General features: G+C 57.6%; 106 protein-coding genes and 1 pseudogene (2 of these 107 only partly in view). 41 read left to right on the top strand and 66 right to left on the bottom strand.

What is annotated here, in order from left to right:
* The 3 genes from ligA to HF931_RS06735 form a co-directional block, all read right to left on the bottom strand.
* Window positions 1-705 carry the beginning of an NAD-dependent DNA ligase LigA gene (gene ligA, locus HF931_RS06745; RefSeq protein WP_273242628.1) on the bottom strand. It extends 1,398 nt beyond the left edge of the window, so only the first 705 of its 2,103 coding nucleotides appear in the window; the start codon lies at window positions 703-705; its stop codon lies off the left edge, out of view.
* Entirely contained in the window at window positions 702-2,384 is a 1,683-nt protein-coding gene (locus HF931_RS06740) for a DNA repair protein RecN (protein WP_273242626.1), read from the bottom strand. Before HF931_RS06740 ends, ligA begins: the two co-directional genes overlap by 4 nt.
* A 79-nt stretch (window positions 2,385-2,463) precedes the next feature.
* A complete protein-coding gene (locus HF931_RS06735; RefSeq protein ID WP_273242624.1) occupies window positions 2,464-4,275 on the bottom strand; it encodes an aminopeptidase P family protein in 1,812 nt (603 codons plus the stop codon).
* A gap of 171 nt (window positions 4,276-4,446) precedes the next feature.
* Between HF931_RS06735 and HF931_RS06730 the strand changes: the two genes are divergently transcribed.
* The gene (locus HF931_RS06730) at window positions 4,447-4,629 is read left to right on the top strand and encodes a hypothetical protein (protein WP_155841618.1); all 183 of its coding nucleotides are present in this window, start codon (window positions 4,447-4,449) and stop codon (window positions 4,627-4,629) included.
* A gap of 5 nt (window positions 4,630-4,634) precedes the next feature.
* On the opposite strand, the gene HF931_RS06725 is transcribed toward HF931_RS06730, so the two are convergent.
* Window positions 4,635-4,802: a DUF2256 domain-containing protein gene (locus HF931_RS06725; protein ID WP_273242621.1), complete on the bottom strand. Its 168-nt coding sequence runs from the start codon at window positions 4,800-4,802 to the stop codon at window positions 4,635-4,637.
* A gap of 57 nt (window positions 4,803-4,859) precedes the next feature.
* Window positions 4,860-5,717: a 50S ribosomal protein L11 methyltransferase gene (locus HF931_RS06720; protein WP_035547361.1), complete on the bottom strand. Its 858-nt coding sequence runs from the start codon at window positions 5,715-5,717 to the stop codon at window positions 4,860-4,862.
* A 47-nt stretch (window positions 5,718-5,764) separates the two neighbouring features.
* Between HF931_RS06720 and HF931_RS06715 the strand changes: the two genes are divergently transcribed.
* The 3 genes from HF931_RS06715 to HF931_RS06705 all read left to right on the top strand — a co-directional run bounded on the left by HF931_RS06715 (window position 5,765) and on the right by HF931_RS06705 (window position 8,500).
* Window positions 5,765-6,700: a peptidylprolyl isomerase gene (locus HF931_RS06715; protein ID WP_273242619.1), complete on the top strand. Its 936-nt coding sequence runs from the start codon at window positions 5,765-5,767 to the stop codon at window positions 6,698-6,700.
* Between the two features lie 9 nt (window positions 6,701-6,709).
* Entirely contained in the window at window positions 6,710-7,477 is a 768-nt protein-coding gene (gene pgeF / locus HF931_RS06710; protein WP_273242617.1) for a peptidoglycan editing factor PgeF, read from the top strand.
* A gap of 87 nt (window positions 7,478-7,564) precedes the next feature.
* Window positions 7,565-8,500 carry a ribose-phosphate pyrophosphokinase gene (locus tag HF931_RS06705; protein ID WP_035547367.1) on the top strand — a complete coding sequence of 312 codons (936 nt, stop codon included), beginning with the start codon at window positions 7,565-7,567 and terminating at the stop codon, window positions 8,498-8,500.
* On the opposite strand, the gene HF931_RS06700 is transcribed toward HF931_RS06705, so the two are convergent.
* The 5 genes from HF931_RS06700 to HF931_RS06680 form a co-directional block, all read right to left on the bottom strand.
* On the bottom strand, window positions 8,497-9,012 hold the full coding sequence (locus HF931_RS06700; RefSeq protein ID WP_273014333.1) for a hypothetical protein: 516 nt from the start codon (window positions 9,010-9,012) through the stop codon (window positions 8,497-8,499). The genes HF931_RS06705 and HF931_RS06700 overlap by 4 nt on opposite strands.
* Before the next feature lie 80 nt (window positions 9,013-9,092).
* A complete protein-coding gene (locus HF931_RS06695; protein WP_273242614.1) occupies window positions 9,093-10,961 on the bottom strand; it encodes a peptidoglycan DD-metalloendopeptidase family protein in 1,869 nt (622 codons plus the stop codon).
* Window positions 10,958-11,341, bottom strand: coding sequence for a BlaI/MecI/CopY family transcriptional regulator (locus HF931_RS06690; protein WP_273242612.1), 384 nt, complete (start codon window positions 11,339-11,341; stop codon window positions 10,958-10,960). The genes HF931_RS06695 and HF931_RS06690 overlap by 4 nt, the downstream gene beginning before the upstream one ends.
* A gap of 128 nt (window positions 11,342-11,469) precedes the next feature.
* The gene (locus HF931_RS06685; RefSeq protein ID WP_273242610.1) at window positions 11,470-11,754 is read right to left on the bottom strand and encodes a hypothetical protein; all 285 of its coding nucleotides are present in this window, start codon (window positions 11,752-11,754) and stop codon (window positions 11,470-11,472) included.
* Window positions 11,755-11,842: 88 nt separating this feature from the next.
* Window positions 11,843-12,553 carry a molecular chaperone DjiA gene (locus tag HF931_RS06680; RefSeq protein WP_035547377.1) on the bottom strand — a complete coding sequence of 237 codons (711 nt, stop codon included), beginning with the start codon at window positions 12,551-12,553 and terminating at the stop codon, window positions 11,843-11,845.
* Between the two features lie 185 nt (window positions 12,554-12,738).
* Here HF931_RS06680 and HF931_RS06675 point away from each other — a divergent pair, with 185 nt between their 5' ends.
* Entirely contained in the window at window positions 12,739-13,284 is a 546-nt protein-coding gene (locus tag HF931_RS06675; RefSeq protein WP_273242607.1) for a fasciclin domain-containing protein, read from the top strand.
* Window positions 13,285-13,352: 68 nt separating this feature from the next.
* Here the strand turns inward: HF931_RS06675 and HF931_RS06670 are convergent, their stop codons facing one another.
* The 6 genes from HF931_RS06670 to dusA form a co-directional block, all read right to left on the bottom strand.
* Complete coding sequence (locus tag HF931_RS06670) at window positions 13,353-14,234, bottom strand: ion transporter (RefSeq protein WP_051602387.1); 882 nt, start codon at window positions 14,232-14,234, stop codon at window positions 13,353-13,355.
* Between the two features lie 89 nt (window positions 14,235-14,323).
* The gene (locus tag HF931_RS06665) at window positions 14,324-14,794 is read right to left on the bottom strand and encodes a YybH family protein (protein WP_273242605.1); all 471 of its coding nucleotides are present in this window, start codon (window positions 14,792-14,794) and stop codon (window positions 14,324-14,326) included.
* Between the two features lie 46 nt (window positions 14,795-14,840).
* Window positions 14,841-16,565 carry an AmpG family muropeptide MFS transporter gene (locus HF931_RS06660; RefSeq protein WP_051602388.1) on the bottom strand — a complete coding sequence of 575 codons (1,725 nt, stop codon included), beginning with the start codon at window positions 16,563-16,565 and terminating at the stop codon, window positions 14,841-14,843.
* Window positions 16,562-18,052, bottom strand: coding sequence for a response regulator (locus tag HF931_RS06655; protein ID WP_035547381.1), 1,491 nt, complete (start codon window positions 18,050-18,052; stop codon window positions 16,562-16,564). Before HF931_RS06655 ends, HF931_RS06660 begins: the two co-directional genes overlap by 4 nt.
* Before the next feature lie 35 nt (window positions 18,053-18,087).
* Window positions 18,088-19,644, bottom strand: coding sequence for a YifB family Mg chelatase-like AAA ATPase (locus tag HF931_RS06650; protein WP_273242602.1), 1,557 nt, complete (start codon window positions 19,642-19,644; stop codon window positions 18,088-18,090).
* 89 nt (window positions 19,645-19,733) lie between these two features.
* Window positions 19,734-20,711, bottom strand: coding sequence for a tRNA dihydrouridine(20/20a) synthase DusA (gene dusA, locus HF931_RS06645; protein WP_273242600.1), 978 nt, complete (start codon window positions 20,709-20,711; stop codon window positions 19,734-19,736).
* Window positions 20,712-20,821: 110 nt separating this feature from the next.
* Here dusA and HF931_RS06640 point away from each other — a divergent pair, with 110 nt between their 5' ends.
* Window positions 20,822-21,880, top strand: a complete 1,059-nt coding sequence (locus HF931_RS06640; RefSeq protein ID WP_112061425.1) for a site-specific integrase — start codon at window positions 20,822-20,824, stop codon at window positions 21,878-21,880.
* Window positions 21,881-22,272: 392 nt separating this feature from the next.
* On the opposite strand, the gene HF931_RS06635 is transcribed toward HF931_RS06640, so the two are convergent.
* The 11 genes from HF931_RS06635 to HF931_RS06585 all read right to left on the bottom strand — a co-directional run bounded on the left by HF931_RS06635 (window position 22,273) and on the right by HF931_RS06585 (window position 38,410).
* Window positions 22,273-23,895, bottom strand: coding sequence for a hypothetical protein (locus HF931_RS06635; protein ID WP_139068737.1), 1,623 nt, complete (start codon window positions 23,893-23,895; stop codon window positions 22,273-22,275).
* Between the two features lie 53 nt (window positions 23,896-23,948).
* Complete coding sequence (locus tag HF931_RS06630) at window positions 23,949-26,114, bottom strand: PQQ-dependent dehydrogenase, methanol/ethanol family (RefSeq protein ID WP_273242596.1); 2,166 nt, start codon at window positions 26,112-26,114, stop codon at window positions 23,949-23,951.
* Window positions 26,115-26,272: 158 nt separating this feature from the next.
* The gene (locus HF931_RS06625; protein WP_034763804.1) at window positions 26,273-27,379 is read right to left on the bottom strand and encodes a CaiB/BaiF CoA transferase family protein; all 1,107 of its coding nucleotides are present in this window, start codon (window positions 27,377-27,379) and stop codon (window positions 26,273-26,275) included.
* Between the two features lie 6 nt (window positions 27,380-27,385).
* On the bottom strand, window positions 27,386-28,543 hold the full coding sequence (locus HF931_RS06620) for an acyl-CoA dehydrogenase family protein (protein ID WP_273242594.1): 1,158 nt from the start codon (window positions 28,541-28,543) through the stop codon (window positions 27,386-27,388).
* On the bottom strand, window positions 28,540-29,796 hold the full coding sequence (locus HF931_RS06615; protein WP_233348651.1) for a thiolase family protein: 1,257 nt from the start codon (window positions 29,794-29,796) through the stop codon (window positions 28,540-28,542). Before HF931_RS06615 ends, HF931_RS06620 begins: the two co-directional genes overlap by 4 nt.
* Window positions 29,797-29,823: 27 nt before the next feature.
* Window positions 29,824-30,630, bottom strand: a complete 807-nt coding sequence (locus HF931_RS06610; RefSeq protein WP_083180593.1) for an enoyl-CoA hydratase/isomerase family protein — start codon at window positions 30,628-30,630, stop codon at window positions 29,824-29,826.
* 148 nt (window positions 30,631-30,778) lie between these two features.
* Complete coding sequence (locus tag HF931_RS06605; RefSeq protein ID WP_175354394.1) at window positions 30,779-31,840, bottom strand: helix-turn-helix domain-containing protein; 1,062 nt, start codon at window positions 31,838-31,840, stop codon at window positions 30,779-30,781.
* 89 nt (window positions 31,841-31,929) lie between these two features.
* Complete coding sequence (locus tag HF931_RS06600) at window positions 31,930-33,600, bottom strand: class I adenylate-forming enzyme family protein (RefSeq protein WP_197020228.1); 1,671 nt, start codon at window positions 33,598-33,600, stop codon at window positions 31,930-31,932.
* A 57-nt stretch (window positions 33,601-33,657) separates the two neighbouring features.
* Entirely contained in the window at window positions 33,658-35,082 is a 1,425-nt protein-coding gene (locus HF931_RS06595) for an aldehyde dehydrogenase family protein (protein ID WP_233348649.1), read from the bottom strand.
* On the bottom strand, window positions 35,082-35,855 hold the full coding sequence (locus HF931_RS06590) for an SDR family NAD(P)-dependent oxidoreductase (RefSeq protein ID WP_034763796.1): 774 nt from the start codon (window positions 35,853-35,855) through the stop codon (window positions 35,082-35,084). Before HF931_RS06590 ends, HF931_RS06595 begins: the two co-directional genes overlap by 1 nt.
* Window positions 35,856-35,947: 92 nt before the next feature.
* Entirely contained in the window at window positions 35,948-38,410 is a 2,463-nt protein-coding gene (locus HF931_RS06585; RefSeq protein ID WP_065382680.1) for a TonB-dependent receptor, read from the bottom strand.
* Between the two features lie 248 nt (window positions 38,411-38,658).
* Between HF931_RS06585 and HF931_RS17160 the strand changes: the two genes are divergently transcribed.
* Window positions 38,659-38,850, top strand: a complete 192-nt coding sequence (locus tag HF931_RS17160; protein ID WP_081806120.1) for an ion channel — start codon at window positions 38,659-38,661, stop codon at window positions 38,848-38,850.
* A 65-nt stretch (window positions 38,851-38,915) separates the two neighbouring features.
* On the opposite strand, the gene HF931_RS06580 is transcribed toward HF931_RS17160, so the two are convergent.
* From HF931_RS06580 to HF931_RS06520, 14 genes are all read right to left on the bottom strand, one after another.
* Window positions 38,916-39,299, bottom strand: a complete 384-nt coding sequence (locus tag HF931_RS06580; protein WP_035551450.1) for a hypothetical protein — start codon at window positions 39,297-39,299, stop codon at window positions 38,916-38,918.
* 4 nt (window positions 39,300-39,303) lie between these two features.
* On the bottom strand, window positions 39,304-41,268 hold the full coding sequence (locus tag HF931_RS06575; RefSeq protein WP_065382681.1) for a conjugal transfer protein TraG: 1,965 nt from the start codon (window positions 41,266-41,268) through the stop codon (window positions 39,304-39,306).
* A 118-nt stretch (window positions 41,269-41,386) separates the two neighbouring features.
* Entirely contained in the window at window positions 41,387-43,315 is a 1,929-nt protein-coding gene (locus tag HF931_RS06570; protein WP_272981634.1) for a DUF3363 domain-containing protein, read from the bottom strand.
* Window positions 43,312-44,088 carry a S26 family signal peptidase gene (locus HF931_RS17155; protein ID WP_420537720.1) on the bottom strand — a complete coding sequence of 259 codons (777 nt, stop codon included), beginning with the start codon at window positions 44,086-44,088 and terminating at the stop codon, window positions 43,312-43,314. Before HF931_RS17155 ends, HF931_RS06570 begins: the two co-directional genes overlap by 4 nt.
* Complete coding sequence (locus HF931_RS06565; RefSeq protein WP_112062485.1) at window positions 44,031-44,273, bottom strand: helix-turn-helix domain-containing protein; 243 nt, start codon at window positions 44,271-44,273, stop codon at window positions 44,031-44,033. Before HF931_RS06565 ends, HF931_RS17155 begins: the two co-directional genes overlap by 58 nt.
* A gap of 179 nt (window positions 44,274-44,452) precedes the next feature.
* Window positions 44,453-44,776 carry a DUF736 domain-containing protein gene (locus HF931_RS06560; RefSeq protein WP_112062486.1) on the bottom strand — a complete coding sequence of 108 codons (324 nt, stop codon included), beginning with the start codon at window positions 44,774-44,776 and terminating at the stop codon, window positions 44,453-44,455.
* Window positions 44,777-45,236: 460 nt separating this feature from the next.
* On the bottom strand, window positions 45,237-47,264 hold the full coding sequence (locus HF931_RS06555; RefSeq protein ID WP_273242583.1) for a ParB/RepB/Spo0J family partition protein: 2,028 nt from the start codon (window positions 47,262-47,264) through the stop codon (window positions 45,237-45,239).
* The gene (locus tag HF931_RS06550) at window positions 47,261-47,734 is read right to left on the bottom strand and encodes a hypothetical protein (protein WP_273242581.1); all 474 of its coding nucleotides are present in this window, start codon (window positions 47,732-47,734) and stop codon (window positions 47,261-47,263) included. Before HF931_RS06550 ends, HF931_RS06555 begins: the two co-directional genes overlap by 4 nt.
* Before the next feature lie 9 nt (window positions 47,735-47,743).
* A complete protein-coding gene (locus HF931_RS06545) occupies window positions 47,744-48,160 on the bottom strand; it encodes an antirestriction protein ArdA (protein ID WP_273242579.1) in 417 nt (138 codons plus the stop codon).
* A gap of 3 nt (window positions 48,161-48,163) precedes the next feature.
* Entirely contained in the window at window positions 48,164-49,894 is a 1,731-nt protein-coding gene (gene ltrA, locus HF931_RS06540; protein ID WP_273239838.1) for a group II intron reverse transcriptase/maturase, read from the bottom strand.
* A gap of 3 nt (window positions 49,895-49,897) precedes the next feature.
* Window positions 49,898-50,641, bottom strand: coding sequence for an antirestriction protein ArdA (locus tag HF931_RS06535; protein ID WP_273242577.1), 744 nt, complete (start codon window positions 50,639-50,641; stop codon window positions 49,898-49,900).
* A 304-nt stretch (window positions 50,642-50,945) separates the two neighbouring features.
* On the bottom strand, window positions 50,946-51,866 hold the full coding sequence (locus HF931_RS06530; protein WP_112062496.1) for a nucleotidyl transferase AbiEii/AbiGii toxin family protein: 921 nt from the start codon (window positions 51,864-51,866) through the stop codon (window positions 50,946-50,948).
* The gene (locus HF931_RS06525; protein WP_112062495.1) at window positions 51,863-52,705 is read right to left on the bottom strand and encodes a type IV toxin-antitoxin system AbiEi family antitoxin domain-containing protein; all 843 of its coding nucleotides are present in this window, start codon (window positions 52,703-52,705) and stop codon (window positions 51,863-51,865) included. Before HF931_RS06525 ends, HF931_RS06530 begins: the two co-directional genes overlap by 4 nt.
* Before the next feature lie 132 nt (window positions 52,706-52,837).
* Entirely contained in the window at window positions 52,838-53,686 is an 849-nt protein-coding gene (locus tag HF931_RS06520) for a DNA -binding domain-containing protein (RefSeq protein WP_112062494.1), read from the bottom strand.
* A 191-nt stretch (window positions 53,687-53,877) separates the two neighbouring features.
* On the opposite strand from HF931_RS06520, the gene HF931_RS06515 reads away from it, so the two are divergent.
* The 3 genes from HF931_RS06515 to HF931_RS06505 all read left to right on the top strand — a co-directional run bounded on the left by HF931_RS06515 (window position 53,878) and on the right by HF931_RS06505 (window position 57,021).
* On the top strand, window positions 53,878-54,831 hold the full coding sequence (locus tag HF931_RS06515; RefSeq protein ID WP_112062493.1) for a HEPN domain-containing protein: 954 nt from the start codon (window positions 53,878-53,880) through the stop codon (window positions 54,829-54,831).
* 32 nt (window positions 54,832-54,863) lie between these two features.
* On the top strand, window positions 54,864-55,844 hold the full coding sequence (locus tag HF931_RS06510; RefSeq protein WP_146739724.1) for a HEPN domain-containing protein: 981 nt from the start codon (window positions 54,864-54,866) through the stop codon (window positions 55,842-55,844).
* 466 nt (window positions 55,845-56,310) lie between these two features.
* Window positions 56,311-57,021 carry an RNA polymerase sigma factor gene (locus HF931_RS06505; RefSeq protein ID WP_112062490.1) on the top strand — a complete coding sequence of 237 codons (711 nt, stop codon included), beginning with the start codon at window positions 56,311-56,313 and terminating at the stop codon, window positions 57,019-57,021.
* Here the strand turns inward: HF931_RS06505 and HF931_RS06500 are convergent.
* Complete coding sequence (locus HF931_RS06500; RefSeq protein WP_112062489.1) at window positions 56,975-57,367, bottom strand: helix-turn-helix domain-containing protein; 393 nt, start codon at window positions 57,365-57,367, stop codon at window positions 56,975-56,977. The genes HF931_RS06505 and HF931_RS06500 overlap by 47 nt on opposite strands.
* Window positions 57,368-57,858: 491 nt before the next feature.
* On the opposite strand from HF931_RS06500, the gene trbB reads away from it, so the two are divergent.
* The 13 genes from trbB to HF931_RS06435 all read left to right on the top strand — a co-directional run bounded on the left by trbB (window position 57,859) and on the right by HF931_RS06435 (window position 69,198).
* A complete protein-coding gene (trbB, locus tag HF931_RS06495; protein WP_233346345.1) occupies window positions 57,859-58,854 on the top strand; it encodes a P-type conjugative transfer ATPase TrbB in 996 nt (331 codons plus the stop codon).
* A complete protein-coding gene (locus tag HF931_RS06490; protein ID WP_273242569.1) occupies window positions 58,851-59,186 on the top strand; it encodes a TrbC/VirB2 family type IV secretion system protein in 336 nt (111 codons plus the stop codon). The genes trbB and HF931_RS06490 overlap by 4 nt, the downstream gene beginning before the upstream one ends.
* 1 nt (window position 59,187) lies before the next feature.
* Window positions 59,188-59,442 (top strand): VirB3 family type IV secretion system protein, encoded by a 255-nt coding sequence (locus HF931_RS06485; RefSeq protein WP_112062589.1) that lies wholly within the window; start codon window positions 59,188-59,190, stop codon window positions 59,440-59,442.
* Entirely contained in the window at window positions 59,436-61,901 is a 2,466-nt protein-coding gene (gene trbE / locus HF931_RS06480; protein ID WP_273242566.1) for a conjugal transfer protein TrbE, read from the top strand. The genes HF931_RS06485 and trbE overlap by 7 nt, the downstream gene beginning before the upstream one ends.
* A 10-nt stretch (window positions 61,902-61,911) precedes the next feature.
* Window positions 61,912-62,628, top strand: a complete 717-nt coding sequence (trbJ, locus tag HF931_RS06475) for a P-type conjugative transfer protein TrbJ (protein ID WP_112062642.1) — start codon at window positions 61,912-61,914, stop codon at window positions 62,626-62,628.
* An 8-nt stretch (window positions 62,629-62,636) separates the two neighbouring features.
* The gene (gene trbL, locus HF931_RS06470) at window positions 62,637-63,935 is read left to right on the top strand and encodes a P-type conjugative transfer protein TrbL (protein WP_273242562.1); all 1,299 of its coding nucleotides are present in this window, start codon (window positions 62,637-62,639) and stop codon (window positions 63,933-63,935) included.
* Between the two features lie 3 nt (window positions 63,936-63,938).
* Entirely contained in the window at window positions 63,939-64,637 is a 699-nt protein-coding gene (gene trbF / locus HF931_RS06465; protein ID WP_273242560.1) for a conjugal transfer protein TrbF, read from the top strand.
* On the top strand, window positions 64,634-65,629 hold the full coding sequence (trbG, locus tag HF931_RS06460; RefSeq protein ID WP_112062373.1) for a P-type conjugative transfer protein TrbG: 996 nt from the start codon (window positions 64,634-64,636) through the stop codon (window positions 65,627-65,629). Before trbF ends, trbG begins: the two co-directional genes overlap by 4 nt.
* A 3-nt stretch (window positions 65,630-65,632) precedes the next feature.
* Window positions 65,633-66,868 carry a TraB/TrbI/VirB10 family type IV secretion system protein gene (locus tag HF931_RS06455; RefSeq protein WP_112062374.1) on the top strand — a complete coding sequence of 412 codons (1,236 nt, stop codon included), beginning with the start codon at window positions 65,633-65,635 and terminating at the stop codon, window positions 66,866-66,868.
* Window positions 66,865-67,128, top strand: coding sequence for a DUF2274 domain-containing protein (locus HF931_RS06450; protein WP_273242557.1), 264 nt, complete (start codon window positions 66,865-66,867; stop codon window positions 67,126-67,128). Before HF931_RS06455 ends, HF931_RS06450 begins: the two co-directional genes overlap by 4 nt.
* 4 nt (window positions 67,129-67,132) lie before the next feature.
* A complete protein-coding gene (locus HF931_RS06445) occupies window positions 67,133-67,447 on the top strand; it encodes a DUF736 domain-containing protein (RefSeq protein ID WP_112062375.1) in 315 nt (104 codons plus the stop codon).
* A gap of 289 nt (window positions 67,448-67,736) precedes the next feature.
* The gene (locus HF931_RS06440; RefSeq protein WP_112062376.1) at window positions 67,737-68,357 is read left to right on the top strand and encodes a type IV toxin-antitoxin system AbiEi family antitoxin domain-containing protein; all 621 of its coding nucleotides are present in this window, start codon (window positions 67,737-67,739) and stop codon (window positions 68,355-68,357) included.
* The gene (locus HF931_RS06435) at window positions 68,350-69,198 is read left to right on the top strand and encodes a nucleotidyl transferase AbiEii/AbiGii toxin family protein (RefSeq protein ID WP_112062377.1); all 849 of its coding nucleotides are present in this window, start codon (window positions 68,350-68,352) and stop codon (window positions 69,196-69,198) included. Before HF931_RS06440 ends, HF931_RS06435 begins: the two co-directional genes overlap by 8 nt.
* A 165-nt stretch (window positions 69,199-69,363) precedes the next feature.
* On the opposite strand, the gene HF931_RS06430 is transcribed toward HF931_RS06435, so the two are convergent.
* The 10 genes from HF931_RS06430 to HF931_RS06385 form a co-directional block, all read right to left on the bottom strand.
* Window positions 69,364-70,698 (bottom strand): MFS transporter, encoded by a 1,335-nt coding sequence (locus HF931_RS06430; RefSeq protein WP_112062378.1) that lies wholly within the window; start codon window positions 70,696-70,698, stop codon window positions 69,364-69,366.
* Between the two features lie 2 nt (window positions 70,699-70,700).
* Complete coding sequence (locus HF931_RS06425; RefSeq protein ID WP_112062379.1) at window positions 70,701-71,339, bottom strand: transmembrane anchor protein; 639 nt, start codon at window positions 71,337-71,339, stop codon at window positions 70,701-70,703.
* Window positions 71,340-71,361: 22 nt separating this feature from the next.
* Window positions 71,362-72,033, bottom strand: a complete 672-nt coding sequence (locus HF931_RS06420; RefSeq protein ID WP_411710410.1) for a HupE/UreJ family protein — start codon at window positions 72,031-72,033, stop codon at window positions 71,362-71,364.
* Window positions 72,034-72,113: 80 nt separating this feature from the next.
* Complete coding sequence (locus HF931_RS06415; protein ID WP_112062381.1) at window positions 72,114-75,302, bottom strand: efflux RND transporter permease subunit; 3,189 nt, start codon at window positions 75,300-75,302, stop codon at window positions 72,114-72,116.
* Between the two features lie 9 nt (window positions 75,303-75,311).
* The gene (locus HF931_RS06410) at window positions 75,312-76,565 is read right to left on the bottom strand and encodes an efflux RND transporter periplasmic adaptor subunit (protein ID WP_273242552.1); all 1,254 of its coding nucleotides are present in this window, start codon (window positions 76,563-76,565) and stop codon (window positions 75,312-75,314) included.
* The gene (locus HF931_RS06405; protein ID WP_112062383.1) at window positions 76,562-77,836 is read right to left on the bottom strand and encodes a TolC family protein; all 1,275 of its coding nucleotides are present in this window, start codon (window positions 77,834-77,836) and stop codon (window positions 76,562-76,564) included. The genes HF931_RS06410 and HF931_RS06405 overlap by 4 nt, the downstream gene beginning before the upstream one ends.
* A 69-nt stretch (window positions 77,837-77,905) precedes the next feature.
* Entirely contained in the window at window positions 77,906-78,268 is a 363-nt protein-coding gene (locus HF931_RS06400; protein WP_112062384.1) for a hypothetical protein, read from the bottom strand.
* 376 nt (window positions 78,269-78,644) lie between these two features.
* Window positions 78,645-79,616 (bottom strand): hypothetical protein, encoded by a 972-nt coding sequence (locus tag HF931_RS06395; RefSeq protein ID WP_146739719.1) that lies wholly within the window; start codon window positions 79,614-79,616, stop codon window positions 78,645-78,647.
* A gap of 57 nt (window positions 79,617-79,673) precedes the next feature.
* Window positions 79,674-80,384, bottom strand: coding sequence for a cupin domain-containing protein (locus HF931_RS06390; protein WP_273242548.1), 711 nt, complete (start codon window positions 80,382-80,384; stop codon window positions 79,674-79,676).
* Window positions 80,385-80,441: 57 nt separating this feature from the next.
* Window positions 80,442-81,788: a HupE/UreJ family protein gene (locus HF931_RS06385; RefSeq protein WP_273242547.1), complete on the bottom strand. Its 1,347-nt coding sequence runs from the start codon at window positions 81,786-81,788 to the stop codon at window positions 80,442-80,444.
* A gap of 140 nt (window positions 81,789-81,928) precedes the next feature.
* Here HF931_RS06385 and HF931_RS06380 point away from each other — a divergent pair.
* The 4 genes from HF931_RS06380 (at window position 81,929) to hutU (ending at window position 85,918) form a co-directional block, all read left to right on the top strand.
* Window positions 81,929-83,067, top strand: a protein-coding gene (locus HF931_RS06380) for an IS3 family transposase (RefSeq protein WP_119375279.1) whose coding sequence is annotated in 2 segments (ribosomal slippage) — window positions 81,929-82,187 and window positions 82,187-83,067 — 1,140 coding nt in all. Because the reading frame shifts where the segments join, the coding sequence is not laid out codon by codon here.
* 30 nt (window positions 83,068-83,097) lie between these two features.
* Window positions 83,098-83,445, top strand: coding sequence for an aromatic amino acid lyase (locus tag HF931_RS06375; RefSeq protein ID WP_337957161.1), 348 nt, complete (start codon window positions 83,098-83,100; stop codon window positions 83,443-83,445).
* Window positions 83,442-84,251, top strand: coding sequence for an N-formylglutamate deformylase (gene hutG, locus HF931_RS06370; protein WP_273242543.1), 810 nt, complete (start codon window positions 83,442-83,444; stop codon window positions 84,249-84,251). Before HF931_RS06375 ends, hutG begins: the two co-directional genes overlap by 4 nt.
* The gene (hutU, locus tag HF931_RS06365) at window positions 84,248-85,918 is read left to right on the top strand and encodes a urocanate hydratase (protein WP_112062523.1); all 1,671 of its coding nucleotides are present in this window, start codon (window positions 84,248-84,250) and stop codon (window positions 85,916-85,918) included. The genes hutG and hutU overlap by 4 nt, the downstream gene beginning before the upstream one ends.
* Window positions 85,919-86,247: 329 nt before the next feature.
* Here hutU and HF931_RS06360 read toward each other — a convergent pair whose 3' ends face one another.
* Window positions 86,248-88,185 carry a cytochrome c/FTR1 family iron permease gene (locus HF931_RS06360; protein ID WP_112062522.1) on the bottom strand — a complete coding sequence of 646 codons (1,938 nt, stop codon included), beginning with the start codon at window positions 88,183-88,185 and terminating at the stop codon, window positions 86,248-86,250.
* A 175-nt stretch (window positions 88,186-88,360) separates the two neighbouring features.
* Between HF931_RS06360 and HF931_RS06355 the strand changes: the two are divergent.
* Window positions 88,361-88,639, top strand: a pseudogene (locus HF931_RS06355) (Fe-Mn family superoxide dismutase); the annotation flags it as partial.
* Window positions 88,640-88,785: 146 nt separating this feature from the next.
* Window positions 88,786-90,111: a chromate efflux transporter gene (gene chrA, locus HF931_RS06350; RefSeq protein ID WP_273242537.1), complete on the top strand. Its 1,326-nt coding sequence runs from the start codon at window positions 88,786-88,788 to the stop codon at window positions 90,109-90,111.
* 670 nt (window positions 90,112-90,781) lie between these two features.
* Here chrA and HF931_RS06345 read toward each other — a convergent pair.
* Window positions 90,782-90,988: a hypothetical protein gene (locus HF931_RS06345; protein WP_273242535.1), complete on the bottom strand. Its 207-nt coding sequence runs from the start codon at window positions 90,986-90,988 to the stop codon at window positions 90,782-90,784.
* 110 nt (window positions 90,989-91,098) lie between these two features.
* On the opposite strand from HF931_RS06345, the gene HF931_RS06340 reads away from it, so the two are divergent.
* Window positions 91,099-91,869, top strand: a complete 771-nt coding sequence (locus tag HF931_RS06340; RefSeq protein WP_273242533.1) for a hypothetical protein — start codon at window positions 91,099-91,101, stop codon at window positions 91,867-91,869.
* A 134-nt stretch (window positions 91,870-92,003) separates the two neighbouring features.
* On the opposite strand, the gene HF931_RS06335 is transcribed toward HF931_RS06340, so the two are convergent.
* The 3 genes from HF931_RS06335 to HF931_RS06325 form a co-directional block, all read right to left on the bottom strand.
* A complete protein-coding gene (locus HF931_RS06335; protein WP_273242531.1) occupies window positions 92,004-95,036 on the bottom strand; it encodes a TonB-dependent receptor in 3,033 nt (1,010 codons plus the stop codon).
* Between the two features lie 242 nt (window positions 95,037-95,278).
* Window positions 95,279-97,183, bottom strand: a complete 1,905-nt coding sequence (locus HF931_RS06330; protein WP_273242529.1) for a metallophosphoesterase — start codon at window positions 97,181-97,183, stop codon at window positions 95,279-95,281.
* Window positions 97,184-97,271: 88 nt separating this feature from the next.
* Window positions 97,272-97,799 (bottom strand): AAA family ATPase, encoded by a 528-nt coding sequence (locus HF931_RS06325; RefSeq protein ID WP_273242527.1) that lies wholly within the window; start codon window positions 97,797-97,799, stop codon window positions 97,272-97,274.
* A gap of 109 nt (window positions 97,800-97,908) precedes the next feature.
* Here HF931_RS06325 and HF931_RS06320 point away from each other — a divergent pair, with 109 nt between their 5' ends.
* The 5 genes from HF931_RS06320 to phnE (HF931_RS06300) are packed head-to-tail and all read left to right on the top strand — an operon-like array spanning window position 97,909 to window position 102,258.
* Complete coding sequence (locus tag HF931_RS06320) at window positions 97,909-98,496, top strand: P-loop NTPase family protein (RefSeq protein WP_273242525.1); 588 nt, start codon at window positions 97,909-97,911, stop codon at window positions 98,494-98,496.
* Between the two features lie 45 nt (window positions 98,497-98,541).
* Window positions 98,542-99,558, top strand: coding sequence for a phosphate/phosphite/phosphonate ABC transporter substrate-binding protein (phnD, locus tag HF931_RS06315; RefSeq protein WP_273242523.1), 1,017 nt, complete (start codon window positions 98,542-98,544; stop codon window positions 99,556-99,558).
* 11 nt (window positions 99,559-99,569) lie between these two features.
* On the top strand, window positions 99,570-100,478 hold the full coding sequence (locus HF931_RS06310) for a hypothetical protein (RefSeq protein WP_273242521.1): 909 nt from the start codon (window positions 99,570-99,572) through the stop codon (window positions 100,476-100,478).
* Between the two features lie 2 nt (window positions 100,479-100,480).
* Window positions 100,481-101,425: a phosphonate ABC transporter, permease protein PhnE gene (gene phnE, locus HF931_RS06305; protein ID WP_273242519.1), complete on the top strand. Its 945-nt coding sequence runs from the start codon at window positions 100,481-100,483 to the stop codon at window positions 101,423-101,425.
* Window positions 101,425-102,258: a phosphonate ABC transporter, permease protein PhnE gene (gene phnE / locus HF931_RS06300; RefSeq protein WP_273242518.1), complete on the top strand. Its 834-nt coding sequence runs from the start codon at window positions 101,425-101,427 to the stop codon at window positions 102,256-102,258. The genes phnE (HF931_RS06305) and phnE (HF931_RS06300) overlap by 1 nt, the downstream gene beginning before the upstream one ends.
* Before the next feature lie 11 nt (window positions 102,259-102,269).
* Here phnE (HF931_RS06300) and HF931_RS06295 read toward each other — a convergent pair whose 3' ends face one another.
* Entirely contained in the window at window positions 102,270-103,190 is a 921-nt protein-coding gene (locus HF931_RS06295; RefSeq protein ID WP_273242516.1) for a PfkB family carbohydrate kinase, read from the bottom strand.
* Between the two features lie 73 nt (window positions 103,191-103,263).
* Between HF931_RS06295 and HF931_RS06290 the strand changes: the two genes are divergently transcribed.
* The 4 genes from HF931_RS06290 (at window position 103,264) to phnN (ending at window position 106,754) form a co-directional block, all read left to right on the top strand.
* Complete coding sequence (locus HF931_RS06290; protein WP_273242514.1) at window positions 103,264-104,166, top strand: DMT family transporter; 903 nt, start codon at window positions 103,264-103,266, stop codon at window positions 104,164-104,166.
* A gap of 102 nt (window positions 104,167-104,268) precedes the next feature.
* Window positions 104,269-105,072: a phosphonate ABC transporter ATP-binding protein gene (phnC, locus tag HF931_RS06285; RefSeq protein ID WP_273242513.1), complete on the top strand. Its 804-nt coding sequence runs from the start codon at window positions 104,269-104,271 to the stop codon at window positions 105,070-105,072.
* Window positions 105,069-105,770: a DapH/DapD/GlmU-related protein gene (locus tag HF931_RS06280; RefSeq protein ID WP_273242512.1), complete on the top strand. Its 702-nt coding sequence runs from the start codon at window positions 105,069-105,071 to the stop codon at window positions 105,768-105,770. Before phnC ends, HF931_RS06280 begins: the two co-directional genes overlap by 4 nt.
* 18 nt (window positions 105,771-105,788) lie before the next feature.
* Window positions 105,789-106,754 (top strand): phosphonate metabolism protein/1,5-bisphosphokinase (PRPP-forming) PhnN, encoded by a 966-nt coding sequence (gene phnN / locus HF931_RS06275; protein ID WP_273242510.1) that lies wholly within the window; start codon window positions 105,789-105,791, stop codon window positions 106,752-106,754.
* Here the strand turns inward: phnN and HF931_RS06270 are convergent.
* From HF931_RS06270 to phnG, 8 genes are read right to left on the bottom strand one after another with little or no spacing between them, the layout of a single operon-like run.
* The gene (locus HF931_RS06270; RefSeq protein ID WP_273242508.1) at window positions 106,729-107,445 is read right to left on the bottom strand and encodes a DUF1045 domain-containing protein; all 717 of its coding nucleotides are present in this window, start codon (window positions 107,443-107,445) and stop codon (window positions 106,729-106,731) included. The genes phnN and HF931_RS06270 overlap by 26 nt on opposite strands.
* Window positions 107,442-108,584: an alpha-D-ribose 1-methylphosphonate 5-triphosphate diphosphatase gene (locus HF931_RS06265; RefSeq protein ID WP_273242506.1), complete on the bottom strand. Its 1,143-nt coding sequence runs from the start codon at window positions 108,582-108,584 to the stop codon at window positions 107,442-107,444. Before HF931_RS06265 ends, HF931_RS06270 begins: the two co-directional genes overlap by 4 nt.
* On the bottom strand, window positions 108,585-109,295 hold the full coding sequence (gene phnL, locus HF931_RS06260) for a phosphonate C-P lyase system protein PhnL (RefSeq protein WP_273242504.1): 711 nt from the start codon (window positions 109,293-109,295) through the stop codon (window positions 108,585-108,587).
* Between the two features lie 24 nt (window positions 109,296-109,319).
* Window positions 109,320-110,135, bottom strand: coding sequence for a phosphonate C-P lyase system protein PhnK (phnK, locus tag HF931_RS06255; RefSeq protein WP_273242502.1), 816 nt, complete (start codon window positions 110,133-110,135; stop codon window positions 109,320-109,322).
* Window positions 110,132-111,079, bottom strand: coding sequence for an alpha-D-ribose 1-methylphosphonate 5-phosphate C-P-lyase PhnJ (locus tag HF931_RS06250; protein WP_273242500.1), 948 nt, complete (start codon window positions 111,077-111,079; stop codon window positions 110,132-110,134). Before HF931_RS06250 ends, phnK begins: the two co-directional genes overlap by 4 nt.
* Entirely contained in the window at window positions 111,076-112,191 is a 1,116-nt protein-coding gene (locus tag HF931_RS06245) for a carbon-phosphorus lyase complex subunit (protein ID WP_273242498.1), read from the bottom strand. Before HF931_RS06245 ends, HF931_RS06250 begins: the two co-directional genes overlap by 4 nt.
* Window positions 112,192-112,203: 12 nt before the next feature.
* Window positions 112,204-112,809, bottom strand: a complete 606-nt coding sequence (gene phnH / locus HF931_RS06240) for a phosphonate C-P lyase system protein PhnH (RefSeq protein ID WP_273242496.1) — start codon at window positions 112,807-112,809, stop codon at window positions 112,204-112,206.
* The gene (gene phnG, locus HF931_RS06235) at window positions 112,806-113,417 is read right to left on the bottom strand and encodes a phosphonate C-P lyase system protein PhnG (RefSeq protein ID WP_273242494.1); all 612 of its coding nucleotides are present in this window, start codon (window positions 113,415-113,417) and stop codon (window positions 112,806-112,808) included. Before phnG ends, phnH begins: the two co-directional genes overlap by 4 nt.
* A gap of 56 nt (window positions 113,418-113,473) precedes the next feature.
* Here phnG and phnF point away from each other — a divergent pair, with 56 nt between their 5' ends.
* Both phnF and HF931_RS06225 read left to right on the top strand, forming a co-directional pair.
* Window positions 113,474-114,202 (top strand): phosphonate metabolism transcriptional regulator PhnF, encoded by a 729-nt coding sequence (gene phnF / locus HF931_RS06230; protein WP_273242492.1) that lies wholly within the window; start codon window positions 113,474-113,476, stop codon window positions 114,200-114,202.
* 27 nt (window positions 114,203-114,229) lie between these two features.
* On the top strand, window positions 114,230-115,343 hold the 5' portion of the coding sequence (locus HF931_RS06225) for an alpha-D-ribose 1-methylphosphonate 5-triphosphate diphosphatase (RefSeq protein WP_273242490.1). 17 nt of this gene lie beyond the right edge of the window; 1,114 of the gene's 1,131 nt are visible here — the first part of the coding sequence; it begins with the start codon at window positions 114,230-114,232; its stop codon lies beyond the right edge, outside the window.

The raw sequence follows: 115,343 nt of genomic DNA, 5'->3' as shown, positions 1-115,343 counted from the left end.
GAAGTTGAGCGGACGGGATTTCGTGATTTCGGTATCGAGCTGCCGCAAACTGCCGGCGGCGGCGTTGCGCGGGTTGGCAAAAGTCTTTCGCCCGGCTTCGCCTTCGCGCGTGTTGAGCGCAGCAAAATCGGCGTGGCTCATATACACCTCGCCGCGGATCTCGATGAAGTCCGGCCAGCCCTTGCCCGAAAGCTTTGCGGGAATGTCTTTCAACGTGCGAGCATTGGCGGTGACGTCCTCGCCGATCTGGCCATTGCCCCGCGTGGCGGCGCGCTGCAGCCCCCCCCTTTCATAGGTGAGGCTGAGAGACAGCCCGTCGATCTTGGGCTCGGCCGTCAGCTCCAGCTCATCGTCTTCTGAAAGCCCCAGAAACCGTCGGATACGGCCCGCAAATTCTTCCACGTCTTCGTCGGAAAACGCATTGTCCAGCGACAACATCGGCGCGGCATGCGTGGCTTTGCTGAAGCCATCCTGAGCGACAGCCCCGACCCGGTCAGAGGGACTGTCTTCTCGCTTCAAATTCGGGAACCGGGCTTCAATGGCGAGGTTGCGCTGGCGGGCCGCATCGTATTCCGCATCGGTCAGGGCCGGCGCATCTTCCTGATAATAGGCCGCATCAGCTTCGGAGATGAGCGCGGCGAGCCGCGCGAGTTCGGCGGCTGCCTCGTCCGGTGTCAGATCCTCAACCGGTGTTGCCTCGCTCATGCACCCTCCAACAACCTCCCGGCAGCGGCGCGGGCCTCAGCGGTCACTTCGGCACCTGACAGCATCCGGGCAATTTCTTCCTGCCTGCTGCTGTCATCTAGCCCGCGTATGCGTGAGCCGCCAGCCCCCTTCTCCACGAGCCACTGCGCCGCTGCGGACGCCGCGACCTGGGGACTGTGGGTAATGGCAAAGACCTGCCGGGACTGGCCAAGCGAAATAAGGCGTTCGCCAATCGCCGCCGCCACGGCGCCGCCGACGCCCTGATCAGCTTCATCAAAGATGAGGGTGAGCGCTGAGCCTGCCTCGGCGAGCGCACATTTCAGCGCGAGCGATACACGCGCCAGCTCCCCGCCCGAGGCGATCTTTCGCAGCGGACCGAATCCGGCGCCCGGATTGGTCTCTGCATCGAACTCAACCCGGTCGATACCGTTCGGGCCGCCCTCCCCTTCTGCCAATGGGGAGATCGACACGCGGATGACCGAGCGGCCAAGTTTGAGCGGTTTCAGTTCCCGCGCGATGGCCTTTTCAAGCCGGGACGCCGCCGCCTTGCGCGCATCGCTCAGCTTGCCAGCGGCCTGATGCCAATCGGCCCTTGCAGAGGCCTCAGCCTTGCGTGCCGCCTTGAGCGCATCCTCGCCAGCTTCGACCAGATCCAGCCGTTCACTGAGGGATACCAGCATGTCCGGCAGCAAGTCCGGGTCGCAATTATGCTTGCGCCCCGCAGCACGCAGGGCAAACAGACGCGCCTCCGCGCTGTCCAGCTCTGCGGAGTCATGATGGACCAGACGTTCAAGCTGGCCAATGGCATTCGCCGCCTCACGGGTTTCAATCAAGGCGCGCTCGACCGCTTCGGCTGCCGCGCGCGCGGCCACCGGCAAGGCATCTTCTGACGCCTCGAACCCCGGCAATCGGCAAATCCGGTCTGTTGCGCGCGCGGCCCGCGCCAGTGCATCCTCAACCCCGGATTCATCCAGTACAGCTTCAGCCTCGCGCACCGCTTCCGTCACGCGCTCTGACTGCATCAGCAGCGTACGGCGCTCCGTAAGCTGAGCGGCCTCGCCCTCACGTGGGCCGAGCCCGGACAATTCGTCTACGGCCTCACTCAACCAGTCACGCTGCTCGATGGCCTTTGCGTGTTCCACCTCCAGCTCTTCCCGCTTCGCACTCGCCTCAGCCATCAAGCCGTAGGCAGACGCGCAAGCGTCGAGGAGGGTTTCATTGCCCGCAAACAGGTCGAGCAACCGCCTGTGCGACGAGGGTTTCATAAGGGAAGAGGCCGCGTGCTGGCCGTGAATTTCGACCAGAAGGTCCCCGATCTCGGACAGGAGCGCCGCGCTTACCGGCTGGTCATTCAAAAAGGCACGCGCAGGACCGGCCCGTCGCAACACGCGCTTCAGGGTAAGGGTTTCGTCCGGCGAGGCGTCGATGCCGCTCTCGATCAGCGCGGCCCACACCGGATGGTTCACGGGCGGTGAAAACTCCACCGCAACAGTGGACTGGTCCTGTCCAGCGCGGATCATGGCGCGGTCAGAGCCATGCCCCATCGCCACCGACAGGGCATCGAGAATAATGGATTTACCTGCCCCGGTTTCACCCGTCAGCGCGGTAAATCCACTGCCGGGTTCAATGTCCAGACGGTCTATCAGGACAAAATCACGTATCGACAAGGAAAGGATCATGGCCAGTCTCCAAAGAGTCTACTGGCCATGATTTATCATTGGAACAAAACAGGAACAAGCCTGTTTTTCGTTAACGGTGTTAAAGCGGCATGCAGGCGGCGCGCAGCCAATCCTTCACTGGTCCGTCCAGCTTGTCTGCCAGCAGGTCGTAGACTTTCGCGTGATAGGCATCGACCCATTCCCGCTCTTCCTTGGTCAAATGGGCCAGGTCGACCAGGTCCCGCGCCAGTGGCGCAAAGGTCAGGCACTCAAAACCGTACATGTCGATCTCGCCGCCCTCAATCGGGGCGGGCGCGGTGACATATTGCAGATTCTCGATGCGGATACCGTACTGACCTTCACGATAATAGCCCGGCTCGTTCGAGACGATCATGCCGGTTTCCAGCGGGATCGGGCTCCAGCCTTTTGCAATACGTTGCGGGCCTTCGTGAACGCCGAGATAAACGCCAACGCCGTGGCCGGTGCCGTGCTGGTAATCGAGCCCAGCCTGCCAGAGCGCATGGCGCGCGAGCACGTCCAGATGGGTGCCGGTTGTGCCTTTCGGAAAGCGCACGACGGCCAGCGCGATATGCCCTTTCAGGACCTGGGTGTAGTGACGGCGCATGTCTGCACTCGGATCACCAATTGGCACAGTGCGCGTTACATCTGTCGTGCCATCCAGATACTGGCCGCCACTGTCGACCAGATAGAGGCTGCCCCGCTCCAGCTTGCGATTGGACGCAGTCGAGACGCGGTAATGCGGCAGCGCGCCGTTCGGCCCTGCCCCGGAAATGGTCGGGAAGGACAGATCGTTAAGGCCGCCCAGGTTTTCGCGGAACTCTTCCAGCTTGATGGCTGCATCAATCTCGGTGACCTCGCCGCTCTGCGCATCCGTATCCAGCCAGTGCAGGAACCGGGTCAGCGCAACACCATCGCGGATATGCGCCGCGGCAGAGCCCGCAAGCTCGGCTTCATTCTTGCGTGCCTTGGGCAGCGAGACAGGGTCGCGGTCTCGTACAATTGTAGCGCCTGCCTGTTCGAGCTGATCAAAGAACCAGGCCGAGGCAACGTCCGGGTCGACACTGACGGTCTTGCCCTTGAGATCCGCCAGACCTTTTTCCAGATCCGCCAACGGACGAAGCGTAACACTGTTGCCAAGATGTTGGCGCAGCTCATCCGAGACTTTCACCTCGTCGAGGAACAGATCGGCCGAGCCGTCTGCGAACAGGATCGCCCGGCCGAGCGGCAGCGGCGTGCAGCTGACATCTCCGCCGCGAATATTGAACGCCCAGGCAATCGACGCCGGGGACGTAATCACCGCCGCATCCAGCTTTTCCGCTTTCAGGGCATCGCCGATTTCGACGCGCTTTTCGTCATGGGCCTTTCCGGCGAACTTCACATCATGCGGGACAACGGGTGCCATTGGCTGGTCCGGACGGTCGGCCCACGCCACATCGATTGGGTTGTCGGTGACGCCAACAAGTTCCGCGCCAGCAGCCTTGGCCGCCTTTGCCATCTGGGCCACATCATTCGGGCTCATCAGTTTCGGGTCATAGCCGATCCGCTTTCCGGACATGTCCTGCGACTTCAGCCATCCGAACGGGCCGGGCTCGGGAACCGATTGCACTTCCCACAGATCGGGATCGGTCTGGTCGACGACCTGAAGCGTGTAACGGCCATCTGCAAAAATGACGGCACGATCCGTGAAGACGAACGCGGACCCGAACGAGCCGGTGAACCCGCTGACCCAGGCCAGGCGCTCATTCGCGTCCGGCAGGTACTCATTCTGGTATTCGTCGTCATGCGGAACATAAAGGCCGTCGAGCTTCTGAGCGGCAAGCTGTTCGCGAACGAGGGGCAAATGGGCACGACCGTCCTGCGGTCCACCCTTGATATCAAATGTCTGTCTCATGCCCTCTATGTAGGCCGAAAGCCGCGTTTTGACCACCGAAACCCGCATCACAGTTATGCGAATTCGCATGCATTTTTCAGCGTTCCCATGCTTTTAAGTTTACCTTTTTCCGCTACATAGCCGCCATGATAATAATTGTGCACCGCACAATACAGAAAAAGGGATCTCGAAATGAGACGTCAAAACACAATCGCTTCGCCAATCATGACCAACATGGCCGGTGAAGATCGCCCGCTGATGGTCAATGAAGTGGCCGAGTCCGCTTTTGCGCACTCGCTGAAGTCGGCCGAAAGCCAGCGCCCGCAAATCCTTGCGCGCCGTTCGGCCCGCTGGGCTCGCCGCGCCGCATACTGATCCGGTCAACGTTTCAGGGCGTCGCGGCGGCACCGCTCGGAACAATATTTTACGTCTTCCCAGACCCGCGCCCATTTCTTCCGCCAGGAGAATGGGCGGTTGCAGACAGCGCAGGTTTTCTCGGGCAGGTCAGCCTTGCTGACACGCTTTGGTTTGCTGCCGGGTCTGGACATGTCTGAAGCGCCTCCACCGCGCTTCATCTAGGCCGGGCAGACGCTGCGGCAATCGCCTCAGTCAGGCTTGCGGAACACCAGCGTTGACCAGCCATCCTCGCGAATACGCTTCTGGAAATCCAGGCCTCGGGACGCAAACGCGTTGCGAACGGGCGGCGCCTGATGGTGCAGCAGACCTGACAGGATGATCGTGCCCCCCGGCGCCGTCAGCGCAGCGATGTCCGGCGCGAGCCCGATCAGTGGCCGCATGAGGATGTTTGCGAAAACCGTGTCATAAGGCCCGCCCTGACGGATGCGAGGCGTATTTGCGCCGGTCACATGCATGGCGGTGAACCCGTTGACGTGGTTCTTCCGGGCATTCTCATTCGCCACGCGCACACTGTCGAGATCAATGTCGGTGCCTATGGCCGACGTCGCGCCAGCCTTCAGAGCCGCAATCGCCAGCACGCCTGATCCGGTTCCGAGGTCCAGCACCTTGCCGACTTTCCGGCTGCGGCGAACTTCGTCGAGCGCCAGCAGGCAGCCCAGCGTCGTACCGTGATGGCCGGTGCCAAAGGCTGGCCCGGCTTCGATCAGGACAGCGATCTTGCCCGGAGACTGTCGCGCCAAGGCGTGACTTCCCGCCACGATGAACGGCCCGGCCTTCACTGGCGGCAGGCCTTCAAGCGACAGCGTAACCCAATCCTGTTCGATCACCTGTTCGATCCGCGCGGTCAGTTCCGGCGCAGATTCTTCGATGATCACGACACAGGCTTCCGCCTCTTCCTCGGTCTCGGCAAAGGCGTCGAGCCGCCAGCTGCCGCGTCCATCTTCCTTGGCGTCGACCGCGCCTGCTGGCGAAGGATCTGCCCAGGCCAGCGCATCCCACGCCGTTTCGACTGGCGCCCGCGCGCCCTTTGCAGTTATCTGATACATGCGCGGCGATTAGCAGGCGGACGGTTTCTTGGGAAGGAGACAAAGACGTGAGAGCATTCCTTATGGCAGCGGCGGCAGCACTGATGGTGACGACAGCCTGCGAATCCATCCCCGTTTCCAGCCCACAGGGCACCGCGTCCCCTGCCCCGCAAACGAGTCACGATGCGCCCTGGCGAGAAGTGGAAGCGGAAAATCTGGTAATCCTGAAGACTCTCACAGGAGAGGCCGTAATTGAACTGGCCGCAAACGCCGCCCCGGCCCATGCAGCGCAGTTCCGTGAAGCGGTTCGCGCGAACCTGTACAATGATGAATTCTTCTACCGCGTGATTGATGGCCATGTGGCGCAGGCAGGCCTGGAATTTGAGCATCGTCTGGGCGGATGGGCCGAACTCTCCCTCGAAGCCGAACGCCCGATCGAAATTGACGGCTTTGTCCCGCTCGGAAACCCTGACCTGTTTGCTGAGGCGACAGGTCATCGTGACGGCTTTGCCGTGGGCAGAGAGGGCGGGCAGGAATGGCTGCTGCATTGCCCCGGTGCGCTGGGGATGGCGCGAGACTCGGCGCCAGATTCCGGCGCAACGGAACTCTATATCGCGATTGGCCAGCGACGGTATCTGGACCGGAACTACACACTGTTCGGCCGGGTGATCGCCGGGATGGACCACATCAACCGACTCGACCGCGTCGATCCCACCCCTGAAGACGCCTTGGCCGCCTTCCTCGATCCGGAAACATCCGAGGAAGCCCTTGCAAGGCGGGCTGAGCGTCTCGCCGCAAACCGCATCCTTTCTGTCGGCGTGGCAGCAGATATGCCCGCGGATATCCGCCCCCGCTGGGAAGTCATGGCGACACACAGTGCAGAGTGGGAAATCCTGAAAGATTCGAAACGTGACTATGGTGCAGTCGACGCCTTTGTCGTGACGCCGCCCAAGCGGCTCGACATATGCACGCTGCCCGTTCCAGCGCGCCGGATCAGCGACTAGGCTGAACCCATGTCGATTCCTCCCTCCGTCACCGCCGACAATCTACACGCCATCAGCACAGTCCGACACGGCTTCTTCGGCCGCAAAGGCGGCGTGTCGAGCGGGCTTTATGACAGCCTGAATGTCGGCGAAGGTTCTGGCGATTCACCAGACGCCGTAGCGACGAACCGGGAGCGTGTCCGGGCCACACTGTCCGCCCGCGCCCTTCTTTCCTGCTATCAGATCCACTCCTCTGATGCCGTTCACGTAACCTCCCCCTGGACTGTGCGGCCCGAAGCCGACGCGATGGTCACGACCGAGCCGGGACTCGCGCTATGCATACTGACCGCCGACTGCACACCCGTCCTGTTTGCTGACCCGGACGCCGGCGTAATCGGCGCGGCACATGCCGGATGGAAAGGCGCCATTGGCGGTGTCCTCGATTCCACGGTTTCTGCGATGACGCAGCTGGGCGCATCTCCAGGCCGCATCCGAGCAGCCATCGGCCCGACCATCCAACAGGCCAGTTATGAAGTCGGCCCGGAATTTCGGGACACGTTTCTGGTGGCGTCTCCGGAAAGCGAAGCCTTGTTTATTCCGGGCAAGGCAGACCGATTCCAGTTTGACCTGCCCGGCTATTGTCGCCAGCGTCTGGACCGGTTGGGCGTTCACTCAGTCCATGATTCTGGACTCGATACGTGCGCACTGGAGAAGGATTATTTCTCCAATCGCAGGCGCAATCATCGCGGCGAACCGGACTATGGCCGAAATGCCTCAGTGATCATGCTTCATCTGTAATTTTCTGCAAAACCGCACAGAGTCCGGTTGCGACTCGCTGCCCTATGTTACAAAAGCGACACCAACGGGCTTCACGGGCGATACATCATGAAACTGCTTTCCTGCAATGCGAACCGGCCATTGGCAGAAGCCATCGCCGACTATCTCGACACGCGCCTGACGCGCTCTGAAGTCAAGACGTTCTCGGACCAGGAAATATTCGTCAGGATCGATGAGAATGTTCGCGGCGAGGATGTGTTTGTCATCCAGTCGACGTCCTACCCCGCCAATGACAATCTGATGCAGCTGCTGATCTGCATGGACGCGCTGAAGCGCGCGTCGGCCCGCCGTATCACGGCCGTCATCCCCTATTTCGGCTATGCCCGTCAGGACCGCAAAACTGATGGACGTACGCCGATCTCCGCAAAGCTGGTAGCAAATCTGATCTGCAGCGCAGGGGCTGACCGCGTTCTGACGGTGGACCTGCATGCCGGGCAGATCCAGGGCTTCTTCGACATCCCGACCGACAACCTGTTCGGCAGCCCGGTCATGGTGGATGACATCAAGGAGCGCTACGGTAGCAAGGATTTGATTGTCGTATCTCCCGACGTTGGCGGCGTGGTTCGTGCTCGGTCCCTGGCAAAGCGGCTTGAGGCTGACCTCGCGATTGTCGACAAACGTCGCCCGGAGGCTGGCAAGTCGGAAGTGATGAACATCATTGGTGACGTTTCCGGCAAGCGCTGCATCATGCTCGACGACATGTGTGATTCCGGCGGCACGCTGGCGAACGCAGCCGCGGCGCTGAAAGAGCATGGCGCGAAATCTGTCGCGGCATATGTCACTCACGGTGTTCTGTCGAACAATGCCGTTCAGCGGATCGAGAAATCCGTGCTGGACGAATTGGTGATGACCGACTCGATCCAGCCATCGGAGGATGCGATCAAGTCGAAATCCATCCGCATCCTGCCAATTTCCCCTCTGCTGGGCGAGGCTATACGCCGGATCGCGAATGAAGAGAGCGTCTCGAAACTGTTCGATCGCTAGTCGGCGTCTTCCTGCACTTCAGGGGCCAATCGGTTCACAAGATACCTGACGGCGCCAAGGATCAGCAGAATGCTGGTGACCAAGAGCCCAGCCAGGATCGCCATCAATGTTGCGATGGCATAGTAAGACATCACGAACCAGTCCTTTGGAATGTCTTCAAATTCCCCGATGGGGATGGATGAAAAGGTCAGCAATGCGACCGCGCTACACAAGCTGATCGTCGCAAACCAGGCAATCATTCGAACGCGCTTGAACAGCCAGATACCAATGTCGGCGCTGCTATTGTGCATCATGCCAAGCATGGTGAGCATGAGGGCCAGAATCGTCGCGGATGCACTGGCAATGGCGGAGCCAAAGTAGAGCGACGAATCGGAAAGGCTGTCGACCAGTTTCATCGCTTCTGAGCGAGAGTAAATCTGCCCGACAAACAGACGATGTACTCCGAACAGGACAAAAGTCAGTACACCACCGATTATCGGTTTACTCTTTCCGATGGGTTTTGGAGCAGACATGGCAGGAACATCCTCACACGCGACACGAAAGGTTTCTTCTCGAAACCAGACGCGCCGCGCGCCAGGAAAGTTCCACCAATTTATCCGATGCAGAATTCCAGCGGATAGGTCACGCCTTTCACTTCAACCGCCTTGCCGGCCTCATTCTTCACGGGCTCAAACACGGCACCGTTCAGTTTGACGGCTTCGGTGTTGAATGCCGGGTCTGAGCATTCGGCGATCTTGTTCTTTGGCAGACCGTCAACTCCGAGATCGAACATGACCAGACACGCACCGCTGAGATGTTGTTTGGCGGCATCGATAGGATAAGACGGCGCGGGATGTTTGACCGTGGTCGGCACCCATCCGGCATCCAGATTCAACCAGGCCGACTTGTTCGCAAGCTTGGCGGCTTCTGCACGCTCGCGCCATTCGGGAGACATATCGCGCTCAGTAAACCAGACCTTGTCTGCCTCACACCCCTCCGGCGCTTCTGGTGCCGCAGCAGGCTGTGGCGCGGCGGGTGTCTTTGGAGCTTTGGGAGCAGCCGCCGGTGCCGGCAGCCTTGCACCAGAATTTGCCGTTATGAAAAGACTTTTCGCCAGTTCCAGCCCCTCTTCCGCCATCGGATCAACAGCCGAGCCATCGCGCCAGACTTCCAGATGCAGGTGCGGGCCAGTTGCCTGACCGGACTGGCCCAAGGTTCCGATAATCGTTCCGCCTGATACGGTTTGACCAACGGCAACCTTGATGTCCTGCAACTGACCAAAGCGCAGAATCGTGTTGCCAGCGGTGATCTCGACCAGATTGCCATACCCCTTGGTCATCTCGGCGCGCGTGACAATTGCGGATGTCGGCGCATAGATTGGCTTGCCTGCCTCTTCGGCCAGATCAATCCCACGATGCAGCTTCTCTTCGCCTGTGATCGGATGTGTGCGCATCCCAAAAGCGCTGGTCAGCTTCGCTTTGTCGAGAATGGGGTGCGTGTAATTGACAGTGGCTGCGGGCAGCGCGGCTGCGCCACGGATGAGGGAGCCCTGCGCCAATGCGAGTGGCGCAGCCAGTGCGAGCGCTGTCGCAACCGCCAGTCCGAGGCGTTTCGGCCGATGATCCGTCTCCGTCAATAATTGTGTCAGGCGCATTTTCAGAGTTCCTTCCTTTTTGAGAATGAATGCTGCAACGGGCAGGATCATGGGAGGCCGGGCATGGCGGGCGACTTGAGTGAGCGCTCGGGCATAGGCGATACGGTCCCCGGTAAGGTCGGCAGTCTCCTCGTCCACGATGGCTTCGCGCCAGTAATCAAGCCGCTCGCGCATGGCCCAGGCAAAAGGTGAGAACCAGAAGATGTCAGCCACGACCCGGTCGAGGGGGCGGGTCAGCAAATCACCTCGCTTCAGATGCACCATTTCATGCACGATGATCTGCGGCGTGTGGCTTTTCGAAATCAAGGCAGCCGGAATGTAGATCACGGGGCGGAGTATTCCCGCAAGGAACGGGGCGCCGTGTGGTATGACGCGCACGTCTGGAGCCTGGCTCAATCCAACCGCCTCGGCCCAATGACCCACGGGGCGCAAGACTGCGCGCGCACGTTGCTTCAAGCGCTGAAGCCGGAACTGGCCGAAGGCCCAACAAGTTCCCCGAGCGCACCAACCCGCCACCAGCCCCCAAACGACCAGCGTCGAAACGTGCGGCATACGGAATGCTGGGCGTGTCACATCCTTAAATTCAGCGGCTGGCTGGATGGTCAGCGCCTCAACCATCGGCAAATCCGGCAGAGCCTGAACCGCGACCTGACCAACCCCCGGCATGAAGGCAGACGCGACAAACGGCGCGAATATCAGCGCAGCTGCACCGCGCCAGATAGCCTGTGCAGCTTTGGGCGACGGGTTAAGTGATGATAATGCTGACGCAAGCACCCACAATGCGGCGCTCCAGACAAAGGTCAGGCAAACAAGTCCGAGTACGCTCATGCCTTGTCCTCCTGTTCGCCCTCAGCTGCATTGATGATGGCGTCAAGCTCGTCCAGTTCCGCGTCAGAGAGGTGAGGACTTTCAGCAAAAAGCGCCGCTGGCAGTGGGCCATCCATATCCAAAACCTGTCGCGCAAGATGGCGAACAAGCCCCCCTAGAGTCGCCGTGCGGTCAATAGCGGCAGTGAACACGGTTATTCCGTGAACATCCTGCCGTGTGACCCAGCCTTTGTCTTCCATACGGGCAATCACGGTCCGGGTGGTTGACGGCTTCCACCCCTGCCCCGGCCCAACGGCATCATGTACTTCGCGCGCACTCTGCCGGCCATGCGCCCAGAGGTGTTTCAGGACATTGAGTTCAGAAGGATTTGGCTGTGACATGGGCACCTCGCTAACACTGACACGAGTACGCTACATTTGTAGCGAGTTCGCGTCAAGTGAAACGTATGCGCCATCCCTTGCAACAGTATTGCAGCGCTTCGTAACTCAATTGTCGGAAAATATCGCGCCTACTCGACGGTCCAGCCGCGCGGCGTACGCCGGGCATCAAGTGTCATCGGCTGCTCATCTGGGCGCTGGGGCGCCGTGCGGCGTACACCCCTACGACCAGCAAACCGCATGACCAAAGCCGCCGCCGCAAGCAGAACGCCCGCAATTGCGGTCATCAGCGCCAGCATTCCGGCGAACAAGACGAGCAATAACCCAATGCACAATTGCGCCGCCAGGCTGATTGCACCTGATAAGGCACCTGCAAGCTGAAAACGGGCGGAACTGGAAGCGGTGTGGGTCATCATTCTCTCGTCTGAACAACAAACATGGCGTCAGCGTTGCGTTCCGTCAATGGAATGCAATGCCGATACCATGTGAAATCACGCAATTGCCTCAATCGGGCCGGATGAGCAGGCCGCGTTCCGTGCGGATCTGGGCATAGGCCGCCGTGATCGACGCAGCCTTGGCGTGGGCTGCATCTTCGAATTCCCGTGGCGCGCCCATCTGCACAACGCGGTCAGGGTGATTGTCCGCCATCAACTGGCGATATGCCGCGCGAATGGCGGAAAAGTCGGCATCATGCGCAACGCCGAGAATGTGATAGGGATCGTCCCCGTCTGGTCCCAGATGACTGGCCTTGATGCGGCGGAATGTTTGCTCAGTGAAACCAAACGCCTCGGAAACCGTGCGCAAATAATCGAGTTCATCGGCCGTAACAACGCCGTCTGCCCCGGCAATCTGAAACAGACCGTCCAGCACGCCTTCCAACAGGCAAGGACGGTCGTGATAACGACGGCCAATCTTGCGGGCATACCCTTCATAGCCGCGAACCGTCTGGCGGGCGATGTTGAATACGCGACGCACGCTGTCGGCATCTTCTGGCGCAGCGCGGAAGACCCGCGAAAACGTCATGATCTCTTCGTCGGACACATTGCCATCCGCGACGGCCAGCTTGGCGCCAAGGCCAACAACCGCCGCTGTGAAGCCGACATCGTTCGGATCTGGCGCGCAGGCGAAATCGCCCCCATCGGCGGAATCGCCGTCGGAGTGATCCGGGTCGAACAGGCGACGTCCGCCTTCAAGCAGTCTGGTCCACAAAGACATTTCCCGCAAATCTATACCCCATTTTTCCAGATTTGGGAGAGCGGCATGCTGACAGTTACGTGAAGTACTGCTCACAATTTCAATCGTGAATAATTTTTTAGATTCTGATCCCGCACGCAGGTGGCTCGTACAGAGGGGCGCAGGTGGATATGGTTCCACCCGCCAATTATGTTGGACCCCCAGTTATGAAACACCTCATCGCGCTTTCCGCCGCCCTTGCCCTGACCGCAGCTCCTGCATTTGCCGAAACCTGCCAATACACGAAGCAAAAGACTGCCCATCAGGTTGAAGCCGAACTGGTCAAAGGCGAATGGACCAAGATGGACATTGTCGACACCGCAGCAGAAGCTGGACAGTTCGAGACGCTTCTGGCGGCCGCCACCGCTGCCGGCCTGGTTGACGCCCTGAAAGGTGATGGCCCGCTAACCGTTTTTGCGCCAACCGACGAGGCCTTCGCTGCACTGCCTGACGGCACGGTCGAAACTCTGCTGCTGCCGGAAAACAAGGACCAACTCGCCGGGATCCTGAAGCTGCACGTTATCGCCGGCAGCAAAGTGACGTCAGATCAACTCGCCGGACAGACACTCACCGTCGACACGCTGAATGGCGAAGTCGCGATTGACGGCACAAATGGTGTGATGGTGAACGACGCGACCGTCGTGAAAGCAGACATCATGGCCTCGAATGGTGTGATCCACGTCATCGACAAAGTATTGCTGCCGAGCAGCTAGGTCTGTACTCAAGCGCTAGAAATCTGGCCCGCCTGAAACTCTTCTGGCGGGCCTTTTATTACGGTCGACTACTTCCTTTGAGACTCGACCACTGCCCGCAACGCGGCAATCTCTGACCGCATATCCTGGATCGCGCTCAACACGGCAACACGCCCCTTCTCCGCCGTCATCAGCTCGCCTTCCAGCTCCTCCTCAATCTCGTCGAGTCCCTCCTCAATGATGGCCTGCTGCTCTGCTGCCAGCGAATCCACGATGAGCGCGATGAAGAGGTTCAGGATGGCGAAGCTGGCAATGAAGATGAAGATCAGGAAGAAAAGCCAGGCGTATGGATTGCCATCGTCAATAACTTTCTGAACCACTTCGAAACGCCAACCATCCATCGTCATGACCTGGAACAGCGAATAGGCAGAGCGCGGCAAATCTCCGAACAGCTCCGTGACTTCCTCATTGTCCGTATTGCCGAACATGTTGGTAGCCATGACTGCGGCGACATAAGTGATCAGTGCAAGCACGGCGAAAATCGCGCCCATACCCGGAAGCGCCTTCATCAGCGCTTCCGTGATCCGCCGCATCATTGGGACAATGTGCAGGAGACGCAGCACGCGCAGCACACGGAGTGCCCGCAGCACACCAAATGCGGCACTGCCTGGCACCAGCGATACGCCGATCACGATGAAATCGAACCAGTTCCAACCACGCTTGAAGAACTGCATCCGATAGACGATCAGCTTCAACAGGATTTCGACAGCAAATATGTATGTGATGGACTGGTCGATGACATCCAGCGACCGCACCAGACCGGACGGCAAACTCGCGCGATAGGTAAGAATACCCAGGATCACAGCATTGATGATAATCAATGCGATGATCGAATGTCGGAACCACGGCTTCTCAACCATGGCTTCCAGAGCAGAATTATGCGTGTCGAAATCGAGCGTTGCGCGTTTCATGGTCTGTGCCGTTCCCCTCCGGTCGATAGGCCACAACGCGTTCTGCCCGCAACTGCCCGGCATGCCAAGTCATCGGATGTGGATCGCCCCTAGTCGGCTGACGTTGTCGTGTCCGACACGATGACCCATTCACCAGCGATCTTGCGCATGACCAGCGTGTAGAGACCGGACGGGTTGTCGCCGTCTACCTCCAGCATCCAGCGGCCATGCGCGATGGCCGCATCAGGGGAAAGCAGCTCGATCTCATAGTCCGAGGTGATCAATTGGCCCATCTTTTCGGGCGTGTCATACCGCTTTTCGTATCGCTCCAGCGTCGCATCCCACCCCCGCGCGACGTTGCCACCTGAAGCGAAGCGCAAATTCGGCGATTTCCAATAGCCCGCCATGAATGCCGGGATATCCCCGCGATTCCAGGCCTCGTCCTGCGCCTGCAGCACGGCAGTTATTGCGGCGGCCTCCTGCGCTTCAGCTGCGCCGCTCAGATGAGACGATGGCTCAGAATACGTAGCGCACCCTGTAGCAAGGATCGGCAAAATGACCGCGAAAACAGCTGACCGCATCACAAATCTCCCGGTTCGGACCCGCATAAAAAAGCGGGGCAATGTCCTACCGTTTCAGATAGGCCTGACGGGCCCATTCTAGGGCACTCAGCGCAACCGCAACACCCCCTAGCCAGAAGGTGATGATGAACACGTCATAAAAGCCGTTCTGCTCGATCATTTCGCCAAGCCATGGCCGCCCGAGCGTGCCGATCAGCATCGTCAGGGACGCTAGCAGGGCATATTGAACCGCAGCGAAACGCGGGTTCACCACGGACGTCAGGTATGCCGTCATCGCCACAAGCGCGAACCCGCCCGCGATGTTTTCAGCAAAGATCGTCACCATCAGGCGCGCCATGCGCTGGCCTTGGTCTGACGCAATCATCACCTCCTCCGGCTGCAATTTCGCGGCCCATTCGGCAAAAGCAATCAGCGGCGCATCGAGATGCGTGAACGCGAGGAAGCCATCAACCGCCGCCGCGCCAGCGGCAAGGTCTGCGTAAAGCAGATTGGTAACCGCCGCGACGATGCCGCCAACGAAAAAGACAGGCATCCGGCCCAGCACAGCGATCAACGTCGCGCCAATCAGCGACCCGAGAATTGTGGCGACGACACCGAAGAATTTGGACGCAATCGCAACATCATCCAGCGTGTGGCCGAGGGCATCGAGATCAGTGCGCAGATAGAAGGGATAGGCGAACGATCCCCAGACGGCATCCGTGAACCGGTAGGTCAGCGCAAGAGCCAGCACGAGAATTGTCCACCAGCCGAGCCGGGAAATCAGTTCCATCAACGGATCAAAGATCGCCCGAAACAGGGTGGAGAGCAGCTTGTCCCCACGTGTCTGCCCCGCAACAAATAGCGGCGCTTCTGTTGCAACGGCCTTCTGCGTGAATACAAGCAGCGCCGCCACGACGGCCGGTAGCACAACCGTCAGCAAGACAATGATAGGCCCCTGCTCTGACACGAAAACACGTGATGAAATATCAGCGCCAAGCGCCAGCTTTCTCACGACAAAGATACCGATCAAGGTGAAGCCGACCACCCAACTGAGCGATACGACGACGACGGCAGGCAGCGTCACTCTCCTTCGCAGTGACGGCAGGAAGCTCATCCGGCTCGTATCTGGCTTTGAAGAAGATTCCGGCTCCGGCGCAAGCAGACTGCCCAGGACAGTGAAGGCAATGAAGACCGCCATCATGACGTAGGAAACGGTCCATCCAACGCGCGCAGCGACCAACAGGGCGAGGAAACCGGATATGAATCCGCCTGATTTGTAACCGAACTGATACAGCGCCGACATCAGATCCTTGTCTTCTTCGGATCGCGCCACCTCGATCCGCCACGCATCGAGGATCAAATCGTGCGTCGGCCCAATTATGGTGATCACGAAACAGATCAGCGCGACGAGGCCTATGTTCTCGGGCGGATTGCTGAAGGCCAGAACGATCAGGAGCAGCGCTATCACCGACTGGCACAGGACCAGCCAGGATCGCCGCCCCCCAATACGCAAGAAAGGTACATTCCGGGCACGGCCAAACATGGGGGCCCACAAATACTTGAACGAATAGCCGAGCGAGACCAGCGCCAGAACGCCGATTGTGTCCGTATCGATTCCTTCCTGCGTCAGCCAGGCGGAGAGAACCCCGACAACCGCGCCATAGGGAATACTTGCCGCGAATGAGAGGATCAGCATCGCCGCCATACGGCGATCCTTCAACGCCTTGAAGGCGCGAACAGCGCGTGAGGGCTCTTTCACCGCGGGCGGCGTTGGCGCCGATGTATCGCTCATGCGGCGCCTTCGCGCCGGGCGGCGCCGATCGTCCAGTTGATGGCAAGTGTCCGCAAGGCTTCAGCATCCAATGGCTTGGCAGCAACCCCGTCTGCGCCGACCGCCTTGGCTTCGCGTTCAATATTCGGGTTCATTTCGGCGGACACTGCAATGATGGGCATGCGACCGCCGTGCTCGCGGATACGCCGCATGGCTTCAAAGCCATCCATAACAGGCATGCGCAAATCCATCAGGACGAGGTCAGGGGTCATCTGGGCGACAGTCTCCACGGCTTCGCTTCCGGTGGAGGCCACAGTGACGCTAAAACCGGCCGATTCCAAGGCACGACGTGCGATCAAGGCGTTTACCGGATTGTCATCTGCAATCAGAACATGACCTGCGCCGGTTTTCTGTTCCGGCTCGTCCGGCGCCAGCTCTCCCGACCTCACGACAAAGACGCGCTCCGCAATTGATGACGCGCGAAGCGGGCGAACCAGCCAACCGGCACATCCGAGACTACGGAAGCGATCAATTGCGCCGCGATCCTCCGGTCGCAAAACGACCAGAGATGGCTTCTGACTCGCAAAACTGCGGACAAGCATTTCGCGCAAGTCTGCACCGATGAGCAATACATCGACATTGGCTGGGACATCGGGATTGGACGGATTGATCAAGACAGTTCGCACGGACGCCCCGTGCAGCGCGGCCGCGGCGGCGAGGGTCGAGGCAGCAGGCAACCCAACCAGTCCGACAGTCATTTCCAGTTTCGGAAGATCATGGGTTGGCGCCATGTCTGCTTTGGCAAGCGGCAGAAACACATCAAAAGACGTGCCCAGTCCTGGCGCGCCCGAAATCTCGACCTTGCCTCCAAGCAAATCTGTCAATCGTTTGACAATGGCGAGCCCCAGGCCGACGCCGCCATCATTGAACGCATCGCGCGTGGTGGACTGCGTGAACGCGCTGAACAAGTTCTTGCGATCTGCTTCGGCAATGCCCGGGCCGGTATCAATGATCCGGAATTTCAACCCCTCTTCAAGGGCGATCACATCCAGCAGAACCGCCCCTTGCTGGGTGAATTTCAGAGCATTCCCCACCAGATTGAACAGGATCTGCCGTATACGACCGGCATCCCCGGAATAGGTCGGCATCGGCAGAGGATTCGCCCTGACAGCAAGATCAAGTCCGGCGGCGTGGGCGCGAGGACTGAGCAGCTCAATCACTTCGCGGCCAAGGCGGACGGGGCAGAAATTTTCGACTTCCAGATCAACCGCTGACGCATCCAGACGGGCATAATCAAGCACATTGTTGAGAAGATCGAGAAGCCGCGCGCCGCTCATACGGATAGCTTCAGCATACTCTCTTTGAGCTGGCGCAAGCTCCGTTTCCAGGAGCAGGGATACAGTTCCGAGAATGCCGTTCAGCGGCGTGCGTATCTCATGGCTGGCCGTAGCGAGGAATGTGTCTTCCGGCTTACCGACCTGTTCGGGGGATTTTGATGCGTCCGTCATGCCCCTCCCCATAAGGCAAAGCCTTTAGCATTCGTTTAACCGACGAGCCCGTCTTGCGCCGGGATTGTTGATGCTTCCGGCCCTCTAGCCGGGCGATGCCGATAGGATAACGCCTCCGCGATATGGATACGGCGGACGCCTTCTGCTCCTTCCAGATCAGCAATCGTGCGCGCCACCTTGAGGACGCGGCTATAGCCCCGTGCCGTCAATTGAAGCCTGGCGGCTGCATCTGACAACAAGGCCGCACCCGCCTCATCGGGGGCAGCCGATTTCTCCAATTCCGGCAGCGGCGTGTCAGCGTTTACAGGCCGGCACGTATCGCTTGCCATATGCGCCAATCGCTCGGTCTGAATATCGCGCGCGCGGGCAACACGCTCCCTCACTTCAGCAGAGCCTTCTGCCGGCGGCGGCAAAGCCAAGTCCACCGCTGTCACGGGTGGCGTGTCGTAGTAAAGATCAATCCGGTCAAGAAACGGGCCGGACAATCGCGCCTGATATTGCTGCGCACAACGCGGGCCGCGCCTGCATGCGGCCGCGCCCGGTCCTCCCCCGCAACGACAGGGATTCATGGCGGCGATCAGTTGAAACCGGGCTGGATAGCGCACATGCCGGTTGGCACGCGACACGACGGCTTCGCCCGCCTCCAAAGGTTGACGGAGACTGTCGAGAACAGTGGCCGTGAATTCCGGCAACTCGTCCAGGAACAAGACGCCATGATGCGCCAAGGATACTTCACCCGGCCGGGCCTTTATGCCGCCGCCGACCAGCGCCGCCATTGACGCAGAATGGTGTGGTGCCCGAAAGGGCCGACGACGCGACAGTCGCCCTCGTTCCAGCAATCCGGCTATGGATTGTATCTGGGAGACTTCCAGCAATTCCCGAGCAGACAGTGGAGGCAATATCCCCGGCAAGCGCTGCGCCAACATGGATTTACCTGAGCCCGGCGGCCCGCAGAACAGGAGATTATGCCCGCCGGCAGCGGCAATTTCGAGCGCGCGCTTGGCACCCTCCTGGCCTTTGACATCCCGCAGGTCTGGCCCCGCAGGCGGTGTGGCAAGCTCCCCCGGCTGAGGCGGGGAAATTACTGCGCGGCCCGTAAAGTGATTGATCAATGCGATGAGGCCGGTTGCCCCGACAACGCTGCCGCCCGCCCAAGCCGCCTCTGCGCCACAAATCTGTGGGCAGATTAGCTGGAGATCCATTGCCTCTGCTGCCATAGCCGCAGGCAATACACCTAATGTCTCCCCCAATGAGCCGTCGAGAGACAACTCGCCGATCGCTGCATAGGATTCGAGCTGATCTGGCGGGACCACGCCCATCATGGCGAGAATTGCCAACGCAATTGCCAGATCGTAGTGGCTGCCTTCCTTGGGCAAGTCCGCTGGCGCAAGGTTCACAATGACACGCTTTGGCGGCAATGCGAGGCCAAGAGACGCGAAAGCAGCCCTGACACGTTCGCGGCTTTCGCCAACGGCCTTGTCCGGAAGTCCGACAATATGAAATGCGGGTTGCCCGCCCGTCATTTGCACCTGCACGTCGACGGGTTGCGCCTCAACGCCCTCAAACGCAAATGTCGTGACCCTGCAAACCATGTCCAACCCCTTCAACCTGGGTGAAATGGTTAACAGAACTCTACGAACAAATAAAGAACGAAATTCCGAAAAGTTGAAACGCCTTTACATCAGGCGTCGTGCATCACAGCGCTGAGCGCTTCGTCCAGAACCTCAAGGCCCGCGCCCTTTCGCACCGCTTTTTCAGACAGGGTACGACGCCACTGACGCGCACCGGGGCGGCCGTTGAACAGGCCCAGCATGTGCCGCGTCATACCATGCAGTCCCATACCTTCTGCCAAGCGATCCGCCATATAAGGCCGATATGCTTCGATTGCCTCGAAAGGCGATACCGCTGCCCCTTCGCCAAACAGGGCTGCGTCGATCTCTCCGAGCAAGGCGGGCGTCTGATAGGCCGCGCGCCCGAGCATAACGCCATCGAACGTATCCAGATGCTCTAGGCAATCTTCAAGGGTCGTGATGCCGCCGTTCAGAACAATGGTCAGGTCGGGCCGGGCAGCCTTCAGCCGCGCGACAAGTCCGTAGTCGAGCGGCGGAATATCCCGGTTCTCTTTCGGGCTGAGCCCTTTCAGCCAGGCTTTGCGCGCATGCACCGTAAACACATCACACCCTGCGGCGCTTACGGTTTCGACGAAGCCAAACAGGGTTTCTTCCGCTGGCAGATCGTCAATCGCGATGCGACATTTCACTGTGACTGGAATGGACACGCGAGCCCGCATCGCGCTTACACAATCGGCGACTTCCTGCGGCCGAGCCATCAGGCATGCGCCGAATGCCCCAGACTGAACCCGGTCTGATGGACATCCGCAGTTTATGTTCACCTCGTCATAGCCGGACTGTTCTGCAATCGCAGCGGCCTCGGCGAGCTTGACGGATTCATTTCCCCCGAGCTGCAGGACGATCGGGTGCTCTGCCTCCGAGTAGCCAATCAAGCGCTCCCGATCGCCGTGAATTACCGCATCTGCGGTCACCATTTCTGACCAGAGCAGCGCACGCTTCGACAAGCACCGATGAAACATGCGGCAATGCCTGTCCGTCCAGTCCATCATAGGGGCAACAGAAAATCTATAGGCTTGATTTATTTGCATTTTTTCAGTAGTTTCAAAGGGCTAAAACAAGAACGTGTGCACTTTTTTGGACCAATTTGCACACGCTTGTACCGGTTTTGATCTGTCTGTGCACACGGAGCGCACACGAAATGGCGACGATTGTAAAACTTCCCTCCGGAAGCTGGCGGGCCCAGGTGCGGCGAAACGGGCGGTATGTCTCGAAGAGCTTCAAGCGTCGCCGCGACGCTGACGGATGGGCTGTGGATATGGAGCGCCGTATCGACCGCGGCGAAAGTGTCTCCAAAGCCCGTCCCAAACATCTCAACACACTTTCTGATCTCGTCGATCTCCACATCGCGGACATGCACGAATCCCGCAAGCCTTTGCGCCGATCCAAGTCATACTCGCTCACCAAGCTGAAACTCGATATCGGCCACATGCGCATCGATCAGATTGACCGCGAAACCGTTGTCGAATTTGGACGTCAGCGATCTCACGAAGGCGCCGGGCCTCCAACCATCGCGATGGACATATCCTATCTGAAGACGATCCTGCTGCATGCCAAAGCTGTGCACGGCGTCCATACACCGGTCGAGGAAATCAACCTCGCGCGCGTTGCGCTCAATAGGCTCGGCCTGATCGGAAAAAGCAGGGAACGGGACCGCCGACCTTCGCAAGAAGAGCTCGATGACTTGTTCGAGTTCTTCGACGCTAACGAGCGATATCGTGCTCCGATGAGCCGGATCGTGCGCTTCGCAATTGCGACGGCCATGCGCCAATCAGAAATCTGCTCAATCCAGTGGGATGATGTCGATATGAGGCGGCGCATCGTTACGGTCCGTGATCGGAAGGACCCCAGACAAAAAGATGGCAATCATCAGAAAGTGCCGCTTGTAGATCTCACGGGCTATGACGCCTGGGAGCTCATCAACGAACAACGCCGGACCAGCGACAGCACCGGCCGCGTATTCCCCCACAACCCACGCTCAATCGGAACCGCCTTCAGACGCGCATGCACCGACCTCGATATCGAGGACCTGCACTTCCACGACCTACGCCACGAAGGCACAAGCAGGCTCTTCGAGGCAGGGTTGAAAATTCAGGAAGTTGCCTTGGTGACGGGCCACAAAGACTGGAAGATGCTCAAGCGATATACGCACCTTAGTGCGGATTCAATTGTGGCTCTTGCCTTGGCCAATACGCGATAGTGAACCCCATTTCGAGCGTCGAATACTGCATCCTGCAAAAGTCTGCGAATTCAAACCTCGACACGTTCTAACGTCGAACGTCTCCGACAAACGCAAATAGCGAGCTGGCGGATAAAGTTCGGCGCGAGTGACGTGCCACATTCCATATTTTTTATCCATATTTTTCAATCACTTACGGGAAGTGTAATCGATTCTTGGTCCTCAGCTCGGTCTGATTTTGGTCCACAGTTTTGTAGACCGCTTGAGTTCGACGCCGCTCACCGGCACCGATAGCCATAGTTAACGCGGATTGTACTCCCTGCCAAATCAAGCTTGATCTATAGAACTAGATTTCACCGCTAACTACAATGCACAGAGCGCCGAAACTCAACACATCATACTAAAGTCAACACCTAGCGCTCGACCGATATCCGCATCATGCCCAGCAATCCTCCAAGAACGATATCGCCGCCCGGCAGGAGGTGAATGACAGAGTAAGCGCCATTGTAAATGTGGCTATCACCAAGGCGAAGCCGTGTAACGGCTTCACCCGTCTCCCAATCAAGACCTGTGACCTCCCATTTTCCGTCTACGAAACCATTGACATAGACCTGTTGGGCGCCGCCAGAAATCATGGGGACGGTTGATGGGCTCGATACAGTGGGATTTGCCCAGGCACGCACCCAGCGGTCAGCTTCAACGTCCCATTCAAACTTTTCAGCACCCGTCGGTCCTTTGCGTAGTCTACCAGACATGACAACATTCTCCAGCATTGTTGGCAATGGCGATGGCAATGTGTTGTTTACCACCAAGGCACCGTAGCCATATACCGCAACGGATTGCTCAGACTGGGCGCGCTCAAGGTCAGACTTTCCGAAACTAACCTGAATCTGGTCGGCAATTCGACGCGATTTGGTCCCTGGCTTCTGGACGAAATCCTCTGGAATATCGTCGCGCCAGAAGGCGACGACATTCATAATCAACTCTCCGTCCGTGATGACAACAAGTTTGTCTTCCTCGTCTCCGAAGCCCATAAGTGAGGGCGTAGAGCCTGATCCGTTGCCGAGACTCACGCCGCCAAGTTTGCCGGTGAAGGAATCGTATTCTGATGACCACGCGCCATACCCTCTAGAGTGAAGTGTTTCCCCGTCCCAAACCAGTTTATGGAGCCTCCTATTTGAGAGAACATAAATGCCACCACCCTCATCAATGGCGATCGAGTTCGTAACCTGCTCATCGTCAGCCAACTCATGAATGATCGGTGCCTGTTCAAAATTTCGGTCTACGATGACGACAACGCCGCCCATCGTCACCAGCGCCAGCATGCCATCATAAGTCAGATTCAATCCGAACACAGCATCAGGGTCTTCCAGTGTTGGATTGAAATATTCGCGCGGCAGCTGAAAGCGGCGCTTTTCCACCAGTGGTGACAGCGGATTGCCGGGTTCGGCATCACCATAAACGACGACATCGTTGTTGACGACAGTGTAGAAGTCACCATTGCGGTCGACGACATTATAGATTGCTGCTCTGGCGACGACCCGCTCAACATAACGTGGATAGTTCCGATTGAGATAGCCAAGCAGTTCAGCTTCTGAGGCCGTACTATCCATTTCGACGGCGATACGTTCAGCATCCTCGACAGACATGAAGGGTTGACCTTCCACAGGCAGAGCATTGATCAGTTGAAACTTGCCATCGCTAATCAGGATTTTGGAGATACGATTATTGTTGGCGGAGATGGCCACCTGCTCACCTGAAGGATAAGTTGGTAATTGCATAAGCGTGAGGTTCACCAACCCTGCCGGGACCCTTTGAATACCCTCATCATCAATCTCGTGAATACCGACCGGCCCAGCAAACGGAAGGGAATCCTGTTGAGCCGGATTAAAATGCGTGGTGGCAAGCTCGCTGTCCACCAGATTTGGGTTCATTGGAGGAAACTCCGGACCCGACGCATCAAAGACTGGGATAGTGGAGCATGCACCAAGCACGGCTACGATTGCGACTGCAGCAGCAGCGATATGAGGTTTCATTTGTTGTCTCCCAGAGTGACAGATTTGTACTGGTTTAGCGAATTGTCAGAATACTATTCAGCTTGAGACGTCGACTGTTGCTCGTCTTGAAACGCCATCCAGGCTCGAGAGAGGATGAAATCCTCAATATCATCGACTTCCTGTTGGCTTAGGCGGCCGGCGAAGTTGGGCATGCCAATCGCTTCGCCGGCCCCTTGAAGGAGGAAAGCATCAAAAGTGTCTATCCCGAGAGTCGCTGACTGCCTCAGATCGGGGAGCGTTCCGGACGAAATGGCCGCGCCGCCATGGCAGACACCGCAGAATCGACCGTAGAGGTCTGTGCCCCGTACAACCGCTTCAGCCGAATGCGGCTGTCGCGCTGGCTCAGGCGTTGCCTTCTGCGGAAGCGCGGCGACGTTTAGCTCGCCCTCTCCGCCAAGTTTGAAGGCAAGTACATGGCCTTCAACCGGGCCTCCTGTCTGCCCGACATAGAAGCCGGCGAGCAAATTGGCACCACTGCCCCAACCAGCTGATACAGCAACATACTGCTCGCCATTGACCTCATACGCCACAGGTCCACCGACCATTGCGACACCAACCGGATACGACCACAGTTCTTCGCCTGTTTTGGCGTTGTAAGCATTGAAAACGCCGCTCGTCGTGCCTTGGAATACCAGATCTCCAGACGTTGTCAGCGTACCTCCATTCCACATTCGCTCATGCTGAACACGCCAGACTTCTTTCTGAGCTACCGGATCCCAGGCAGCAAGATGTGCTTGGACAAGTTGGCGCAGAAGTGTGCGACGTGCTTCTTCTGTTTCCGGTAATGCGTCTGTCAGGCTGACACCGATATTGAATGCGTCTCGGTCAAAGCGGGCAATCTCGCCCTCGATCTGATCGGAATAGAGGAAAGGAACATCTTGTGCGGGAATATATACCAGCCCTGTTTCCGGATTGAATGACATGGGGTGCCAGTTGTGGGCACCAAATGGGCTGGGTTTGACGAGCGCAGGTCCACCAGACAGATAGCGCGCCTCGGGGTTTTCAACAGGACGCCCGGTCTCCATATCGATATGTGTGGCCCAGTTAATGGGAACAAATGGCTCTGCGGAAATAAGTTCGCCGCTTATTCGGTCGATGACATAAAAGAAGCCGTTTTTCGGCGCTTGCATCAGCACCTGACGAAGCTCTCCCTCGATCTCAAGATCAGCTAGAATGATATTCTGCGTAGCTGTGTAGTCCCAAGTTTCGCCCGGCGTCGTCTGATAGTGCCAGACATATTCTCCTGTGTCTGGACGTAACGCGACGATTGATGACAGGAACAGATTGTCGCCGCCGTCCGGGCTTCGTACTTTCTGATTCCAGGGCGAGCCGTTTCCAACGCCGATATAGAGGAGGTCCAGTTCAGGATCGAATGCCATGCTGTCCCAGACAGTCCCGCCACCGCCCAGCTTCCACCATTCGCCTGTCCAGGTCTCAGCAGCCATCTCGATGGCTTCGTTTTCGAATCCATCATCCGGATTTCCCGGCACAGTGTAGAACTTCCAGGCCTGTTCACCTGTTTCAGCATCATACGCTGCAACAAATCCGCGAACGCCGAACTCACCACCGCCATTTCCGATGATGACCTTGCCTTTCACAATGCGAGGCGCCCCTGTGATCGTATAGGGTTCTTCGAGCGGTACAGTACGGGTCTCCCAGATCTGTTCGCCTGACTTTGAATCAAGAGCGATCAGACGACCATCCAGCGACCCGAATATGACCTTGTCGTTATAGACAGCCACGCCGCGATTGACGACATCGCAACAAGCATGTGCGCCCTTTGATCGGGGAACCTCCGGATCGTAGCGCCAAAGAATTTCTCCTGTGGCAGCATTAAGCGCCAGCACTTCGCTCCACGAACCCGTAGTGTACATGACACCATCAACAATGATCGGGGTTGCCTCTACGCCACGATAGCTGCCAAGCGGTGCCGCCCAGGCAAGATCCAGCTGGTCGATTGTTTCCAGATTAATGGCGTCAAGCGCGCTAAACCGCGTTTCTGAAAACGTGCCACCATGAGTAAGCCAGTTATGTGGTTCGCCTGCGGCATTGAGCAAACGTTCCTCATTGATCCCCTGGGAGGCTTGTGTGGAAGCGTCGCCAGAGTCGACCGCCCCTCCACAGGCAGCCAGAAGACCGATCGTAGCGCCCGTCAGAATGACTTTCAGCGCTGTAGCGGGCATTTTTTTGCCGTTCATTTTGTCCTCCCGGACACCCCAGTGGATGAGGTTCTGGATTTTTTCTCATACCAAGCAAGATTGCACTGGAACGGCGAAGTTTCTCAAGCCCCGCGCAACGCCAATGTTCCGTCATTTTGTGCCAGCGACAAAGCCTGGGACACCTACTTGCAACGGATCTAGTTGCGGGTTTTCAACTCCTTGAGCAGCTCTTGCTGGTGCTGACCATGCTCAGGTGCTGGACCGGGGATTGCCTGCACGTTCGATTGGAAACGCGGGGCCGGAACAGCCTGAACATAACCCTGGCTGTTTTCAAAGATTCCGCGCGCCAGATTATGAGGGTGCAAAGGTGCACTGATCGGACTTTCCACAAGGCCAAAGCATGCATCGGTCCCCTCTAGTAAGTCTTGCCAGTATGCAGATGGTTCGGTTGCGAAAAGAGCACGAAACTTCTCTGACTGCTTCGACCAGCTATCACGATCATACTGGTCTTCGAAGTCGGGATCGCCTGCAAGACCGAGGCGCTGTAGAAGTTCTGCGTAAAATTTCGGTTCTAGCGCGCCAAGCGTGATGTCACGCCCGTCTGCACAGCGATAGGAACTGTACCAAGGGGAATCATCCAGAAAGCCGCGCCCGCGCTCGGCTTGCATCATGCCGCTGGGCAGCAAATCGAAGATGAGGTTCATCATATGCGCCGACCCATCGACAATCGCTGCATCAATCACATCGCCCTCACCGGTGGCCCTGGCCTTTAGAATGCCCGCGAGAATGCCAATCGTCAGATAGTTCGCACCGCCGCCAATGTCCCCGATCAAGCCTGGTGGCGGCAGTGATCGCGTTCCAGTTGGGCTTGCAAACCAGGCAGCTGAACTGACGGATACATAATTGATATCATGTCCAGCCGCCTGGGCGAGCGGTCCCGCCTGCCCCCAGCCCGTCATGCGACCAAAGACAAGCTGTGGGTTCCGCCCCAGACAAACTTCCGGACCAAGGCCCAGGCGTTCCATCACTCCCGGCCGCATGCCCTCGATCAGGGCGTCCGCCGTCGCAATCAGATCCAGCGCGACCGCGCGGTCTTCAGAGTCTTTCAGGTCCAGAGCGATCGAGCGCTTGCCTCTTTTCAGAATGCCGACAGGCAAAGTCGATCCCGGATCGGAGCCCTTGGTCTTTCGCTCTATGAGAACGACATCCGCGCCCAGATCGGCCAGATGCATGCCACAAAAGGGCGCCGGCCCAATGCCCTCGATTTCGACAATCCGAATGCCCTGCAGAGGTCCTTTAGACACGGGACGTCACCTGAACGCCGAGACGCCCGTCAGGCTCCGCCCGATAAGGAGTTTCTGGATCTCCGTCGTTCCATCCGGAATGGGTGCGATCATCGCTTCGCGGGCGAGGCGCTCGACAATGAACTCCTTCGTGACGCCATTACCGCCGTGAATCTGTACTGCCTGGCGCGTTGCACTGACAGCGATTTCGGTACCGTACCATTTTGCCATTGCGCACTCCTTGTCGCAGCGCTGTCCGGCGTCAATCATGCCCGCTGCGCGCAAAGACAACAGGCGCGCCGCATCGATCTCTGTGGCCATTACAGCTAACTTTTCTGCAATGAGCTGGTGGCCGGCAATTGGTTTGCCATGCTGCGAACGGTCGATTGCATAATTTATTGACTCATCAAGCGCGCGCCGCGCCATGCCATAGCCCCACGACCCGACGTGAACTCGCGCGCGTTCGAACAGGGTGAGCGTGTTCTTCAGACCCGAGCCTATTTCACCGATAGTATTCTCGACCGGAACGCGCACATCATCGAGAAAAACCTGTGATGTTGATTGTCGATTGAGCGCGATCTTTGGAATACCGCGGACTTCATAAGGATGCTCATTGCGATCGAGCAGGATATGGGTCAGTTCGTTCTCGCCAGTTCGGCAGGTGCAGATGAAAAAATCTGAGTACTCACCATTGGTGATCCATGTTTTCTCACCAGAAATCACCCAATGGTCACCATCTCGCACAGCCCTGGTTTTCGCCGCCGCGACATCCGAACCGACATCCGGCTCGGAAATGCCGACAGACGCAAAAAGTTCCCCCGCCAACAATCTAGGCAGGTAACGTGTCTTGATGTGCTCCGGCGCGAGTTTGACCAGCATCGACGCTGCGCTGCCATTAACAAGTGCGGCTATCGCCAAGTCTCCCGAACTATAGGCAAGCTCTTCAATTAGTTGAACGTGCAGCTTCCAGGACAACCCCAGCCCGCCGGCAGATTCCGGCTGTGGGGCGTTGACGAGACCAAATTCTGCCAGCTTTTGCGTCCAGCTTTGCATTTTGTCCTTTGGAACGAAGTCTTCCCCATGCGCAGCCAGTTCCGGCTCCAGCTGCTCATCAAGATAGCGACGCAGGCTTTCGATTGCGGCGAGCTCAGCCTTGTCAAAGAAAATATCTAATCCCCCAATCATGCATTTGCCCTCTTGAAAATGTTGACCACAGCAACACCCTCCTCAATGCCAATTAGGCCGCCGCTGTTTTCGTGGATAGCGTGTCGGGCACCATCAACCTGGCGCTTTCCAGCTTCGCCGCGTAATTGGGTGACAAGCTCATGAATTTGCCCCAGCCCGGTTGCGCCGATGGGGTGGCCCTTGGACTCCAGCCCGCCAGACGGATTGATCGGGATTGAGCCGCCAATCGTGAAGTCCCCGCGTTCCGCTGCCGGGCCTGCTTCACCGATCGGAACTAACATCAAGTTCTCGGCGTGCATCAACTCACCAATCGCGGTTGCATCGTGCACCTCGGCAACGTCCATGTCTTCTGGTGAAAGGCAGGCCATTTCATACGCCCTCTCAGCGGCAATTCGCGCAACATGGCGTTCCGGTGCATCGGCGCTGCGCGCGGGGTTTCCACTTGCAACGGCGCTGGCCATAACCTGGACGGCTCGTGACGTAGTGGCACCAATCTTCCTCAAGCCTTCCTCATTGCAAAGGATGACCGCTGCAGCACCATCCGAGATCGGTGAGCACATTGGCAGCGTCAAAGGGTAAGTGATGGGAGGTGCTGAAAGAATTTCATCAATCGTGTAAGGCTGACGGTATTGCGAATACTCATTGTGCTCTGAATGCTGATGATTTTTCGCGGCTATCGCAGCAATCTGGCGCTGAGTCGTGCCATAGCGCTTCATATGGTTCCGGCCGAACGCTGCGTAGATTTTCATGAATACGCTATAAGGGCGTTCAGATTCCGATCCCTCCGGTTCGGCAACACCTTCGCCCAACTGGAGAAGCCTTTTGGCATTCTCCTCAGGTGTCTCAACATCCCAACCGCCATCGAACACAGCGAACATCCTCGCCTTGTCAGGCACGTTCATTTTCTCGACACCCGCCGCCAGGACAACGTCCTGCATACCAGCCTTAAGCGCCTGAACAGCAAGGTGAAAGGAGGATGAACTGGACGCACAGGCGTTTTCAATATTGAATGCGGGAATACCTGTCAGCCCGATCTTGCTGAGCGCAACCTGGCCAGGAACAAAGGTTTGTCCCTGCAAGAACCCTTGGGTCGCACTGGAATGGTAAACTGCCTCCACGGCGGCCTTGGTGCAGCCTGCATCATCCGCCGCACGCAAAATGGCGGTGTCCAGCAATTCAGAAATACTTGCTTCCAGATGCCGCCCGAAATGCGTCATGCCGACGCCTACAATATAAATCTTACTATCCGACAAGACTCTCTCCCCATCTACAGATGGCCGCTACTGGCCTGAATATTTCGGTGTTCGTTTCTCACTGAAGGCTGAAAGCCCTTCGAGGAAGTCAGCGGATTTTGCATGCGCTTCGAGATGGCGCATTTCCAACGCGATGGCTTCGCGCGCGGACAAGTGTGCGCTTCCGGCAACCATCTCCTTCATACGCTGAAGTACAAGCGGGCTTTTCTCCGCCAGCTTTGCAGCAAGCGCCTCTGCAACCGATGACAAGTCGTCATCCTCAACAACTTGGCTTACAAATCCGGCTTCACGAAACGCTTCCGCCGACCAATGATCGCCGGAGAATAGGAGATAATTCGCTTTCTTTTCGCCAACATACCTCGGCAAGAGAGATCCCCCGCCGCCCGGCAGAACACCAAAATTGGAATGGGCGTCGCCCAGCCGCGCACTGCGCGCCGCCATCACGACATCGCAGGTCATGGCTAGCTCCAGTCCGCCGGCCAAAGTCAATCCATTGAGCGCTGCAATTGTCGGCTTCGGCAAAGCACGAATAGCCAAAAACACGTTCTGAATGTCGCGAAGGAAGCCAAGAAACCCGGTATTGTCACCAGCCTGAACTTCCCCCAAAACGCCCTTCAGGTCAGCACCGCAGCAAAAGGCGCGCCCGCTCCCAGTGATAGTCAGCACTCGAATCTCATCGCGCTCGGCAACATCTTTCACACATTGCGCAAGTTCATTCACCATTAGAGCGGACAGTGCATTCATGCTGCTCGGACGCGTCAGGGTAATTCGTGCACACGAATCTTCCGCCTCAAATTTCAGGGTTTCAAACGACAATTGTCCAATTCCAAGCATTGGGCCGCGTTCGCTCCAAAACTTGGCCCGTTCCAGATGAGGCTTCACTTTATCGGGCCAGAAAACTTATTGAACATCAGACGCATGTCACCGTGCGCCAAAGCGTCGTCAGTCGAGCCTCCCAAGGCAATGCAGAGCTCTAGCGATGTCAGCTATCGTCCAGCTGGCGCTCATTCTCGAGGAATTCCTGCGGGGACTGCCCCGTTAACCGGCGAAACGCACGGGAGAAATTGCTGGGGTCCTTGTATCCCAACAGATACGATATCTCCTTGATGGACCGACGACCTGTCCGCAAATAGCCGATAGCGAGATGCTGGCGAACATCGTCGAGCACGGTGTTGAAGGTTGTGCCCTCATCCTGCAATTGGCGCTGAAGACTTCGGTTACTTGTATTTAGCTCTCTTGAAACCGACTCCAGGGAGACAGCTCCATCCGGTAGCATTTCGACAATCGCCGCCCGGATCCGCGGAATAATTTGTTGTTCATCGAACCGGGCAATGTATTCCATCGCAATCTGGTCATTCCTTCGAACAATGTCGGAATTCGCGCCGCGCAGCACGCGCGTATAGTCCTTCTCGGCCACATGCAGCTCTAGACTGTCGTGACCATATTCGATCGGACAACAGAAAAAGGCATCAAATTCATCCATCGCGACCTTACCAGGTTTCGGACGACGCATTCTTACCAAAACAGGAGAATAGTCCGCTCGGTAAACCATTCTGACGAAGCGAAGCACCGTCGCCAAAAAAACATCCTGGCGGACCGGCGGCACGTCTTCCTTGAGTTCAATGGAATGAATGAGGCACCCCTTCCTGATTTCAGACCTTGTCTCAGCAGAATGAGAAATTAGCCTGAAAAAACGATCAAACCGGTGGAAGAATGTTTCCAGCGTTCGGCTTGAGAACAATGAATACCCAAGCGCATGCATTGAGCCGGGCGTATTTCGCTCGGCCAGCTTCAGCCCGATCGTCTCATCACCTGTCGCCTCTACGATGAGCTCAATGAAGCGACTGAATCGTCTAGACCGCACCCTGGCATTCGGGTCCTGGAGAATATCAGGATCAACTTCCGCACGCCGCAGTAGATCTGGTACATCAATGGAAAAGTCAAATTCGTCCAATATGGCCACAATCTGTATGAGCCAGGATGCAATGACTGACCGCGTCTCACTCAATTCTGGTTGCGCCTTACCTGATGATGTGTGGTTCAAATATCGATTGTCCTGTACGACCGTCTTCGATGACAAGCTTTATCGGTTCATGACGGTTTGTCCAATTTTTGAACAGGATTGTACACGCTTCAGCCAATACTGCGGACCTGGCCGCCCCAGTATTTCTTACGTACATCCTTTCGCAACACCTTACCAACGACGCTCAGAGGCAGTTCCTCCACGAACAACACGGATTTTGGTGTTTTGAAAGATCCGATCTGCTCTTTTACATAGGCAATCAGGTCAGATTCGGCCACCTCAACAGAGTCGTTAAGGATGACTTCCGCATGTACAGCCTCGCCCCATTCTTCGTGGGGAACACCGACAACCGCTGACATCAAAACGCCAGGATGGGAGTTGACTGCGGCCTCAACCTCAGTCGCATAGACATTGAAACCACCCGTGATGATCATGTCCTTCTTCCGATCAACCAGGTAGCAATATCCGTTTTCGTCCGTATATCCGATATCCCCTGACTTCCAGTATCCGTTGACGAATTCCTCCTTCGTCTTCTCTGGATTGCCTTCATAGCCAAGACAGGTTGAGCGCGATCGCAAATAGAACTCGCCGAGTTCGCCTACAGGAACTGGATTACCGTCATCATCGCAAACCGACAGTTCGATCCCGGTTGAGCGTCGACCCGCGGACGCGAGTCGGCCTTCAGTCTCGGCGTCCACGATATGATCTTTCTTGCTCAGGCAGAGGGTTGCCGCCAGATGTTCCGTGGAGCCGTACACTTGTGTGAATATTGAACCGAATCGCTCAACCAGGAGCTTGGCCTTGGCCGGGCTCATGGGGGCCGCGCCATACAACACCGTGCGCAATGAGGATAGGTCATACTCTCGTGCTTCGGGCATTTCCAAAAGGCGGTACGCCAGAGTCGGTACGATGAAGGCGTGAGAAATCTTCTCTTGCTGGATATAGCGGCACCAGTTCTCCAGACTGGGCTCGTTCATTGTTACCGTGCAACCACCGCTGAACAGAACCGGCAAAAGCATCATACCGCTGCCATGGCTAATGGGAGCTATATGCAGCATGCGGCAGCCATCGAAGAAATCCGGGTCTGGAAGTGTCAGGAAACTATCGCGGCACCCCAGAATGTTGTCGATTGAATACTTCGCGCACTTGCTGTCACCAGTCGTGCCTCCTGTAAAGCGCATGAGCACGACGTGCGTTCGATCATCGATTTCAATATCTGTGTTCTCTGTCGACGCGTTCGCCAAAAGATCGGGAAGGGCCAACACGCCTGAATATGGCTTGACCAGAGCATCCATCACAACAATCTGAATGCCGCGTTCGGTAAGCGGGCCAGCATGGGAGGCTAGGAGGTCATTCTCGATGAACGCGACTTTGGGCTTGACGATGTCGATCTGGCCAAGATGCGTTTCCAGGCTGTCGAGGTAGTTGGCATGACAACATGTTGCATAAGCTTTTGCAGCTGACCCCCAATGGAACAGGGAGAGATTGTCATTTTGCAGCATACAGACATATCGGTCGCCCGCGCCGAGATTCAGGTTTCCATTGAGAATATGTGCAATCTGATTGGTTATGATGTGATAGTCACGAAAACTCAGCCGGCGGCCACGCTCAAGATTCACAATCGCCTCACGATCTCCGAAGGATTCCGCGAGCCCTTGCATGACACGGCTGTAATTTACCCGCCCGCCTTCTGTCGAAACCAATGCTGCAGCAGAACTTGGAGCGACGTCAACAGGCATCAGTTCACGGTCATTGCGCTTTTTTGAGAAAATTCCGAACACAGAGACTGTCCTCCCTTTTGTCTACACCACCCTAAGATTGCTGCGTACAGGATCGATTTAAAGCAGCTTTTTAAATAGATTCAGCAACCAGCCCGTCTTCGAAGAATAGGGAGGCAGCAATTGGCTAAGCACACTGATCTTCGATTGTGAGAACACCGGCTTCAAATGACTGAACCGCTCGAAACTTCCCGGCCCCAAATAGGATCCGATCCCGCTTTGCCCGATGCCGCCAAATGGAAGACGGCGCTGGAAGACGTGCATCACCGTGCCGTTCAGGGTCACGCCGCCAGCATGGGTTTCGCCAAGGATTTTTCGTCGACCTGCACTGTCTTTACCGAAATAGTAAAGTGCCAGTGGCCGCTCGCCAGCATTGATGTACTCGATTACTTCGTCTTCCGTACGATAGGTCAGGATCGGCAGAATCGGCCCGAAAATCTCTTCCTGCATCAGCCCCATATCGCTTGCAACATTGGTCACAGCCAGCGGGGCTATTCGATGAGCAGCCTCGAACATGCCATCGCCACTGCCTGCGAGATTGGTCACTCCGGCACCTTTTGCGCGGGCGTCTTCAACCAGTCCCCGCAAACGGTCAAACTGCCGGTGATTTATAATGCTTGTATAGTCCTGATTGGCTTCGATCTCGCCAAAACACTTGTGCACCTGCCTGGCGAGCGCTGACACAAAGTCTTCTACACTCCCTTCTGGAACGAATGCGTAGTCGACACCGATGCACGTTTGTCCTGCGTTGAGGAGCTTGCCGAAAACAAGGCTCTGCGCGACTTCTGGAAAATGAGCACTTTTATCAATGATAATGGGGCACTTGCCGCCAAGCTCAAGCGTCACTGGTGTCAAATTGGCTGCGGCCGACTGGGCGACTTTTTTACCTGTATTGGGCGAACCGGTGAAGAGAATATGATCGAATGGAAGAGACGTCATCTGCTGCGCGACATCCGGGCCGCCGATTACCACTGCCATCTCTTCTTCTGAAAAATACTTGCGAACAAGACGCTGCGAAATTTCAGCTGAATGAGCCGAAATTTCACTTGGCTTGGCAATAATCCGGTTGCCAGCCGCCAACGCACCCGCCGCACCGGCGAATACTGTGCCATAGGGATAGTTCCAGGTTCCGAGAATGCCGACGACACCAAGGGGTTGCGGAATTAGCCGCGAAGATCCCGGCAATCCAAACGTGTCAGTTTTGACACTGCGCGGCTTCATCCAGTGTTTTAAATGGCGCCGTGCAAATTTCACATCCGACAGAACCAGCATGATGTCTGTCAGGATGGTTTCATACCGGCTGCGTATTCCGAAATCAGCCGTAACCGCGTTAATGAGTTCGTCTTCATGCGTCTCGAACATTTTCCCAAGACGAGCCAGCAGGTCCATCCGGGTTTCATAGCTGCAGGACACCTGCTCTCGCGTGAGGGAACGCTGCAGGGTGAATATCCTCTCAAGCTCGGTGATGCCGGTTTCAATCCCCACTATCTCGCCCTCAAACGTGTTGCCGCATCGAGGCGAATTGTTTCACCATTCAAGTATCCATTCTCGACGATGAACTGGCATGCGTGTGCAAATTCCATGGGGTCTCCGGCGCGGCGTGGCGCCTCGACAGTGTCGACCAGTGAAACGACCACCTTCTCACCCAGACTCTTCACCATCTGTGTCAAAAACAGCCCCGGTGCGATCGCGTTGACACGGACGCCGACGGCTCCGAGTTCCCGCGCCGCCGGCATGTTCATACCGATCACACCCGCCTTGGACGCTGAATAGCCGGCCTGACCTATTTGCCCTTCATAGGCGGCACCGGATGACACATTGATAACGACTCCCCGCTCGCCCAGATCGTCTGGTGCGTTCCTCGCCATGACGGCGACGCATTTACTCATGACGTTGAACGTGCCGACGAGGTTGACCATGATCACCTTGGTGAACTTGTCGAGCTGACAAGGGTTGCCGTCCCGGTCGAGAATTTTGGTCGGTGCCGGAATGCCTGCCGCGTTGACAGCAATCTGAATGGCCCCGAATTTCTCGACGGTATTTGTCACCGCATCCGCAACCGATTGATCATCGGTCACATCGACCTTGAAGAACTGGCAGACCTTGTTTCCAAGTTCGCCACAGAGCGCGTTTCCTGCGACTTCGCTCAGATCGAAGAGCGCGACGCGTGCGCCCTGCTCAACAAAACTGCGCGCCGCAGCAGCGCCTAGTCCAGAGGCACCACCTGTAACCACAGCGACTTTTCCATCGAGTTTCATGTTCGCAAGCTCCTGACCTGCTATTGTCAGCTTTCAACTGCTCAAGTCTGGAGCAGCCTCCCTTCGATGGAAAGGAGGCTGCTACAAGACGATCAGAAATTTATACGGCCTTCGGCACCAATCACGCGCGGCTCTTCGATCCAGCCAACATACACGCCCGGGCTGAGTGGCGCGTCGACCGAGGCGGTATAGGTGGCTTCATCGGTTAGGTTGCGACCGAATACACGGAATTCGTAGCGGCCAAACTCCACCCCGACATGAGCATCGAATTTCGTATATCCTTCCTGAAACGCGTTCGGGTCGAGGTCGCCATCCAGGAACATCTCGTCCTTGAAGTTGGCTCCAATCCGGGCATTCAGATCGAAATTCTCGAAACTGCGATTGAAGGCGAGATAGACGTTACCACTGAACTCGGGCGCAAAGGCCCCGCGTTCGCCGGCAAGGTCCTTGGTACCCACACCTGCAGAATCCGGGCATGTGCCCAAGCCCGTTTCGATCACTGAACACCCTGCCCCTGGGAAGGACTGGAATTCGTGATCGAGATAGGCGAACGCACCGCCAATCTCGATTTCGTCGCTGAGAAGGAACTGGCCATCAAGTTCCAGCCCCTGCACTTGAAGTTCAGCCGCGTTCCCAACCACGAAGCTTGTCCCACTCCACGAGGTTACCTGCAGGTCTTCTAACTCGCTTCGGAAAATGATTGCCCCGATGCGAGCACGGTCACCCATGAACTGGTGCTTGATACCAGCTTCCCAAGCCGTGACTTTCTCATCCTCAAATTCATGACCCGGACGCGGGCTCCCATCCGGTTCCGCCGTGTCAGGACTGAAATTGTAACCACCAGATTTATAGCCAGTGGAATAGGAAATATAGGCCGACCCGTTGTCAGCATACTGCCAGCGCAGTTTTACAGATGGATCAAGATGATCTTCTGTTCGCGTATCGTTGAGGTCAGCAGCAAAGCGGTTGAGCAATGCGGCAAAAGTCGTTGCAGAGTTCAATCCATCTGCACCCCCAACAGTAGCGGCGGCGGTTAGATATTCGGTTAGATCGGCAGACCCGATCGTGTCTGCGGGTGTGACAAGGCCAACGAAGTCTCGGGGTGTGCCGGCTCCAACAACAACACTCTTATCGATGCTCTTCTCATCTTCGGAGTAACGCAAACCTAGTTCAAGTGTGACGCTGTCGGTCAGGTCAATGCCAAGCTCGCCAAAAAGCGCAATCGTTTCGGCTTGTTGATCGAAGAAAGTGCGTTGAGCAACGTTAACAATACCGCCGGGCAAAATCGATGTTGGCAAAACGCCAAATGTGCCATTGAACGCCGTTGTCTCTTCAATATAAGCATCCTGGTTTTCATAATACAGCCCGCCCAAGAAATTTATGCGCCCATCCCAGTCTGTGGCAATGCGAAGTTCCTGGCTAAACATGTCCAGTTCTTCTTCATCAAGATTGTGAATGAAGCTGACAGGCAGAAAATCCACATCGTGATGTTGAGCGAAATCGAAAGAGGAGTAGCCAGTAATCGAAGTGAGGGTAAAGTTATCGAACTCCCATTCTGCCTTCACAGATCCGCTCAATGATTCGGTTGTCTCCGTGTCGGAGATTGGAGGATCGCCGACACGGAATGCGGGATTGCCGCTGAAGCTGACATAAGCGGTATCGCCAGTAGAAACTCCAAAGTCTGGATGAAGCATTTGTGAGAGCGCTATCGTGCTAGGCGTCGGCAGGCGATCATCAATCGCATTAATGGTAAGCTCCTTACCGACCCCGTCCATTTCAAGATAGCTCAGTTTCGTCTCAACGTTTAAACTCTCCGTTGGTTGCCAGGCGAGCGTCGCCCGGGCGAACATGTCTTCGCGCTCGGCTTCGTCGCGATCAAAGACACGGTTCTCAACATATCCGTCAGTTGTCGTATAACGAATTGCCAACCGGCCTGCCAAATTATCCGCCAAGCCCGCGGAAAAGACGCCCGAGTAGCTTTGCGTATTGAATTCTGGTTCCCAGGTGACACCGACCCAACCATTGAGTTCCTCTCCGACTTCTGGCGAGGCCGTTTCAAGCTTGATCGCGCCAGCAACCGTGTTCTTACCGAATAGAACGCCTTGGGGCCCACGCAGAACCTCGACTTGCTGCAGGTCGAACTGGGACTGTGAGAATTGGCGGCTGCGCGGCTGATAAACGCCATCCACATAAAGGCCAACCGATTGCTCGAATCCCTTGTTGATACCAGATCCGACACCTCGGATAAAGATGTTCGAGGTTTGCGCTCCCCGACCGACCTGCAGGCCCGGCACGCGCGCGGAAATCTGCTCAAGGTTCGTGACCCCTTGCGCTTCCAGCTCTGCTCCGGAAACGGCGGTCACGGCCACCGGCGCATTGATCAGCGTCTCGTCCCGTTTACGTGCCGTAACAGTCACTGTTGTCAGTCTTGCTTCCCGCTCCGCTTCTGTTTCGGCAGGGACATCTGCCACTTGCCCATAGGCCGGCGTGGCAAGGGCAATGGCGATCGGCAAAATTGCTGCGCCGCTCAAATTGAGTCTAAACTTCTGGTTCATATATATCCTCCCAAGAGCCCTTTTGTGCTCCGTGTTTCCGTTCCCGCTATGATGCACAAGGACGCGAAAGTAGATTATGAACTCTGGTGAAAGATGGCTCTGTTAGAGTCATACCAGTTCACGCCAACAGATCGTCATTCCGCGATACGAGAGGGCCTTATCCTGCTCAAATCCTTCCATGCCCGACATCCGCGATCGTCCGACCAGATGACCTAGCCCCCTGAACAGCCTAGTTCTATAACTAAAACATGGCTGCAGTTCAGGGGGCTAGGTCACTCGGATATGGCGATATCACCCCTCAAGGGCATTACCCTCAAGCCGCCGCCGCGTTCGAGGCGGTCATTGGTGTTCTGTATACGGTAATATTGTTGTCTCGGTTGGTGGGCATGTACGGAACTCGCACCGCAACGAAACCATCGAGCCAGCGCCTGCTCGTGTGAAATGTATCCATACTTCCGAATCAAGACTTCTGAACCGAGAATTATGATGGGTCCATTTCTCCCGTCTAGGCGGCCGGCTCAGGCGCGGCAGACATTTTGCTGCTCACCTGCTCATTGAAATACTCCAATCGCCTCTGCCCCAGCGCATGCGCGATATCACGCTCCCCCTCAGGAATAGGTTCGGTCCGCGTAAGCCAATAGTACACAAAGTGCGACAGCGTGGCGTAAGTGTAGGCCAGGTCCTTTTCCATATCCGCCTGATGCTGATCGAAGGCGTCCATGCGGGCGAGCAAACGCTCTTCCAGCACTGAACGCGCTTCTGGATCGAACCATGCTCTCAGTGCGTCTTCAACGATCGCCGTTTTTGTCACCCCTGGCTTGTCAGCTGCCTCACACAGTTGCGCATAGAGCTTTGTCGAAATCCGTATGTTGACGCGCGGCTTTCCCATCCACTCAGAACCCCGGAAGGACGTCAGGATCGCCGCGATCTGCCGCTACGGCGCGTCTTACGGTTTCCAGATTTTGATCGCTGGTCGGATCAATCTCATCGTCTATGTTGGCGTCAGCACTTGGCTCGCGTACGCATTTTTCACGCGTATCATCATTCGTGTACTCAGGTTCTCTCGTCCGTTTCAGTGACACACTATCGGGTTGTCCGATATCTTTCTTAGCCTCCGGCTCCTGGAACGGCGGGGCCGCAACAATGGATGTCCATTCGGCGTCACATGCTTGGCCGCTCCATTCGACGGGCGCTGGTGACAAGACTCGTTTCGTAAAATTTGCGTCTTTGAAATAACAAAGCTTCCTGGCGAGCACGGGCGGCGCTCCGGACACCATGATAATTTCATCACTGGCAGAAAGTTGCATGACCTCGCCGGGCGTTATAAGCGCGCGCTGAGTTTCCTGGCGTGAAACCATCAAGTGAGAGAGCCAGGGCGCAAGCCGGTGACCGGTATAGTTCTTCTGCGAGCGGAGTTCCGTTGTTGTTCCGAGCGCATCAGAGACGCGCTTGGCGGTGCGTTCATCATTGGTCGCGAAAGCAATGCGCACATGACAATTATCCAGGATCGAATTATTGGGCCCGTAAGCCTTTTCGATCTGGTTCAGGGATTGAGCGATCAGATAGGCGCGGATGCCATAGCCTGCCATGAAGGCGAGTGCACTTTCAAAGAAGTCCAGCCGCCCGAGCGCAGGAAACTCATCCAGCATGAAGAGCAGTTTCCGGCGGTTCTTTTCGGGCAAATCTTCCGTCAGCCTGCGTCCAATCTGGTTAAGGATCAGCCGGATCAGCGGCTTCGTCCGAGACAGGTCGGATGGCGGGACGACCAGATAGAGCGAAAGCGGGCTCTCCCCTTCAACCAGGTCCTCGATGCGCCAGTCCGACCGGCTGGTGATTTCTGCGATCACGGGGTCACGATAAAGCGACAGGAAACTCATAGCCGTGGACAGAACCCCGGAGCGCTCATTCTCTGATTTGTTGAGAAGTTCTCGAGCGGCCTGCGCAACTATCGGATGCACCCCTCTCTCCCCCAGATGAGGCGTTGTCATCATGATACGGAGTGTGACGGCGAAGGAGCGTTTCGGATCGGACAGGAACCGCACGCAGCCGCTGAGTGTCTTGTCTGCTTCTGCATAAAGCACGTGCAGGATGACACCGACGAGCAAGGCATGTCCGGTCTTCTCCCAGTGGTTTCGGCGCTCCAGCGAGCCTTCAGGGTCAACCAGTATGTCAGCGATGTTCTGAACATCGCGTACTTCATGCTCGCCGCGGCGCACGCCCATAAGTGGATTATATTTCGGGGATCGCCGGTCGGTTGGATCAAACCGCACGCATCGGGAAAATCCGGATCGCCAGCCAGACGTGAGCTCCCAATTCTCGCCCTTGATGTCGTGGATGACGGCGCTGCCGGTCCAGGACAACAGGGTTGGTACAACCAGCCCCACGCCCTTGCCTGAACGCGTTGGTGCAAACGCCATGACATGTTCAGGGCCGTCATGACGCAGATAGCGCTTTTGCCAACGCCCCAGGAACACGCCTTTATCCGCAAACAATCCGGCGCGTTTCAAATCGGGTGCGCTGGCCCATCGCGCCGAGCCGTAAGTGGTGACATGGCGCTCGTGGCGACTGCGCAAGACAGAACCAATGATCGCCGCCAGAAAGCCGAGCGCCGAACCGGAGACCGCGATCAGCCCGCCACGTGCGAACACTTCCGGCGCATAGGCTTCATAGGCGTACCACCATTGGAACAGCCGCCACGGTTTATAGATTGGTGTTTCGCCTGCGATGAACCAGGGCGCGCCAAGCGCTGCCTGATGGCCAAGCGCGTCAGCGGTCATTTGTGTGGCGAGCCAGACCGCTCCGATGATCAGCGCGAACACCACCATGATCTGGCCAATGAGTATCTTTGTGCCGGTCATGGCGTGCCTCCTTGAAAGAGCAATTTGTCGTCTCCCAAGAATGATTGCTGAGACTGGTCTTGGACCAGCGGGATTCTGCGCCAATTCCCGCAGCGCCTTGCAAAGCCATCCAAGCCGTCTAGCGAGACAGCCCTCTGGAACGCCCCATATCCATGCTCCAGCCAATACCCGACGCGGTGCGTTTTATGGTCAGTTCTCGTCCCATTTGCCGACCAAGACTGCCACGCCATGGCACCAGCGCGAATTCCTTTGCGTTGCCAATGATCGCCATACGCCCGGCTGCAAGGTCGACATGCCCTTCGAGCTTGCCCTCAAACCGATCCCCTTTCGCCAGCTGAACAGAGGTTCGGCCTGAAGCGACTGCGATGGTGTCCCGCTCACGCTTCAGTTCCAGAGCGCGCAGCTTGCTTTTCTGCTCTTCCATGAGTTCTGATTGGCCCGCACCCAGATAGCCTTGTTCGCGGAGCCAGATCTGCCGACTTGCTTTCAAGTCCTTCAAGGTTTGCTGCTGCGCTGCTGCATCCTCTGACAGGTCGTCGATCCATGTTTCGCCGAGGCGGTCGATCTGCATCTTCGGTGAAAGCCAGGACAGGACACTCAATTTGACGCCGCCGGATCGGCCCGCCTCATATGCCGCTGCGCGCTCCAGAAAGTCTTCGCCAATGTGCCATTCACCGGTCGCAAGGCGCTCCCCAATACCCACACGCCGCAAAGCTTCGAGCCGCCGCTTCAGTGTCAGATGATAGGCTGGTTTTGATCCGGGATCGTGGCGGGCGTGCAGGGCTTCCGACCAGATATCGCCGGTTTGCTCTGCGACCTCAGCAATGGCCTTGTCCGAGGAACGCGCCACGGCTCGCGCGCGGGAGAGCTCCACCACTGCGCCTTGCGGCGGGCGGGCGTGAACATCGACCGCTGCAGAAGGCACATGCCAGATGCCACCGTCAAAATCTTCAATAAGCAGATAGCGCGTATCGCGAAGTTCATCCTCCGGGCCATAAGCCTTCACGACCCCGCGAATGGGGGCGGCGTCTTTCGCGCGGTCCTGAACAAATCGAATGTCGGACTCTCGTTCGCCGAATTCAGCGGCAAGTGTGCGGATGATATCGCCGCGCCGTGCTCTGCGTTTTAGCTGCTCTTGCCAGCCCTGTTTCATTCGCCAGGAGAGCGTGCCGTCCTGTTCAGCCAGGCCAAGAGATTCAAGGTGCCTGATGCGCGCGAAGCGCAAGGACCGATCAAACCGCTCTTTGCTCGAGCTTGCATCACCTAGCCTGAATGCGCCGTTCTCCAATCGCGTTTCGATCTCGGAATCGAGCCCTGTCCAGCGGTCCTGATCCACCTGCTTCTGACGCGCACCCGCGATCTCCAATGTTCGCCTCGGTCCGAGCCGTTGCGTGGCGAGTTCTTCGGCAGCTTCTCGGAGGCCCTTTGTGAGATAGTCCCGCGCGATGACGACATCCTTCATCCGGGCGTCGCGACCCCGCACAACAATATGGGTATGCGGATGGCCTGTATTGTGGTGATCAACGGCGACCCAATCGAGACGCCGCCCGACATCCCTTTCCATTCTCGCCATCAGTTCGCGCGTGGCCTGTTTGAGGTCCCCCATACGTGCGCCATCTTCCGGCGAGACGATGATCCGAAACTGGTGGAGGTCATGCTCGCTACGCTCCAGAAATTCGCGGGGGCTGATCCCCTCCTGATCGCGATCATAAAGAATGCCTCCTTCTCCCTCGCGATCGACACCGTCGCGCTGCAGATAGCTGACATGGGCGCGAAAGAGTCCGGGACCTGCGCCGCGCGCTCTTGCGATATGCACTTTGACAATGACGCGGCGCATGTGTTGGCGAGACAAATGCCTATGGCGAGAACCACCGGTTCGGGCCGCGCCGCCCGTGCCATAACGCGCGCCTGTAAAGGCAGACTTGCGAGAGGCTTTGGAAAGTCTCGCTCCGGCCTTATTCAGCTGGCGTGACAAGCGCTTGCCTGCGGGCGCGCCTTGATCGCGTATACGTCCGAGCCGCGGCGTGAAGGGTCTTTCCTCGCTCATCGGAGGTCACTCAATCCGTGCACCAAGGAATATTCAGTAATTTCAACGCGTTTCGAGAAACGCATGCACCACAATGCTGTGCAAAGGGCGCCAAAAAACAGATGTGCAGACAAGGGGTTAGGCGCCATGTGGTGCCATAGCTTCAATCTTGCCCTACCGGGTCCGCCTGAGAATTCCTGGCCACGCTCTGCATCGCCTTGCACCGACATGTCCGCCTTCCGTCCATCCGGACTCCAGAGAAGAACAAGAACCCCGCCGAGATCGCCGACCTTTGTCGGTCCGAAATAACGTCCATCAACCGATCGCGGATGTTGATTGAGCAGAAAAACTTCGTCTCGTCCCAATACTTGGCAGCCTTCCCAAACCGGCATCGCACGCCCCAGAGTGTCAGCATCCAAAGCCTCTGCGACATGGATTCCTTCCACCAATACAGCGCTGCCGTCCCGGCAAATTTCATCGCCTGGAAGCCCGGCAATCCCCTTGATGAGGGGCCATTCCCTCCCGACGTAACCGCGCGCAGCCGCCCAATCCGCTTCACCGCTCCGGGCTGAGACGATGACCCAATCGCCTCTTGTGAATGGGTCATCGCCTAGCCCGTAGAGACCTATCGGCGCGCTGCCTGTCCGGTTCCAGAATAGGCGGGCACCCGGATCAAATACCAGTCCTGCAACAGCAGCTAGAATTCCGGCTGCTGTCGCGGAAACCCAGTGCTTCTTCACTTCTTTTTCTCGACGCGAGTAGACGTGGACGAGAACATCTGGCGCTCGGACCATGCCATCAGACTGGCACGCGTGTAGAAGACGCGCGCGCCATGCTTTCGATAGATCGGGCCCCTGCCTTCACAGCGATAGTGGTCAAGCGTCGAACGTTTGAGGCGGAGAAAGTTCGCGGCCTCCACCACGTTGAAGAGGTCGTTGTCGTTCGCCGCCTGAGGCGCCGTTGTATCTGCATCGCTCATTGTTGTGCTCCTTTCACTGATATCTGTGCGATGCGATGAGACTGCGCGATCCTGCGCAGGATTTGAGAGGAAAAATGCGTGGCCCGGATTTTTCCCCTCCCCTGTTCACCATGCTTCTGACATGCGGAAGCCGCCCCGGAGGCTTGCTCCGGAGCGGCTCGATGAGGGGCTTGGAACCGTCAATCCTTCGGGTTCCAGAGGATCACGTGGCGGCCCTTCTTGCCTTTGACGGGCGCGAGGTTCGCATAGATCCGGCGGGGACCGATCTGCGGGTCGGCGAGGGTCAGCGAGACGTATTCCCGTCCCGAAGACTTCGCCTTGCGCATCCAGCCGCCACCGATTTCGGTCGAGGTTTCTCCGGCGAAGATGCGGTAGTCCGGCTGGCCTTCTGAGGCCTTTTCGTCATTCTTCTCGATGCGGATTGAGGCATTGAGGTTCATCATTGCGAGGGTGCCTTCGAAGCCGGCCTTGGTCTCGCTGACATATCCGAGTGCGTTTGCCATTGGGTTCTCCTTTTCGTTCCTTTGGCTTGGTCTCCGGGGACCCCTTGTCCCCGTCGACGCCGGACCGAAAGGACGGGCTGAGCCGGGCCTGAACCGCATGCGGGCGCAACGTAGTGGAGCACCGGACGGGCGGGGAATTTTGCTGCGCGAGGAAGCCGCGAAGCGGCGGGGAAAATTCTTCGTCCGTCCGGTTTCAGGGCCGGGTCAGCGCGTCCAGGTCATGCGGCAAGAGACGGGAACAAGGGGTCCGAAGACCGCTGCCGATGGAAGGGAAGAACCTCATCCAGCATGCGCTCCAATATGTCCTGCGAGACCTTGAGACGCGCGATTTTTCGGCAGGCAGTCTGAAGGGATGAACCTCGTTCCCGTTGGCACCCGCTCGCTCGAACCCGAATGCGAAAAGCCGCCCGATGCCAGGCATCGGACGGCTCGCACATTGCCGGAGGGGAGGAGACGAACCTCAGGCAGCGGCGTTTTCGCAAGGCTCCGCTTCGGGCTGGGACGTGTCGTCCTGCTCACCCTCGAACAGGCCTGCAACACGTTCCCATGCTTCGGCTGTTGCGCACCCTGCACCCTCCACAAGGCGAGTTGGCGGCAACTGCATCCAGCCGGGACGCCAGCCGGGATTGGGCTCGCAATCCACACCCTCGATCCGGTTCTTGATCAGCGCCTTCTGGACCTTGCCGCTCTCCTTGGCGACGCTGTCCGCCACGCTCGGGGACTCGATGTCCGCGACCATCGCATTGATTGCTCGTTTGTCGCGCAGGAGGTCGAAGAACGCGGTATCCGGCGACCAGTAGCGGCCGAGATCGGTTCCACAGACGTGCAGGACTGCCTCGACCACTGGCCCGCCCGCCTCCAGCGCTTCGGCCATCGTCAGCGCCAGCACCTGCATCACTTCTTCGTCCGACATGGCAAGCAGGGCGGAGAAGGTTGCGCAGAGCGAATAGGCATCACCGTTCGCGCGCGGGCGCATCGCGCCGAGTGCGCTGAACAGGGCGTCTATCTGTTCCGACGCAGCATCGATTTCTGCCCGTGCAACTGAGCCCGCTACGCTCTCATGCGTCTCGTTCTTCCGCGCGCCACATATATGCAGACGGACGTTCCAGAGCGAGGAGCCTGTGATCGCATGGGCGACCATCAGGCGAAGGGCAATGGCGGGTGCCGCGAGCAGGCTGGCGGCAGCGGCACCGTGCCGGTGGAGGCCAACATAGTCCGCCATAGGGCCGGACATTTCGGGTTTGATGCCGGTTGGTGGCAGCGTCCCTTCATCTATGTTCTGGCGCTTGGCGCGGCGCGCCTCGGAGGCTTTGAGCCAGCCCTCATGGAAACTCACCGTGCCGTCATGACGCTGCTCCACATAGACCTTGCCGCCTTTCTTCTTGGTGGTCTGGACATAGTCCCAGCGCTGGAAATATGCCCCGCGCTCAAGGCAGATGACGTCGGCCCAGCCACGGGCCAGGTATTGCTCGATCCGCGCTGACACTTCTTCTGCCTGAGCCTTCCAGAACGCCTCAGCATCCGCAAAGACAGCGCGTTCCCCGAACAGGTCGGAGGTCACTGCGCCCTCATAGCGTTCAAGGTCGAACAGGGCTTTGTCGGTTGTGATCGTAGAGCCGCCCGTTACCCATGCCTTGCAGGCGCGGCCGAACGGTGCTCGCTCGGTTTCGCTGTTCCAGAGTTTCAGCCATTCGGCCTGCTGGGCAGGCGTTGCCAGCGTCAGGGCGCGTATCGTTTCGCGGTCGATTTCATCCTCGGCGTAGAGTTTGCGGATCGGTGCGGAGAGGCCCGCAAGGGCGAGGACACGGCGCACCAGAAGCTCGGTCACGCCAAAGAAGGTTGCGATGTCAGCCGGTGGCTTGCCCTCATCCGCGAGCTTTTTGAACGCAACATACTGTTCCATCTCGGTGGCAGGCAGGCGGGCGACGTTTTCGATGATCGAAGCTTCGATGGCGGAGGCGGCATCTTCCTCGCTCATCACGGCGCAGGGCACGAGCGGATTGGTGCCAGTTTCCTTGGCGATTTCGAGCAGGGCGAAGTAGCGGCGGCGGCCCGCGATGACGCCGAAGCCATCGCCTTCGCGGCGGACGAGCAGCGTCTGGCGGATGCCTTTCTCGCGGATGGACGGCAGGATGTTGGACACGTCTGGCTTCTTTCGTCCGTGCCGCATGTTGAGCTTCGACACACTGATCTGGTCGAGTGGGATATGGGTGAGGTCGGGCTGTGCCATGGGGGTCTCCTTTTCTGGCGGGTAAAGGGAGAGGCCCAGCGCCCATGCCGGGCCGCTCCAGTGAATGTCAGAATAGGGAAAGCCTTCGCGGTCGAAGGCGGGGGCCGGGTCTGTCCGGCCCCAGTCATAGTCGCGGATGGCAATGCGCGGCGCGCGGCCCGCGACCCAGATTTCGACGACGCGGTCGTCCTCGACGACCAGCGTCATCTGAGGTCGCGGACCCAGAATGCGCTCGCTCTCCGAGAGGGCGCGGCTCATGCCCGCGCCTCGCCTGCCGGGGCCGCGCGCAGGCGCGCCAGAACGGCGCGGGCGGTGTCCAAGGCCTCCGGCAGAAGTTCGTCTGCCACTTCGGTCAGATTGGCATTATCCGATCCCGGATAGTTCGCCTCAACGCCCCAGAGGCTGGCGGCATTGTCGGCAAGCGTGACGCCTTCCAGCGCGACGGAGAGAACGATCCCGCAATAGAACCAGTCGCCCTTGCGCCATGCCTCCATGACGGCTTCGGCCTCAGCCTGCGCCTTGGCGAACCGCTTGCGAAAACCATTGCCGGGACCGATGAACCCCGGAGCGTCCTTGTAGAGCGATGGCCAGAATCCGTCCTGGCGTTGGTCGGGTGCTTTCGGGCAATCGTCAGGCACGATCCGGGCCATGACAGTGAACTCATCTACCGTGCAGGCAATGGTGTCGCCCGGGCAGACGAAAGCGGCAAAGCGTTCGGTAAAGGTCATGTTCGCCCCTCACCGCGTCCAGAAGATGTGGACTTCATCGAAGCCCGTTTGGAAGACGAGGATCTCGCCATTAAGGACCATGTCGCGGGCAAGGGCCTGCCAGTCGATATAGTATTCGAGGGAGGACGGGATTTCGGTGCCGGACTCGCGGGTCAGTTCCTCGGCAAAGTCGGCGGTTGAGCAGTATTCGCCCGCATAGTCTTCGTAAGCCGCCACGGCCGCGTCGAGGTTGTTGCCGAAATAGTTATAGACCTTCGCGCCAAGGCGTCCGTGCTCTCCGATGAACTCGGCCAGCGCACACACGGTCTCGAAGGAAGCGTATTCCGACAGGCTCGCGCCTTCGAAGCCTTCATAGTGTCGGGTAACAGGTCGGCGTTGCCGCCGACCCGTCCCCTCAGAACCGTGCTTGCAAGTTTCCCCGCACACGGCTCAAGCAAGTCCCTGTTGTGCCGCGCGGCGGCAGTCGGCGTGGACAAGTCGCAGGTTCCGGTAGGAACCGTTCGTCCTGTCCCCATCCACATGAGACATGCGGATGGTTTCGCCATTGTAGAGGCTCTCGCGGCAGGTCGGGCACGTGTGCCGTTGCCGCTGCGCAACCTTCTGCCAACTGCGCGTGAGGTCAGTCCCTCCCATCCGGCGGGTCCGGTTTCGCCAGTAGTCGGCGAGAGACGGATCGTCGGGAGAGTTGCGGTGCTTCACCATCGTCCAGCGCACGATTTTGATCGCGGCTGGATGGATCATGAACGCACCAGACTGCTTGTCCATAAAGGTGTAGCTGAAGTTCGGGCAGTTATAGTGCCGCCCGAAGTATTTCCGCATCCACCAGTGTTTCAGCTTCCTCGCATGGGCACGGTGGCACCAGCGACGTTGCCGGACATGGACATAGTGTTCGATCCCCGAGAAGATTTTCCCGGCGACACTGTAGCGGTAGTAATTGCACCATCCACGTATCACCGGATTGGCAGCTGCAAGCAGCTGCCCCTGATCCGAACCGACATGGGCGCGGAACAGGTCCCTGAGCTTCTTCCTGAACGCTTTGACGGCGTCCTTGGAAGGTTTGATCAGGGTCTTCGTGCCAGCGGCGCGGTCTGCCACCTTGTAGGAACGGACATTGAAGCCGAGGAAGTCGAAGCCTTCCCGTATGTGCCGGATGCTGGTCTTCTCCTCGGAGAGGTAAAGACCGCGCCCGGCGAGAAAGGCCGCAACCCGTGTCCTGGCCTCAAGCGCTTGCGTCTCGGTGTGGCAGATGACGACGAAGTCATCAGCATACCGCACAAAGACAGGGCAGTGAGGTTTCACGTATGAGGCGCTCGTGCCTCCGCGATACTCAATGCCCAGCGCTTCTTCCATTCCATGCAGGGCGATGTTCGCAAGTAGGGGACTGATGACCCCGCCTTGCGGTGTGCCCTGCTCGGTGGCGTGGAACACGCCATCTTCCACATAGCCTGCCTTCAGCCAACGGCGGATCATTCCCCTTGCGGGGAAGTTGCCGATGGCCTCCATCAGGGCGTCGTGGTCGATATTGTCGAAGCAGCCTTTGATATCGGCATCAAGAACCCAGACCCGTTTGGACCCGGATTTCGTTGCCAGATATATCCGCTCGATGGCGTCATGGACGCTACGACCGGGCCGGAACCCGTAGCTTGTCCCCTCGAACTGCGCTTCCCAACAGGGCTCAAGTGCATTGAGCACAATGGCCTGCTGGCACCGGTCGATGAGGGACGGGATTCCGAGCGGCCGCTTCTTACCGCTCGCTTTAGGGATATACACCCTCCGGGCTGGAAGCGGCTCCCATGCCTTGAGGTTCCCCAGCTGGTTCGCAAGGTCGGCCCGCTCGGTCGGCGTCAGTGCGGTTCGCGCATCGACACCGGGAGAGGCTTTCCCGCGATTGATCTGGCTGACCCTTCGGATGGAAACGAGCAGGTTCGCCCGGCTGCGCAGCATCAGCTTTTGCAACGAGCGAACCGTCTTCCAGTCCCGCATTTCAGTCGCCCGATAGATTCTCCGGCGCAGCGTCCTGACGGTTCGATAGGCGGCAGGCCAGTCAATGGTCTGCCATTGAACAGTTCCGCCGCTTACGATCAGGCCTTGCGGCCCGTCCATCTTTTCACGAACGGTTCGGTTGCTGTTCCATGAGATTACGGGGGACTCACCAGTCATCTGTCAGCACCCTTTCAGGTTGGGCATGGCCCTATCCGCCGGGTTATGTATTCCCCGTGCCTTTCGGCTGGCGGCATTTGCTTCTGATAACTTCCTACACCCGCTGAGGAGTTGGGCGGCTCTTGCGAGCCGCTTACCGAATGCTGTTGCCAGCGACCGGACCTCATCGGGGTTACTCAGTTCCGCATCTGTGAGATGCGACCGGGTTAGGTGCCTGCTATACGCCGGGGAATATCGACCTTCCGACTGAGGGATCCACGTGCCCCCAGCCCATTCCCTTGCTCCCCGTAAAAGCCACTTCCGGGGGACTGATGGGTAACGACGCATCAACACAGATTCACTTTCGTTCACCATACCGGTCTTCTCCTTGGGCGGTTCACCGGCGTGTGGCTGCCAGCTCCCCGCTCGTTTCCGGAGGCTTCGCACCAGCCGGTTACCCAGCTCGCACGCTCCGGCTAGAAATGGTCGAGAAGGCTCGACCAGAGGCATCCCTGCCTCACTCAACAGATGCGACTTTCTGGTCGCACCATGGATCGCCCATTCCTCGGCGCCGGGCAGCGGCGAGTCCGCCAGCATGGCGCGGACTTGCGTTCTGATCTCATCCGGCGTCGTCGCATCGATCCAGCGGCCATGCAGGCAGCCATTATTGTAGGCCGCAAGGCACGCCACGTAGATGCGGGGGATGTCTTCAGGCGGGGGTGCGGTAGCAGTTCCAAGGGGCGCAGGGGTTGCGGGTTCGCAGGGCATGTCGGGTCTCCTTCTCTGCCGCGTCCTGCCCGCGACAGGCGGGGGTGGGCGGCGGAAAAGGCCGGCAGGCCGGGCGGACAAGCGGGACGCGCAAGGCGGAAAGGTAGGAAATATTCAGACGAAAGAGACGATCCACCACCGGCGCCTTGCGCGGGCTGCGCGCCCGGCCAGACGTGCCGTCCGCCCACACCCGGCTGCCCGGAGGCACGCACGCACAAGGAGACTAGCGTATGCGCAGGCTCAGGCACCCCTCCCCTCGCTGGAAACGACTGCAGGCCGGCGCGGGAGACCTATATTGGAAAGACTAGTGCAACAGCGCTTCCAGCAAGTGCCCAATTTCGCGATGTCGATCGGGATTGTCGCGCTTCAGAGTTTCGATGTTCTGCAGTTTCCAGGTGATGGCCGGGAAATTCCCAGCAGCGGGTCTTCCGATGAGTGAGAGATCAGGTGCTGCGTCGTGCAGTCCGCGAAGGTAGGTCGCAGCGGTTCCCGTCAACCGGGATTGAAGATCGGCAATCAGCCAAGCCCTCGCCTCTTCAAGCGCTGCCAACTCCATCATCTCGGCTGTCATACCCGCAAATTCGCGTGCGAATGGCTCTTCCAGGTTCCTCAAGTTTGGAGACAGTAATTCGTGCATGGGTCGCGGCGAGCAGGACAGGTATATCAGGAAGGCCGAAAAGAGATCGTCGCTGATGCCGTCACCTTCCTTGAGAAGCAGGATGTCGAACAGATCCCGCGGGTGCTGCCGATCCAGTGCGGCGACGAGCTTGCCGGCATAGACTTCCTCAAATGCAGCAAGATTCGCTTCCGCAAATCCGAATCGATCCTCGACAGTTTCGCTGACCGGCTTCAGCCCCGGAGCGACGAGCAGCCCCCGCATATTGGGATTGACTTCAATCTTTATACTGATGTTATCCAGCGTCACAATCATCCGGGTTTCGAGATTCCCTCCACCCTGGGCGCGGAGACATTGAGCCCCTGCAATTCTTCGTTCAATTGCACCGGCAATTCGACCCAGAGCTTCATCGATTTCCTGATGACTCTCAGCCCGCGGCCTGATCGGCACATAGACAAGATCGATGTCGACCGAAAGGCGCGGCATGTCCCTGTAGAAGAGATTGATCGCTGTTCCGCCTTTCAGAGCGAAACAGGCTTCTTCAGCCACTAGCGGCAAGACACGGACCAACAGGCCTACCTGCCCTTCATAAGTGGCCCTGTCGGTCATTGAGTGCCCTGTTCCATCAGTTCAGATGGCACGGTGATATGATAGCGAGGGTCAAGAGTACCGCCGGAAACGATGGATCGTTTGCCGTGCCCGAAGTCTACCTTGGTTTCATCAAGATACTTGAGCCAGCCATGCTGGTGCCGGCGCGCGAAGAAGAAGAAGAGACGCGCCGTCTTTTTGCTTTTGCAGAACTCCAGCAGCGATTGCATCCTGCGCGGACGAAGCGAACTCAAGCCTTCAAAGACAAGATCGACCTGATGGAAGCTGTCTCCATCCGGAAGGGTTTCGAGCAATTCAAGCACGGCGCGCTCAAGGGTCGAGATCAGGATTGCCTGGCCGGGGCGTCCCCATTCGAATGCTTCGACGTCGAGAGACGCTCCACCTGCTTTCTGGGCTGCTCTATAGGCGAGGCAAACAGCTTCTATGTTTCCTGATCCAAAGAGTCTGTCGGGCCGGCGAGCTTCAAATCTGACATTCAGTCCCGGAAGTTTTGTCAGCCATGCCGGCAAGGGCGTGTCGGCATGAAGTGTTATGGTCCTCTCGCCGCTGAATTCCAGATAGTGACTATAACCCTTGAGTTCGAGCGCCGTGCGTCCGCCCACCAGGATGTCCTTCGACATCAGGGTTTGAAGGGAATAGACCACGGATTGCCAGGTAAGCTTGCTACCCGGACGCATGAAAACGCTTCGTACCGGCGAAGACAGCCAATTGGAGTGCAGATACTTTGTGCGGAGGTTGGACGCATACCCCCGCTCTTCCAGAGTCGCAGCATCCACAACAGCATCGTCTGGCAACCAATTCAGTAGTTGGTTTAATTTTTTAGCATTTTGATCACTCATGGTGAGTGAAATTGCATTTTTTCAAACTTTTGTCAAGTTTGAAAAAATGCCAGAGAAGTCACCCAAGGTGAATATTCAATATAATTTTCAAACCAACAAAAATGCTAACTCTCAAAAGGTCAATCGACTGGATTAAGCAGCCGTCAGATAAGGACCCAATCCTCCACCAAGCAATTCCACAAGGTATCCGCCATCGCGAAGCCCTTCAGCCTTGCTCACCAGATATTTCACGGCATCCCGCATAGATCCGCGATCGTCAGCCCATTCGGACTCAACGGCTTCCTTGCCATAAAGAACGGTGGCTATCTCCCGCCGGCTCATGCCAAGCTCCAGGCAGTCCAGAGCGATCAGCCCGTCCCGCAGGATCTGCGTCCGCTTGGTCCAGAGCGGTGTCTGGCTCTCAAAATCATTCCCGTAAATATCGAACGCGTCCCGCTGGGCCTTCAGCTTCCGCTCATAGGCCTCCATGTCCGAGATGGTGAGTTTCAGGCGGACCTGTTCCATGCCGAGAAGGGAGAGGCCTGTGCAGCGTACCTGAACGACGCAGCCATTGCCCCGCAGGAGCAGGAACTCACGCCCATGCCGGTCGGTCAGATGCGTGATCCTGCAGTATGGCACCGTCCGGTCCCAGATGCTGCACCGCTCCTCCTCGCCCCGGGGCCCGCAATAGACCTCGACCTGGTCCGGATGGGCGGCCCGGCTCCAGAACACATCCGCCTCAAGGCCCGTCTGATCCGGATCCGCCATCATCAGCAGTCCCCAGCGCTGGGCCAGCGTCTGCGGAACACGCGGCCGCAAGAGACGGATTGGCGCACAGGGCGCCTCCCGCTCGGAGACATCTTCCGTACTGCAACAGGCGGCATCAAACCGAAAGACCGGATTGCGCCGGAGATATTCCCAGGCCCAGCGATCGGCTGACAACCGCCAGAGATAATCATAGCGCTTCAACACGCCATCAGACTTCAAAGGATAGGCCTTCATCTGCGCCTCCCATACCCAACTGCGCTCATGCAAGGCCAATGCCAATTTCTACCTTTGATTTATTTAAATACGCCTAAAAGCCCCCAATCCACGTCTCCCATCATGCGCATGAGCCAATACAGGCTTTACTCCCCCAGCAGTCACGATAAGATCCAATAAGTAGAAAACCTTACTCAGCGACCTGAATAGCCTTGCCCCGCGCCCTCGCCGATCTTCCTCCTGAAAAACAAGCCGAGCTCGTCCACATCCGCGAGATCGTCCAGGAAGAGCTGCAGGCAAAAATCGCCTCCAGCCGCAAGGCCCGCACCAAGCGGTTCCGCATCCTCGACCTCATCCACTACACCCCGCCCTGCCCGTCACGCCCGAAACACGGAGACAAGGAAGACGCCCTCCTCCTCATCATCGTCAGTCACCGCGCCCTCGCAGACATGAGCGCCTTCTGGGAGGAAGTTGAAGACAGGCTCATTAGAGATCCGGTTGGAAGCCAACACGTCCATTGCCTCATTCACTCTGCTTCGGATGTGAGGCTCTCATCCAATGAGGTTTCTTCATTGCTTGCTGAGGTTCTGCGAAATGGGGTGCGCGTCACCAATGAGCCAAACGCTGAAAATCCGTGGCGGTTGAGTCCAAAAACCTTAGCGCGAGGTTGGGCTGAAACAGTCCCTCTCCATCGTGCGCGAGAAATCTACCGAATCGAAAAGCTAGCTGCAGAGCAGTATCGGCTGATCGGAGATCAAGGTATCGACGCAGGCCTCCAGTGGCACGCAAATTCCGCGTTCCAGCTCAACCAGGCAGCTGAATGCGCCTATCGTATGTATTTCTTGACTATATCTGGATACCTGCCCGCAACGCATCAACTTCGCCGTATGCGACACCTCGCAAGAACTCTCGACAACCGCCTTGAAGGAGCATGGCAACCGCTGTCGAGCGAGGGAGAGCACTATTTCGACCTCCTGTGCCGCGCCTATATCGAGGCGCGCTATTCCCTCACCTACCGAACATCGGAACAAGCCCTCCGCTGGCAAGCAGATCGGATCGCCAAACTCATCGAGATCGCTGATACTCTTTGTCTCGAACGATTGAGCGAACTGGGCGCCGATGACCCGGTGCCAGAGGTTTGCCAGCCCCCGCAAACTCTGGTCTGAAAACCCAAGACCAACAGAAGGCACGGCCGCTCGTGAAGGACACGCTCGATCACCTCAACCTCCAGAAGCAGAAGGAGGTCGCCTATATCCGCAAGGTCATCCTTGAGGAGCTGTCCGCACGCCTTCGCGCTTCCAAGTCAGAGCGGACGGCAAACTACCGCATCCTGAAACTGGTCCTCTATGGCAGCTTTGCTCGCGGTACCTGGTTCGACGACCGCAATTCCGGCCGAGCTTCAGACTATGACTTCCTCGTCATCGTGTCTCACAAAGCCCTCACTGACATGTCCAGCTTCTGGGCTGGTGTCGAAGACCGGATCTATCGCGATCCGAAGATCCAGAAAGACGTCTCCCTGATCGTCCACACGCTCCGCGAAGTGAATGCTGCCCTGAGAGAAGGGCAATACTTCTTCTCTGAAATTCTCAATCAAGGAGTGTTGCTGTACGACTCTGATGACGACCCCAAACTATCCAAAGCTGGATACAAGAGATCCATCATAGCGCGCCCCGGCAAGCCTAACCCTCAGCGTACATACGAGCTTGCATCCGAATACAAAGCATATTGGGTCAGATCAGCATCGCAATTCCTTACAGTTGGAAGGGAAAGTATTGATCGTGGACCTGACTGGACACGGCTATCCGCCTTCCAACTCCACCAGGCCGCAGAAGCCATCTACCGAATGGTCCTCCTGACAGTCACCCTGTATGCCCCTGCAACCCACCACCTCGGCAAGCTGCGCCAGCGCTGCGAAGCGATCGACCCGCGGCTCGCCGAAGCCTGGGCGCCGGAGCGAAAGCCTTACAAACGCTATTTCGAACTGCTCCGCCGCGCCTATGTCGAAGCCCGATACTCGCCCGCCTACGAGACAACCCCTGAAATCCTGAAATGGCAGGCCGAGCGGATTGCAAAGCTTCTCCAAATCGCCGACGCATCCTGCAGAGAACGCCTGTCCAAGCTCGAAGTCGAAGCAAAGGCTTACAAGTCAGACCGGAAATCCAGCGCGCAGAAATCGTAAGACCCGCCGCAGGCACCAGTCCCTCAGGCTCCCCCACCCTTCCCAATCCCGCCATCCTGCGTTACGCCCCGAACCGGGTGGGCCGGCGCAGCAATAAGGTCTCCTGATCGAAACCTGCGCCCCGTTGCTCATGCTTCGCGGTTTTCCGACGGCCCACCTATTTTCTCCCAATGGTTGCCAACCGCATCGCGCCCCCATAAGCTCCCATGCAGCGTCTTCTCCTGAAGAGGCTCGGGGCGTCGGAAACCCCGGCAGAGCATGAGCCATTCGACCGCGCCTTTTGCGCGTACTGTTTCCATGCGCCCGCCGGATTTCTCCGAAGCCGCTCCTGGCCTCCTTCCCGGGTGGGCGCACAGGGCGTCGGAAACCCTGATGAAGCATGAGCCAAAAGCCTGCGCGCCAGCGCGGGCCATCGCGTCCGTGCGCCCATCTTTCCGGCCCCTCGAACCAGAGATGAGGACGTCAGATGGACACAGCAGACCCGCACCCGACACCCACGCCGCCGGACACCCCTTGTCCGGGTCCGCCGATCGGGCTGGCCTTCCGGCCGCAGGGCCTCGGCCCGGCTGCGCACAACTCCAGAACGCGATCGGCACCGCGTGAAGGATCGGCCGTCCTCAGCCGGCTATTCCGCGAGCAATATGCCCCGCTCCTTCGCTTCTGCCGCATGCGCATCCGGCAGTCTGCCGACGCAGAGGACATCGTACAGGAAGCCTTCCTGGCGGTCGCTCGCGCCTATCCCGACAAGAGCGAGGCGGACCTGAAACCCCTCCTCTTCACCGCTGTCCGCAATCTTTCGACCAATTATCTGAAGTCCGGCCGGTATCGCGCGTCCCGGCAGACCGCCGACATCACCGAAGCTGCGGGCCGGCTCCCCTGCCCCCGCACGCCGACACCTGAGCAGCTCACCGCGTCCCGCCAGCAGCTTGAGGCGGTCGACCAGGCGATCACCAGACTGCCCCAGCGCGCCCGGACGGCGCTGCTGCTGCACCGGCAGGAGGGCATGACCTATCAGGAAGTCGCCGACAGGCTTGAAGTGTCCCCGACGACGGTCAAGACCGACATTGCCGGAGCGATTGCGGTCATCGCCGGTGTTCTCGTTCGGGCAGAGGCGCCAATTGTCAGGACGGTCAGTCCTTCCCGGCCATCGCCTTCAGCACGCGGGCCATCTGGATGAGCGCGTCCGCTGATTGCGCACGATCCACCCATATCCGGCATTTGCGCCGGGCGGTTTCCAGCGCATCGGGCTTCTTGCCTTTCTGACGCCCTGTGCCGTCGAAGAGATCTTCGATGCTGACGTTCAGCGCTTCGGTGAGGTCGACAATCATCGATGCGCTGACGCGGTTCTGGCCGGTTTCGTATTTCTGAAGCTGCTGGTGGGTCACATTCAGTCTCTCAGCCAGTTCGGCGAGCGTCATGTGCATATCCTTGCGGCGTGCGCGGATGTTCTGGCCAACGCGCTTGTCCACTTCGGTGGTCGCCCTCGATCGCCCGCCGCGTCCTGGCGGTTGCTTCTGCACCATGTCCTGAGCTCCTTCTGCGAACCGCGTTGTGCACACAAGTTGAAAACAAGGATAGAGGCCGGATCCCCGAATATTCTGCGAGGCGCAAGCTCACCGTTCCGTCGGAGGGCATCGCCCCGATCGGGTCTGACAGGCGCGACCGGCATTTTCCGCACGCGATTTCACGACAATCTTCGGCGCGCGGCGTCCTGCCCAGGTTAGCGCCATTCTCCCCCGGCTCATTTTACCGAATTCAGTAAAATACCCGGTCCGAAGCTGCTTCGCGGGGTCGGTTTTACCGTTTTCAGTAAAATTCCCTTCTTCACTAGATGCCGGCGCTCGGTCGTAAGCGCGCCCATTGCCGGGTTCGGCCGCGCCCCTGACCAGCGCTCAAATTGCAATACACATCCCTATATTGCCCGTGCTTGCCCGCTTTGGCCCGCCTTCCAACTCGTCCCGCACGCCTGATCCTGAAACACTCCTGACTGACCAGACAGGAAGGCGTGCGGCTTATGGCACTTGGCGAACACACAGAGGAAACTGACAGCCGCCGGAACGCCATGCTGCGAACGGCTTTCTGTCCGGTCGTCCGCGAAGCCCTGGATCGGGACGATACGATCGAGATCATGGCCAACCCGGATGGCTCTGTCTGGATCGAGCGCCATGGTATCGGCCTTGAGCGCTCCGAGCACACGCTTACCCCTGGCGACCGCGAACGCGTCATCCGGCTTGTTGCGTCGGGCGTCCAGGAACCCGTCAGCCGCGACGCGCCGATTGTCTCGGCCGAACTGCCAGGCAGCGGCGAAAGGTTCGAGGGCCTGCTCCCGCCGGTTTCGACCGCCCCCTGCTTTTCGATCCGGAAGCCTGCACGCGTGGTTTCAAGTCTCGACACCTATGTCGGCCGCGACGCGCTCTCGCCCACCCTTGCGCTCGGCCTGAGAGCCGCGATTGAGGCGCGCGAGAACATCGTCATCGCTGGCGGTACGTCGTCCGGCAAGACGACCTTCGCCAATGCGCTCCTCGCCGAACCCGCCCTGCACGATGATCGCATCATCCTCCTCGAAGACACGCGCGAGCTCGACTGCGCGGCCCCGAACTCCGTCCGTCTCCGGACGAGGCCCGGCAAAGTCAGCCTGCAACAGCTTGTCCGCTCGACCCTGCGTCTCAGGCCCGACCGGATCATCGTCGGCGAGGTCCGGGGCGCGGAAGCCCTCGACCTTCTCAAGGCCTGGAACACGGGCCATCCGGGCGGGATCACGACGCTGCATGCAAATTCGGCAACCGGCGCACTCCGCCGCCTCGAACAGCTGACGCTCGAAGCGGCGCGTCAGATCCCGTTCGATCTGATCGTCGAGGCTGTCAACATCGTCGTCTTCATGAGTCGCCGGAATGGCGTGCGCCGCGTCGAGGATGCGATCCGCATCACCGGCTTCGATGGCGAGGGCTATGTCACCGAGCCGCTCGCCCCCCGCTCCCTTTCCCTCGTCAGCCAAGGAGATCCGACATGACGCTCTATACGCAAATCCAGGCCGTGAACCGCGGCCTGCAGGCCGGCGCCTGCCTCGCACTCGCCGCCCTGATCGCAGCGCCCGCCCACGCGGCCGGCACAGGCATGCCCTGGGAGGGACCGCTCGACCAGATCCTGCAATCGATCGAAGGCCCGGTCGCCCGCATCGTCGCCGTGATCATCATCACCCTCACGGGGCTCACGCTCGCTTTCGGCGAGACAAGCGGCGGGTTCCGTAAGCTGATCCAGATCGTGTTCGGCCTGTCGATCGCGTTTGCCGCGACGAGCTTCTTCCTCACCTTCTTCTCCTTCGGCGGCGGGGCGCTGATCTGACATGGCCGAGGGTTATGAAATCCCCCTGCACCGCTCGCTGGCCGAGCCGATCCTGATGGCAGGCGCGCCCCGCTCGGCTGCCATCGCGATCGGGACGCTGGCCGCAGCGCTCGCCCTCGGGCTCCAGCTCTGGATCCCAGGCCTCGTCCTCTGGGTCGTGGGGCATTCGGCGGCCGTCTTCATGGCGCGAAGCGATCCGGATTTCATGAGTGTCGCAATCCGCTCCACACGCCATCGGGAACATCTTTCATGCTGAACCTCAAAGAGTATTCCGAAACCCCGCGTCTCCTGGCCGACTACCTCCCCTGGGCCTGCCTTGTGGCACCGGGCGTCGTCCTCAACAAGGATGGCAGCTTCCAGACCACGTTTCGCTATCGCGGCCCGGACCTCGAAAGTTCGACCGAAGAAGAACTCGTCTCGGTCATGGCGCGGGTCAACAATGTGCTGCGCCGGTTCGGATCCGGCTGGGCGCTCTTCTTCGAAGCCCAGCGCGAGGAAATCCATGACTATCCGGAGTGCGGCTTTCCGGACGCGGCCTCCTGGCTCATCGATCAGGAGCGTGCGCTGCAGGCAGAAGAGACCGGTGCCCGTTATGAAAGCCACTACTACCTGACACTGCTGTGGCTTCCCTCAGCCGACACGACCGGCCGGGCCGAAAAGGTCCTGATCGAACGGGTGGAGACGGAGGATGCTGAGACATGGCGCCAGCGCCTCGAAACGTTCGAACAACACACTGCACGGGTCTTCGACCTTCTGGCGACCTGCCTCGCTGAAATCCATCACCTCGGCGACGACGAGACGCTGACCTATCTCCACTCGACCATTTCGACCAAACGCCATCCTGTAGCGACACCGGAACTTCCAGTCTTCCTTGATGCCATACTGGCCGATGAGCCCTTCGCCGGCGGCCTCGAACCCATGATCGGAGAAGCACACCTCCGGACCCTGACGATCCTGGGCTTTCCGGCCTCTACGCTGCCCGGCATTCTCGACGAGCTGAACCGGCAGGGATTCTCATACCGCTGGTGCACCCGCTTCATCGCCATGGACAAGGTCGAAGCCGAGAAGGTTCTCGGCAAGAAGCGCCGCCACTGGTTCGCCAAGCGCAAATCCATCGGGGCGGTCCTGCGCGAGACCATGTTCAACGAACAGGCGGCGCTCCTCGATACGGATGCCGACAACAAGGCAAGCGATGCGGATGCGGCCCTGCAGGAACTCGGCGCCGACCTCGTCTCCTATGGCTATGTCACGACAACTATCAGTGTCTGCGATCCCGACCGCCGCCTCGTCGAGGAACACCTCCGGATAGCCGAGCGGATCATCAATTGCCGCGGGTTCACGGCGATCCGGGAGACGCTCAATGCCGTCGAGGCCTGGCTCGGCTCCCTTCCCGGCCATGCCTATGCCAATGTCCGTCAGCCCGTCCTGCATACATTGAACCTCGCCCACATGGTGCCGCTGTCCGCCGTCTGGGCAGGCGAAGCAGAAATCCAACACCTCGATGCCCCGGCGCTCATCCAGGCGCAGACTGGCGGCACCACACCGTTCCGGCTCAACCTCCATGTCGGCGATGTCGGCCATACGCTGGTGGTCGGTCCGACCGGCGCCGGCAAATCAGTCCTTCTGTCCCTCATCGCCCTGCAATGGCAGCGCTATGAAGCTGGCCAAGTCTTTATCTTCGACAAGGGCCGCTCTGCCCGCGCCGCAACCCTCTGCATGGGTGGCGCCCATATCGACCTTGGCAGTTCGGATGCGCCGAGCCTCCAGCCGCTAAGGGACATCGATACCGATGCGGGCGCAAGCTTCGCCGCCGACTGGCTGGCTGGACTCTGCAGCCATGAAGGCGTCGCCATGACACCGGACCTAAAGGCCCGTCTATGGGAGGGGATTCAGGCACTCGCCACGGCACCGGAAGCCGAACGCACCCTGACCGGCCTCTGCCTGATGCTACAGGACGAGGCCCTCAAATCCGCCCTCCATCCCTTCACCCTGGAAGGCCCGCACGGCCAGCTCCTCGATGGCGATCATGAAACGCTGACGCTCGCGGATGCGGTCTGTTTCGAAATGGAAGAGCTGATGCATCGGAAAGGCGCGGCCTTGCCTGTGCTCACCTATCTCTTCCACCAGCTCGAAGCCCGGTTCGATGGACGTCCGACCCTCCTCATTCTCGATGAAGCCTGGCTCTTCCTCGACGATCCGGCATTTGCGGCACGAATCCGCGAGTGGCTGAAGACCCTCAGGAAGAAGAATGTCAGCGTCATCTTCGCCACACAATCGCTGGCCGACATCGCGAACAGTTCGATCGCGCCAGCCCTGATCGAATCCTGCCCGACACGGATCTTCCTTCCGAATGAGCGCGCACAGGAACCGCAATCGAAAGAAACCTATCAGCGCTTCGGCCTCAATGCCCGCCAGATCGAACTGATCAGCCAGGCAACGCCGAAGCGCGATTATTACTACCAGTCGCCGCTTGGCTGCCGCGTGTTTGAACTGGGTCTCGGCCCCATCGCGCTCGCCTTCTGCGGTGCAAGTTCCCAGCAGGACCAGGACACGCTCGACCGGGTCTGGGCTGAGACCGAAGGCGACGGCTTCGCTGAGACCTGGCTTCACGAAAAAGGTCTTCCCTGGGCCGGCGACCTTCTGGGCCGCTGGCCGGGAGACAAGAGGCCACCCCTCCCGCCCGCCCTTCCCGCTCATGCAATCGCCGCCGAATAGGAACCGCCCGATGAAACGCGCCCTCTCCGGTCTTGCCGGCCTCCTCGTCCCGCTCGCAGCGGTGCCGCTGACGGTCTTGATGCCCCCACCTGCACATGCTCAGCTCACCGTCTATGACCCGGCAAACCATGTCCAGAACGTGCTGCAGGCGGTCCGCGCGCTTCAGCAGATCGACCAGCAGATCGAGCAGCTCACCCATGAGATCGAGATGCTGGAGAACATGGCCCGCAATCTCGAAACCCTGCCCGTCAATGTCGCCGAAGCAATCATTCTCGACCGCATCCACCGGATCGAGGAATTGATGCGCAAGGCCGAAGGCATCGGCTATGGCGTCGATGAGGTCGAGCGCGAATACGAGACCGCCTACCCCGAATCCTACGGAGACGAGCCGCCGCCGCAGGCCGTGCTTGTTGAAGACGCGCGTGCCCGCTGGCGCCAGTCGCGGACAGCCTATCGCGACACGCTGACGACGGTCGCGGCCGCCCTCGAAGACAATCAGACAGATGCGACCGCGATCGCGGGACTGATCGAGCAGAGCCAAGGCGCCGCCGGCAATCTCCAGGTCCTGCAGGCCGGTAACCAGATCGAGGCGATGCAGACTGAACAGCTCATCCAGATGGAGAGCATGATGGCCTCCTACTACCGCGCCGAAGCGCTCGAACGTGCCCGGGAACTCGCCGAGGCCGAGCGCGGCCGGGCCCGGACGAAAGCCTTTCTCGGAAACTGAGCCGCCCCATGGACGTGATCGACACATTTCTTGCGACCTTCATCGCCTATATCGATAGCGGGTTCGGCCTGCTGACAGGTGATGTCGCTTACCTCTCGACCACGCTTATTGCCATCGACATCACGCTGGCTGGCCTCTTCTGGGCACTCGGCCAGAACACGGACGTGATCTCCGGTCTCCTGAAGAAGGTCCTCTATGTCGGCTTCTTCGCCTTTATCATCGGCAATTTCGCGCTGCTCGCCGACATTGTCTTTGCGAGCTTTGCTGATCTCGGCCTGACCGCCAGCGGGTCGGGCATGACTGCTGAAGACCTCCTGCGTCCGGGCTTCATTGCCGGCGTTGGCCTCGAAGCCGCAAAGCCCCTGCTTGAAGAGATCAGCGAATTGGTCGGCCCGATCGCCTTCTTCCATAACTTCATCATGATTGGGGTCATGTTCATCGCCTGGGCGGTGATCATGATCGCTTTCTTCGTGCTGGCCGTACAGCTGTTCATCACGATCCTGGAGTTCAAGCTGACGACGCTTGCCGGGTTCGTGCTCGTGCCCTTCGCGCTCTGGAACAAGACCTCCTTCCTCGCGGAACGCGTGCTCGGAAATGTCATCACGTCCGGCGTCAAGCTGATGGTCCTCGCCGTCATCATCGGCATCGGCTCGACGCTGTTCGGCTCCATCACCGGCGCGTTCCGGACCGGCGACGATATCACGCTTGCTCAGGTCATGGGCACGGTGCTCGCGGCGCTCGTCTTCTTCTGGATGGGCATCTTCGGCCCCGGCATTGCCAGCGGCCTCATCACGGGCGCCCCGCAACTTGGCGCAGGGTCTGCCGCAGGCGCCGCCATGGGGGTCGCGGCCGGGACCTATGCGGCAGGCATGGGCGCACGCGCAGCCGCTGGCGGCGTCTCCACCGCCGTCAAGGCCGGCGCATCCATGGCGGGCGCCGCCCGCACCTCCTACACGATGGGTGCCGTCGCGTCTGGCGGGGCCGGTCCCGCAGGCATTGCCGCCGGACTTGCCGGTGTCGCGCGCGCCGGCGGCGACGCAATTCGCCGGACCGTCGCCCGGCCTGCCAGTGCCTTCCGGGATGCCTACCGGCGCGGCAGCGAAAGTGCCTGGCGCGCGACCGGCGGTACCACGACTGGCAGTAGCCAATCCCCCCATACATCGACCGCGCAGAGCCCCGGCTGGGCCCGTCGAATGGAACGTGGCCAGCGCATGAGCCATGCCGGCCAGATCGCCGCCCATTCGCTGCGCGATGGCGACCGGGGCTCCGGCGGCGCTGCACCAAGCCTTCAGGACAAGGATGATTAGAGAATGACTTTCAAGCGAACAGCAGCACATTATGGAACGAGCCCGTTCCCGGAGACCCCTTATCAGAAGGCGGGGCAGGTCTGGGACGAGCGGATAGGGTCAGCGCGTGTCCAGGCGAAGAACTGGCGGCTGATGGCCCTCGGCTGCCTGACCTTAAGCTTCGCAACTTCCGGCGCGCTCGTATGGCGGAGCCTGCAATCCAGCGTCACGCCCTATATTGTCGAAGTCGATGAGACCGGCGCTGCCCGCGCGGTTGCCCCGGCGACGGAACGGTACACGCCGACAGACGCCCAGATCGCGCATCATCTTGCAAATTTCATCTGTCATGTGCGGGGCCTCAGCGTGGACCCGGTTGTGGTGCGCGAAAACTGGCTCTCAGCCTATGACTTCGTCACCGCGGTGGCAGCGACTACACTCAATGAGTATGCAAAGACGAATGACCCGTTCGCCGACATAGGCCGCAAGTCCCGCACCGTCGATGTCGTCAGTGTGGTGCGCGTCTCGGAGGACAGTTTCCAGGCCCGCTGGATCGAGAAGACCTATGAAAATGGCGCGCTGGTAAGAGCTGAGCGCTATACCGGCCTCTTCTCCCTCATCACCCAGCCCCCGAAAGATGCCGCGACGCTCCGCGCCAATCCCCTCGGTTTGTACGTCCACAGCCTCAATTGGGGTCAGGACCTTGTCACAGGAGACACCCAATGATCCGCAATCTGCTCGCAAGTTCCGGGCTTGCCCTCATCGCCGCCTGCGCGACAACACCGGCGGACCTTGAGCCTCTGGACCCGGCGGCATTCCAGGTCGCCTTCCCCGTCGAGGAGGAGATCGATCACCCGGTCAGGATCGTGGAAACAGCCGTCCCGCTGCCCCTGCCCGGACAGATGAAGGCCGTTGCCTCATCCACACCAGAACCTCAGGTCTCCCCGGAAGAGGCCATCAAGGAAGGTCGCGAACACGCCCTGATCGAACCCTCCGTCGATGGCTATGTGAATGCGATCCAGGTCTATCCCTATACGGAAGGAGCGCTTTACCGCCTTTATGCCAGCCCTGGTCGGGTCAGCGATATCGGCCTGCAGCCCGGCGAGACACTCGTTTCGGTCTCGGCGGGTGACACGGTCCGCTGGGTTGTCGGCGATACGACATCTGGCTCCGGCGCAAATGCCCGCGCCCATGTGCTGGTCAAGCCGATCAGCGCGGGCATCCGCACCAATCTGATGATCGCCACCGACCGGCGGACCTATCATCTCGAACTCGAAAGCACGGATGGCAGCTATATGGCCGCCCTTTCCTGGCGCTACCCGGCCGATGAGCTTGCGGGCCTCACAGCACGTAATGTGCAGGCCATCGCACGGCAGAGTGGGTCCATCGAACAGGGCCTGACGCTGGAAGGGCTCAATTTCGACTACCGGATGACCGGCGATAATCCGGACTGGAAGCCGGTCCGGGTGTTCGATGACGGAAGGCAGGTCTTCATCCAGATGCCGGCCTCGATCGCCACCACCGACATGCCGCCGCTCTTCGTGCTCGGCGAGACGGGCCATGCTGAACTCGTGAACTATCGCGTCCGTGGCAACTACTATGTCGTCGACCGCCTGTTCCGGGCTGCCGAACTGCGTCTCGGCCAGAAGGACCAGACCGTGGTGCGGATTTCCCGGGTCGAACGCCGGACGGGCCTTGCCGCCCTCTTCGGGGGCTGAGCCATGTCAGAACCCATTCCCTTTGACGAACATGCTGAGCGGCTGAAAATCCGCTCTGCGCCCCGGCCGGTTACGCGGATCAACCGCAAGGTCCTGATCGTGGGTGCGTGCCTTGGCGCGCTTGGCCTGTTCGCCGCCGCGAGCATCGCGCTCGCCCCTCCGAAGGCCATCGAACCTAGCGAACAACGCGAACTCTACAACACCACGAACACAAGGAAACCCGAAGGCTTTTCCACCCTGCCGGCCAGCTATGACGCCGTGCCAAAGCTCGGCCCGCCGCTCTCCGGCGATCTCGGCGCGACGATCCTGTCAGCCGAAAGAGACCTAGGCATCGAACCGGAATATGCCGACCGGTTCGAAGATGACTTCCGGCCCAATCCGGCAGATGAAGCCGCGCGGGCGAGACGCATGCGCGAAGCAGCGCTCGCCGAAGACGCTGCCCGTGCACCTGTCTTCTTCAAGCTTCAGTCCGAATCCGCCGCCCTGCCCGCAGGAAAGCCCCCTTCCCGCGATCTCGCGGGCGATCTTCAATCCGAACTCCTTGCCCTTGCCACGACGCCGGCAGCAACACCATCCGCTTTTGCTCAACCGGCCGACACCAACTTGCAGGACCGCAAATTGGCCTTTGCGAATGATGGCGGCGGATCCAACATTTACAATCCGCACCGTATCGAAGATCCACTCTCTCCCTATCAGGTCATGGCGGGCACACTGATCCCCGCCTCGCTTGTAACAGGCATCAACAGCGACCTGCCCGGCACCATCATCGCGCAGGTGACCCAACCCGTCTATGATACGGTGAAGGGGCAGTACCTACTCATACCGCAAGGTGCGCGCCTGATCGGCCGCTATCAGTCGGAAGTCTCGTTCGGACAGGACCGGGCACTCGTCGTCTGGGACCGGATCATCTTCCCCGATGGGTCCTCGATACAAATCTCGGAGCCCGGAGCGGATGGCGAGGGCTATGCAGGCCTTTCCGACCGGACAGATCATCACTGGGACCGCGTATTTGCCGCCGCAGGGCTCGCGACCATCCTCGGGATCGGCGCCGAACTCGGGCCTTCGAGTGAGGATGACGACATTGTCAGGGCAATCCGCCGTGGGACGACCGACACGGTGAACCAGGCTGGCCAGCGCGTTGTCGATCGCAGTCTCGGGATCCAGCCGACAATCCGCATCCGGCCCGGCTGGCCCGTGCGGGTGGTGGTCACGCGCGATCTGATCCTGAGGCCTCAATGACCATGACCAAGATGACAGCGACAATGTCCCTCAAACTTGAACGGCTCCCCGATCGCACGCCCGTTCGCATGACCGTCGCGTTCAATCCGGATCTGGCTGCAGCCCTCGCGGACTATGCCGCGATCTATCAAAAAGCTTATGGCGAGGAGGAAAAACCTGAAACGCTGATCCCCGCCATGCTCGAAATGTTCCTGGCGTCGGACGCCGGGTTCAAGCGGGCCCGCAAGGCCCTCCCCGCCAACGCCAGAAACGGAGACTGACCCCATGGCACAAATCGGCGCGTTCACCCTGAAGGATGGCAAATACACCGGCACCATCCGCACCATGACCATCAATGTCAGAGCACAACTTGTCCCGAACAAGACGAAAGCCAACGACGATGCCCCGGATTACCGGCTCTATGCGGGAGGGGCGGAGCTTGGCGCTGCCTGGCGTCAGGACTCGAAGGATGGCGAAACGCCCTATCTCGCCGTGAAGCTGGATGACCCGAGCTTCGCCGCCCCTATGCGGGCCGCCTTCTTCGAGAATGCTGAGGAAGGCACCGGCGTGATGGTTTGGAACCGGGCGAAGGCCAGCTGACAAACTCCATGAGCCTGACGCTGGAGCAAACTGAGGAGGGGCGGAGGATTGCCGCGTTGGTCGTCCGCCATTGCGGTGGGAAGTACTTTCCCCTCTTCGATCGCTTCGACCGGGAGGTTCAGCAACGCCGGTCGAATTGCGATCGTATTGAGGCCGCGCTTGGAGGACCTTCTGGTTCCGCTACAAAGGCCGAAGCACGAACTCATGCCTGAGGACCGCATGGACCGGCCGGCAGAAGCGTGTTACAAAACCTCGGACAAAAACGAATACAGTCCGAGCTTTTATAACAATGTCCTCAGCAGCCGCCACACAGAAAGACCGCCTGCTCGCCTATCTGACCCAGCACGAGCTCGCTCGTGCGTTCGAGCTGCGCAAGATGGGGATCAGCGCAACCACGATTTCCAGGGCTGTGGAAGCAGGAGACATTCTGCGAATTGGGCGCGGCCTCTATCAGGCTGCGGACGCGGAGACAGACCTTCATATGAACCTCAGTGAAGTCGCAAAACGCGCCCCGAAGGCTGTAATCTGCCTCCTGTCGGCACTTACCTTCCATGGTCTCACCGACCAGCTCCCACGCAAGGTCTGGTTCGCGATCGGTGCCAAGGACTGGACCCCGAAAATCCCCTATCCTCCCATCCGCATGGTCCGGTTCCGGGAGCCTTATTATTCCGAAGGCGTTGAGACCCATGTCATCGGGGGAACCAAGGTCAAGATGTATTCCATCCCGAAATCCATCGCCGACGCCTTCCGCAATCCAAAACTGGTTGACCGCTCGGTCGCCATCGAATGCCTGAGGTCAGCGCTAGAACAAAAAAAGGCCCGGCCAGGAGATCTCATGAGCGCGGCCAATACCTTCGGCGCCGGCAACCTTATGCGCCCCTACCTCGAAGCACTCACCTCCAATGGCTAAGGCACCGACGAACATCGCCGCCTCGGTGCGCCAACGCCTGCTCAACCTTGCGCGGGAAAACGGACGCGATTTCCAGACCGTCCTCGTCGCCTTTGGCCTGGAACGGCTCATCTATCGCCTCTCGGTTTCCGAATACCGCGATCGCTTTATTCTGAAGGGCGGCATGCTCGTGACGCTCTGGACAGCCGACCCCGGACGTTTCACGCGCGATGTCGACTTTCTGGGGTTCGGCGATTCAGATGAAGAAGCGCTTCGGAACATCTTCACGGAGGTTCTTTCCATCGATGCCGGCGATGGTCTGGTCTTCGACACCGGCGAGCTGACAGCCAGTGAAATCCGGGAAGATCAGGTCTATGGCGGCAAGCGACTTCGAACGACGGCCTATCTCGAACGGACACAGATCCCGATCACGATCGATCTTGGGTTCGGCGACGCACTGACCGCTCCGGAATACGAAATCGACTATGGTTCCCTGCTCGACTTCAACGCAGCCAAGATCCGCGCCTATTCACCCGCCACCGTGATCGCGGAGAAATACCAAGCCGTTGTCGCGCTGGGCCTTATCAATGGCCGGATGAAGGATTTCTACGACCTCTGGGCCATTCCCAAGGCCACGGAGATTAAGCCTGAAGAACTCGCAGCGGCCATCAAGGCGACGTTCGAGCGCCGTAACACACCTGTCCCGACCGAACGCCCGCCAGGCCTCAGCCAGGAGTTTGCAGAAGACCCCGTCAAGGTCGCGCAATGGACCGCCTATTCCGAAGCCACTGAACTTGGCGGAATTGCGCTGAGCGATGTTGTGGGTCAAATCTGGACCTTCATCTCTGAAGCCAGTGGATGAGGAAAGACAAGTTAGGCGCTCTGCTTCCGAACCGGCCTCGAACGCAAGCCTTATCGCATGCGTCGGGAGTTAGGCGTGTGAGTAAGTGGTCGGTTGATGGGCCGGCACATCCTCTAACGCCATAACTGACGTCTCTTTTTTTGGCTTACAATGCAAACAATCCGATCAAGTCGCCCTCGGCCAGCGAGTGTGCAGTTCATCGATGATGAAGGGATGCACCGGCTGGCCTTGTTGGTGGCCTTCCCGAAGGTGGGGGTGATCCGGTGGCAAGTCGTCGTGCGTGTGTTCGACGCGCTCTGCATCGCTGGCAGGCCACACGACGAGCGCCAGCAATGCACCTATAGCTGAGAGCAAGCACATTCCAGCAAGGGCCGCACCCTGGCCCCAAGCGGCACCGATCCATCCGACGAGTGGATACGCGATCAGCCAGCAGGCATGGCTGAGGGCAAACTGCGCGGCGAACACCGCAGGGCGGTTGTCACTGTGCGAGGATCGTCTCAGCAGCCTCCCCGATGGGGTTACACTCAGCGAATAGGCCGCACCGAGCAGGAACCAGCCGGCCAGCACAAGCGGCCATCGAAATCCCACGGTGAAGCTTAGCGAGGCAAGCACGCCCAACAACAAAGTCAGAGCGACCGACGCCAGAAGCAGAGCGGAACGGTCGCTCAGCCGCTTCAGAATCGATGAGATCGACAGGGCCACAAGCATCGAACCGAGCCCATATGCCCCGAGCGCAATCGCATAAGCTGTCTGGGAAAGGCCGAGTTCTTCCCGCACGATCACGACCGTGTTGACGATGACCATTGCCCCGGCCGCTGCTGCCGACAGCGTGATCGCCAGCAGACCCACGAGCCGTGGCGTTGCCAGGTAGATGCGGATGCCGCGTGTCGTGCGCTCGAACACACTCCCCTGCTGCGGGCCTGTCGCGCGCTGAACAACAAGCCCGGAAGTGACGACCAGCAAGGCGGAAGCAACGAACCCGACGGATGTGCCCGCAAACAGTCCATTGAAACTGATCACGGTCAGGAGCGCCGCTGCGATCATCGGGCTTGTCAGGCTTTCCATGTCGTAGGCGAGCCGGGAAAGCGAAAGTGCTTTCGTATAGGTTTCCTCATCCGGCAGGATGTCCGGAATGGTCGCCTGGAAAGTTGGCGTGAAAGCCGCCGAAGCGGATTGCAGCAGGAAGATCAGGACGTAGACCTGCCAGATCTCGGTCACGAACGGCAGCACAAGGGCGATGGCCGCTCTCACGATGTCCATGGCGACGAGGAAAGCGCGGCGGGGCAACCGGCTCGCGAATGCTCCCACGACCGGCGCGATGGTGATGTAAGCCACCATCTTGATCGCAAGGGCGGTGCCCAGCACCTGACCCGCCGCTTCGCCTGCCAGTTCGTAGGCCAGCAAACCCAGCGCGACCGTCAGCAATCCGGTGCCGACAAGGGCAACGACCTGCGCAAGGAACAGGTGCCGGTAGGTGCGCTGGGCGAGGACTGCGAGCATGGCTACATCATCCGTTTCACTTCACTATAGTCGCCGCGCACCCGGAGCGTGACCGTTACGTCCTTGCCGCTGCGATTACGCCAATACCAGCCGTGGGCGCCGTCGAACGCCGCCGCGAACTCGCCGGTATCGCCAGTGGCCCCACGCGCCTTCTTGTAGCTGTGAAAGCCATCGCCTGTGGGAAAGTCGGCGTGAAGTTCATAGTTGAGATTTCCGGTATCGACACTCCAGTCGTATTCGGCGGCGGCGCCTTCGGTCATCACGAGCTTCACTTCGGCGGCTTCGTCAGCCGCGAGCGTCAGGGAAACCTCGTCCGTCCACACCGGTAATTCTTCAACTGGTTCTTCGGACGGAGCAGCTGCGGCAAGTTCGGTAACCGGCTCGGAAACTTCCGGCTCCACCGTTGCCGGTTCAGGTGCGTTAGCTTCGCTGGCCGCCTCTTCAGCAAGTTGCTGTTTGATCTCGCCCATTTGGGTCAGGCCAAGCACGCGTCCGACTCCCGTGGGATCGACGCCGTATTCAGCCGGCAGCACTGCTCCGAACAGCGCAACAACAGCGATCACCAGCGCAACGCCGGTTGAACGCAGCAGCTGGGCTGTTGTGGGAAGGTCGTCTTTGTTCGGCAAATTCGCATTAAACATGGGAAACCTCAGAAGATGGAATTCAGGAAACGATGAGGCCGGTGAGCTGATACCCGATCAGCACGAAACCAGCGGCCATGAGAAGCATGTTGGCGGTGTAGGCGTGACGCTTGAAACCGGGCATTCGCCGCCAGAAACCCATCACGATCAGGATTGCGCCGAGTGCCAGCAGCTGGCCGACTTCGACTCCGACATTGAAAGCCAGAAGATTGGGCAACAGTCCATCATCGGCAATCTGATAGTCGATGATCTTGCTTGCCAGCCCCATCCCGTGGAACAGGCCAAAGACCAGTGTCGCGGCCTTGGTGTTGGGCTGGAAGCCGAACCAGCGCTGATAGGCACCCATATTGTCGAGCGCCTTGTAAACCACGGACAGGCCGATGATGGCATCGATCACGTAGGAATTGATGCCGACACCAAAGTAGACACCGGCGAGCATGGTCGTCGAATGGCCGATGGCAAACAGTGAGACATATGTCGCGATGTTCTTCAGGCGATACAGGAAGAAGATCACGCCCAGCAGGAACAGGATATGATCGTAACCGGTCACCATGTGCTTCGCGCCGAGATACAGGAACGAGACCAGGTGAACGCCGGTGATCTCCTGAATGTATCCTTTGTCACCCTCGGCCACCGCATGGGCAGATGCCTCTCCGGCAAAGACGGCGCACATTGCCAGCATCAAGACGGGCATGATGAGCGCCCGGCCTCGCAGTTGGCCAATCAGTCTTGTCAGCATGGACGCTCCAGTCCGGTTTGAGTGTGTTTGCGCGTTCATTCTGCCGGGCCTCCCGCAGATTCGCCTGCTCGCAGGAAGTGTGGAGCGGCGGCGTCACGTCGCTCAAATCCGTGCACGATGCGATAAAGCGCAGGAAGGACCAGAAGCGTCAGCAGTGTCGACGAGATGATCCCGCCGATGACGACCGTTGCAAGTGGCCGCTGGACCTCGCTGCCTAGACCCACGTTGACCGCCATCGGCACAAAGCCGAGGCTGGCAACCAGCGCCGTCATCAGGACCGGCCGTAGCCTCAACAGAGCGCCTTCGAAAATCGCCGTATCCAGCGGCTCGCCTGCTTCCCGGCGTTGTTTGATGAAGCTTAGCATCACCACGCCATTCAGCACCGCAACGCCAGAGAGAGCGATAAAGCCCACACCGGCAGAGATCGACAGCGGCAGACCCCGCAGGGCAAGCGCCGCAACGCCCCCGGTCAGGGCCAGCGGCACGCCGGAGAAGACGACCGCTGCATCCCTGACAGTGCCGAACAGCATCAGCAACAATCCGAAGATCATCAAGAGCGCAATCGGAACCACGATAGACAAACGCTGGCTGGCCGACACAAGCTGTTCCCATGTGCCGCCGTATTCGATCCAGTAGCCTTCCGGCAGCTCCACGTTGCGGGACACCTGTTCCTGCAAGTCACGGATGAATGAACCGAGATCGCGCCCACGGACGTTCGTCGTGACGGTCAGCTTACGCTTGCCGTTCTCGCGGCTGATCTGATTGGGACCAGGTGCGATCTCAACGCTCGCCACTTCCGACATCGGGACGAACAGCGGTCCACCCACGCCTCGCCTGCTTTCAGGCAGCGGAACCGGCAGACGTTCAATCGCCGCAACATCGGTGCGCAGGTATTCGGGGAACCGCACAACGATGTCGAAGCGCCGGTCGCCCTCAAAGTAACGTCCCGACACTTCGCCGCCGAGTGCGATCTGCGCCACACGCTGAACGTCTTCGACATCGAGACCATACCGGGCAAGTGCCGCGCGGTCCGGATGGATCGACAGGATCGGCAAGCCAGTCACCTGTTCAGATTGCGCGTCAGCCGATCCGGTTACGCCGCTCACCACACCTTCGACCTCATCTGCCAGTGCCGCGAGCGTATCGAGATCGTCGCCATAAATCTTGATGGCCACGTCCGCCCGGACACCGGAAATGAGTTCGTTGAAGCGCATCTCAATTGGCTGGGTCAGCTCATACTTGCTGCCGGGAATCTCGTTCACGGCTGCTTCAAGTTCCGCCACCACCTGCGCCTTCGGCTTTCGAGGGTCAGGCCATTCGGAACGCGGCTTCATGATCACGAACGTATCGGCCACGCTTGGCGGCACCGGATCGGTGGCGATCTCAGGTGTACCGATCTTGGCGAACACGCGCTGAACTTCGGGCACTTTTGTAATGCGTGCCTCCAGCATTTCCTGCATGTCGATGGCCTGCGAAAGGCTTGTGCCAGGAATACGCAGCGCATGGAGTGCGATATCTCCCTCGTCCAGGCTCGGTATGAACTCCGAACCGATACGGGTGGCACCCCATCCAGCCAGGGCGACCAGCGCCACGGCACCTGCGACAACGAGATACCGGAAGCGAAGCGCATATTGGAGCGCTGGCCGGTAGGCTGACTTCGCCCCCCGCATCACCCAGCTTTCCTTCTCCGTCACCTTGCCACGCACGAGCAGTGCAACCGCCGCAGGCACGAAAGTCAGTGACAGGATCAACGCCGACGTGAGCGCGAGCACGACTGTGAACGCCATCGGGTGGAACATTTTCCCTTCGATGCCGGTCAGAGCAAAGATGGGCAGGTAGACGACTGTGATGATGATCACACCGAAGATCGACGGCTTGATCACTTCACTGGACGCACTGGCCGCGAGGCTGAAGCGTTCATCCCGCGTGAGCAGACGCCCGAGATTGTGCTGCGCCTCGGCAAAACGCCTCAGACAGTTCTCGACGATGATGACCGCTCCGTCGACGATCAGACCGAAGTCCAGAGCGCCGAGGCTCATCAGGTTGCCCGAGACCTTGTTCTCGACCATTCCCGTGATCGTCATCAGCATGGCCAGCGGAATCACCGCAGCGGTCAGTAGCGCCGCCCGGATGTTTCCGAGCAGAAGGAACAGAACCAGGATGACGAGAAGCGCGCCTTCCATGAGGTTCTTCTCGACCGTCTTGATGGTGGCATCGACCAGCGTGGTCCGGTTGTAGACCGGCGTGATCGTCACGCCCTCCGGCAGGCTTGGCCGGATCGTATCGACCTTCTCATCAACAGCGATGGAAACGGTCCTGCTGTTCTCGCCAACGAGCATGAACGCGGTGCCCAGAACAATTTCCGCGCCGTTCTGCGTCGCTGCGCCCGTGCGCAGTTCTTCGCCTTCCCGAACCTCGGCAACATCACGCAGGCGCACTGAAACAACGCCTGTATCCTTGACGGTGATGTCGCGAAGATCGTCCAGCGTTTCTGCCTGTCCCGGAACGCGGATCAGGTTCTGTTCGCCGTGCCGCTCGATGTAGCCAGCGCCAGCATTTGCGTTGTTGCGATCAATCGCCTGAATGATGTCATCCAGAGTCAGACCAAACCCGGCCATGGCGGCAGGATCAGGAAGGACATGGATTTCCTTCTTGAAGCCGCCGATCGTGTTGACCTCGGTTACGCCTTTCACGGTCCTTAGCTGAGGCAGCACGACCCAGTCATTCAGGGTCCGCAAGTCCATGGGAGACCATGGCGTGCCGTCCTCTTTCAGGGCGCCCGGCTCAGCCGACAGGATGTACATGTAAATTTCACCCAGACCCGTTGCGATGGGGCCGGGCTCAGGGGTGATGCCCGGCGGCAGATCAGCCTGAGCGGACTGGATCCGTTCACTGACCAGCTGGCGCGCACGGTAGATGTCCGTTCCATCCTCGAACACGACGGTGACCTGACTGAGGCCGTAGCGCGAAACGGACCGCGTGTAGGACAGTCCGGGCAGCCCGGAGATCGCCGTCTCGACCGGGAATGTGATGCGCTGCTCCGCTTCGAGCGGGGAGAAGCCCGGCGCTTCGGTATTCACCTGCACCTGCACATTGGTGATGTCCGGAACCGCATCAATCGGCAGCCGGTTGAAGTTCCATATACCGAGCCCCGCAAGGCCCAGCACAATCGCCATGACGAGCCAGCGCTGCCGGATCGAAAATTCGATGATTTTCTCTAGCATGTCCCGCTCCTAGTGGTCGTGGCTCGCGCCAGACTTTTCGATGTCGGCTTTGATGAGGTAGGAGTTCTCGGTGACGTAGGTCTCGCCCGGCTTCACACCGCCAAGGATCTCGGCATACTCACCATCCCGCCGACCGATATCCAGCATCCTGACCTCGTAGGTCTCATCGACCTTGGCGTAGACAACGGTGAAATCCCGGAAGGACTGGAGGCCGGACTCCCGCACGGCCAGCGGCACTTCCGTCTCAGCGGTCGTCACTTCCGCCATAATCCGCATGCCAGGCTGCAGACCAGTCTCAGCGGGCAAGCCAGCGACCGCGACACGGGTTTGCGACCCTGCCCCCGTGATCGGAAGGAAGTGAGAGATCGTGGTCTCGATGTCGAGGTCGCCTCCGGCAACGCCGAGGTGGACCTTCTGACCCGGCTCCACCTTTAGGACATCTCTTGGAAACACATGAAGGCGGGCCTCGGCATTCGCGAAGTCCGCGATCACGAACAGCGCTTCGCTTCCAGCGACATCACCCGCATTCGTGTGGCGCTCCAGGATCGTGCCGGAGACGGGCGCCGGGACGGTATACTCCTGCAGGCTGGAGGAGGACTCCACCACGGCCAGCGTTTGCCCTCTGCGAACATAGTCGCCCACCTTGGCATTCACGGATTTCACGGGGCCCGGATAGCGCGCACGGACTTCTGCTGTCGCGGACGGAGAGAGTTCCACCGTCCCCGACACTGTGATCACGTCGCGGATCGACGCAGGTCCCGCATTCTCTACCGATAGTCCCGCTTCGGCGGCAACATCGTCCGGGATCGTGGTCCGCCCTTCATAGGAATCATAGCGCCAGCTTGAAGTCTTGCCACCCTGGCGCGCGATAACCTCGACCTCGAACGAGTGTGGTTCGATGACCACCCCATCGCCCATGAGATAATCCTGGCGGGGTGAGAAAAAAAACTCGTCCACGATGTCGCCGAGGCGGTGCAGCCGGACGGTCAGGTCGATGCTCGAAGGATTTGCAGGCTCGCCCTTCAGATAGGGATATATCCGGAACTGGGGCGGCACACCGGTTTCGAAGATCGTCATTTCGACGACAAAGTCGCCATCCTCCAGAAGGCGGCCATTGTGCGGCCCCCTCTCATAGTCTTCCGCCGCCTCAGCTTCGTGACCCTGGCCGTGTTGGCCGGTTTTGGGCTCTGAGTTGCCGCAGCTCGCGAGTGCGAGGAGACCGGTCAAGGCAGCAGCGCCGATCAGTTGCTTGGAATATTTCATGGGAGAGTCTCCTCGCGGTGATCGGCTTCTCCGATCAGGTGGGTCAGTTCGATATTGTTCAGGACATGAGTTCGAAGGTAGGTCAGGCGTGCATCGCGAAGCGCCGTCAGCGTTCTTTGCGCATCGAACACATCGAGGTAAGAAAAGGCACCGCGATTGTAGCCTTCCGTGGCCAGATCAAGGGCCCGCTGAGCCTCCGGAACAAGTATCGTGTCGATTTCAGCGATTGCGTCCAGCGCACTCAGCGAAGCACGCTGATATGCCATGGCCTTGCGCACGAGTTCCTGCCTCAAGGCTTCAGACTCTGCTTCAAAGCGGAAGGCTTCGGCTCTTGCCTTTGCGACACCGGCCTCACTGCGCACGCCTGTGCCCAGCGGGATAGAAACGCCGCCAATGATCGCCAGGTCATCTTCGATACCGAATTTTCGCGCCCCGACGCTCCAGGTAACGTCCGGAACGCCGGAGGCTTTCTCGACTTCCGCCTTCGCCACGGACCGGGCCTTTTCAGCATCGAGACTATCCAGATGCGGTGTGCTGATGTCAGCCGGACCTATCGCACGGGCCGAGGGGGCAAGTTCCATGACAGACGGGTCCAGCCTGATCTCTGCATCACTCCCCCAGTAAGAGGCCAACGCCGCGCGAAGATCGCGGGCTTCGATAGCATAGCGCCGGGCATCCGCCTCCGCCTGCAGCCGGTCCGACGCAGCCCGCGCAGACGCCAACATGGGGTCTCTGGCTGCATCGACGCGGCGTTTGATGGCCGCCTCCAGTGTTGTCGCGATTTCAAGGCGCTCGCAGGCAAGTTGCAGTCTTTCTTCGGAGAACACTGCTTCCGCGTAGAGGTTCTCGATCTCATGACGGATCTCATAGTCAGCCAGGGCGAGGCCGGTTTGCGCAACCGCAACGCCCGATTCAGCAAGCGCCTGACGTGCCTCGCGTTTACCACCCCGCTCCCAAACACGGGAGAAACGCCCAGTGACCTGAAGATTATCGATATTGCTGGCGAGGCCCGTACCGGGAAAGTCCTCAATTTCGAGGGAGACAGTGTCGGCGGGACGCAGGCGGGCAATGGACCGCTCTGTTCGCGCAGCAGCGATCGCGGCTTCCGCGGAGTCTGGACGGCGGTCAAAATCGCTTGCGCGGGTAATTGCCGCCTCGAGCGTCACAAGCTCGACTGACTGAGACGGCGGCTCACACGCGCCGGTTTCAGCGGCCGCGTATGCAGAGTGAGAGACCAGCATGATTGCCAGCCCGAAATACTTGATAGACATGGAAAAGCGCCCTTGATGGCAGGAACAGACATACCGGACCGCTCTCGCAATCCGGTTGGAGTTCAGCCATCAGGCGCGTTCGGGATCCGGGTCTCTCGGCAGGACCGGGCCAAGCCTGTTGAGGCAGTCCCCGAAGCACCGCTCGGCATTCTGGAACGGGATAGGCCCGCTTGCCGGCGCCATCAGATCAATCGCAACAAAATGCAGGTCCGCGTCGTGGCCGGACGAGCCGTGCTGCTGCTGGCCTGCATCCAGGTCGGAACCGCCATCTTCGTCTGCATAGTCAGCGCCCGAATGGTGATCAAGCCCATGGTCGTCGTGCAGGTCTGCGACCGCTACATCCTGTGCATGCGCCCGGGAATGCTCCACCGGCACCAGGACACCTGATGCAGCGAAAGCAATACACAGCAGAAATGCGCGGACGAAAGACATTGTGATCGACTACAAGCCAGGCTGGAATGTGTAAAGTGCCGGAGTGTTAACAGTACACGAATTTGAAGAAGTCTGAGACAATAGAGTGCGATTGATCATCGGGGGTGAACTCTCATGCAGCAGACACAAGCAGGGTGTCGCCCCTATCTGGCCCTGGCCGATATCAAAGCAGATCGCCTGATACCGAGCCGCTTGCCGCCGGCACGCCCTTGCAGGCGGGTTGGGGAACGCGTCTCGCTCTCGATCTGAGGCAACCGCCCGCACTGTAGCGGCAAGACGTTCGCGACAGTGCAAGGGAAACGACGGCGAAGCTCCAGGGGTGAAAGCTCGCCGTCGTACGCCCCTCAGAAAGGGAGCGTCATTGCCGCTTGGAGGTCTAGTCAAACTTCACGGCAAAATCCCCATAAATGGGATCGTAATACACGCCGCCAGCCTGATAATCGCCATTCCACACTTTCTCGCCGGCCTCATTGGTCCGGTAGATGTACGGCGACAAGAGCAGGCGTTCCTGATGCCACCGGCCCGCTTCACCCGATGGAATCTGCGTGCCTGACCCGTACAGCATCAGCCCCTGGTCAGAGCGGATCTCGTGCTGAGGGCTGGTCTCCATGTATTCATGACTGACATTCATCAGCTTGTGACCAAGCTCATGCGCGATGGTCAGCTTGTTCACCGCATCGTGCTTCGTCAGCGTAATGACGCCGCGAAGACGCCCTGGGATCGTGTCAGCATAGGTGTAGGACGGAAACGAGAGACCCGACGTGTTGACCACCTTGGGTGCCCAATTGCGGCCTCCATCCAGATCCTCATAGTACGGCATATATACGTTCTCGAGCGCAACCAGATACACTGTCCGGCTGTTGTCCCCGGTCGGTTCGATGATGGCCTCAAATGCCTCGGTCGCACCATCTGACATCTCAGTGGGATGTATCGCGCTTTGCACATACATGTTGCCATACCCCCCCGATGGAAGGTCTGATTCCCATTTGGAGGCAAAGATCGCCAGGTGTCTTGGATCCACCTCGCCCGTTTTTACCCAAAGCAGATTCAGTTGGACGCCCGTCGGAGCAAACACCTTCTTGGCGTTTCTGAACTCCTCGATCAAACCGCTCAGCGGCAGCTTGTCTGCAGCCCCCTCGTGCAGGTTTGAGGGATAATACAAACCAATGTCCACGGTCGGCTTTCCTGGTTCAAGATCGGCGTTGATCGCCTGAACATCAATTGATTCAACGGCGCTCCACTCTACGGCTGACACGGATGCCGGTTCCAATGCGTGAACCGCAGGTGTGGCAACGCATCCCCCAACGGCCAAAGTAAAAAGCGCCGCGGAAAACAGTGTCCTTTTCATGGATGTCTCCTTGTTGTTCTGGTCCATACTGGCTGTGTTCTGAAGGCTGCCGGCCGATCAGTCGGCCGCCGGCTTGGATGCTTCGAGAACTTCATCGAAATCGGGGTTCTTCATCCGGGCAAACTGGATGGCCGGATGGTCGGCGGCGAGCTGGTGATAGTAGAACGGCTCGCCTTCACGATACTGGGCGTCCAGCGTTTCCGACATCTCACCGATCCCCTGGGTGAAGGACTGATAGGTCTCCCCTTCCTTCTTCTTCTTGAAGATCAGGATCTCCGCCCCTTCAGGAAACGGCGCTTCCCAGCCGGTCGGCATACCGGAACCGAAGTGGAAAGTTGAACCCGCTTCCATGACCTGCCGCTTGCCCTCGCTGCACAGGACCCAGCGTCCGCCCATCGTGTAGATAATGCTTTCCGTGGGATGAGGATGCTCGGACAGGAACATGCCCGGCTCGAGACGGAGCGTGTAATTGCGAAGCTCCTCACCAAACAGAAGCGGGCCGAAATATCCTTCATGCGTGAAGGTGCTGCTCGCCCCCTTCATCGCCTCGTCCACGCTCTCGATGATCTCGACATTGGTGGCGAGCTGAATGTACTCCGGCGAAGACGGCGTCGCCTGGATCACCATCGCAGGCTTGATATCGCCAGGCATGACATGCGACCCGTCCGGCGCATGCGAATGACCATGCGACTCTTCAGCGGACGTAGGGTCGGAACAGGCGGCAAGCGAGATTGCGAGCAGCGCAGGAATGATGGTCTGGATTTTCATGGATGTCTCCTTGTTGTTCTGGTCCATACTGGCTGTGTTCTGAAGGCTGCCGGCCGATCAGTCGGCCGCCGGCTTGGATGCTTCGAGGACTTCATCGAAATCGGGGTTCTTCATCCGGGCAAACTGGATGGCCGGATGGTCGGCGGCGAGCTGGTGATAGTAGAACGGCTCGCCTTCACGATACTGGGCGTCCAGCGTTTCCGACATCTCACCGATCCCCTGGGTGAAGGACTGATAGGTCTCCCCTTCCTTCTTCTTCTTGAAGATCAGGATCTCCGCCCCTTCAGGAAACGGCGCTTCCCAGCCGGTCGGCATGCCGGAACCGAAGTGGAAGGTCGAACCCGCTTCCATGACCTGCCGCTTGCCCTCGCTGCACAGGACCCAGCGTCCGCCCATCGTGTAGATAATGCTTTCCGTGGGATGAGGATGCTCGGACAGGAACATGCCCGGCTCGAGACGGAGCGTGTAATTGCGAAGCTCCTCACCAAACAGAAGCGGGCCGAAATATCCTTCATGCGTGAAGGTGCTGCTCGCCCCCTTCATCGCCTCGTCCACGCTCTCGATGATCTCGACATTGGTGGCGAGCTGAATGTACTCCGGCGAAGACGGCGTCGCCTGGATCACCATCGCAGGCTTGATATCGCCAGGCATGACATGCGACCCGTCCGGCGCATGCGAATGACCATGCGACTCTTCAGCGGAAGACGCTGGCGCGCTTTGCACGGACGTCTGTGCGGCGGCTGGCACCTGACCTGCCGATCCCATTTCGAGATGCGCATGAATGTGGTCGTCACGGCTGATCGGATAGTCTTCCCGCATGGTAGTATGGAACACGCCGTGCATCTGCATGATGAAGAGAACAAAACCCGCAGCCATCAGCCCCGCATTTATGTAAGTGCTTGCTGAACCGAAATGCGGCGTTCTCCTCAGCAGGTTCAACGCCAGCCACATCACGGCCAAAGCCGCGATCTGCCCGAATTCAACCCCGACATTGAAGGAGATGATGTGCATGAACAGACCGGAATCCTCGCGGATCGGCAATTGCTGCAGACGCGTTGAAAGGCCAAATCCATGAATTAGCCCGAACGCCAGCACCATGATCAGCAGGTTCGGCGACTGCGTGCCGAACACTTTCGGGAACCCGTTCAGGTTTTCAAAGCCCTTGTAGATAACGGTGAGGGCAATCACGGCATCGATGACATAATAGTTGGCGGTGATGCCAAGATAGGTCGCCGTTATCAGCGTAATTGTATGGCCAATTGTAAAGGCAGTGACGAAGCGCAGTATCGACGAAAAGCTCGTCAGAAAGAACATCACCCCAAACAGGAACAAGAGATGATCATACCCGGTGATCATATGTTCGGCACCGAGGATCAGGTATTGGAGATCACCTCCCTCGATCATTCTGCGGCGCGCCTCTTCTGAGATGCCATGGGCGTGGGCGACAGGTGAAAGCAAGACCGCACCTGCGGACAGGGTGGTCTGCTCCCTGAAAAGTGGTCCATTATTTGAGTTAGTTCCGGCTTCAGATATGGAGCTGAGACATGGGCAAGAGATCTACGCCTGAAGAGATTATTGCGAAGCTGCGGGAGGTGGAGGTGCGCCTTGCTCGCGGTGAGACGACGGGTCAGGCCGTGCGTTCGATCGGCGTGACGGAGCAGACCTACTACCGGTGGCGCAAGGAGTATGGCGGGCTGCAGGTTGGCCAGGCCAAGCGGATGAAGGAGATCGAGAAGGAGAATGCGCGGCTTCGCCGGGCGATCTCCGATCTGACCCTCGACAACCAGATCCTTCAGGAAGTCATCAAGGGAAAGTTCTAAGCCCTTCACGCAAACGCGAAGCGGTCGATCATGTGGTTGAGACACTCGGCGCAACCGAGCGCCGGGCCTGCCGTGTGATCGGCCAGCACCGTTCCACTCAGCGCAAGCCGCGCGTGCCGCGTCAGGACGAGGATGTGCTGACAGCAGCCATCATCGCCCTGGCGGAACGGTTCGGCCGGTATGGCTACCGCCGGATCACGGCCCTGCTGAGACGGGATGGCTGGCATGTGAACGAGAAGCGCGTCTATCGCATCTGGCGGCGTGAGGGGCTGAAAGTGCCAATGAAACAACCGAAACGTGGGCGCCTCTGGCTGAATGACGGTTCGTGCGTAAGACTTCGGCCAGCGCACAAGGGCCATGTCTGGTCATATGACTTCGTGCAGGACCGCACCCATGACGGCAAGGTGTTCCGCATGCTGTGCGTCATAGATGAGTTCACCCGCGAATGTCTCGCCATCCGCGTCGAACGCAAGCTCAACTCGCGTGATGTGCTCGACACGCTGGGCGAGCTGTTCGTGCATCATGGCCCGCCGGAGCATATCCGCTCCGATAATGGCCCCGAGTTCATCGCCACAGCTCTACGGGACTGGCTGGCACGTATCGGCGTGAAGACGCTCTATATCGAACCGGGAAGCCCATGGGAAAACGGATACTGCGAAAGCTTCAACTCCAAGCTCAGGGACGAGTTGCTGGCGAGGGAGATCTTCTATGATCTCAGGGAGGCCAAAGTCCTGATCGAAACCTGGCGGCGGCACTACAACACCGCGCGCCCACACTCTTCTCTGGGCTACCGGCCACCCGCTCCACAAACCATCTTGCCCGCGGCGTTCATACCGCCTTACTGTGACGAGGTAGCGGCATGAACGCCGCTACGTGGAAACCGCCGGACTAACATTACCGGTGGACCACCCCTGTGGGGCAGAGCAACATCAGCAAATCAGGAAGACCATGTCTCCATGGCCTGCCACGCCGCTCGCCGGCTGCTTGAGATGAACGCGAATCTCGCCGGAATTCTTGGAATTGAAGCCCTCTGCGCAGCGCAGGGCATAGAGTTGCGGGCACCACTCAGAACAAGCACTCCGCTTGCAGACGCAATTGAGATTATTCGCCTACGGAGCCAGCCCATCGATGAAGACAGGATGGTCAGCCAGGATATTGAAGCCACCGCCGATCTCGTTCTGAACAGCGCGGCACTGAGCGAGGTTGCCTGTCGCACATCCCAAATCGACATCCTGTCATGAACCCGGTTACCATTTTTCAGGGCAATGGTCCGATCGTGCTCGGGCAACCCCATTCGGGAACCTTCGTGCCCGAAGACATACTTGCGCGTCTGAACGAGACCGGACGCCGGCTGATTGACACCGATTGGCACGTACCTCGCCTGTATGACGGCCTCATTGCTGACGTCACAATCGTCCGCGCCAATTTCAGCCGCTATGTCATCGATGCCAACCGCCCTCCCGATGGAGCAGTGCTCTACCCTGGACAAAACGGGACCGAACTTGTGCCAACGCGCACCTTTGACGGAGCACCGATCTGGCACTCACCGCCGACGCCAAACGAAATCGCGGATCGGCTGACCACTTACCACGGCGCGTATCACAATGCACTGATGGCGGAGATCACGAGGGTGAAAGAGATCCATGGAATAGCAATCCTCTATGACTGCCACTCCATCCGTTCCGAGATACCGTTTCTCTTCGACAATCGACTGCCGGATCTAAACATCGGAACCTTCAATGGGACGACCTGCGCCCGCGAGCTCACGGATGCGGTGACATCCGTGTGTTCCGATAACCCCCACTTTTCCTTCGTTGTAAACGGACGCTTCAAGGGAGGGTGGACGACCCGCCACTATGGCCGGCCGCACGAAGGCGTCCATGCGATCCAGATGGAACTGGCCCAGCGGACCTACCTGGCCGCCGAAATCCCCCCGTTTGAATATTCAGAATCCCGCGCAGCACCGCTTCGCACTCTGCTCAGGGACATCCTGGCGGCTGTTGGCGAAACCGCTGCCTACAATCTCATACCGGAGACGAGAAATTGACGACGAGCCTAAAGAACCGACGCGACATCAAAAGCCCGATCGGCCCTGACCTCAACTGCCTGTCGTGGACCACGGAAGCACCCTTCAGAATGCTCCACAACAATCTCGACCGGGAGGTCGCAGAGAACCCTGATGAACTCGTCGTCTACGGTGGAATTGGACGTGCCGCGCGGACCTGGAGTGATTTCGATCAGATCGCCGCTTCGCTGAAGACTCTCACTGAAAGTGAGACCCTTCTGGTCCAGTCCGGAAAGCCCGTCGGTATTTTCCGGACGCATCCCGACGCACCGCGCGTTCTGATCGCAAACTCCAATCTGGTTCCGCATTGGGCCAACTGGGAGCACTTCAATGAGCTCGATAAGAAGGGTCTCATGATGTACGGTCAAATGACGGCCGGCTCATGGATCTATATCGGCACTCAGGGCATCGTTCAGGGCACATACGAAACATTTGTCGAGGCGGGCCGGCAGCACTATGGCGGCAACCTCAAAGGAAAATGGATCCTGACCGGTGGGCTTGGCGGGATGGGAGGCGCGCAGCCTCTTGCAGCGGTGATGGCCGGCGCGTGCTGCCTTGCTGTCGAATGCAATCCGGAAAGTATCGATTTTCGTTTGCGGACCAAATATCTGGACGAGCGCACCGATAGCCTCGACGAAGCCCTGGCCCTGATTGAAAAGTGGACAAAGGCAGGTGAGGCAAAGTCCGTAGGGCTTTGCGGAAATGCCGCCGAGATATTTCCGGAGCTCGTGCGACGGGGTGTCCGGCCGGACCTGGTTACGGACCAGACCTCCGCACATGACCCGATCAATGGATACCTCCCGATCGGATGGACGCTTTCAGAGTGGAAGCAAAAGCGGGCGTCCGACCCGAAAGCTGTCGAAAAAGCCGCGTGCGCCTCGATGAAGATTCAGGTTCAGGCGATGCTCGACTTCTGGAATGCAGGAATTCCGACACTCGACTATGGAAATAACATCCGGCAGGTTGCCTACAATGGAGGCCTTGAGAAGGCCTTCGATTTCCCAGGCTTCGTACCGGCATATATCCGCCCGCTGTTTTGCAGAGGTATCGGCCCGTTCCGCTGGGTTGCTCTCTCAGGTGATCCGGAGGACATCTACAAAACTGACCAGAAGGTGAAGGAACTCCTCCCTGATGATGATCACCTGCACCGCTGGCTCGATATGGCGCGCGAGCGGATTTCCTTTCAGGGGCTTCCGGCGCGCATCTGCTGGGTTGGTCTGGGCGACCGCCATCGCCTCGGACTTGCTTTCAACGAAATGGTCGCAACAGGCGAGCTGTCTGCACCCGTTGTGATCGGGCGCGATCATCTCGACAGCGGCTCAGTGGCAAGCCCGAACCGCGAAACTGAAGCGATGAAGGATGGCTCAAGTGCCGTGTCTGACTGGCCGCTGCTCAACGCGCTGCTGAACACCGCGTCCGGAGCAACCTGGGTCAGCCTGCATCATGGTGGCGGGGTCGGTATGGGTTATTCCCAGCATGCCGGAATGGTCATTGTCGCGGATGGAACCGAAGACGCGGCACGTCGCATTGAGCGCGTTCTCTGGAACGATCCCGCTTCCGGGGTCATGCGCCATGCAGACGCCGGTTATGAGGATGCACTGCAATGCGCCCGTAAGAACGGCCTGCGGTTGCCGGGAATCCTGAAGTGATGGGATAATTGCTGCCGGCTCCCAAAGAACCGGTCAGCAAATCCATGGGCAATTTCGCGCACACACCGTCGACAAGGGGATTGGCCGCTTGTCAGCGGCGCGCGCCCTGCAGCGGACCCGCGATGGTTCCAGCCTACCGACCTGAGGCCAACCGCCTCAGCCCGGCGCCCCAGAGCAATCCACAGCCAGACGATTGAATTGACATACAGGCGCCCACCCGGAATTTTGAATTATTCCGCCAGGTCCGGCATTCATCAGATGACTGATGGCTTAGGTGCGGGAATAGCTCTGGGCATCACCTAAACATCGGCAACCCCGCGGTGACTGCATCATGCGCCGCCGTGCCTGGACACCGCGCGTCTGCTGTTCATCAGGAACCCTATCACGATCACTGCAAGCGTCAGGGTCTGTGCGATAAGGCCCTCCCAGCTGCCATACAGCCCGAGAAGCTCGATCCGCGGCACACCAGATACCGGGTGAATGTTCAGGAGGCCTGCTTCTTGCAATGCCGCAACCCCCTTGCCCGCAAGAACCACGGCAAGCCCTGCGATCAGGATCGCACTATAGGAAAAGAACTGTGAGAGCGGCAGGCGCTTGCTATAATTCAACAATGCCCAACCGATCAGCGACAAAGTGAGAATGGCTGCAGCGGCGCCGGTAAGAATTGCCATGTGCGCCCCCTGGCTCCACAACGCAACATAAAAGAGAATTGTTTCGAACACTTCCCGATATACGACAACAAACGCCAGCGAAAACAGGAACCAGGCGGAGCGTTTGGACAGCGCGGAAGACAGTTTCTCGTGTATGTAAGCCTGCCAGGCCTGCGACTGCCCCTTCCCATGCATCCAGATTCCCACCGAGATCAGGACGATAGCAGCAAGCAGCGATCCGATCCCCTCTGTCACCTCGCGACTTGCACCACTGACAGTAATCAGGCTCGTCGCAGCTGCCCAGGTCAGGACACCAGCCGCGAGGGCCGAGATCCACCCACCATGAACGTAAGGGAGAACATCCGGCCGGTCCGCCTTACGCAGGAAGGCAATCATCGCGACGACGATGAGCAACGCCTCCAGCCCTTCCCGCAAGAGAATCATGAACGCGCCGGCGAAACTTGAAACCCGACTGCCTTGCTGCGGCGTCAATATGCGCTCGGCGGCATCAAACAGCAGACCGATGCGGTCCGCCTGTGCGCGGACTTCTGACACCGGTTCGCGCGCAGCGATGCTGGCCCGCAACCCGCCCATGGCTTCCTCAATTCGCGCCAGCAAGGCCCGGTCGCGTGTGGCTAGGATCGGCTCGACAGGTTCCACACCGTCAAGATAGGCGGCGAGAGCAAGATCCCTTGCGCCATTCAGGTCACCAGCCTCATATCTGGCGAGGCTCTGGGCCAGTTTTTCCCGCGCGATACTGAGTGTCATGCGACTTTGAATAACCGCCTCGGGATGGCGTCGGAGATAGGCAACCAGCCGCGTTGCATCTTCCTCGCCAATTCGGGCCGTCAGCGCGTCCGGGGTAGTTTGAACAAGGTCCTCCAGACGCGGGATCATCGACCGGACGTCTTGCCGGTCACTCCATAGCCGCTCGCCTTGTTCTGCAGCGGTGGTATCGAACGCAAAACCTCCGACATAGAAAGCAAGCGCCCAGCGATCATCCGACGACAGATGGGCGTAACTCCCCATGGATGTTCCATCGAGCCCCTGGCCGATCACCTGATAGAGACCAAACAGGCTACGCTGGCGGGCACGCGCCATGTCTGCAAAGGCGATCGGAGCCGGATCCAGGCCCTGAGACCCCGGACCGTCACCAAGTCCGGTTGCACCGTGGCAAGCTGCGCAATTCTCGGCATAGAGCGAAGCGCCGAGCGCTAAATCTGGCGGACGCGTCGGAGCAAGCGGCACCGGATAAGCAGCCAGCAGATCGGTTGCCAGTTGATGGGCCCGGCCCGCGACCTCTGTTGCAAGCGCCTTGCGGTCGATCGCCTCAATCAACCCGTCAGCCTGCACGATCAGATCCGTTTGCCCGGGTGTGGGAGGCAGTTCCGTCAGAAGGGTCCTGACAGACACCGAAAATTCCTGCATCTCGGCGTACTCTGCAGGGTCTACCACTGCACCGTCCACGACCGCGCTCGGATAGTCGACCGCAAGATAATCAAGAAGCCTCCAGGCGACTTCTCCAGACGGGGGCTCCGGCTCCGCATGGCTCACAGCGCAAAACATTGCGGCAGCGCAGGTAAGCATGACCGCGACAAGCCGAAAAGGCATCAACATTGGCAATTGCCCCAACTCTCTGCAAATGAGTATCAATCGCTCCACTGGGGTGCAAGTGCGTTGTGCATCTTGAACCAGCCCGAAAAGGCGCATGACGGTCGGACCAAAATCCGGGTCAGCACCAATCGAAGCCGACTCTCACTCAATTACCGGACTGGTTTTCCCACGGCAGACCAAAAAGTGGCGCACAGAATTCGCCGGCATGGGAAAAGCACTGGGCGGGGGGGCCGGTTGGGTACTTCTGATGTGGTCTCCGCGAGCAGGACGACTCGTGAATCAATGGGCAGCAGATCACTCCATGACCCTGGCGGATGGCGTCGGCTTACTCGCACTCGACATGTATGAGCACGCCTATCACATGGACTATGGTGCAAAGGCTGGTTCCTATGTCGATGCATTCATGAATGCCATCGACTGGACGAATGCCGACGCGGGTTTCAGCAGGTTCACTTAAACCGACCGGTGCAATCTGATTGCCGTTTTCCACACGCCGTGCCAAATCGGGGAGGCGGGCCAACGCGGGCGCCCGTAGGAGACGGCTTTCCCGTCCAAGTCCTGCTTCGTTAAGTCGCCGCTCGTGCGGCGAATGCGGAGTCCGTTGTGCAGGACATTGATGAAAATAACTCCCCTTCTCTTCCGAAGCCAACGCTAAAGGAACTTACCTCAGCGAGCTTTCGGGTTGGATGCCTCGGCTTCGGCGGACCTGCAGGTCAAATTGCGCTCATGCACCGCATATTCGTCGACGAAAAGAAATGGGTCGATGAGGACAGATATGCGCACGCCCTAAATTACTGCATGCTGTTGCCCGGCCCTGAAGCTCAACAGCTCGCCACTTATGTCGGTTGGCTGCTCCACGGCGTTCGAGGCGGCATTATCGCAGGCACGCTCTTTATCGTGCCGGGCGCATTGGTGGTGTTCCTGTTGTCCTGGATTTACATGGCCGCCGGACACCTCCCACTTGTGTCCGCCGCCTTCTTTGGCGTGAAGGCCGCTGTCTTCGCTCTGGTGGCAGAAGCGATGATCCGCATTGGAAAGCGGGCTCTGAAAGGGCATCACGCAGTGCTGATCGCTATCTTATCGTTCGTAGCACTCTTTTTCTGGAGTGCGCCCTTCCCGCTCGTGATTCTTGTCGCTGGGCTGATTGGAGTTGTGCTAAGCAAATTTGGTCCAAGCCCCGTTACTCAAGAGGTGGCTGACGCGGCTCAATCACCATCTCTTGCAAAGACCCTCGCAACTGCAGCGATTTGGGGAACAGCATGGTTCGCACCTGTCATCGGTGCATTCGTCGCTCTTGGTCCGGATCATCCCTTGGCGCGTGTGGGCCGGCTGTTTTCGACACTCGCAGTCGTTACATTCGGCGGCGCCTACGCGACGCTTGCCTACCTGAAACAGCAAGCCGTCGAGGTGGAAGGCTGGCTCACAACCAACCAGATGCTTGATGGACTCGGCCTGGCAGAGACGACGCCTGGTCCGCTCGTGCTCGTAAATGAATATGTCGGCTTCGTTGCAGGCTGGTCGAGCGGCGGATTCTGGCTTGCTTCCCTCTGCGCGCTGATGGCAGCCTGGTGCACGTTTGCTCCCTCTTTTGTCTGGATATTCGCAGGCGCTCCATTGGCCGAGCGGTTGAGACGCCTTCCGGCGGCCAACGCAGCCCTCAAGGCAGTCACTGCCGCTGTGCTGGGCGTCATTGCAAATCTGGCGCTGTGGTTCGCGATGCACCTGATGTTTCGAACGATTCAAACATTGGAGCTTCCGGGAAAAGGCGAGCTACCGCTTCCCGACCCACAGACATTGGATTGGAAGGCAGCCCTGCTTTGTGTCAGCGCGTGTGTTGCAGTTTTTCGATTCCAAACGGGAGTGCTGACCCTCATTATCGGCTCGGCCGTCTGCGGTGTCGCATTGACGCTCATATTCGCTTGTACGTAGATCACATTCGGCGCCTGAGCTGGTGCAAGTTTTCCGGGCGATGCCTTCCGACAGCATTCGCGGGAGCGGTGCTGGAAAAGAACTTGAGACTGGGCAGCGCTGTGGCCACCAAAAACATCTGCGTACGATCATGGCCCATGTTTCACGCCACACGAATCCAATGACACAATGAGCACGCAATGAGGCAGCCAAATCACCTGGATGGGCCAAACGCACCTTCTCTACATCTTGGTAGCGCATTGCAGCTGAATGGATATTTCACAGAATTTCACTGCACACGGAGCGCACACGAAAGCCTGTAAGTATTTGTTATATATACCTTTTTCTTCCGGTCCATCATGGGCGCAGTGGAAAATATTCGATTTAATACATTGTTTTTATTCAATTTATTTTCTTTGACTTTGAGCTTCAAGCCCTTGTGTGCAGGGTCGAATTTCCTAGTGCCCTGATTTTACTTCGTATTTCCGCATGCCTGTTCCCAGGAATTGCACACGCGAGCCATAATCCTCTGTTTTAAAGGCTTTTTCTATCCAGTCACGCTTAGGGCCGACTATAGTGATCTCTCTTCAGTTCCGTGAATATCCGACTCTTATCCTTTAATAAGCCTCATCGCTTATTAAAGGATAGCCTGTTCGACGCGAGCAGAGAACAGCTTGGCGTGGTCGTCGATTTATTTGCTCGAATCGACCGAAATCTCGTAGGTAATTTCGTTGAGAAGTGCACTATGCGCGTGGCGGTAAAGATCGGGCCAATGCGTTACCAACACCATATCAGGACATTGTGACAGCGCATTCCTCACCCGCATGACGTTGGTCGTATGTGCGGCCTTGATATCAAAAAGGATTACCCCGACAGGTCGGCCTCGCAGCTCCAGCATGACCAGCTCCATCACCAATGTAAAGAACGTCAAAGTCGGGGTAAAGCCGTTCTATAGGTTTGGGTTTGCGCATCGACCATCATCCAGTTCGGAAGATTTGAGCAGGGGCTTTGAAAATACTCAGTAATCCGTTTTTTATTGCAGGATCAGCAGGCTTTTCGTTCATTGGAATTTTGGAACTAATCCTGTTCGCACAGGCAGGTTTTGATCTCGAAAACATGAAGGCTATGAGTCCAGCTTCCACGATCAGCCTATGCACGGGTGCGCTAACTGCTGCTGCCCTGTCTGGAATTTATGCGCAATTCAAATCTTCCGAGAACGCAGCGAAGGAGCGCGCAATAAATACATCCCTCAACCTGGATGCGCTACACGGTGACTTCAATACGAGTGAGATGCGCACGGTTAGAAAGGATGCCTACAAGCTCTTGCGACAGCTCAAGTATAGTGAGCAAGATCGTCAGAATTTCATAAAGTGCTGGTTTCAGGACGACCGGGAAATCACCGTTAAGGATCCCGCTACCAATAAAACATTTGATGATTACTCGAACGCGATTTCAGTAATCCTGGCTTTTTATGTGAGACTGGAAACACGTCTGCGTCTGGCAGATCAGCCATCAAATAGTAACTGGCCAAAAGATTGTTCCAACTACATCGGACAGTTCTTCTGGGATCACTGGCGCGACAGCGGGGTTTTGGAGCTGATAGCCGCCAGCAAAGAAGGAGGCATTCGAAAGATCGATGAGTTTGAAATTGTTCCCTATTATGTCGAACCTTTAGAGGCATTAAACAAAAGGTACCTGGCTGGGCTCGGAGTGCAGCCAAAGAGGTTAAAGCCCAAGGAAGAAAAACGCGCCAAAAAGCAAGAAGATAAGCCTGAATGAGTGCTTCAATGGGCCTGCATCCCATTAAATCACCACTGGATTTTAGCGTCACCCTTGGGCCACCGATGTAGCGCAGACCATAAAAAACGCCCGGTCCTGCGACCGGGCGTTTCCAAGTAGATAATAGGTCTGCTCTAGAAAGACATCCTGACACCAGCGAGGAATGAGCGACCAAAGCCCTCAACTTCATAAACGCGTGAGGTGTTGCCATTGTAGCGGCGACCATACTCATCAGTCAGATTGTTCGCATCGAGGAAGTAGGTGATATTCTCATTCTGAGCGTAGCGGAACGAGAAGTCCAAAGATGGACGCTCATCCCAGAACCGGTCAAGGCGCTCATCGCCGAGATCAACCGCATTAAGCCACGGTGAGCGATACTGGTAGGTCAAGCGAGTTGAGACGCCATACTTCTCGAAGAAGACAGAAACGTTGTACGTCTCGTCCGACGCACCTGACAGACCCGACTCACGCGAGTTGCCATCAACATCTGCAGGTGTTTGCGCAGAATCTTCAGACTGGGTGTAGTTGATCGAGGTTCCGAACCCATCAAATGGTTCTGGCAAGAAGCCGAATTGCTGTGAGTAGTTAAACTCGAAACCTTTGATCTCACCATCAGACCCGTTCAAAGGACCAGACAGACGAACATCATTGCTCGGGTAGCCAAATGGCGCACCTGCAACCGTCTGCGTCGTGGTGAAGATGGGGTCATCAATATCCTTCAAGAATACACCAAAGCTCACAATACCGCGATGCGGCAGGTAGTATTCTGCATATGCATCGATGGATTTGGCGCGATATGGTTCCAGATTCGGATTGCCACCAGAAATGAACACTGTGCCGCCGGCGTCTTCGTCAGAGTCTTCACCGATCACACGATTTGGAGCGACTTCATCATAGCCGGGCCGCTGGATGCTCTCAGTATAGGCCAGACGGAAGACGAAGTCTTCGGTGGGGCGATAGTTGAAGTGCAGAGACGGAAAGAAGTCGAGATAATCATCTGACGCTGTGACCTGATCAACCAATCCCGTTGCGTAGATTTCGTCCAGGGTAAAGCCGCGGTTTGAGCCAGCTTCAAGGAAGTCTTCCAGATCCCCTTCATTCTCTTCACGCAAGAGATTGCCGGTGGCATCCCATTCGGTCTGCTCGAGGCGTCCGCCTACGAGGATATCGAACTTGTCGAAACGGAAGGTGTTCATGACATATGCGGCGAAAACATTCTCATCTACATCATAGTAGTTTTCCCAGATATTGCCCTGGGTCAGGATGAGATTGTTCGCCTCAGCAGCAGAGAACACTGCACCACGGAGGACGTCTGAGCGGCCCTGGCTAAATTCGAACATGGCAGGCTGAGGGAACTCAGCGCGCGACAGATTTGGCGACAGGATATTCATATAGCTCGTATCGATGTAGTCATTGATATCATCAGTGACTTCAAGATCTGTATCCTCGAGCGTGGCATTGGCCATGGAGAATTTGGCGCCAAACTTGAGATCAGACGAAATGCCGAATGGTGCCCACGGATACTCAATATCGATTTGACCAAAATACTCGTCGACTTGTCCAAGTGTGTCGGACATTTCGAGGTTTTCGAACGTGAATGCAGAGACAGGCGGTCCTGGCAGACGCTGGCCAAGTGCATAGCCATCCGGATTGTCTGTGGTCGCAACTGACGGATCCACAATAGTTTCATAAACATTTACGATCGGCGCATCTGGATTGGTATAGTCATAAGTAACCGAAATCCCGTCGTCGCTATTGTTGATGTCATACTCCCAATAGGCGCTGTCCGGATCACGCTCGGATTTCGACTGGTTGACCCCGGCACTCCATTCCAGATTGAAGGCCCCAAAGTCACTTTCACCACCAAATTGTGTCGTGAAAATCGATTCAATGTCTTCGCGGATGTTGAATGTCGCATCGAGTTCGACACCGTAAATAGTGCCCTGGATGGGCGTATTGCCAATGGCAGCAGCCTCATCGCTGCCAATTTCCCCAAACTGCGCATCATCAAAGTCATAGACGTGCTGATCACGGGTCTCGAAGTCGGAGAAAGAGGAATAAATCGTATTCCAGAAGAAGGTGTGGTCGTCATTCGGGCGGAAATCTAAACGCAGATTGCCTGATGTATTCTGGCGCTCGAGGCGATACAAACGATAATCTGCCTGGCGAGAAAAGATGGTGCCATCTACGTCGGTGTAACGATTCTCGGTGTTGTCTGTCACTTTGTTGTCGTGAAAGAAACTTCCTGAAGCGAGAACGCCAAGTTTGCCGTCCAGGAAGATATTTGAAACCGTCAGCTGACCGTTGAACACTTCGCCACCGCCCAATTGCTTCATGCCAAGGCCCAACTCGGCGTCGACAGAGAGGCCTTTCTTGTCGAAAGCACCTGCAGTCTCGATATTGATGTAGCCACCAATCGAGTCTGCCGGCAGGTCCGGCGTGATCGCTTTGACGACCTCAATCGATCCAATCACATCATTGGGGATCGTATCAAAGCGAGCGAGACGGCCGCCCTGGGAAGGTGTTGGCGCAGATACGCCATTAAAAGCGATGGTAGAGAATTCTGCCGGCGCGCCACGTACGTTAACGTAACGGGCCTGGCCCTGGTCGCGCTCAATCGAGATGCCTGGGACACGGCCCAGAGCGTCGGCGGCGTTACGATCCGGGAAACGACCGATGGAGTCGGATGCGACGATGTTTGACACATTGTCAGCATTCTTCTGACGCGACAGAGCCGCTGCTTCGGAGTCAGCGATCGGTGTGCCGACAACCGTGACAGTGTCCTGGACCAGATCCGAGCCGACGCGGGCAAGGCTCACAGCGATGGTTTCTGTCTGCCCCGCAGCGATTGTGACGGTCTCAGTCACCTGGTTGCGACCGACATAGTTGATGACAACGTTATAAGTACCGGCAGGCACACGACGAAGCGTGAAACGGCCTTCTGAATCAGTTTCCGTTGTCAGGTTGAGTTCTGGAATTTCAACCGATGCACCGCGCAGATTGGTGCCTTGCGCGGCGTCTGATACCACTCCACCCAGTCGACCGATTTCTTCGGATTGTGCCGCCGCAGGGACGGTAAAGGCTGAGATGGAACCGATTGCGATACCACTGAGCATGAGGCTCCGGGCGGCGGTTGCAAGCGTTGCTTTTCTGAGTAACGAGTTCATGAACTTTCCCTCTTGAGGTCTGGAACGGAGACGTTCAGGAGGGCGAGTACAGTCTGGCTCAAAACTTAAAGCGACGATTTGGCGAACATTTCTCGAAACTTTCCCGGCCGAAAGGTGAGCCAATTGTTAATTTGTTGGGCCGCTGCTTTTATTGCTCAGGCTTCAGTCAAACTTGTCTGATATTTGAGCGAAGGGCGGGTGAACACATTCCCTCGTGCCCGCCCGGAGATATCGCCATGGGCCTACTTTTCGAGGGTGAAAGAATCCCGCATCGCGCCTTGGTCGTCGTGCATGCGATACTCTAGCTTGTCACCGAGTATTGAAATGAGAGAATAGCCATATCCCTGATAGGTCTTCGCCCAACGTAGGTCTAGTTGTTGCGGGCGGTCTGACAGATTACCGCCACCGCCGCCAAGCTGAACGTAAATCACCCCCCCCTCGTTCACCGGCACATCGCCAGCCAATGGCCAGGACCTCAGATAATTATGGTGATGCCCGACCAGGACCAAATCAACATCATGCGCTTCGTAAAGATCAACGAAATCTGACACCAGTTCGGGATAGCGTTCTGAAAGAACCGGGTGATGATGGGTCGCAATCTTCCACTTCGCATCTGAGGCCTCCAGGGCAGTACGCAACCATTCACGTTGCTCTACCCGGAAGCCAGGCTGCTCGTCCCGAGCCTCCATATTGGAGTCCAGAACGAACACTTCCACATCCCCATAGTGGAAATTGTAGTATGATCGCGTCGGACCACGGTCAGCATGATAGCGGTCAAACCAGACATAATCATTCTCTCCATTACCCATCACGGGCAAGACCGGCATCTGTGCCATCAGATGCCCCATCGCGGCGAAGTACTCGTGCGTCCACTCCACGCGTTGGTCGTGCCGCCCCCCATCGGTGAGGTCTCCAGCATTAATCATGAAGTGCGGCGTCTCGCGCCAGATGAGATCAGCGAGATGTGCATTAACGTGCGGACGTGCCTCGGTGTCTGATATCGCTGCGAAGATCACCGGATCACCAGGCTCAACCGCGGTACGGAACGAGAGAAGTCCCGAGTTAAGCTCTTCGCCAGCGCTGTCTTCCAATGTCACACGATAGAAATAAGCGGTGTTAGCACGTAGGCCAGATAATTCGGTTTTCGTCATACGGCCGGCCGACATCGCAATGCGCTTCGCGTTTCCAAGCACAGGCGTTGTACCCCATTCGATGAGAGTGGCATGCGGGCGGTCTGCCTCCCAGGTCAGCTGTACGCTGTCCGTCGTCGGCAGGGCGACATGCGGGGCTGCGGTCGTGAAGTGAAACACGTCACGAAAGTGGATGGCTTTATCGACCAGCTCGCGATGGTCTTCAAAGCGAGCGGCGATTTCCACCGGTGAAAGCGCGCGATCATACAGGGCGACATTGCGTAGGAGGTTACCTAGCTCCATATGCGGCTCGCGTGCCAGATAAGCTGCAATTTCGAATTCGGTCCCTATTGGGTAATCAGGCAGCACAACGCCATTGCGCTGGGTTAGCAGCTTCCCTTGATGATAGAGTTTAAGTGTGGCGCCATCGAAGACACCAACCAAATGGTGCCAATAGCGATCGACACCGCGCATATAAGCGCCGCTTTCCGGATCCTGGTCGACTTTGCTGGACTTGAGTTCCATGACCGGGTGCGCAAGCATTGCATCACCAACGCTGAACTGAACGTCCCCCTGCCAAAATCCGAACTGCCAGACGGCCGGCCTGTTGTGATCAGCATCAAACGCCATGGCCGCTGCACCAACAGGCTGATCAACATGATAGGTGACCCAAAACTCGATAGTGAATGCCCCCGCCGGGAGTTGATCCGCGTCCAGCAATCGGCGTTTCCGGTCTGTCGGTGTCTGGCCTAACCAATTGCGCGCAGGCGACAGGCGGTCAGACAGAGGGGCTTCACGTGGAGGGGTGTATGGAATGTCGTTAGAGAGAACGCCTGCATCACCCGGCAACATATAAGCTGGCCAGAATAACCACTCCTCGATTTGTCCGCCTGGCGTAAGGGCAGTGCGTTCCAACTCAGCTTCAGCTGGTTCTTCCTTATGGCCCGGATGCGCATGAGCCTGGTCAAAACACCCTGCCCAGACAAGCGATATGGATATCAAAAGTCCGCGTATCATCTCGAACATCCTCTCAACTCATCCAGAAGCGATCACGCTCCTATGGCGAGGCCGTGACATCCGTATTACGGTCACAAATGTTTCGTATCTAAACCTGAATGCGTGAATTGAGTTCTCTCAGACATCTGAGAATTGTGGCGACGCTGTCATCGACGCTGAGTACCGCGCTGTCGAGGCGAAGGTCAGGGGTTTCCCAGACATGGTAATCCCGGTTCTGAACACGGTCCCAATCGGGTAATGGATGTCCTTTTATGTCTGCCGTTCGCGTCTCCACACGCGCTCTGTGCGTATCAGGATCTGAGCAAACCACTTCAACATTGAACAATTCTGCTCCGGCATCTTGTGCAGTGCGCGCCCACAGGCTGCGTGTCTCCGGCAGCGGGTTGACGGTATCAGCGATGACATTGTTGCCAAGTTTCAAATTGCTCCTTGCGATGGCACAGATCGCGAGATAGCCGACATCTTCGCACGGATCGATTTTCAGAACGCTTTCTCTGAGCGCGGATTCAACCACGTCGACCCGGAGATAAGTTGACGGCAGCCGCAAGCCGAGTGCTTTGCCGATCGTCGTTTTGCCAACACCTGGCAGCCCAGAGAAACAAATCAGAACAGGCATTTATCACCTTCGTTATAGCGTCACGTACCGACTGTATTGGAAATGAGAAGTTGTCCGGTGTCTGTGCGCAGCGTCAAGTGCGCTAGCCTTTTCGTGAATGGAACCCATTATGGAAGTCGACTTACCACCGGGTACACCACTTCGACTGGTGGTAATTGGTATTTCTGGGGCGGGAAAGACCACATTTGCCACACGTGTCGCAAAAGCGCTTGCTATCCCGCAAATTGAGCTCGACCTGCTAAATTGGCGCCCAGGATGGCATGATCGGTATGTCCACGAATTCGAGGCATTTAAGGCCGACGTCGTACAGGCAATTGCCAGTGAGAATTGGGTGCTGGCAGGCGGGTATTCCCGTGTTCGTCCGATGATTTTTGAACGAGCCAACATCGTTGTTTGGCTGGATATGCCGAAATCGATTGTCTTCGGACAGGTTTTCCTACGGTCATTGAAGCGTACGACGGACAGAAAACCAATCCTGAATGGCAATCATGAGTCCTTTTTGCGCTGGTTTAATAAGGGGCATCCCATTCAAATCGTTTGGAATAACTACCAACGGAAACGAGAGAAATACGAAGCCCAACTCTCTGGCCCAGAAGCTGCGCACTTAAAGCTGATACAATGCAGAACACGAAAGGATGTTGAAGCCGCATTTGCCGCCGTGATTCAGCAAAAAATCGACAGGCCTAGACAAATTTGACGGTTCACACCCTGCAAGCCCCGGAGCCTTCATGAGGCTGACACGATGGTTCGGTATCGTATTCGAAACAAATGGGGTGTAGTATCCATGGTGGAAGTCGCCGTTCGCACTGGCATGGTCGCGTTGATGGTGGCAAGTCTTATGGCTTGCTCGGGAAAAACAACCTCTTCAGAGCGTCAGCATGCAGATGACTGGCGTGCAGAAATGCCACTTCTGAAAATGGGATCCAGCGCTTCTGAAGACGAGCCCATAGCACTCCAGCGCATCAAGGTAGTCCAAGAATACCTGACTGATGCACTAAAGGTCCCGGTGAAAATCTACCAGACCAGTGATTACAATGGGAACATTCAGGCAATTTCCTCCGGGCAAATCCATATCGCCACAATGGGTGGGGGATCTTACGCCAATGTCGACGCCCAAATCGGAGACTTGGCAGAGGCAATTCTCGTGCGGCGCGACACGATGGGACTGTCTGGGTATTATTCAACCATCGTCGTGAAAGCTGACAGCTCTTATCAGAAAATCGAAGACCTAAAGGGAAAAAAGCTAGCCTATGTCGATTTCAATTCGACCTCTGGATACATCTATCCACGCTGGGCCATGCGAAATCAGGGGATTGAACCCGAAACATACTTTGCTGAAGCCGCCATGGCAGGCGGCCACATACAATCAGTCATGGCACTGTCAAATGGGCAGTTCGATGCGACAGTCGTTCTGGCAAATGGGGGCACACCCGAAATCGGATTTGGAAATGGCACATTGAAACGGCTGGCTCGCCGCGGAATGATCGACGAAGAAGATTACCGCGTGATCTGGCATGCCGGGCCCGTCCCAAACTCTCCTTATGTTGCGCGAACAGATTTACCGATTGAATTACGGGATTATATAAGAGGCGCCCTCGCCGCAATGCCGTATGAGGCACCGCAAGCGCATACTGGCATGGCACGCCTTCCCGGGAACAATTACAAAGCAGTCAACCGGGACTTCTACGAAGACCTTATTGATATGCGTCTGGAAGAAATCTCCACACATCGCACACGCGCCATTGGCGGCAACAAGTAGGAGTCTGGACCATGATCGGTTGGGTGCAGGTACTCTGCAAGGTCGTAGTTTGTTATGGCGTCGCCATGAGCATAGCACTCAGCACGACAGCACAAGTCGAGAACACAAAAATTCTACCTCTGAAGATCGCTCTACCCCTGGCAGCAGAAACTACTGATGGGGCCGGATGCAAGACGAGCGAGGCGCTTACCGACAAAAACGCGCGGACCTATGCCCGCCACTTGTCCGAACGGTTCAACACTGAAGCCGTGCTGTGCCTGACCACGAGCCTGGAGGAAGCCACGAGCCTCGCTGAACACGGTGAGGTGAATATGGTTTGGGTGGACCAATCAAGCGCCACACCTATCTTGTCGAGCTGGCGTGCATCGCTCACATTGCGCTCAAGAACTGGCCTTGGGCGTCCGCCCTTCGTCCTGTTCGGCAAAGCAAACGCGATCCACCTCGGAGACCTGAATACCAACAAAATAGGATTTCTTGATCGTGCACCTCAAAATCTCAATATTGACCTTGCCAGTCGATTGCTAAGCGATTTTGGCTTTGCAAACGAGACCATCGACCAAGCGGCCCGCTTTGATTCCATTGAGGCCATCTTCACCGCGGTAGAAAATGGCAGCTTAGATGCGGCAATTGTTGAAGCTGGCAGCTGGGGGCGCGCCTGTGCTGTCTTAGAAGCAGACTCGACGATCTGCGACGGGTTTGAAGTTCTGATCTACGATCGGCCACGTGCCGAGAATGCGTTCATGATACCGAGCGAAACGGACATGGAACGGCACTATCGATTGGTAGGGGTACATATTGCACTGCATCTAGATCACCCTGAAGTGTTCGAGTGGTTGAGTCAGGGCAAAGGCCAGGAATTCGATCCTACTGAAGCAACAGCGATGTTGCCGAAGTCCGCTGACCTGGCGATTGCTTTCTGATCATGCCTGATGCGATGACGGCAACACGCGCGCCCATGCCATCCGGCCGGTCTGACACAGACCAGGCCGTTGTCTCATCGTTTGAAGACGAACGTCTGGCCATGTTGAAGCGCCGCAGGGCCGGTTATGCTATCGGATTTCTCGGCATAGGCGCACTATTCCTCTGGTCATTTACAGTGTCCGAAATCATCGGAACGCCACATAGTACTGATCCATTGTCGAGGCTTGGTGAGTTCCTGAACAGAATGAACCCCAACTTGCGAGCCGAAACACTACTCGAAGATGCCTCAACTAAAGGCTCATTCCTGAATTGGTTTTATGGCTGGCGGGTTTGGCTCGCCGCACTATGGGAGACCTTGCAGATTGCGATTATTGCATCCGCACTGGGATCATTTCTCGCTGTTCCTATCGCAATGATGATGTCACGTAACCTGATGCCAATCTCATCTGTTCGGTTTGTGCTGCGGCGTATTTTGGAAGCAATCAGAACTCTTCCCGATTTGATTGTCGCACTGATCCTGGTAGCCGCTTTCGGCGTTGGCCCCTTGGCAGGCATCATCACCATTACGCTGTCAACCACGGCACGCTTGGGCAAACTCTACTCTGAGGTCAATGAGAACGCCGATTTACGCCAACTGGAAGGCGTAAAGTCCACAGGTGCAGGGTGGTGGAGTCAGATCCGATACGGCATCTTCCCGCAGGTCGCACCGAATTATGCTTCTTACGCAATGCTGAAATTCGAAGGCAATATCGGGGCGGCAGCGGCGCTGGGTATAATAGGAGCTGGTGGTATTGGGATCGAGCTGTCTCGCGCCATCACCTACACCCTGTTTGCTGATTACCTCGCAATCCTGCTTTTGATGACCTGCATGATTTTCATCATCGACATGCTATCTGAGTGGATCCGTCATCGCCTCATCGGCGCCTCAGCGGGCGGTGCAATCTGATGGCAGCGGCTTCCCTTGGTCTGTTGATTGCAGAAGCTGAAGCGCTCTCCCCCGGGCTAGTTCGCCGGACATTTGCAGATCGCATCAAATCGGTTGCACCTTTTTTTCTAGGGCTGACGGCATTCATCTGGATTTGTATTGACATCGATTTGTCGCCAGCCACGTTTCTTAGCGGCTTCAGCAAGCTTGGCGATTTTCTCGGTAACATGTTTCCACCAAGCTCAGGGGGACAATTACCACGCATATTGAACGCCATTCTCGAAACCTTTGGGATGGCATTTGCTGGTACATTTCTGGGCGTTGTGATTGCCATCCCACTCGGGATTATTGGTGCAAAGAATATTATTTCGTTCGGACCGTTGCATTTCCTCATTCGCCGCGTCTTTGATTTCTTCCGGGGGATACCCGCTCTGGTTTGGGCACTGGTCCTGGTATCCGCTTTCGGACTGGGCCCGTTTGCGGGTGTGGTCGCACTGGCGCTCGCTGATATTCCAGTCTTGTCCAAACTTTACGCTGAAGCAATCGAGAATGTTGACCGCAAGCCAATCGAAGGCTTGCGGGCCGCCGGGTGCGGGCGGTTTGACGTCATCCGTTATGGCATCATGCCGCAAGTGACCCCGATCATTCTGAGCCAAGCGCTCTATTATCTGGAATCCAATTTCCGCAATGCAGCCATTCTTGGAGTCGTTGGAGCGGGTGGCATTGGATTTGAACTGGAAGAACGGATCCGAATATTTGCGTTCGACGAAGTCTCCTTCATCATCTTGCTATTTATGGTCGCCGTAGCTTGTCTAGATACTGTTTCTGGGAACTTGCGGCGCAGACTGGCTTAGCCTGTTCTCTGCTATGCACGCCCCCAAGATGGGTAAGTCTGGGGCGGGCGCTGTTCCGCAGAGCCTTTAAGGCTCGCTGTACGGCTGCCCCAGATCGCGCCATGCCGCGCTGCTTCGAAAATATCCCCTCCTGCAACAAGGGCTTCCAGCACACCCGCCGCAAAGGCATCACCTGCGCCGGTTGCATCGACTTGCTGAATCGCGGGACTTGAAAACACTGTACGCCCAGTTGCACTGATGATTTCGCCGCCAGTCTTGCCTTCCGTAACAATCACCCATTTCAGCCGGCGACCGCATGCCTCACGCCCCCTCTCAAACACGCCTTCAAGTGAACTATCCGCAATGAGATCTTCTTTCGATCCAATCAGGACATCTGCTGGCAGTACACCCTCACCAGTCAATTGCGGCCAATGTGAAACCACGCAGGTTTCTTCCAACTCGCCCAGACTTTCAAACCCGGGATACATCGATCGAATATAGATACCATCCGGGTTGAAAGACTGAACGGCTGCAAGATCGACCTTTGCATCCTGTCGCTTCAACAGGCGCCTTAACGATAGGTCGAGATCAGGGTCTGAATGTTGAAACAGGATAGTGCGTTCGCCATTTGGCTCAATCAGAACAAGCGTCTCACCTCCTATCCATTCTGTCGGATGCAAGAAGGCACAGTTCACCCCCAAAGCGCTCAAGTGCTTGCGTATCTGTTGTCCTTGCGGATCATCGCGCAAAGTGCTCCATACGGCCACATCGTGTCCGGCGTTCGCTAGGCAGGCCGCGGCGTTAGCTCCCCCTCCCCCAAGCCGCCCACCCGGAAGTTCTGAGTTTGAATCCTGACTCACCAAGCCAAGAATCCGCCCTCCTTGTTCTAATGGTCGATCCAACCATACAGGGCGGTCCCACGCGACACTGCCGAAGATGATAAATCGTGGCATAAATTAAGTTCAATCCCCTCTTGCCAACTGTAGGCAAAGTCGCTTTTAAGTCCCTTTATTAAAGGCGCATTTTTTGACAAATCTCGAATTTGTACGCTGCCAACTCTCGGCGAAGATACCTGACGATCGCGACATTCGTGCGTCACTTCTATTGCTTTGCGCAATCTTGCTCGGTGGCGGCATGGCCGTGTGCATCCGGTTTTTGGGCGATGATTTTTCGCCATTTCAGATTGTCTTTTTCAGAAGCTGCGTGATCTTGTCTGTCTTGCTGCCTCTGCTGGTGCGCACAGGGCTTTCAATACTAAAAACGGATCGACCACTGATGATTTTGGCTCGCGCCCTGTCAGGATTTACAGGACAAATTTTTGGCGTGCTCGCAATCATTAATCTGCCACTCGCAGAAGCGCAAACATACGGGTTTACGCGTGCTTTCATGGTTGCGCTATTAAGCTTGATTTTTCTACAGGAAGCGATCACCAAGCTACGCTGGTTTGCAATCGCCATGGGTTTTGCAGGTATAGTGATTATCGCTCAGCCACAATCTGGGTTGAGCGCATTCGCAGTCTACGCGCTCGCCAGCGCATTTTGCTTTTCGATCAGTACAATCCTGGTGAAGGTCCTTGTAGCTACGCATTCTCGCCAGACTTTGATGACGCATGCGGCCCTGTTCCAATGCCTGTTGGCCAGCATTCCAACCTTCTTTGATTTTCAAATGCCGCAAAGTGGGGACCTGATCTGGTTCGTACTGATGGGAGTGATTGCGTTATGCGTCCAACCTCTGAACCTGGCGGCCTATCGCATGGGCGAAGTCAGCCGTCTCGCACCCGTAGACTTCACGCGCTTGATCATCGCGACTTTGATCGGTTTTTTTGTTTTTCAGGAAGTTCCCGACTATATGTTCTGGGTCGGGGCAGTCTTGATCGTTGGCGCGAATTTATTGGTCTTGAATCAGAAAAGCACGCAGAAACCACAATGAAACCAACGACAAATTCGTAAACCGTCACATATTCTTGACTAATATCCACAGGCAGGATGTGGTTTAATTCAAGCATGAGTTAGATACAGAGGGCGTATCAAGTTGCTTGAAATAGCATCCCTTTCCAAGGACTTTGGCGCTGTAAAAGCCCTTGATGACGTATCCCTTAAAATTGAACCCGGCGAAATGGTTGCAGTGATCGGACGTTCCGGCGCCGGTAAATCAACGCTATTGCGCTGTATAAATATGCTCGAGACACCCACGAGCGGGTCAATCCAATGTAACCAGGCTCAGGTCTCGGACCTGAAAGGCAAAAAGCTGAATGAATGGCGCGCGCGTTGCGCGATGATTTTTCAACAGTTTCAACTAGTGCCACGCTTAGATGTATTGACCAATGTCATGATTGGCGCACTTTGCGGCCGCCCCTTCTGGGCATCCATGCTGAAGCACTTCCCAGCTGAGTATCGCGCCCGTGCGGTTATCGAGCTGAACAAGCTAGGCATGAAAGACCAGGCCCTGCAGCGAGCCGGCACTTTGTCTGGTGGCCAACAGCAACGGGTGGCGATTTCCCGCGCGATGATGCAACAACCTGAAATCCTGCTAGCAGACGAACCGGTCGCTTCTCTGGATCCGCGCAACACGCACGCCGTGATGTCAACATTGAGCGAGATCAATGCCGAACGAGGCATCACCGTGCTTGTAAATCTCCACTCCATCGACATAGCACGGCAGTATTGTCGCCGTGTCATCGGTTTGCGCGACGGTCGCTTAGTATTTGATGCTTCTATTGAGGAACTCACCGACCAAGCACTTGAGACAGTGTATGATGGTGATGAAATCGCCGAAATTATGACCCCTATGGTCAAGCCAGAAACCGGCACGCCGACCATGGGGAGCGCGGCGTGAGCGGGCTGCTAGCGGACTATCCACTGGAACTTGGGTACGAGTATTTCGCGAACAAACGCGTCCCACCGGAATTTACGGCCCCAGTCGGCTATCCGCCAAGAGGAGCCCCTTACATCGCGCCAGGCGGTAGCGTACGTGACACGGTGATGGGGCCATGGACGCGTGTTGGTGCACGGACCTCGCTTAGCGAAACTGTATTCGGCGCATATAGCTATATCGTAAATGACAGCTCGATTGCTTATGCCCGTATAGGGAAATTCTGTTCCATTGCGCGGCAGGCAAGGATCAATCCCGGTAACCATCCAACATGGCGCGCGGCGCAGCATCATTTCTCTTATCGCGCGGTGTCATATGAACTCGGAGATGAAGATGATTATGATTTCTTCCAGTGGCGCCGCGATCATCAGGTCGACATCGGCAACGATGTCTGGGTTGGGCACGGGGCAACAATATTACCAGGCGTGAAAGTCGGCACAGGCGCTGTGATTGGTGCCGGCGCGGTAGTATCCAAAGATGTGCCCGCGTTTATGATTGTTGGCGGTGTACCGGCCAAACCTATCCGGGAACGGTTCCCGGAAAAGATTCAGCAAGGCCTGATGGATTTAGCCTGGTGGGATTGGAGCCACGACAAGCTCGCTATTGCACTTGCAGACTTCCGTGAGATGGATGCCGAATCCTTTGTTGAAAAATACAAGTAAAGTTGTAATCGAGCCTATATGACTGGAGTGCTTATCTTCGTTGTCGGGCCGTCGGGTGTTGGCAAAGACACATTGCTCCATGGGGCCCGCGATGTGCTCGAAGGTGACTCTCGGTTTCATTTTCTGCGGCGCGATATCACACGGCCCGCATCGGCAGGTGGCGAAGATCACGCCCCCGTCTCGGCAGAGGAATTCGCCACTCGGCTGGACCAGGGAGCATATGGTCTGCATTGGGGTGCGCATGATCTTCGTTACGGATTACCGCAAAAGGAATTACGGGTTCTAGCCCAAGGAAAATCCGTAATCGCCAATGGCTCGCGATCAGTGCTTGATCAGGCGCGCGAGCAATTTGACCGTGTGGCGATCATTTCTGTTACTGCAAATGAAGACTTGTTACGGCAGCGTTTGCTCACGCGGGGGCGCGAAGCCCAGCGTGATATTGAAAATCGCATCGCACGCACCACTGCATTTGAGGTGTCTGGCGACGATGTCTTCACAATTTCAAATGATGGCAGCATTGAAAATGGCGTAGCGCATCTCGTCGAGTTGTTGGCGAAACTTGATGGCAGGCTATTTTGTGCACGAGGCCATCAGGATGTAGCCCATCCACGACCCGGCACATATCTGATCTCACGAAGAGGCAGGGAAGTGCTTTTTGCACTGAATAAATGGTATTATCTACCAGGCGGAGGAATTGAGCCGGGAGAGATGCCGATAGAAGCACTGGAACGCGAAGTTCTGGAGGAAACCGGCCATCAGCTGCTAACGCCTCCTGTGCATATTTGTGATGCCAGCCGTTACGCCACGGATATACATGGAAAGCTATGGCACAAGCTTCATCGCTTCTACGTCGCTGATGTAGAGCGAGTTTCTGCACCGGTAGAAGCAGACCATGAAGCGGTTTGGGCGGACCCCGCCGTGATATGGGACCAGCTCTCACCAGAAATACAGTATGCGCTCAAACAGGCTGATCGGCGAGTGTAGGAAATGACGCCCGCGCGATAATATTGAATGGCGCATGCCGATCGACTTGGCGAAATATAGCAATCCCATCCACACGATGACACTCCGCTAATACTGGCTGAAATAGATCTTCCAGCAACTTGAGGAGCTTATCGCGTGTATTGTCCGACAATATGCGACCCGAAAGCGTCATATGCCAACGGAAATCCTCGAAGATATAGGGATAACCCCACTCCAGCATCCGTACATCTTGTTTTGGCGAGAGATTAGCTTTCCTGCGGCGTTCAATATCATCATAGCAGAGCGGGGCCCGGAAACGATCAAAGTCCTTGACGCAACCCTCATGTAAACTACGCATTGCTTCAGTATTTTCAGTCATGCGCAGCGCGAGAAATTGGCCAAGTGGACGAACGGCAAGCCTGACGTCAAATGCGGATTGCTTGACCACAAACTTTTCCAAGTGCGCCAGCAGCTCAGCTTCTGTCCGACCTGCTCGCAACTCGAACGGCGCTTTCATGGTGGCGTGAAAACCATAATGCGAAGGCGAACTTGTCAGCCGATCGATGTCCTCTTCACTGAGATCCGAAAATTCACGACGCGTAACATATCTTCCAGTATACGCATCTCTCCCCAACCATTCAGAGCCAAGTTGATATAGTGGGTGCTGCGCAGCCGGCGTGTAATAGATAGCATATCGTGGAGCTTGGTTCATACGGCGCGACGTCCTTTTGACCAAACTTCCTTAATCACAGGCCAGTGTCCAGGTTGATAGCTAACACGGACAAAGTCGGCCCGCTTGCCCGCCTCAAGCGTTCCACGATCATCCAGCATGGCCATTTTAGCGGGTTCTGCCGTAACCGTCCCGATGGCCTTTTCCAACGGCCAGGAAAAAGGAGCTTCAGCCAGCATGAATGCTGCCCGGATCATTGATAATGGCACATAGTCTGAACACAGCGCATCCAAATGGCCCGCCTCTGCGACTTTGCGCGCGGACGCATTATCACCGTGCGAGCCGCCACGTACGAAATTGGGCCCACCCATTACGGTAACCATATTACATTTTTTTGCTGCTTCGGCGGCTTCGTAGGAGACTGGGAATTCTGCGATATGGCAGCCAAGACCTGACGCTGTTTCGATGTGGTCAACAGTGGCATCATCGTGACTTGCAACCGGAATCTCATAGTCACGGCCGAACTCTGCAATCATGCGTCGACGGGCATCCGCACCTTCAAAATCCCTCCAGGACATTGAGGCCTGCAGGTTTGCTTCAATCTCTTCAATACTACGCCCCCGCTTCAACTGCTTCTGCTTCCAAGTCTCAAGCGAGCCAGACTGCCGGTTTCCGCCGGGCGTATGATCCATAACCGACAGCATTCTTAGACGCTTCGTACCGAGATAAGGGTTCACGAGGCTCTCAATCTCTGGATTGGTGACTTCACAACGCAAATGCAACAAGTGATCAATGCGCAGGGCACCTGAGCCTTCGGCCTCGTCCATCCCGCCCATCATTATTGTAAGCGCCTCTCCACGATCCAGCCCATTCTTGTGACCGCTAAGTGAGAGACTATCAAAAACGGTTGTCACGCCAGCAGTGGCTATCTGACCATCATGCGCCAGGGCGGCCCCAGCAGAATCCCATTGCACCCCTGGACGCGGCATCAGATGTTTTTCCAGATTGTCAGTATGAATATCAATCAACCCGGCGATGATAAAGTCGCCGTCCGCATTGACGGCCGATGCCGCGCTGCCATTACCAACGGAAACGATCGTGTCGCCGTCAAACGTCATCGCGCCTTCGACAATGCCATCAGGCGTTACGATACGGGCATTCTCAACCGCTTTAACAGGCATTTATGCAGGCTCTTTCGCAGCAAATTCAGACACTTCAAAGAAGCGCGTCGCAACGGCTTGCCGCACGGCTTCATCATGGAAAATGCCAATCAGGGCGCCGCCATAGTCGAGCGCGCGTTGTATCAGATTGATGACGCGCTCACGATTGGCCGCATCCAGTGATGCCGTCGGCTCGTCGAGTAACATGACGGGGAAATCGAGCACGAAGGAGCGCGCAATATTGACGCGCTGCTGCTCTCCCCCAGAGAAAGTCGCTGGTGGCAAATCCCAGTGCGCCTTTGGTAATTGCAACATGTCCAGGATAAATTTGGAACGATCCTCAGCCTCTTTGGCGTCAACACCATTGTCGAGCAAGGGCTGCATCACCAGGTCGAGGGTCGATATGCGTGGGATAACGCGCAAGAACTGGCTGACATAACCGAGTGTGCGTCGGCGAATATCCAATAGCTGAAAAGGAGGTGCGCTGGTGATGTCGACCATCTCTCCATCATGAAGAACGCGCACTTCGCCGCCAGTTGGCAGATAATTTCCGTATATGGAACGCATCAAAGTCGATTTACCAACCCCAGATACACCTGCAAGTACCACACATTCACCGCTTTTGACGGAAAGGTGCAGATCCTTAAATACTGGAATCTTCGCTGCGGCGGCATTGTGCAGGACGAAATGCTTCTCCAGGTTCTCAATTTCAATATATGTTTGTCCAGACATGGTCGGGATGTTCCTCAAAGCTAACTAGATTTGCAGCACGGCAGACACAAGCAACTGCGTATACGCATGCTGCGGATCATCGAGCACCTGGTCGGTAAGGCCGGTTTCCACCACGAAGCCGTCTTTCATGACCATCAGGCGATCCGCGAGCAGGCGCGCCACAGCCAGGTCATGCGTGACAACGATCACGGCAAGCTGGGACCGACGCACTAAGTGCCGAAGCAAGTCGAGCAAGCGTGCTTGCACGGAAACATCGAGGCCGCCGGTGGGTTCGTCCATGAACACCAAGCGTGGCCCATGTACCAGATTGCGCGCAATCTGAATGCGTTGCTGCATGCCCCCGGAGAAGTTTCGCGGATTATCATCAATACGATTCATGTCGAGTTCGACACGATTGAGCCATGTAATCGTGTCTTCGCGCATATTGCCATAATGACGGTTGCCGAGATTCATCAAAGGCTCAGCAACATTGGCTCCAGCAGAAACGCGCATACGCAGGCCATCGCGCGGGTTTTGGTGAACAAAACCGAGTTCTTCGCGCTGCAGTCTCCGGCGGTCGGCTTCGGAAAGTCCGAACATATCGGCCAATCCATACCTCTTGGTTGCAAACTCAACCGCACCTGAGGTAGGTTCCAAATGGCCGGAGATGCAGTTGAGCAGTGTCGACTTGCCAGACCCTGACTCACCGACAATGCCCAGCACTTCGCCTGGGAACAACTCAAAGCTAACTTCCTGACAGCCAGTGATCATGCCGTACTTTTTTGTCACTTTTGACGCTCGCAAAATCGGCGCATCCGCGACCAGTCCAATCGTACGGTCTTCTGTGGCAAGTACGGTCATGCCATCACCTCTTGGTCTTTGGAAGCTTCGTCAGAGATTTCAGAGAGCTCATGCTCTGAATGCGGACCGACATGGCCCTGTGCACGACGCTCGGCACAATAGTCGCTGTCAGAACAAACAAACATGCGGTTATTGGCATCGTCGAGAACGACTTCATCCATATAGCTGTCTTCGGCACCGCAGAGACCGCAGACTTCATCCCAGGACTGAACTTCGAAAGGGTAATCTTCGAAACCCAGACTCTCTACCTTCGTAAACGGCGGGACGGCATAAATGCGCTTCTCGCGACCTGCACCGAACAGATGCAGAGCCGGGCTATTGTGAAGTTTTGGATTGTCAAACTTCGGAATTGGAGATGGCGACATGACATAACGATCGTCTATCATCACAGGATAACCTGCTGTCGCCGCGATCCGCCCAAACTTAGATACATTCTCATAGAGGCGGACATATTGAAGGCCATATTCTTCGTAGGCATGCATCGCACGCGTCTCCGTTTCGCGTGCTTCCAGACTGCGCAGCGGTTCAGGCTGCGGCACTTGGAACACTAGGATCTGACCTTCTACCAGTGGCTTTTCTGGTATGCGGTGCCGGCTTTGAATGATGGTCGCTTCAGCAGTGTGCTCTGTCGTCGCAACGCCGCCTACCTTGGCAAAGAAACGGCGGATTGAGACAGCATTGGTTGTATCGTCAGCACCCTGGTCGATACATTTAAACGTGTCGTTTGGACCAACGAGGCTGGCCGTGATTTGAATGCCGCCCGTGCCCCAGCCATAAGGGACGGGCATCTCACGAGAACCAAACGGCACCTGATAGCCTGGTACAGCCACCGCCTTCAAAATCGCGCGACGGACCATGCGCTTGGTCTGCTCGTCAAGATAAGCGAAATTGTAGTCCGCCAAGCCCGGCCCAGCATTTGCTGACATAGATTGAGAATCGGTCATTCTGCTGCTTCCTTTGCGGCTTGGCGCTCGGCCCACTCTTGGCGTTGCTTGCGCACAAACTGCAAGCTGGCCTGGAAATCGACGTAATGCGGCAATTTCAAGTGCTGCACGAAGCCTGAAGCTTCGACATTGTCACAGTGATAGAGCACGAACTCTTCATCATGTGCGGCGAACTCAGGTTTCTCGCCTTCGGCAGGACGATTCTTCAGTGCCCGGTCAACGATCGCCATCGACATGGTCTTGCGTTCATTATGCCCGAACGTCAGGCCATAACCGCGCGCGTAGCACGGAGGCTCTTCGCCGACCGATCTGGAGTTTGAAATCATCTGGCACTCCGTGACCATGACCTTGCCTATCGTGATCGGAAAGCCCAACTCTTCCGGGATGAATTCCACATCAACTTCGCCAACCCGGATCTCGCCACAGAGCGGATGCGTGCCACCCCAGCCACGTTGGGTGGAATAAGCGAGCGACAGCAGAAAACCTTCGTCGCCGCGCGCCAGAGACTGTAAGCGCTGGTCGCGATCGGCAGGAAAACTCATCGGCTCACGTGTCAGGTCAAAGGGGCCAGTTTCATCTTCATTGGGGGGGGCGGCTTCATGCTCCAACAAACCTTCATGTGCGAACACATCCTCAATATTCGGCAGCATTTCAGGCAAGCGCTCCTCAACTTGCTCGGGGCGCTCAAGGGGCGTCTCTCCGTTCGCCATCAGCTGGAAGTCAAGCAGGCGATGAGTGTAATCGAAAGTCGGCCCGAGGACCTGCCCGCCCGGAATGTCCTTAAATGCAGCTGAGACCCGGCGCTCAACGCGCATTTCGCGAGTGTTAAGTGCCTCACTAATGCCAAAGCGAGCCAGCGTCGTGCGATAAGCGCGCAGCAGAAAAATCGCTTCGCCGATATCGCCGCGAGCTTGCTTGACGGCAAGCGCTGCCAGATCACGATCATAGCAGGAGCCTTCCGCCATCACGCGGTCGACAGCCAATGAAAGTTGTTCGCGAATTTGTTCGGAGTGAATTTCCGGAATGGACGGATCGCCGCGACGATCTTCTGCGAGGAGATTATGAGCGTTCGTGATGGCACGCTCACCGCCTTTTACTGCGACATATGCCATGTAGTCGTACCTTTAAACGAGCGTGGTTCTAGTTGTGCGAGGCAGGCCAAGGACCTTATTCTCCGCGGTGAAGTAGCAGTCTATTCCGAGCTGAAAGTCGGCGACGTTCTCAGTACGCTCGGCCCAGAAAGACTCGGACAGCCCTACTGGGTGGATCGTCTCTGAGGTTTCAATGCCCGGCCCCTCCAGCGTCACAGCCTGCCCCGTGTCCAGAGAAGGCAGTTGAATGACTAGGCTGGTCGAAGTGTCAGGGTACTTTGCATCGCCCTGATGAAACTCATCCAGGGCGGGCCAAGCATCGCCTTCCTGAAGGAATGCGAAACTAGCTTCCTTGGGTACGGCCGTGATCGGAGCGCTGCAATGGAAACGCAGCCACGAGACAATCGCGCCTGTGTTCAAAGACGGGCTCAAATAGATCGGTGTATCAAAATCCATCAAGGTCAACGCCAAGCCGGCTGATGCGAGGTTAAGTGGCTCGGGTGCAGAAAGCACATCCAGAGCCGCCATCTTGCCTGGCCGGGACAAGGCATCAAGAACCTTGCGAAAGCAGGCCTGCGCATCAAGGACAGGATCAGCAAACCCCGATTGGACAGCAGAAAGGTCAAGCGTCTGGGTCATTTCTTGTCCTCCCGTGTCCGGACCATGGTGAAGAAATTGACACGTGTCGCAGCCACTTTTGCGGCACGCTCTGATTCGCGCGCTTCAATTTGCTGCTTTAGAGGAGCGACCAGCGCATCATAGGCTTTCTGATGATGGGTTTCTGATTGCAGCAAAGCATCAGCTTTCGCAGCAATCAGCGCGTGCTCCAGATTGCGCCCCGAGATATAGGAGACACCAGTCTGCCCCTCAGCGAGTCGTACGGCGCATCGTGTCACCGTCATCTCACCAAGATTGAATTGCCCTCCGGCACTGCCTGCCCGTCCACGCACCATGACCAAGCCGCGCTCCGGCTTGCGAATGATTTCGCACGAAACCTCATTCAATTCGGTTGCGTTCGCCCAAACGGCTTCAACTTGCTCGGATGCGCTACAGGCGAGCACTTTCATCCACGCCTGGCGTTCCCCATGGGCACCCTGCGGAGGTTTGTCAGTTTCAACAAATTTTTGATTCATTAGATTTACGTGTTGCGAGAATTGATGAAAAGATCTAGTTAACGAGAAGCAAAAATATTCAATTTTTAGCGTAATTGCAATAATGAATTCTATGATGAATTTATAAACAAGCATAAATTTGTCTACTTATAAGTATTCATGAAATAAAATGTCTTTTCAGGGGATCTTTCATGGCAAATAGGATTTGGGAACGTGTCTCAAGTCAGATAGAAGAAAGTATTCGCAAGAGCGAATACGCACCCGGAGACAAGCTTCCAACAGAAGCTGAATTCTCCCGGAAGTTCATGGTCAATCGCCATACCCTGCGGCGGGCATTGTCCCATTTACAAGAGATTGGCTTGATCGAAAGTACACAAGGGAGAGGCAGTTATGTCCGCCGCCCCGCCATCCGGTACACGATCGGCAAGCGGACCCGATTTTCTGACCAAATAACGAACCAGTCTATCTCTGCATCCACGAAGACACGCCAAGTCATCGTCAAACCCGCCTCTCGCGATGTCGCGAAAGCCCTGGAAGTTCCCCTTGGAAGCAAGGTCATCGCGGTCAGCCGGATTGGGTATGCCGGGGACATCGCAATTTCGATGGCGGCCCACCACTTCGACTTCCATCGCTTTCCAACATTCCAAAAGGTCTATCCGGACCATCGCAGCATTACCCAGACCCTGATCCATTGCGGCGTATTGGATTTTACACGCAAGTGGACGGTGGTGCGATCTCGACTTCCCGGACCTGAAGAGTGCGCACAACTCAATATACCGAAGCATGTCCCGCTCATTCTGACCAAATCACTTAATGTCGATCCGCTCGGCAAGCCGCTCGAATATGGAGAGGCTGTCTTTGCGTCTGACCGCATGGAACTGGACATCGCTCCGACGGAAGAGCCCCCCGAAGACTATTAAGATCAGCTATCAGGAACAGGATTTCAGATGGAAACGCGCATTTCCAATGCCAAAATTGTAACGCCCACAAGCATTATCGAAAGCTCCCTGGCGGTTGCCGAGGGAAAGATCCAGGCTATCGAACCAAATGGCGCAGGAGTGGATTTTGACGGTGACTATCTCATTCCCGGATTGGTCGACATTCACACAGACAATCTCGAAAAGCATTTCTACCCACGCCCCGGCGTTGACTGGGATGCTCAGTCGGCTGCCATTATTCACGACGGTCAATGCGTTTCTGTCGGCATCACAACTGTCTTTGATAGCCTGTCAATTGGGTCATGGTCCGACAATGAAGCGCGCTACCTGGAGAATATACTCAAGCTTGTTGAGGGCTTGGAAGCCGCCGACAACGAAAAGCAACTGCGCGGGAGCCACCTGCTACATTGGCGTTGCGAAACATCGAGTCCGGTTCTTGAAGACTTGATGAGCAAATTGGTACCCCATCGGCTTACACACCTACTCTCCGTGATGGACCATACGCCAGGCCAACGACAGTATCCTGACATTGAAAAACACAAAGCGCGCTGGAAGGCACACCTTGGGCTGACCGATGAAGAAGTGGATGCGAGGGTCGCCAATGCACAGGAAAAACAGGCCAAATACACGCCAATGAATCGCTCAGTCGTCGACAAAGTCGCGAAGGAACGGAAGCTAGCCTTGGCAAGCCATGATGATCAATTGCCTGAACACATTCACGATGCTCTGGCAATTAACGCAACGATCGCAGAATTCCCGACGACACTGGAGGCAGCGCGCTTAGCCAAAGACAATAACATGACTGTCGTCATGGGCGCCCCAAATCTCATGCGCGGGGGGTCTTATTCCGGGAACGCATCTGCCGCAGATATTGCCGAAGAAGGGCTCCTGGACGCCTTTGCCTCTGACTATGTGCCAAGGTCAATGATCGAAGCCGCCTTCCGTCTCTCGAAAGCGCCATTTAGTTGGTCCCTTCCCGAAGCCATTGCGACCGTAACCAGCAATCCAGCCGAAAGCGTCGGCTTGTCTGATCGTGGGCGGATCGAAGAAGGCAAGCGTGCAGACTTTGTGCGGGTAAAAGTCAAAGATGGACGCCCATTGGTGCGCGGTGTTTGGGTATCAG

Origin of the sequence: Hyphomonas atlantica corrig. (genome assembly GCF_017795365.1) — a bacterium.
Classification (GTDB): Bacteria; Pseudomonadota; Alphaproteobacteria; order Caulobacterales; family Hyphomonadaceae; genus Hyphomonas; species Hyphomonas atlantica.
The sequence above is the reverse complement of the archived record's forward strand: the minus strand, read 5'-3'. Positions and strand labels throughout refer to the sequence as shown.

Bases quoted from the DNA above. Each gene is read 5' to 3' on its own strand.
- HF931_RS06740 (WP_273242626.1), bottom strand. From the start codon at position 2,384: ATGATCCTTTCCTTGTCGATACGTGATTTTGTCCTGATAGACCGTCTG.
- HF931_RS06735 (WP_273242624.1), bottom strand. From the start codon at position 4,275: ATGAGACAGACATTTGATATCAAGGGTGGACCGCAGGACGGTCGTGCC.
- HF931_RS06730 (WP_155841618.1), top strand. From the start codon at position 4,447: ATGAGACGTCAAAACACAATCGCTTCGCCAATCATGACCAACATGGCC.
- HF931_RS06725 (WP_273242621.1), bottom strand. From the start codon at position 4,802: ATGTCCAGACCCGGCAGCAAACCAAAGCGTGTCAGCAAGGCTGACCTG.
- HF931_RS06720 (WP_035547361.1), bottom strand. From the start codon at position 5,717: ATGTATCAGATAACTGCAAAGGGCGCGCGGGCGCCAGTCGAAACGGCG.
- pgeF (WP_273242617.1), top strand. From the start codon at position 6,710: ATGTCGATTCCTCCCTCCGTCACCGCCGACAATCTACACGCCATCAGC.
- HF931_RS06705 (WP_035547367.1), top strand. From the start codon at position 7,565: ATGAAACTGCTTTCCTGCAATGCGAACCGGCCATTGGCAGAAGCCATC.
- HF931_RS06700 (WP_273014333.1), bottom strand. From the start codon at position 9,012: ATGTCTGCTCCAAAACCCATCGGAAAGAGTAAACCGATAATCGGTGGT.
- HF931_RS06695 (WP_273242614.1), bottom strand. From the start codon at position 10,961: ATGAGCGTACTCGGACTTGTTTGCCTGACCTTTGTCTGGAGCGCCGCA.
- HF931_RS06690 (WP_273242612.1), bottom strand. From the start codon at position 11,341: ATGTCACAGCCAAATCCTTCTGAACTCAATGTCCTGAAACACCTCTGG.
- HF931_RS06685 (WP_273242610.1), bottom strand. From the start codon at position 11,754: ATGATGACCCACACCGCTTCCAGTTCCGCCCGTTTTCAGCTTGCAGGT.
- HF931_RS06680 (WP_035547377.1), bottom strand. From the start codon at position 12,553: ATGTCTTTGTGGACCAGACTGCTTGAAGGCGGACGTCGCCTGTTCGAC.
- HF931_RS06675 (WP_273242607.1), top strand. From the start codon at position 12,739: ATGAAACACCTCATCGCGCTTTCCGCCGCCCTTGCCCTGACCGCAGCT.
- HF931_RS06670 (WP_051602387.1), bottom strand. From the start codon at position 14,234: ATGAAACGCGCAACGCTCGATTTCGACACGCATAATTCTGCTCTGGAA.
- HF931_RS06665 (WP_273242605.1), bottom strand. From the start codon at position 14,794: ATGCGGTCAGCTGTTTTCGCGGTCATTTTGCCGATCCTTGCTACAGGG.
- HF931_RS06660 (WP_051602388.1), bottom strand. From the start codon at position 16,565: ATGAGCGATACATCGGCGCCAACGCCGCCCGCGGTGAAAGAGCCCTCA.
- HF931_RS06655 (WP_035547381.1), bottom strand. From the start codon at position 18,052: ATGACGGACGCATCAAAATCCCCCGAACAGGTCGGTAAGCCGGAAGAC.
- HF931_RS06650 (WP_273242602.1), bottom strand. From the start codon at position 19,644: ATGGTTTGCAGGGTCACGACATTTGCGTTTGAGGGCGTTGAGGCGCAA.
- dusA (WP_273242600.1), bottom strand. From the start codon at position 20,711: ATGCAAATAAATCAAGCCTATAGATTTTCTGTTGCCCCTATGATGGAC.
- HF931_RS06640 (WP_112061425.1), top strand. From the start codon at position 20,822: ATGGCGACGATTGTAAAACTTCCCTCCGGAAGCTGGCGGGCCCAGGTG.
- HF931_RS06635 (WP_139068737.1), bottom strand. From the start codon at position 23,895: ATGAAACCTCATATCGCTGCTGCTGCAGTCGCAATCGTAGCCGTGCTT.
- HF931_RS06630 (WP_273242596.1), bottom strand. From the start codon at position 26,114: ATGAACGGCAAAAAAATGCCCGCTACAGCGCTGAAAGTCATTCTGACG.
- HF931_RS06620 (WP_273242594.1), bottom strand. From the start codon at position 28,543: ATGATTGGGGGATTAGATATTTTCTTTGACAAGGCTGAGCTCGCCGCA.
- HF931_RS06610 (WP_083180593.1), bottom strand. From the start codon at position 30,630: ATGCTTGGAATTGGACAATTGTCGTTTGAAACCCTGAAATTTGAGGCG.
- HF931_RS06590 (WP_034763796.1), bottom strand. From the start codon at position 35,855: ATGAAACTCGATGGAAAAGTCGCTGTGGTTACAGGTGGTGCCTCTGGA.
- HF931_RS06585 (WP_065382680.1), bottom strand. From the start codon at position 38,410: ATGAACCAGAAGTTTAGACTCAATTTGAGCGGCGCAGCAATTTTGCCG.
- HF931_RS17160 (WP_081806120.1), top strand. From the start codon at position 38,659: ATGGCTGCAGTTCAGGGGGCTAGGTCACTCGGATATGGCGATATCACC.
- HF931_RS06580 (WP_035551450.1), bottom strand. From the start codon at position 39,299: ATGGGAAAGCCGCGCGTCAACATACGGATTTCGACAAAGCTCTATGCG.
- HF931_RS06575 (WP_065382681.1), bottom strand. From the start codon at position 41,268: ATGACCGGCACAAAGATACTCATTGGCCAGATCATGGTGGTGTTCGCG.
- HF931_RS06570 (WP_272981634.1), bottom strand. From the start codon at position 43,315: ATGAGCGAGGAAAGACCCTTCACGCCGCGGCTCGGACGTATACGCGAT.
- HF931_RS17155 (WP_420537720.1), bottom strand. From the start codon at position 44,088: ATGGTCCGAGCGCCAGATGTTCTCGTCCACGTCTACTCGCGTCGAGAA.
- HF931_RS06565 (WP_112062485.1), bottom strand. From the start codon at position 44,273: ATGAGCGATGCAGATACAACGGCGCCTCAGGCGGCGAACGACAACGAC.
- HF931_RS06560 (WP_112062486.1), bottom strand. From the start codon at position 44,776: ATGGCAAACGCACTCGGATATGTCAGCGAGACCAAGGCCGGCTTCGAA.
- HF931_RS06555 (WP_273242583.1), bottom strand. From the start codon at position 47,264: ATGAGCCGCGCCCTCTCGGAGAGCGAGCGCATTCTGGGTCCGCGACCT.
- HF931_RS06550 (WP_273242581.1), bottom strand. From the start codon at position 47,734: ATGACCTTTACCGAACGCTTTGCCGCTTTCGTCTGCCCGGGCGACACC.
- ltrA (WP_273239838.1), bottom strand. From the start codon at position 49,894: ATGACTGGTGAGTCCCCCGTAATCTCATGGAACAGCAACCGAACCGTT.
- HF931_RS06535 (WP_273242577.1), bottom strand. From the start codon at position 50,641: ATGCCCTGCGAACCCGCAACCCCTGCGCCCCTTGGAACTGCTACCGCA.
- HF931_RS06530 (WP_112062496.1), bottom strand. From the start codon at position 51,866: ATGACCGACAGGGCCACTTATGAAGGGCAGGTAGGCCTGTTGGTCCGT.
- HF931_RS06525 (WP_112062495.1), bottom strand. From the start codon at position 52,705: ATGAGTGATCAAAATGCTAAAAAATTAAACCAACTACTGAATTGGTTG.
- HF931_RS06520 (WP_112062494.1), bottom strand. From the start codon at position 53,686: ATGAAGGCCTATCCTTTGAAGTCTGATGGCGTGTTGAAGCGCTATGAT.
- HF931_RS06505 (WP_112062490.1), top strand. From the start codon at position 56,311: ATGGACACAGCAGACCCGCACCCGACACCCACGCCGCCGGACACCCCT.
- HF931_RS06500 (WP_112062489.1), bottom strand. From the start codon at position 57,367: ATGGTGCAGAAGCAACCGCCAGGACGCGGCGGGCGATCGAGGGCGACC.
- trbB (WP_233346345.1), top strand. From the start codon at position 57,859: ATGGCACTTGGCGAACACACAGAGGAAACTGACAGCCGCCGGAACGCC.
- HF931_RS06490 (WP_273242569.1), top strand. From the start codon at position 58,851: ATGACGCTCTATACGCAAATCCAGGCCGTGAACCGCGGCCTGCAGGCC.
- HF931_RS06485 (WP_112062589.1), top strand. From the start codon at position 59,188: ATGGCCGAGGGTTATGAAATCCCCCTGCACCGCTCGCTGGCCGAGCCG.
- trbE (WP_273242566.1), top strand. From the start codon at position 59,436: ATGCTGAACCTCAAAGAGTATTCCGAAACCCCGCGTCTCCTGGCCGAC.
- trbJ (WP_112062642.1), top strand. From the start codon at position 61,912: ATGAAACGCGCCCTCTCCGGTCTTGCCGGCCTCCTCGTCCCGCTCGCA.
- trbL (WP_273242562.1), top strand. From the start codon at position 62,637: ATGGACGTGATCGACACATTTCTTGCGACCTTCATCGCCTATATCGAT.
- trbF (WP_273242560.1), top strand. From the start codon at position 63,939: ATGACTTTCAAGCGAACAGCAGCACATTATGGAACGAGCCCGTTCCCG.
- trbG (WP_112062373.1), top strand. From the start codon at position 64,634: ATGATCCGCAATCTGCTCGCAAGTTCCGGGCTTGCCCTCATCGCCGCC.
- HF931_RS06455 (WP_112062374.1), top strand. From the start codon at position 65,633: ATGTCAGAACCCATTCCCTTTGACGAACATGCTGAGCGGCTGAAAATC.
- HF931_RS06450 (WP_273242557.1), top strand. From the start codon at position 66,865: ATGACCATGACCAAGATGACAGCGACAATGTCCCTCAAACTTGAACGG.
- HF931_RS06445 (WP_112062375.1), top strand. From the start codon at position 67,133: ATGGCACAAATCGGCGCGTTCACCCTGAAGGATGGCAAATACACCGGC.
- HF931_RS06440 (WP_112062376.1), top strand. From the start codon at position 67,737: ATGTCCTCAGCAGCCGCCACACAGAAAGACCGCCTGCTCGCCTATCTG.
- HF931_RS06435 (WP_112062377.1), top strand. From the start codon at position 68,350: ATGGCTAAGGCACCGACGAACATCGCCGCCTCGGTGCGCCAACGCCTG.
- HF931_RS06430 (WP_112062378.1), bottom strand. From the start codon at position 70,698: ATGCTCGCAGTCCTCGCCCAGCGCACCTACCGGCACCTGTTCCTTGCG.
- HF931_RS06425 (WP_112062379.1), bottom strand. From the start codon at position 71,339: ATGTTTAATGCGAATTTGCCGAACAAAGACGACCTTCCCACAACAGCC.
- HF931_RS06420 (WP_411710410.1), bottom strand. From the start codon at position 72,033: ATGCCCGTCTTGATGCTGGCAATGTGCGCCGTCTTTGCCGGAGAGGCA.
- HF931_RS06415 (WP_112062381.1), bottom strand. From the start codon at position 75,302: ATGCTAGAGAAAATCATCGAATTTTCGATCCGGCAGCGCTGGCTCGTC.
- HF931_RS06410 (WP_273242552.1), bottom strand. From the start codon at position 76,565: ATGAAATATTCCAAGCAACTGATCGGCGCTGCTGCCTTGACCGGTCTC.
- HF931_RS06405 (WP_112062383.1), bottom strand. From the start codon at position 77,836: ATGTCTATCAAGTATTTCGGGCTGGCAATCATGCTGGTCTCTCACTCT.
- HF931_RS06400 (WP_112062384.1), bottom strand. From the start codon at position 78,268: ATGTCTTTCGTCCGCGCATTTCTGCTGTGTATTGCTTTCGCTGCATCA.
- HF931_RS06395 (WP_146739719.1), bottom strand. From the start codon at position 79,616: ATGAAAAGGACACTGTTTTCCGCGGCGCTTTTTACTTTGGCCGTTGGG.
- HF931_RS06390 (WP_273242548.1), bottom strand. From the start codon at position 80,384: ATGAAAATCCAGACCATCATTCCTGCGCTGCTCGCAATCTCGCTTGCC.
- HF931_RS06385 (WP_273242547.1), bottom strand. From the start codon at position 81,788: ATGATCGAGGGAGGTGATCTCCAATACCTGATCCTCGGTGCCGAACAT.
- hutG (WP_273242543.1), top strand. From the start codon at position 83,442: ATGAACCCGGTTACCATTTTTCAGGGCAATGGTCCGATCGTGCTCGGG.
- HF931_RS06360 (WP_112062522.1), bottom strand. From the start codon at position 88,185: ATGTTGATGCCTTTTCGGCTTGTCGCGGTCATGCTTACCTGCGCTGCC.
- HF931_RS06345 (WP_273242535.1), bottom strand. From the start codon at position 90,988: ATGCTGGAGCTGCGAGGCCGACCTGTCGGGGTAATCCTTTTTGATATC.
- HF931_RS06335 (WP_273242531.1), bottom strand. From the start codon at position 95,036: ATGAACTCGTTACTCAGAAAAGCAACGCTTGCAACCGCCGCCCGGAGC.
- HF931_RS06330 (WP_273242529.1), bottom strand. From the start codon at position 97,183: ATGATACGCGGACTTTTGATATCCATATCGCTTGTCTGGGCAGGGTGT.
- HF931_RS06325 (WP_273242527.1), bottom strand. From the start codon at position 97,799: ATGCCTGTTCTGATTTGTTTCTCTGGGCTGCCAGGTGTTGGCAAAACG.
- HF931_RS06320 (WP_273242525.1), top strand. From the start codon at position 97,909: ATGGAAGTCGACTTACCACCGGGTACACCACTTCGACTGGTGGTAATT.
- phnD (WP_273242523.1), top strand. From the start codon at position 98,542: ATGGTTCGGTATCGTATTCGAAACAAATGGGGTGTAGTATCCATGGTG.
- HF931_RS06310 (WP_273242521.1), top strand. From the start codon at position 99,570: ATGATCGGTTGGGTGCAGGTACTCTGCAAGGTCGTAGTTTGTTATGGC.
- phnE (WP_273242519.1), top strand. From the start codon at position 100,481: ATGCCTGATGCGATGACGGCAACACGCGCGCCCATGCCATCCGGCCGG.
- phnE (WP_273242518.1), top strand. From the start codon at position 101,425: ATGGCAGCGGCTTCCCTTGGTCTGTTGATTGCAGAAGCTGAAGCGCTC.
- HF931_RS06295 (WP_273242516.1), bottom strand. From the start codon at position 103,190: ATGCCACGATTTATCATCTTCGGCAGTGTCGCGTGGGACCGCCCTGTA.
- phnN (WP_273242510.1), top strand. From the start codon at position 105,789: ATGACTGGAGTGCTTATCTTCGTTGTCGGGCCGTCGGGTGTTGGCAAA.
- HF931_RS06270 (WP_273242508.1), bottom strand. From the start codon at position 107,445: ATGAACCAAGCTCCACGATATGCTATCTATTACACGCCGGCTGCGCAG.
- HF931_RS06265 (WP_273242506.1), bottom strand. From the start codon at position 108,584: ATGCCTGTTAAAGCGGTTGAGAATGCCCGTATCGTAACGCCTGATGGC.
- phnL (WP_273242504.1), bottom strand. From the start codon at position 109,295: ATGTCTGGACAAACATATATTGAAATTGAGAACCTGGAGAAGCATTTC.
- phnK (WP_273242502.1), bottom strand. From the start codon at position 110,135: ATGACCGTACTTGCCACAGAAGACCGTACGATTGGACTGGTCGCGGAT.
- HF931_RS06250 (WP_273242500.1), bottom strand. From the start codon at position 111,079: ATGACCGATTCTCAATCTATGTCAGCAAATGCTGGGCCGGGCTTGGCG.
- HF931_RS06245 (WP_273242498.1), bottom strand. From the start codon at position 112,191: ATGGCATATGTCGCAGTAAAAGGCGGTGAGCGTGCCATCACGAACGCT.
- phnH (WP_273242496.1), bottom strand. From the start codon at position 112,809: ATGACCCAGACGCTTGACCTTTCTGCTGTCCAATCGGGGTTTGCTGAT.
- phnG (WP_273242494.1), bottom strand. From the start codon at position 113,417: ATGCTTGTTTATAAATTCATCATAGAATTCATTATTGCAATTACGCTA.
- phnF (WP_273242492.1), top strand. From the start codon at position 113,474: ATGGCAAATAGGATTTGGGAACGTGTCTCAAGTCAGATAGAAGAAAGT.